At 68.7% G+C, this 110,208-nt stretch carries 118 protein-coding genes, 4 tRNA genes and 1 pseudogene (1 of these 123 only partly in view); 95 read left to right on the plus strand and 28 right to left on the minus strand.

All coding sequences use genetic code 11. The features are described 5' to 3' along the window. Positions 1-267: 267 nt before the first annotated feature. Positions 268-1,026, plus strand: a complete 759-nt coding sequence (locus EHW97_RS00005) for an SGNH/GDSL hydrolase family protein (RefSeq protein ID WP_208001803.1) — start codon at positions 268-270, stop codon at positions 1,024-1,026. A 300-nt stretch (positions 1,027-1,326) separates the two neighbouring features. Here EHW97_RS00005 and EHW97_RS00010 read toward each other — a convergent pair whose 3' ends face one another. After that, positions 1,327-2,013 carry a M23 family metallopeptidase gene (locus EHW97_RS00010; RefSeq protein ID WP_208001804.1) on the minus strand — a complete coding sequence of 229 codons (687 nt, stop codon included), beginning with the start codon at positions 2,011-2,013 and terminating at the stop codon, positions 1,327-1,329. 232 nt (positions 2,014-2,245) lie between these two features. Here EHW97_RS00010 and EHW97_RS00015 point away from each other — a divergent pair, with 232 nt between their 5' ends. From EHW97_RS00015 to sucD, 3 genes are all read left to right on the plus strand, one after another. Continuing rightward, on the plus strand, positions 2,246-2,506 hold the full coding sequence (locus EHW97_RS00015) for a hypothetical protein (protein WP_124235134.1): 261 nt from the start codon (positions 2,246-2,248) through the stop codon (positions 2,504-2,506). Positions 2,507-2,640: 134 nt separating this feature from the next. Continuing rightward, entirely contained in the window at positions 2,641-3,804 is a 1,164-nt protein-coding gene (gene sucC / locus EHW97_RS00020) for an ADP-forming succinate--CoA ligase subunit beta (RefSeq protein ID WP_124235135.1), read from the plus strand. Between the two features lie 15 nt (positions 3,805-3,819). Continuing rightward, complete coding sequence (gene sucD / locus EHW97_RS00025; RefSeq protein ID WP_124235136.1) at positions 3,820-4,716, plus strand: succinate--CoA ligase subunit alpha; 897 nt, start codon at positions 3,820-3,822, stop codon at positions 4,714-4,716. Positions 4,717-5,053: 337 nt separating this feature from the next. Here the strand turns inward: sucD and EHW97_RS00030 are convergent, their stop codons facing one another. Continuing rightward, positions 5,054-6,874, minus strand: a complete 1,821-nt coding sequence (locus EHW97_RS00030) for an RNA polymerase sigma factor (RefSeq protein WP_124235137.1) — start codon at positions 6,872-6,874, stop codon at positions 5,054-5,056. A 70-nt stretch (positions 6,875-6,944) separates the two neighbouring features. Here EHW97_RS00030 and EHW97_RS15630 point away from each other — a divergent pair, with 70 nt between their 5' ends. From EHW97_RS15630 to purH, 3 genes are read left to right on the plus strand one after another with little or no spacing between them, the layout of a single operon-like run. Further along, entirely contained in the window at positions 6,945-8,078 is a 1,134-nt protein-coding gene (locus EHW97_RS15630; RefSeq protein ID WP_243696234.1) for a cell division protein PerM, read from the plus strand. Then, positions 8,062-8,715, plus strand: coding sequence for a phosphoribosylglycinamide formyltransferase (gene purN / locus EHW97_RS15635; RefSeq protein WP_243696235.1), 654 nt, complete (start codon positions 8,062-8,064; stop codon positions 8,713-8,715). Before EHW97_RS15630 ends, purN begins: the two co-directional genes overlap by 17 nt. After that, positions 8,712-10,271 (plus strand): bifunctional phosphoribosylaminoimidazolecarboxamide formyltransferase/IMP cyclohydrolase, encoded by a 1,560-nt coding sequence (gene purH, locus EHW97_RS00040; protein WP_124235139.1) that lies wholly within the window; start codon positions 8,712-8,714, stop codon positions 10,269-10,271. Before purN ends, purH begins: the two co-directional genes overlap by 4 nt. Here the strand turns inward: purH and EHW97_RS00045 are convergent. Further along, entirely contained in the window at positions 10,243-10,914 is a 672-nt protein-coding gene (locus EHW97_RS00045; protein ID WP_124235140.1) for a TetR/AcrR family transcriptional regulator, read from the minus strand. The two genes, purH and EHW97_RS00045, sit on opposite strands and share 29 nt — an antisense overlap. 74 nt (positions 10,915-10,988) lie before the next feature. Here EHW97_RS00045 and EHW97_RS00050 point away from each other — a divergent pair, with 74 nt between their 5' ends. Together EHW97_RS00050 and EHW97_RS00055 are read left to right on the plus strand one after the other, a co-directional pair. Continuing rightward, a complete protein-coding gene (locus EHW97_RS00050) occupies positions 10,989-11,846 on the plus strand; it encodes a bifunctional methylenetetrahydrofolate dehydrogenase/methenyltetrahydrofolate cyclohydrolase (RefSeq protein ID WP_124235141.1) in 858 nt (285 codons plus the stop codon). Further along, entirely contained in the window at positions 11,843-12,121 is a 279-nt protein-coding gene (locus EHW97_RS00055; RefSeq protein WP_166367325.1) for a DUF3017 domain-containing protein, read from the plus strand. The genes EHW97_RS00050 and EHW97_RS00055 overlap by 4 nt, the downstream gene beginning before the upstream one ends. Before the next feature lie 18 nt (positions 12,122-12,139). Here EHW97_RS00055 and EHW97_RS00060 read toward each other — a convergent pair whose 3' ends face one another. The 6 genes from EHW97_RS00060 to EHW97_RS00085 form a co-directional block, all read right to left on the minus strand. Next, the gene (locus EHW97_RS00060; protein WP_124235143.1) at positions 12,140-13,129 is read right to left on the minus strand and encodes a malate dehydrogenase; all 990 of its coding nucleotides are present in this window, start codon (positions 13,127-13,129) and stop codon (positions 12,140-12,142) included. A 55-nt stretch (positions 13,130-13,184) separates the two neighbouring features. After that, positions 13,185-13,769 carry a dihydrofolate reductase family protein gene (locus EHW97_RS00065; protein WP_124235144.1) on the minus strand — a complete coding sequence of 195 codons (585 nt, stop codon included), beginning with the start codon at positions 13,767-13,769 and terminating at the stop codon, positions 13,185-13,187. 94 nt (positions 13,770-13,863) lie between these two features. After that, positions 13,864-15,459, minus strand: a complete 1,596-nt coding sequence (locus EHW97_RS00070) for a catalase (protein WP_124235145.1) — start codon at positions 15,457-15,459, stop codon at positions 13,864-13,866. 13 nt (positions 15,460-15,472) lie between these two features. Continuing rightward, positions 15,473-15,937, minus strand: coding sequence for a Fur family transcriptional regulator (locus EHW97_RS00075; RefSeq protein ID WP_124235146.1), 465 nt, complete (start codon positions 15,935-15,937; stop codon positions 15,473-15,475). 48 nt (positions 15,938-15,985) lie between these two features. Next, positions 15,986-17,167, minus strand: coding sequence for a winged helix DNA-binding domain-containing protein (locus EHW97_RS00080; protein ID WP_124235147.1), 1,182 nt, complete (start codon positions 17,165-17,167; stop codon positions 15,986-15,988). A 185-nt stretch (positions 17,168-17,352) separates the two neighbouring features. Then, entirely contained in the window at positions 17,353-18,621 is a 1,269-nt protein-coding gene (locus tag EHW97_RS00085) for an isochorismate synthase (RefSeq protein ID WP_124235148.1), read from the minus strand. Positions 18,622-18,654: 33 nt separating this feature from the next. Between EHW97_RS00085 and EHW97_RS00090 the strand changes: the two genes are divergently transcribed. From EHW97_RS00090 to EHW97_RS00165, 16 genes are all read left to right on the plus strand, one after another. Next, entirely contained in the window at positions 18,655-19,350 is a 696-nt protein-coding gene (locus EHW97_RS00090) for a demethylmenaquinone methyltransferase (RefSeq protein ID WP_124235149.1), read from the plus strand. A gap of 276 nt (positions 19,351-19,626) precedes the next feature. Then, entirely contained in the window at positions 19,627-19,986 is a 360-nt protein-coding gene (locus EHW97_RS00095; RefSeq protein ID WP_124235150.1) for an NADH-quinone oxidoreductase subunit A, read from the plus strand. Continuing rightward, entirely contained in the window at positions 19,986-20,540 is a 555-nt protein-coding gene (locus EHW97_RS00100) for a NuoB/complex I 20 kDa subunit family protein (protein WP_124235151.1), read from the plus strand. Before EHW97_RS00095 ends, EHW97_RS00100 begins: the two co-directional genes overlap by 1 nt. After that, on the plus strand, positions 20,537-21,295 hold the full coding sequence (locus EHW97_RS00105) for an NADH-quinone oxidoreductase subunit C (protein WP_124235152.1): 759 nt from the start codon (positions 20,537-20,539) through the stop codon (positions 21,293-21,295). Before EHW97_RS00100 ends, EHW97_RS00105 begins: the two co-directional genes overlap by 4 nt. Then, a complete protein-coding gene (locus EHW97_RS00110) occupies positions 21,292-22,626 on the plus strand; it encodes an NADH-quinone oxidoreductase subunit D (protein WP_124235153.1) in 1,335 nt (444 codons plus the stop codon). The genes EHW97_RS00105 and EHW97_RS00110 overlap by 4 nt, the downstream gene beginning before the upstream one ends. A gap of 47 nt (positions 22,627-22,673) precedes the next feature. Beyond that, positions 22,674-23,483 carry an NADH-quinone oxidoreductase subunit NuoE gene (nuoE, locus tag EHW97_RS00115; protein WP_124235410.1) on the plus strand — a complete coding sequence of 270 codons (810 nt, stop codon included), beginning with the start codon at positions 22,674-22,676 and terminating at the stop codon, positions 23,481-23,483. Next, the gene (gene nuoF / locus EHW97_RS00120; RefSeq protein ID WP_124235154.1) at positions 23,476-24,804 is read left to right on the plus strand and encodes an NADH-quinone oxidoreductase subunit NuoF; all 1,329 of its coding nucleotides are present in this window, start codon (positions 23,476-23,478) and stop codon (positions 24,802-24,804) included. Before nuoE ends, nuoF begins: the two co-directional genes overlap by 8 nt. Then, entirely contained in the window at positions 24,801-27,200 is a 2,400-nt protein-coding gene (locus EHW97_RS00125) for an NADH-quinone oxidoreductase subunit G (protein ID WP_124235155.1), read from the plus strand. The genes nuoF and EHW97_RS00125 overlap by 4 nt, the downstream gene beginning before the upstream one ends. Next, complete coding sequence (gene nuoH, locus EHW97_RS00130) at positions 27,197-28,459, plus strand: NADH-quinone oxidoreductase subunit NuoH (RefSeq protein WP_124235156.1); 1,263 nt, start codon at positions 27,197-27,199, stop codon at positions 28,457-28,459. The genes EHW97_RS00125 and nuoH overlap by 4 nt, the downstream gene beginning before the upstream one ends. Then, on the plus strand, positions 28,456-28,992 hold the full coding sequence (nuoI, locus tag EHW97_RS00135; RefSeq protein ID WP_124235157.1) for an NADH-quinone oxidoreductase subunit NuoI: 537 nt from the start codon (positions 28,456-28,458) through the stop codon (positions 28,990-28,992). Before nuoH ends, nuoI begins: the two co-directional genes overlap by 4 nt. Then, positions 28,989-29,759 (plus strand): NADH-quinone oxidoreductase subunit J, encoded by a 771-nt coding sequence (locus tag EHW97_RS00140; protein ID WP_124235158.1) that lies wholly within the window; start codon positions 28,989-28,991, stop codon positions 29,757-29,759. The genes nuoI and EHW97_RS00140 overlap by 4 nt, the downstream gene beginning before the upstream one ends. Next, positions 29,756-30,049 (plus strand): NADH-quinone oxidoreductase subunit NuoK, encoded by a 294-nt coding sequence (gene nuoK, locus EHW97_RS00145; RefSeq protein ID WP_124235159.1) that lies wholly within the window; start codon positions 29,756-29,758, stop codon positions 30,047-30,049. Before EHW97_RS00140 ends, nuoK begins: the two co-directional genes overlap by 4 nt. A 13-nt stretch (positions 30,050-30,062) precedes the next feature. Next, the gene (gene nuoL / locus EHW97_RS00150) at positions 30,063-31,937 is read left to right on the plus strand and encodes an NADH-quinone oxidoreductase subunit L (RefSeq protein ID WP_124235160.1); all 1,875 of its coding nucleotides are present in this window, start codon (positions 30,063-30,065) and stop codon (positions 31,935-31,937) included. Beyond that, entirely contained in the window at positions 31,934-33,466 is a 1,533-nt protein-coding gene (locus EHW97_RS00155) for an NADH-quinone oxidoreductase subunit M (protein WP_124235161.1), read from the plus strand. The genes nuoL and EHW97_RS00155 overlap by 4 nt, the downstream gene beginning before the upstream one ends. Continuing rightward, on the plus strand, positions 33,463-35,076 hold the full coding sequence (nuoN, locus tag EHW97_RS00160; RefSeq protein WP_124235162.1) for an NADH-quinone oxidoreductase subunit NuoN: 1,614 nt from the start codon (positions 33,463-33,465) through the stop codon (positions 35,074-35,076). Before EHW97_RS00155 ends, nuoN begins: the two co-directional genes overlap by 4 nt. 24 nt (positions 35,077-35,100) lie before the next feature. After that, positions 35,101-36,087 (plus strand): polyprenyl synthetase family protein, encoded by a 987-nt coding sequence (locus EHW97_RS00165; protein WP_124235163.1) that lies wholly within the window; start codon positions 35,101-35,103, stop codon positions 36,085-36,087. Between the two features lie 128 nt (positions 36,088-36,215). Here EHW97_RS00165 and rarD read toward each other — a convergent pair whose 3' ends face one another. Next, positions 36,216-37,085 (minus strand): EamA family transporter RarD, encoded by an 870-nt coding sequence (gene rarD / locus EHW97_RS00170; protein ID WP_243696238.1) that lies wholly within the window; start codon positions 37,083-37,085, stop codon positions 36,216-36,218. 96 nt (positions 37,086-37,181) lie between these two features. Here rarD and EHW97_RS00175 point away from each other — a divergent pair, with 96 nt between their 5' ends. Beyond that, positions 37,182-37,781, plus strand: coding sequence for a class I SAM-dependent methyltransferase (locus EHW97_RS00175; RefSeq protein ID WP_124235164.1), 600 nt, complete (start codon positions 37,182-37,184; stop codon positions 37,779-37,781). On the opposite strand, the gene EHW97_RS00180 is transcribed toward EHW97_RS00175, so the two are convergent. Beyond that, positions 37,765-38,256: a YajQ family cyclic di-GMP-binding protein gene (locus EHW97_RS00180; protein ID WP_124235165.1), complete on the minus strand. Its 492-nt coding sequence runs from the start codon at positions 38,254-38,256 to the stop codon at positions 37,765-37,767. The two genes, EHW97_RS00175 and EHW97_RS00180, sit on opposite strands and share 17 nt — an antisense overlap. Positions 38,257-38,349: 93 nt before the next feature. On the opposite strand from EHW97_RS00180, the gene EHW97_RS00185 reads away from it, so the two are divergent. Next, positions 38,350-38,431 (plus strand) — tRNA-Tyr (locus EHW97_RS00185). 53 nt (positions 38,432-38,484) lie between these two features. On the opposite strand, the gene EHW97_RS00190 is transcribed toward EHW97_RS00185, so the two are convergent. Together EHW97_RS00190 and EHW97_RS00195 are read right to left on the minus strand one after the other, a co-directional pair. Then, positions 38,485-39,417 (minus strand): FKBP-type peptidyl-prolyl cis-trans isomerase, encoded by a 933-nt coding sequence (locus EHW97_RS00190; protein ID WP_124235166.1) that lies wholly within the window; start codon positions 39,415-39,417, stop codon positions 38,485-38,487. 101 nt (positions 39,418-39,518) lie between these two features. After that, the gene (locus EHW97_RS00195; protein ID WP_124235167.1) at positions 39,519-40,355 is read right to left on the minus strand and encodes a sulfurtransferase; all 837 of its coding nucleotides are present in this window, start codon (positions 40,353-40,355) and stop codon (positions 39,519-39,521) included. A 159-nt stretch (positions 40,356-40,514) separates the two neighbouring features. Between EHW97_RS00195 and EHW97_RS00200 the strand changes: the two genes are divergently transcribed. Genes EHW97_RS00200 through EHW97_RS00210 form a run of 3 tightly spaced genes read left to right on the plus strand, consistent with a single transcriptional unit; the run spans position 40,515 to position 42,175 of the window. Then, entirely contained in the window at positions 40,515-41,432 is a 918-nt protein-coding gene (locus EHW97_RS00200; protein WP_243696239.1) for an iron-containing redox enzyme family protein, read from the plus strand. Further along, positions 41,429-41,629 (plus strand): CDGSH iron-sulfur domain-containing protein, encoded by a 201-nt coding sequence (locus tag EHW97_RS00205; RefSeq protein ID WP_124235168.1) that lies wholly within the window; start codon positions 41,429-41,431, stop codon positions 41,627-41,629. The genes EHW97_RS00200 and EHW97_RS00205 overlap by 4 nt, the downstream gene beginning before the upstream one ends. A gap of 9 nt (positions 41,630-41,638) precedes the next feature. Continuing rightward, positions 41,639-42,175, plus strand: a complete 537-nt coding sequence (locus tag EHW97_RS00210) for a DUF488 domain-containing protein (protein ID WP_124235169.1) — start codon at positions 41,639-41,641, stop codon at positions 42,173-42,175. On the opposite strand, the gene EHW97_RS00215 is transcribed toward EHW97_RS00210, so the two are convergent. Further along, positions 42,154-43,641: an FAD-dependent oxidoreductase gene (locus tag EHW97_RS00215; RefSeq protein WP_166367327.1), complete on the minus strand. Its 1,488-nt coding sequence runs from the start codon at positions 43,639-43,641 to the stop codon at positions 42,154-42,156. The two genes, EHW97_RS00210 and EHW97_RS00215, sit on opposite strands and share 22 nt — an antisense overlap. Positions 43,642-43,738: 97 nt before the next feature. Between EHW97_RS00215 and EHW97_RS00220 the strand changes: the two genes are divergently transcribed. Together EHW97_RS00220 and EHW97_RS15200 are read left to right on the plus strand one after the other, a co-directional pair. Continuing rightward, positions 43,739-44,728, plus strand: coding sequence for an LLM class flavin-dependent oxidoreductase (locus EHW97_RS00220; RefSeq protein WP_166367328.1), 990 nt, complete (start codon positions 43,739-43,741; stop codon positions 44,726-44,728). Positions 44,729-44,774: 46 nt separating this feature from the next. Further along, a complete protein-coding gene (locus EHW97_RS15200) occupies positions 44,775-44,930 on the plus strand; it encodes a hypothetical protein (RefSeq protein WP_166367329.1) in 156 nt (51 codons plus the stop codon). 1 nt (position 44,931) lies between these two features. On the opposite strand, the pseudogene EHW97_RS00230 reads toward EHW97_RS15200, so the two are convergent. Then, positions 44,932-45,605, minus strand: a pseudogene (locus EHW97_RS00230) (HAD family hydrolase). A gap of 106 nt (positions 45,606-45,711) precedes the next feature. After that, positions 45,712-46,119 carry a DUF4383 domain-containing protein gene (locus EHW97_RS00235; protein WP_243696241.1) on the minus strand — a complete coding sequence of 136 codons (408 nt, stop codon included), beginning with the start codon at positions 46,117-46,119 and terminating at the stop codon, positions 45,712-45,714. Positions 46,120-46,312: 193 nt separating this feature from the next. On the opposite strand from EHW97_RS00235, the gene EHW97_RS00240 reads away from it, so the two are divergent. Continuing rightward, on the plus strand, positions 46,313-46,522 hold the full coding sequence (locus EHW97_RS00240) for a hypothetical protein (RefSeq protein WP_124235175.1): 210 nt from the start codon (positions 46,313-46,315) through the stop codon (positions 46,520-46,522). Between the two features lie 59 nt (positions 46,523-46,581). Here EHW97_RS00240 and EHW97_RS00245 read toward each other — a convergent pair whose 3' ends face one another. Then, the gene (locus EHW97_RS00245) at positions 46,582-46,824 is read right to left on the minus strand and encodes an acyl carrier protein (protein ID WP_124235176.1); all 243 of its coding nucleotides are present in this window, start codon (positions 46,822-46,824) and stop codon (positions 46,582-46,584) included. Positions 46,825-47,051: 227 nt separating this feature from the next. On the opposite strand from EHW97_RS00245, the gene EHW97_RS00250 reads away from it, so the two are divergent. The 7 genes from EHW97_RS00250 (at position 47,052) to EHW97_RS00280 (ending at position 51,500) form a co-directional block, all read left to right on the plus strand. After that, positions 47,052-47,693 carry a sigma-70 family RNA polymerase sigma factor gene (locus EHW97_RS00250; RefSeq protein WP_166367331.1) on the plus strand — a complete coding sequence of 214 codons (642 nt, stop codon included), beginning with the start codon at positions 47,052-47,054 and terminating at the stop codon, positions 47,691-47,693. A 108-nt stretch (positions 47,694-47,801) separates the two neighbouring features. Beyond that, entirely contained in the window at positions 47,802-48,827 is a 1,026-nt protein-coding gene (locus tag EHW97_RS00255; protein WP_124235178.1) for a quinone-dependent dihydroorotate dehydrogenase, read from the plus strand. Positions 48,828-48,902: 75 nt separating this feature from the next. Beyond that, positions 48,903-48,975: transfer RNA gene (locus tag EHW97_RS00260), tRNA-Thr, on the plus strand. A 50-nt stretch (positions 48,976-49,025) separates the two neighbouring features. Further along, positions 49,026-49,102, plus strand: a tRNA-Met gene (locus tag EHW97_RS00265). 50 nt (positions 49,103-49,152) lie between these two features. Continuing rightward, a complete protein-coding gene (gene rpmG, locus EHW97_RS00270) occupies positions 49,153-49,323 on the plus strand; it encodes a 50S ribosomal protein L33 (protein ID WP_124235179.1) in 171 nt (56 codons plus the stop codon). A gap of 174 nt (positions 49,324-49,497) precedes the next feature. Continuing rightward, a complete protein-coding gene (locus EHW97_RS00275) occupies positions 49,498-50,409 on the plus strand; it encodes a hypothetical protein (RefSeq protein ID WP_124235180.1) in 912 nt (303 codons plus the stop codon). A 71-nt stretch (positions 50,410-50,480) separates the two neighbouring features. Next, on the plus strand, positions 50,481-51,500 hold the full coding sequence (locus EHW97_RS00280; protein WP_124235181.1) for a UDP-N-acetylmuramate dehydrogenase: 1,020 nt from the start codon (positions 50,481-50,483) through the stop codon (positions 51,498-51,500). Between the two features lie 14 nt (positions 51,501-51,514). Here EHW97_RS00280 and EHW97_RS00285 read toward each other — a convergent pair whose 3' ends face one another. Genes EHW97_RS00285 through EHW97_RS00295 form a run of 3 tightly spaced genes read right to left on the minus strand, consistent with a single transcriptional unit; the run spans position 51,515 to position 53,551 of the window. Beyond that, positions 51,515-51,838 (minus strand): DUF4190 domain-containing protein, encoded by a 324-nt coding sequence (locus EHW97_RS00285; RefSeq protein WP_208001805.1) that lies wholly within the window; start codon positions 51,836-51,838, stop codon positions 51,515-51,517. A gap of 49 nt (positions 51,839-51,887) precedes the next feature. Beyond that, a complete protein-coding gene (locus tag EHW97_RS00290) occupies positions 51,888-52,508 on the minus strand; it encodes a DUF4190 domain-containing protein (RefSeq protein ID WP_124235182.1) in 621 nt (206 codons plus the stop codon). Next, positions 52,505-53,551, minus strand: a complete 1,047-nt coding sequence (locus tag EHW97_RS00295; RefSeq protein ID WP_166367332.1) for an adenosine deaminase — start codon at positions 53,549-53,551, stop codon at positions 52,505-52,507. The genes EHW97_RS00290 and EHW97_RS00295 overlap by 4 nt, the downstream gene beginning before the upstream one ends. Positions 53,552-53,712: 161 nt before the next feature. Between EHW97_RS00295 and EHW97_RS00300 the strand changes: the two genes are divergently transcribed. The 19 genes from EHW97_RS00300 (at position 53,713) to EHW97_RS15210 (ending at position 69,839) form a co-directional block, all read left to right on the plus strand. Continuing rightward, positions 53,713-53,785: transfer RNA gene (locus EHW97_RS00300), tRNA-Trp, on the plus strand. Between the two features lie 34 nt (positions 53,786-53,819). After that, positions 53,820-54,041, plus strand: coding sequence for a preprotein translocase subunit SecE (gene secE, locus EHW97_RS00305; protein WP_243696242.1), 222 nt, complete (start codon positions 53,820-53,822; stop codon positions 54,039-54,041). A gap of 13 nt (positions 54,042-54,054) precedes the next feature. Next, positions 54,055-54,810 (plus strand): transcription termination/antitermination protein NusG, encoded by a 756-nt coding sequence (gene nusG, locus EHW97_RS00310; RefSeq protein WP_124235185.1) that lies wholly within the window; start codon positions 54,055-54,057, stop codon positions 54,808-54,810. Between the two features lie 87 nt (positions 54,811-54,897). Then, the gene (gene rplK / locus EHW97_RS00315) at positions 54,898-55,326 is read left to right on the plus strand and encodes a 50S ribosomal protein L11 (protein WP_124235186.1); all 429 of its coding nucleotides are present in this window, start codon (positions 54,898-54,900) and stop codon (positions 55,324-55,326) included. Between the two features lie 109 nt (positions 55,327-55,435). Continuing rightward, a complete protein-coding gene (gene rplA, locus EHW97_RS00320; RefSeq protein WP_124235187.1) occupies positions 55,436-56,152 on the plus strand; it encodes a 50S ribosomal protein L1 in 717 nt (238 codons plus the stop codon). 85 nt (positions 56,153-56,237) lie between these two features. Further along, complete coding sequence (locus EHW97_RS00325; protein WP_124235188.1) at positions 56,238-57,047, plus strand: SCO4651 family lipoprotein; 810 nt, start codon at positions 56,238-56,240, stop codon at positions 57,045-57,047. A 322-nt stretch (positions 57,048-57,369) separates the two neighbouring features. Continuing rightward, the gene (gene rplJ / locus EHW97_RS00330; RefSeq protein ID WP_124235189.1) at positions 57,370-57,900 is read left to right on the plus strand and encodes a 50S ribosomal protein L10; all 531 of its coding nucleotides are present in this window, start codon (positions 57,370-57,372) and stop codon (positions 57,898-57,900) included. 56 nt (positions 57,901-57,956) lie between these two features. Next, positions 57,957-58,352 (plus strand): 50S ribosomal protein L7/L12, encoded by a 396-nt coding sequence (gene rplL / locus EHW97_RS00335; RefSeq protein WP_124235190.1) that lies wholly within the window; start codon positions 57,957-57,959, stop codon positions 58,350-58,352. 375 nt (positions 58,353-58,727) lie between these two features. Beyond that, the gene (locus EHW97_RS00340) at positions 58,728-59,684 is read left to right on the plus strand and encodes an ABC transporter ATP-binding protein (RefSeq protein ID WP_124235191.1); all 957 of its coding nucleotides are present in this window, start codon (positions 58,728-58,730) and stop codon (positions 59,682-59,684) included. Beyond that, on the plus strand, positions 59,681-60,457 hold the full coding sequence (locus EHW97_RS00345) for an MlaE family ABC transporter permease (protein WP_124235192.1): 777 nt from the start codon (positions 59,681-59,683) through the stop codon (positions 60,455-60,457). Before EHW97_RS00340 ends, EHW97_RS00345 begins: the two co-directional genes overlap by 4 nt. A 5-nt stretch (positions 60,458-60,462) precedes the next feature. Further along, positions 60,463-61,290, plus strand: coding sequence for an MlaE family ABC transporter permease (locus EHW97_RS00350; RefSeq protein ID WP_124235193.1), 828 nt, complete (start codon positions 60,463-60,465; stop codon positions 61,288-61,290). Between the two features lies 1 nt (position 61,291). After that, entirely contained in the window at positions 61,292-62,680 is a 1,389-nt protein-coding gene (locus EHW97_RS00355) for an MCE family protein (RefSeq protein WP_124235194.1), read from the plus strand. After that, positions 62,667-63,740, plus strand: a complete 1,074-nt coding sequence (locus EHW97_RS00360; RefSeq protein ID WP_243696243.1) for an MCE family protein — start codon at positions 62,667-62,669, stop codon at positions 63,738-63,740. Before EHW97_RS00355 ends, EHW97_RS00360 begins: the two co-directional genes overlap by 14 nt. Continuing rightward, entirely contained in the window at positions 63,737-64,732 is a 996-nt protein-coding gene (locus EHW97_RS00365; protein WP_124235195.1) for an MCE family protein, read from the plus strand. Before EHW97_RS00360 ends, EHW97_RS00365 begins: the two co-directional genes overlap by 4 nt. Further along, positions 64,732-65,916 carry an MCE family protein gene (locus tag EHW97_RS00370; protein ID WP_124235196.1) on the plus strand — a complete coding sequence of 395 codons (1,185 nt, stop codon included), beginning with the start codon at positions 64,732-64,734 and terminating at the stop codon, positions 65,914-65,916. Before EHW97_RS00365 ends, EHW97_RS00370 begins: the two co-directional genes overlap by 1 nt. After that, complete coding sequence (locus tag EHW97_RS00375; RefSeq protein WP_124235197.1) at positions 65,913-67,325, plus strand: MCE family protein; 1,413 nt, start codon at positions 65,913-65,915, stop codon at positions 67,323-67,325. Before EHW97_RS00370 ends, EHW97_RS00375 begins: the two co-directional genes overlap by 4 nt. Continuing rightward, entirely contained in the window at positions 67,322-68,524 is a 1,203-nt protein-coding gene (locus tag EHW97_RS00380; RefSeq protein ID WP_166367333.1) for an MCE family protein, read from the plus strand. The genes EHW97_RS00375 and EHW97_RS00380 overlap by 4 nt, the downstream gene beginning before the upstream one ends. Positions 68,525-68,586: 62 nt before the next feature. Further along, entirely contained in the window at positions 68,587-69,087 is a 501-nt protein-coding gene (locus EHW97_RS00385) for a nuclear transport factor 2 family protein (RefSeq protein ID WP_166367334.1), read from the plus strand. Next, a complete protein-coding gene (locus tag EHW97_RS15210) occupies positions 69,084-69,839 on the plus strand; it encodes a hypothetical protein (protein WP_166367335.1) in 756 nt (251 codons plus the stop codon). The genes EHW97_RS00385 and EHW97_RS15210 overlap by 4 nt, the downstream gene beginning before the upstream one ends. A 40-nt stretch (positions 69,840-69,879) precedes the next feature. Here the strand turns inward: EHW97_RS15210 and EHW97_RS00395 are convergent, their stop codons facing one another. The 5 genes from EHW97_RS00395 to EHW97_RS00415 are packed head-to-tail and all read right to left on the minus strand — an operon-like array spanning position 69,880 to position 75,562. After that, the gene (locus EHW97_RS00395; protein ID WP_124235201.1) at positions 69,880-70,869 is read right to left on the minus strand and encodes an ABC transporter substrate-binding protein; all 990 of its coding nucleotides are present in this window, start codon (positions 70,867-70,869) and stop codon (positions 69,880-69,882) included. Further along, entirely contained in the window at positions 70,866-71,711 is an 846-nt protein-coding gene (locus tag EHW97_RS00400; protein ID WP_124235202.1) for an ABC transporter ATP-binding protein, read from the minus strand. The genes EHW97_RS00395 and EHW97_RS00400 overlap by 4 nt, the downstream gene beginning before the upstream one ends. After that, the gene (locus EHW97_RS00405) at positions 71,708-72,766 is read right to left on the minus strand and encodes a FecCD family ABC transporter permease (protein WP_208001806.1); all 1,059 of its coding nucleotides are present in this window, start codon (positions 72,764-72,766) and stop codon (positions 71,708-71,710) included. Before EHW97_RS00405 ends, EHW97_RS00400 begins: the two co-directional genes overlap by 4 nt. Then, entirely contained in the window at positions 72,763-73,791 is a 1,029-nt protein-coding gene (locus tag EHW97_RS00410) for a FecCD family ABC transporter permease (RefSeq protein ID WP_124235203.1), read from the minus strand. Before EHW97_RS00410 ends, EHW97_RS00405 begins: the two co-directional genes overlap by 4 nt. Further along, positions 73,784-75,562, minus strand: a complete 1,779-nt coding sequence (locus EHW97_RS00415; protein WP_124235204.1) for a siderophore-interacting protein — start codon at positions 75,560-75,562, stop codon at positions 73,784-73,786. Before EHW97_RS00415 ends, EHW97_RS00410 begins: the two co-directional genes overlap by 8 nt. Positions 75,563-75,855: 293 nt before the next feature. On the opposite strand from EHW97_RS00415, the gene rpoB reads away from it, so the two are divergent. The 3 genes from rpoB to EHW97_RS00430 all read left to right on the plus strand — a co-directional run bounded on the left by rpoB (position 75,856) and on the right by EHW97_RS00430 (position 84,244). Then, entirely contained in the window at positions 75,856-79,332 is a 3,477-nt protein-coding gene (gene rpoB / locus EHW97_RS00420; RefSeq protein ID WP_124235205.1) for a DNA-directed RNA polymerase subunit beta, read from the plus strand. A gap of 56 nt (positions 79,333-79,388) precedes the next feature. After that, positions 79,389-83,210, plus strand: a complete 3,822-nt coding sequence (locus EHW97_RS00425) for a DNA-directed RNA polymerase subunit beta' (protein ID WP_124235206.1) — start codon at positions 79,389-79,391, stop codon at positions 83,208-83,210. A gap of 206 nt (positions 83,211-83,416) precedes the next feature. Continuing rightward, positions 83,417-84,244 carry a hypothetical protein gene (locus EHW97_RS00430; protein WP_124235207.1) on the plus strand — a complete coding sequence of 276 codons (828 nt, stop codon included), beginning with the start codon at positions 83,417-83,419 and terminating at the stop codon, positions 84,242-84,244. Between the two features lie 64 nt (positions 84,245-84,308). Here the strand turns inward: EHW97_RS00430 and EHW97_RS00435 are convergent, their stop codons facing one another. After that, positions 84,309-85,463 (minus strand): acyltransferase family protein, encoded by a 1,155-nt coding sequence (locus EHW97_RS00435; RefSeq protein ID WP_124235208.1) that lies wholly within the window; start codon positions 85,461-85,463, stop codon positions 84,309-84,311. A gap of 19 nt (positions 85,464-85,482) precedes the next feature. Between EHW97_RS00435 and EHW97_RS00440 the strand changes: the two genes are divergently transcribed. Further along, positions 85,483-85,968 carry an NUDIX hydrolase gene (locus EHW97_RS00440; protein ID WP_124235209.1) on the plus strand — a complete coding sequence of 162 codons (486 nt, stop codon included), beginning with the start codon at positions 85,483-85,485 and terminating at the stop codon, positions 85,966-85,968. Positions 85,969-86,083: 115 nt separating this feature from the next. Here the strand turns inward: EHW97_RS00440 and EHW97_RS00445 are convergent, their stop codons facing one another. After that, positions 86,084-87,241: a hypothetical protein gene (locus tag EHW97_RS00445; protein ID WP_124235210.1), complete on the minus strand. Its 1,158-nt coding sequence runs from the start codon at positions 87,239-87,241 to the stop codon at positions 86,084-86,086. Between the two features lie 115 nt (positions 87,242-87,356). Here EHW97_RS00445 and EHW97_RS00450 point away from each other — a divergent pair, with 115 nt between their 5' ends. The 7 genes from EHW97_RS00450 to tuf all read left to right on the plus strand — a co-directional run bounded on the left by EHW97_RS00450 (position 87,357) and on the right by tuf (position 96,809). Further along, positions 87,357-88,646: a hydroxyacid-oxoacid transhydrogenase gene (locus EHW97_RS00450; protein ID WP_124235211.1), complete on the plus strand. Its 1,290-nt coding sequence runs from the start codon at positions 87,357-87,359 to the stop codon at positions 88,644-88,646. Continuing rightward, positions 88,640-91,471: an FAD-binding and (Fe-S)-binding domain-containing protein gene (locus tag EHW97_RS00455; RefSeq protein WP_124235212.1), complete on the plus strand. Its 2,832-nt coding sequence runs from the start codon at positions 88,640-88,642 to the stop codon at positions 91,469-91,471. The genes EHW97_RS00450 and EHW97_RS00455 overlap by 7 nt, the downstream gene beginning before the upstream one ends. A 78-nt stretch (positions 91,472-91,549) precedes the next feature. Then, complete coding sequence (locus EHW97_RS00460) at positions 91,550-92,278, plus strand: maleylpyruvate isomerase family mycothiol-dependent enzyme (protein ID WP_124235213.1); 729 nt, start codon at positions 91,550-91,552, stop codon at positions 92,276-92,278. A gap of 204 nt (positions 92,279-92,482) precedes the next feature. Continuing rightward, the gene (gene rpsL, locus EHW97_RS00465; RefSeq protein WP_124235415.1) at positions 92,483-92,857 is read left to right on the plus strand and encodes a 30S ribosomal protein S12; all 375 of its coding nucleotides are present in this window, start codon (positions 92,483-92,485) and stop codon (positions 92,855-92,857) included. Then, positions 92,857-93,327 carry a 30S ribosomal protein S7 gene (gene rpsG / locus EHW97_RS00470; protein WP_124235214.1) on the plus strand — a complete coding sequence of 157 codons (471 nt, stop codon included), beginning with the start codon at positions 92,857-92,859 and terminating at the stop codon, positions 93,325-93,327. Before rpsL ends, rpsG begins: the two co-directional genes overlap by 1 nt. Before the next feature lie 84 nt (positions 93,328-93,411). Continuing rightward, positions 93,412-95,523 carry an elongation factor G gene (gene fusA / locus EHW97_RS00475; protein WP_124235215.1) on the plus strand — a complete coding sequence of 704 codons (2,112 nt, stop codon included), beginning with the start codon at positions 93,412-93,414 and terminating at the stop codon, positions 95,521-95,523. Positions 95,524-95,615: 92 nt separating this feature from the next. Further along, positions 95,616-96,809 (plus strand): elongation factor Tu, encoded by a 1,194-nt coding sequence (gene tuf / locus EHW97_RS00480; RefSeq protein ID WP_124235216.1) that lies wholly within the window; start codon positions 95,616-95,618, stop codon positions 96,807-96,809. A 92-nt stretch (positions 96,810-96,901) separates the two neighbouring features. On the opposite strand, the gene EHW97_RS00485 is transcribed toward tuf, so the two are convergent. Continuing rightward, positions 96,902-97,084 carry a carbon storage regulator gene (locus EHW97_RS00485; protein ID WP_124235217.1) on the minus strand — a complete coding sequence of 61 codons (183 nt, stop codon included), beginning with the start codon at positions 97,082-97,084 and terminating at the stop codon, positions 96,902-96,904. A 129-nt stretch (positions 97,085-97,213) separates the two neighbouring features. Between EHW97_RS00485 and EHW97_RS00490 the strand changes: the two genes are divergently transcribed. From EHW97_RS00490 to secY, 25 genes are all read left to right on the plus strand, one after another. Then, the gene (locus EHW97_RS00490; protein ID WP_124235218.1) at positions 97,214-98,128 is read left to right on the plus strand and encodes a cation diffusion facilitator family transporter; all 915 of its coding nucleotides are present in this window, start codon (positions 97,214-97,216) and stop codon (positions 98,126-98,128) included. Positions 98,129-98,627: 499 nt separating this feature from the next. Then, positions 98,628-98,801, plus strand: a complete 174-nt coding sequence (locus EHW97_RS00495; RefSeq protein ID WP_124235219.1) for an ATP-binding protein — start codon at positions 98,628-98,630, stop codon at positions 98,799-98,801. Further along, the gene (locus EHW97_RS00500; protein WP_124235220.1) at positions 98,798-99,487 is read left to right on the plus strand and encodes a helix-turn-helix domain-containing protein; all 690 of its coding nucleotides are present in this window, start codon (positions 98,798-98,800) and stop codon (positions 99,485-99,487) included. Before EHW97_RS00495 ends, EHW97_RS00500 begins: the two co-directional genes overlap by 4 nt. 313 nt (positions 99,488-99,800) lie before the next feature. Beyond that, complete coding sequence (gene rpsJ / locus EHW97_RS00505) at positions 99,801-100,109, plus strand: 30S ribosomal protein S10 (RefSeq protein WP_087624403.1); 309 nt, start codon at positions 99,801-99,803, stop codon at positions 100,107-100,109. A 19-nt stretch (positions 100,110-100,128) separates the two neighbouring features. Further along, a complete protein-coding gene (rplC, locus tag EHW97_RS00510) occupies positions 100,129-100,779 on the plus strand; it encodes a 50S ribosomal protein L3 (RefSeq protein WP_124235221.1) in 651 nt (216 codons plus the stop codon). Then, positions 100,776-101,726 carry a 50S ribosomal protein L4, sunset domain variant gene (gene rplD, locus EHW97_RS00515; protein WP_378079920.1) on the plus strand — a complete coding sequence of 317 codons (951 nt, stop codon included), beginning with the start codon at positions 100,776-100,778 and terminating at the stop codon, positions 101,724-101,726. The genes rplC and rplD overlap by 4 nt, the downstream gene beginning before the upstream one ends. Next, positions 101,726-102,028: a 50S ribosomal protein L23 gene (gene rplW / locus EHW97_RS00520; protein ID WP_121793497.1), complete on the plus strand. Its 303-nt coding sequence runs from the start codon at positions 101,726-101,728 to the stop codon at positions 102,026-102,028. The genes rplD and rplW overlap by 1 nt, the downstream gene beginning before the upstream one ends. Before the next feature lie 16 nt (positions 102,029-102,044). After that, positions 102,045-102,875, plus strand: coding sequence for a 50S ribosomal protein L2 (rplB, locus tag EHW97_RS00525; RefSeq protein WP_124235223.1), 831 nt, complete (start codon positions 102,045-102,047; stop codon positions 102,873-102,875). 15 nt (positions 102,876-102,890) lie between these two features. Next, a complete protein-coding gene (gene rpsS / locus EHW97_RS00530; RefSeq protein ID WP_121793499.1) occupies positions 102,891-103,172 on the plus strand; it encodes a 30S ribosomal protein S19 in 282 nt (93 codons plus the stop codon). Continuing rightward, positions 103,169-103,594: a 50S ribosomal protein L22 gene (gene rplV, locus EHW97_RS00535; RefSeq protein WP_124235224.1), complete on the plus strand. Its 426-nt coding sequence runs from the start codon at positions 103,169-103,171 to the stop codon at positions 103,592-103,594. Before rpsS ends, rplV begins: the two co-directional genes overlap by 4 nt. Then, on the plus strand, positions 103,594-104,397 hold the full coding sequence (rpsC, locus tag EHW97_RS00540) for a 30S ribosomal protein S3 (protein ID WP_124235225.1): 804 nt from the start codon (positions 103,594-103,596) through the stop codon (positions 104,395-104,397). Before rplV ends, rpsC begins: the two co-directional genes overlap by 1 nt. After that, positions 104,397-104,816 (plus strand): 50S ribosomal protein L16, encoded by a 420-nt coding sequence (gene rplP, locus EHW97_RS00545; protein WP_121793502.1) that lies wholly within the window; start codon positions 104,397-104,399, stop codon positions 104,814-104,816. The genes rpsC and rplP overlap by 1 nt, the downstream gene beginning before the upstream one ends. Then, entirely contained in the window at positions 104,816-105,043 is a 228-nt protein-coding gene (gene rpmC / locus EHW97_RS00550) for a 50S ribosomal protein L29 (protein WP_124235226.1), read from the plus strand. The genes rplP and rpmC overlap by 1 nt, the downstream gene beginning before the upstream one ends. After that, positions 105,040-105,321, plus strand: a complete 282-nt coding sequence (gene rpsQ / locus EHW97_RS00555) for a 30S ribosomal protein S17 (protein WP_124235227.1) — start codon at positions 105,040-105,042, stop codon at positions 105,319-105,321. Before rpmC ends, rpsQ begins: the two co-directional genes overlap by 4 nt. Before the next feature lie 10 nt (positions 105,322-105,331). Next, a complete protein-coding gene (rplN, locus tag EHW97_RS00560; protein ID WP_121793505.1) occupies positions 105,332-105,700 on the plus strand; it encodes a 50S ribosomal protein L14 in 369 nt (122 codons plus the stop codon). A 1-nt stretch (position 105,701) separates the two neighbouring features. Continuing rightward, entirely contained in the window at positions 105,702-106,055 is a 354-nt protein-coding gene (gene rplX, locus EHW97_RS00565; RefSeq protein WP_124235228.1) for a 50S ribosomal protein L24, read from the plus strand. 5 nt (positions 106,056-106,060) lie between these two features. Beyond that, entirely contained in the window at positions 106,061-106,618 is a 558-nt protein-coding gene (rplE, locus tag EHW97_RS00570) for a 50S ribosomal protein L5 (protein ID WP_124235229.1), read from the plus strand. Between the two features lies 1 nt (position 106,619). Then, positions 106,620-106,805 carry a type Z 30S ribosomal protein S14 gene (locus EHW97_RS00575; RefSeq protein WP_121793508.1) on the plus strand — a complete coding sequence of 62 codons (186 nt, stop codon included), beginning with the start codon at positions 106,620-106,622 and terminating at the stop codon, positions 106,803-106,805. A gap of 84 nt (positions 106,806-106,889) precedes the next feature. Beyond that, entirely contained in the window at positions 106,890-107,297 is a 408-nt protein-coding gene (rpsH, locus tag EHW97_RS00580) for a 30S ribosomal protein S8 (protein WP_124235230.1), read from the plus strand. 19 nt (positions 107,298-107,316) lie between these two features. After that, a complete protein-coding gene (gene rplF / locus EHW97_RS00585) occupies positions 107,317-107,859 on the plus strand; it encodes a 50S ribosomal protein L6 (protein ID WP_124235231.1) in 543 nt (180 codons plus the stop codon). Positions 107,860-107,862: 3 nt separating this feature from the next. Then, entirely contained in the window at positions 107,863-108,246 is a 384-nt protein-coding gene (gene rplR / locus EHW97_RS00590; protein ID WP_124235232.1) for a 50S ribosomal protein L18, read from the plus strand. A gap of 31 nt (positions 108,247-108,277) precedes the next feature. Further along, positions 108,278-108,877, plus strand: coding sequence for a 30S ribosomal protein S5 (rpsE, locus tag EHW97_RS00595; protein WP_121793512.1), 600 nt, complete (start codon positions 108,278-108,280; stop codon positions 108,875-108,877). Then, the gene (rpmD, locus tag EHW97_RS00600; RefSeq protein ID WP_121793513.1) at positions 108,877-109,059 is read left to right on the plus strand and encodes a 50S ribosomal protein L30; all 183 of its coding nucleotides are present in this window, start codon (positions 108,877-108,879) and stop codon (positions 109,057-109,059) included. The genes rpsE and rpmD overlap by 1 nt, the downstream gene beginning before the upstream one ends. A 1-nt stretch (position 109,060) precedes the next feature. After that, positions 109,061-109,504 (plus strand): 50S ribosomal protein L15, encoded by a 444-nt coding sequence (rplO, locus tag EHW97_RS00605; RefSeq protein ID WP_124235233.1) that lies wholly within the window; start codon positions 109,061-109,063, stop codon positions 109,502-109,504. A 150-nt stretch (positions 109,505-109,654) separates the two neighbouring features. Next, positions 109,655-110,208, plus strand: the 5' portion of a protein-coding gene (gene secY / locus EHW97_RS00610) for a preprotein translocase subunit SecY (RefSeq protein ID WP_124235234.1). The gene runs 751 nt beyond the window's last position; only the first 554 of its 1,305 coding nucleotides appear in the window; the start codon lies at positions 109,655-109,657; the stop codon falls past the right edge of the window.

Here is a 110,208-nt window from a genome sequence, read left to right on the forward strand (position 1 = left end):
CGTCCACTCCAAGACAACCCGCAGGGCGTCAGTCTCGATACAAGTCAGAACGCCAGCAACAGCCCACACCCATCTTCACCGTTCTCGGTGGTCGAGGTCGCAGTTTTGCGTTTTCTTCGTCTCCATCGCGGCTATGCCCCTTATGCGATGGCTCCATTCCCGGATATCGACAGGTGCCGTCTCTGGAGCGGCCGCCGAGGTGAGCCGCCCGTGAGCACATCCCTACCGGGAGCAGGCGCGTTAGTTACCGCCGAGTACCGTAGGTTCGTGACTTTTCGACGTTTCGTGGCTTTGGGAGATTCGTTCACCGAAGGTGTCGGTGACCCGGACCCGTCCCGCCCGAACGGCGTGCGCGGGTGGGCCGATCGTGTGGCGGAGGTGCTCGGGCGCGATGAGCCCGACTTCGGGTACGCGAACCTGGCGATCCGCGGCCGCAAGCTGCGTCCGATCATCGCCGAGCAGCTCGATCCCGCGATCGCTCTCCAGCCGGACCTCGTCACCATCTACGCGGGCGCGAACGACATTCTGCGTCCCAAGGTCGACATCGACGATCTGATCGAGCTGTACGACGCCGCACTCGGCAAGCTCGCTGCGACGGGCGCCCGGCTCGTCGTCTTCACCGCCTTCGACCCGGCGGGATACCCGATCTTCGGCTCCCTGCGCGGCCGGTTCGCCGTCTACAACGAGCTCGTGCGCGAGATCGCCGAACGTCACGGAGCGACGATCGTCGACTTCTGGCGGCTGCGCGACTACCGCGACGACCGGATGTGGGACGTCGACCGGATGCACATGTCGAGCGCCGGTCACCAGCGCATGGCCATGGCGGTGCTCGACGCGCTCGGCGTCCGGCACGATCTGGAAGCGCTCCCGCTCGTGGAGATCCCGCCGCTGTCAGGCGCGGAACGCCGCGCGGCGAATGTCGAATGGGTTCGTGAGTATGCGGGGCCGTGGGTCAAGCGTCGGCTGACCGGCACCTCCAGCGGCGACGGACTCGCCGCCAAGTACCCGAGCTACACCCGCCTCTGAGCCGGGTGTCGGTGGTCGAGTAGGCCGGAGCGCTAGCGGAGTGCCGTATCGAGACCACGTCACGTCATGTGGTCTCGATACGCGGCTCGTTCCTCGCCGCTACTCGGCCAGCTATGACCGCCTCGCCGCTCCTCGACCAGCTGAGCCGGGTGTCGGTGGTCGAGTAGGAGGTCGCTCAGCGACCGACGTATCGAGACCACGTTGCGTGGCTGGTCTCGATACGCGGCTCGTTCCTCGCCGCTACTCGACCAGCTATAACCGCTCGTCGCTACTCGGCCAGCTATGACCGCCAGGACGGCGTCAGAGGGAGACGTTGTGCTCGTTGAACGCGGCGACGGGGTCGATCGGGTCGCCGCCGCCGGGCCGGACCTCGAGGTGGAGGTGCGGGCCCGTGACGTTACCGGTCGAGCCGGTGTAGCCGATCACGTCACCTGGACGGACCGTGTCGCCCTCGGAGACCGAGATGCGGCTCTGATGCGCGTACCAGATCTCCGTACCGTCCTCGAGCACGATGACGGTCTTGTTGCCGTACGCGCCCTCGTAACCGGCGGACTTCACGGTGCCGGCGGCGATCGAGACGATCGTGGAGCCGGACGGGCCGGCGAAGTCGAGGCCGGTGTGACGGCCGCTGGACCACAGGCCGCTGGACTGACCGAAGCGCGCGGTGAGGCGGTAACCGGCAACCGGCGCGACCCACTGGTTGGCGACTTCTTCGGTGTAGGACTCGACAGCCTGCTCGACCTGCTGGCGCGCGAGCTCGATCTGCTCGGCCTGGCGGTCGCTCTGCTCCTGGATGAGCTGACGGTCGAAATCGCGGCTGATGTCGGCGGCGTTGGTGCCGCCGAGGTCCATGCCGCCCACGTAGTTCTGGCTGAGCGTCTGGTACGAGTTCGACGAGAGGGCGCCGCTGTCGGCGACCCCGCCGACAGCAACAGTGCCGACGCCCGCCGACGCGACGGCTACGAGGCCGACGATGGCGGGCGTCACACGAAGATTGAGGGTTCGCTGTTTGGCGGCTACGCGCTTCCCCTTACGAGGGGTGCGCGGGGTCTGCGGACTGTCGAGTCGGCGACGAGGCCCTGTCGACTTCACACACACTCCGTATCGATGGCGGACAACTCGGTCGAGCCTAGCGCATGGGTGGTGACCGTTTTCAACCATCTTGGCGAAGTGAAGCGCATCCGTCCGCGTGTCCCTGCACACGTGCCAGAGTTGAGCCATGAAGGGACAGCGCATCGTGGTCGGCTCTCCTCACGGTGACGAAGCCGCGCTCGTCATCGAGGCCCGGCGACTGCGGGACGCTGGCGCGGAGGTGATCTTCGCCGGCGCCGCCGTCGACGCTGGCCGGCTCGCTGCGACCGCGGTCAGCGAGGATGTGAGCGAGGTGGTCGTCGCCGACGCGCAGGCGCGTGACGCGCTTCTGGACGCCCTCGCCGCCGCCGACGCGCTCGACATCGCCGTCCGCGTCGTCGAGTGTTAGGTCCCCGTCGTTGCAGGGCCGAATCCCGCCCCGCCGTGCCGAGGAGGGGTAAGGAGCGTTAAAGTCGGCACGGCTCGAAGGGTGCTCACTGCCCTGGGGGAGCGCCGCTAACTCGACGAAGGACGGTTGTCACCGTGGATTTGATGGAGTACCAGGCGAAGGAGCTCTTCGCCAAGCACGATGTGCCGGTCACGCTCGGCACCGTGGTCACCACCGCTGAGGAGGCCAAGGCCGCTGCCGAGCAGATCGGCGCAACGGTGGTCGTCAAGGCGCAGGTCAAGGCCGGTGGCCGTGGCAAGGCCGGCGGCGTCAAGCTGGCCAAGACCCCCGACGAGGCTTACGAGCATGCGTCGAACATCCTCGGGATGGAGATCAAGGGCCTCACGGTCAACCGCGTCCTCATCGTCCCGGCCGCCGAGATCGTCGAGGAGTACTACTTCTCCTTCCTGCTCGACCGCGCCAACCGCAGCTACCTGACGATCGCGAGCGTCGAGGGCGGTGTGGAGATCGAGGAGGTCGCCAAGACCAACCCCGACGCCGTCCGTCAGATCCCGGTCGACGCCACCACGGGAGTCGACGAGCAGAAGGCTCGCGAGATCGTCGCCGACGCGAAGTTCCCGCTCGAGCTCGCCGACCAGGCCGTCGGCACGATCCTCGCGCTGTGGAAGGTCTTCGTCGAGGAGGACGCCACTCTCGTCGAGGTCAACCCGCTCGCCCGCCTCGCCGGCGACAAGCTCGAGGCGCTCGACGGCAAGGTCTCGCTCGACGAGAACGCCGACTTCCGTCACCCCGAGCACGCCGAGTTCGAGGACAAGGCCGCGGCCGACCCGCTCGAGGCGAAGGCCAAGGAGAAGGGCCTCAACTACGTCAAGCTCGACGGTGAGGTCGGCATCATCGGCAACGGCGCGGGCCTCGTCATGAGCACCCTCGACGTCGTCGCCTACGCCGGTGAGAGCCACGGCGGCGTCAAGCCCGCCAACTTCCTCGACATCGGCGGCGGCGCCTCGGCCGAGGTCATGGCCAACGGCCTCGACGTGATCTTGAACGATCCGCAGGTCAAGAGCGTCTTCGTCAACGTGTTCGGCGGCATCACGGCGTGCGACGCCGTCGCCAACGGCATCAAGGGCGCGCTGGAGCTGCTCGGCGACAACGCCACCAAGCCGCTCGTGGTGCGCCTCGACGGCAACAAGGTCGAGGAGGGCCGCGCCATCCTCGACGAACTGAACCACCCGCTGGTGACCCAGGTCGACACCATGGACGGTGCCGCCGACAAGGCCGCCGAGCTCGCGAACGCGTAAGGACTGAGGAACAGCATGTCGATCTATCTGAACTCCGACTCCAAGGTCATCGTCCAGGGCATCACCGGCGGCGAGGGCACGAAGCACACCGCCCTCATGCTCAAGGCCGGCACCAACATCGTCGGTGGCGTCAACGCCCGCAAGGCCGGCACGACCGTGAGCCACGTCGACGCCCAGGGCAACGACGTCGAACTGCCCGTGTTCGGCTCGGTCTCCGAGGCCATGCAGGAGACCGGCGCCAACGTGTCGGTCGTCTTCGTGCCACCGGCGTTCGCCAAGGACGCCGCCATGGAGGCCATCGACGCCGGCATCGAGCTGCTCGTCGTCATCACCGAGGGCATCCCCGTGCAGGACACGGCCGAGTTCTTCGCGCACTCGCAGGGCACCAAGACCCGCATCATCGGCCCCAACTGCCCCGGCATCATCACGCCGGGCGAGGCGCTCGCGGGCATCACCCCGGCCACGATCGCCGGCAAGGGCCCGATCGGTCTCGTGTCCAAGTCGGGCACGCTGACCTACCAGATGATGTACGAGCTGCGTGACTTCGGCTTCACGACCGCCATCGGCATCGGCGGCGACCCGATCATCGGTACGACGCACATCGACGCCCTCGAGGCGTTCGAGGCGGACCCCGACACCAAGGCGATCGTCATGATCGGCGAGATCGGCGGCGACGCCGAGGAGCGGGCGGCCGAGTTCATCAAGGCCAACGTGACCAAGCCGGTCGTCGGCTACGTCGCCGGCTTCACCGCGCCGGAGGGCAAGACGATGGGCCACGCCGGCGCTATCGTCTCGGGCTCCTCGGGCACGGCGGCGGCCAAGAAGGAGGCCCTCGAGGCCGCGGGCGTCAAGGTCGGCAAGACGCCGAGCGAGACCGCCGCGCTCATGCGGGAGATCCTGCAGAACCTCTGAGCCACGCACGACCACGAGAGCCCCGGCCCCGGCCGGGGCTCTCGTCGTTCCGACGCCACTGGTTCCTCGCCGCTACTCGACCACCTACGGGGCTGCCGTTTGAGCAGGTGAGCTGGGTGTAGGTGGTCGAGTAGGCCGGAGCGCTAGCGGAGGCCAGTGGAGCCATCGCAGCAGGGGCATAGCCGCGATGGAGCGAGACCACGTCACGTCATGTGGTCTCGCTCCGTGGCGGCTACGTCCTCCTTGCCAGGCTCCATGGCGGCTTGTTCCGGTTCTGAGTAGTCGCGAGGAACGAGCGGCGGATCGAAGGGCGCCGCTACTCGACCGTTGTGGGTCGTCACTGGTCGGCGTACGCGAGGCGTTGGCCGGCGCGGTCCATGAGGGCGGCGAACTCCTCGGAGGAGAAGACGTTCTCGCCCGACGGGGGAGCCAGCACCTGGGTGACGTCGGCGCCGCGGCGGACGACGCCCATGCGGTAGTACACGCGCTGGTCGCGACCGGTCTCGAAGCTCAACCGCCAGCTGACGCCCGCGTACCCCTCGCCGGCGATGTCCTGTCGCTCGTCGATCTGGGCCGACAACTCCGTGTCACCGCAGCCGTCCACCTTGCCGGCGATCTCGCCGACGAGCGCCTCGGCGGCCTCGGGGGACGCGGTGCGCGCGGCGGTCTGCGCGACGGCGAACTCCTGTGGCAGCTCCGACGCGTCGGGGATGGCGACCAGGCGCGTCGCCACGTCGGTGAAGGCCTCGCCATTGAAGTCGGTCTTGTCGCACAGCGAGGCGGCCGGGTTGAGGCCGTTGCTGGGCGCCTGAGCCGGCCCAGCCGCCCACACCTTGTCGATGCGGCCCAGCGGGGGCATGTCCACCACGCTGAGGAAACGCGGGAACTGCTCGGTCTGCGGGGGCAGGCTCGGCTCGACGGTGATCTCGTCGGTGCACTCGCCGCCGGAGTCGGCGCACACCTTGGCGATCGAGTCGTTGAGGCTGCGCGCGAACGTCTCCACGTCGGTCGGCTCGGTGCCGTTGACCTCGTGGATCAGGGTGCTGGTGACCGTCCCCGACTGCGCCAACCCGACGCTGATGAAGCGAGCGGGCTCGCGGTACGACTGCAACCGCAGGATCTTGAAGTCACCGAACGGCCGCTTGACGGTGTACGAGTCGATCAGTCGGGTGCGCGGATGCGCACAGTTGGCGTACCAGCCCAGCAGCGTGCCGTAGGCCGCTTCGGACGCCTCCCGGCTGCGCGACACCTCGATGGACTGCGCGACGCGCTCAGCCGAGGGGTCGGTGCTGTACGCCCGCACGAAGACCTTGAGGGGGTCGGGATCGGCGAACCGGGTCGGAGGACACGTCGAGTACGGCGTCGTGTTGACGGTGTCCGTCTCGGTCGCGTCGACCTTCCACTCGCGCTCGGAGTTGAGGCGCTCCACCTGCGTCAACGAGAGCAGATCGTCGGTGTCGATGTTGTGGGAGTCGAGGATGATGTCGGGACGCTCGGCGCCGATCTTCTCGCGGTAGGGCACCGCGTCCAGCGTGCCGAACGCGTCACCGCTGGTGGCGGCGAAACCGCCCGCGAACAGGGCGAGCACGGTGGCGGCGACGAGCAGGATCGAGTTACGGCGCCCGCTGCGCTTGGCCGACCGTCGTACGCGGTCCGGCTCGGGGAGATCGAGACTCTCGACCGTCTCGCGAAGCCCGGTGAGGCGGCCCTCCAGGGTGTCCAGCGGCTGCCCGAGGGCCTTCTCCAGGGAGGTGAGGGCGTTGGTCGCCAGCTCCATGCCGACGGCGTCGTCGACCTGCATCTCCGCGGTCGCGTCGTCGAGATCGACGCCGGCGACGGTGAGCAGGGTGACGATGCGGCGCTCGTCGTAGTCGAGACGGTGGAGTGCCTCGAGCAGAGCCTGGTCGCCGTCCTCCTCGTGCCGCCGGCGCAGCGGGTGGGCGCTGCGATTGAAGATGGTGAGCTTGGCGGCCTGGTCACGGACGTAGGCGACCGGGTCGCGACCGCGCAGGCTGCCCCACGAGCGCCAGGCGCGCTGATAGGCGTCGAGGGTCGCGTCACGAGCCACCTGGCGGTCGCCGCAGAGGGCGTACGTCGTCGCCAGCACCCGGCGGCGGGTGGCGCGGTAGAAGTTGTCGAACTCGTCGACGCGGGTCATCGCACTCGCCTCCTCGGGGGTCTCGGCGTGGCTCGGTGCAACGTCGCAACTTTACAGGTTGGATTGTCAGGTGCCCGCTCCCTCCACGCTCCAGCGAACCGATCCGTGGCGGCCGGCACTGCTGACCGGGCTGCTCGCGGTGCTGCTACCGGTCGTCGTCTGTGCCGTCGCCGCTGCGGCCGCGACCCAGCATCTCGGCCTCGACACCCTGCGCATCGGCGCCCGGGCCTGGCTGCTGGCCGTGGGGGCGTCCATCGACGTGTCGGGTGCGAAAATCAGCCTCCTTCCGCTCGGCGGAACGGTGCTCGCGGCTGTGGTCGCGGCCGCCGTCGTCCGCGTCGCGGCGCGTGATGGCGCCGACGACGCGATGGGCTTCGGAGCGATCAGCGGGGGCGTGGCCGGCGCGCTCGCGGCGGTGCTCTCCGCCGTGACGTCGACCTCGTCGGTGAGCACGTCGTTCGTTCGCGCCGCTTTCGGCGCCTTCGTCGTCGTGGGAGCGGGGGCCGCCGTCTCGATGGCGTTGCGCCATCCGGCGTCACGCCGCTTCCCCGCCCAGGTGCGACCCTTCGTGCCCGCGTTGGCGGCGGGACTTCGCGCCGCAGGAGCAGTGGTCGCGATCGCCTTCGTGCTGGTGATGATCGTCGCGGCCAGCCGCGTCCAAGCCGCCGCCGACCTGTGGGCCGCGCTCAACCCCGGGTACCTGGGCGGCCTCGTCCTCGGCGCCTTGTGCCTCCTCGCCCTGCCCACCCTCGTCGCGTGGGCGCTGGCGATCATCCTCGGACCCGGCATCGCACTCGGTGCCGACACACGGGTCGACATCGCGGGAGTCGATGTCGGGGTGCTTCCAGCGTTCCCGCCCCTGGCGATCCTCCCCGACCCCGGGCCGTTCGCCGACGTGGTCGTGGTGCTCATGGCCGTGCCGGTGCTCGCCGCCGCGTGGGCGGGATGGCGGCTCGTCGACCGTCTCGCCACCGAGCGGCTCCTGGAGCGCGTCGGCCACGCGGCGTTGGCCGGTGCGACCGCAGGTCTGCTCCTGGCGTCGATCGCCGTCAGCGGCCACGGGGCCATCGGCCCGGGTCTCCTCGCCGAAGCCGGGCCGCCCGTGCTCAGCACGCTCCTCATCGCGATCGGCACCATGTCCGTGGGCGGCGCGCTGGGCGGGCTCGCGTCCCACTATCGTGGAGCCCGTGCCGACAGCGAATGACCGCGCCGCCGCGCCGGCGCGACTCGTCGTGCTGGTGTCCGGCAGCGGAACCAACCTCCAGGCTCTCCTCGACGCCACCGCGGACCCCGCCTACGGGGCGCGAGTCGTCGCCGTCGGCGCCGACCGCGACGACATCGAGGGACTCCGCCGGGCCGAACGCGCCGGTGTGCCGACCTTCGTGGTGCGACTCGGCGACCATGCCGACCGCGACGCGTGGGACACCGCGCTCGCCGAGCAGGTCGCCGGGTACGAGCCCGATCTCGTGATTCTCGCGGGCTTCATGAAGCTGACCGGTCCCGTGTTCCTGCGGAAGTTCGGTGGGCGCACGCTCAACACGCATCCCGCGCTGTCCCCCTCGTTCCCGGGCATGCACGGCCCACGTGACGCTCTCGAGTACGGGGTCAAGATCACCGGCGCCACGCTGTTCGTCGTCGACGAGGGCGTCGACACCGGACCGATCGTCGCGCAGGTCGCCGTGCCGGTCCTGGACGACGACGATGTCGCGTCCCTCCACGAACGCATCAAGGTCAGTGAACGTCAGATGCTCGTCGACTGGGTCGGGCGACTCGCCCGCGAGCCCTTCACCGTCGACGGGCGCCGCATCATCCGCCAGCAGACAAAGGACTCCTCCGCATGACCTCCTCTGATCGTCAACCGCTCCGCCGGGCGCTCGTCTCGGTGTACGACAAGACCGGCCTCGAGGACCTGGCCCGTGATCTGCAGGCTGCGGGCGTGCAGATCGTGTCCACCGGCTCGACGGCCAAGGCGATCGAGGCGGCCGGTGTCGCGGTCACCCCGGTCGAGCAGCTGACCAACTTCCCCGAGTGCCTCGACGGCCGCGTCAAGACGCTCCACCCGCGCGTGCACGCGGGCATCCTCGCCGACCGCCGTCTCGAGCGGCACCGCGAGCAGTTGTCCGAGCTCGGGATCGAGCCCTTCGACCTCGTCGTGGTCAACCTGTACCCGTTCCGCGAGACGGTGGCCTCGGGCGCCGCGCCCGACGAGGTCGTCGAGCAGATCGACATCGGCGGACCCTCGATGGTCCGGGCCGCGGCCAAGAACCACCCGAGCGTCGCCGTGGTCGTGTCGCCGTCGGCCTACGGCGAGGTGCGGACCGCCCTGGCCGAGGGAGGTTTCACCTTCGAGCAGCGACGTCATCTCGCGGCGCAGGCGTTCGCGCACACCGCGGCCTACGACGCCGCCGTCGCCTCCTGGTTCGCGTCCTCCTACGACACGGCCGAGGACGGCTGGCCCGCGTTCGTCGCCGAGACGTGGGACAAGCAGGCCGTGCTCCGCTACGGCGAGAACCCGCACCAGGAGGCTGCGCTCTACGCCGACGGTTTCGGTGGTCTCGCCGGCGCCGAGCAGCTGCACGGCAAGGAGATGAGCTACAACAACTACGTCGACACCGACGCGGCGATCCGGGCGGCGTTCGACCACGCCCGTCCCGCGGTGGCGATCATCAAACACGCCAACCCGTGCGGGATCGCCGTCGGCGATGACATCGCGCAGGCGCATGCGCGGGCTCACGCCTGTGACCCCGTCTCCGCGTTCGGTGGCGTCATCGCCGCCAACCGGCCCGTTTCGGTGGCCATGGCCGAGCAGGTGGCGGAGGTGTTCACCGAGGTCATCGTGGCGCCCGATTACGAACCGGGTGCGGTCGAGGTGCTCCAGGGCAAGAAGAACATCCGCATTCTGCGGGCCCCGGATCTGGGGCAGTACTCCTCCGCGGAGTTCCGGCAGATCAGCGGCGGGCTACTGGTTCAGCTGCGTGACCGGGTCGATGCGCCGGGTGACGATCCGCAGAACTGGACCCTCGTCGCCGGCGAACCGGCCGATGAGGCGACGCTCGCGGACCTCGCCTTCGCATGGACCGCCGTCCGGGCGGTGAAGTCGAATGCGATCCTCCTGGCCAAAGACGGTGCCTCCGTCGGGGTCGGCATGGGGCAGGTCAACCGGGTCGACTCGTGCCGCCTTGCGGTGGAACGCGCCGGCGAGGAGCGCGCACGCGGCGCCGTGGCGGCGTCCGATGCGTTCTTCCCGTTCGCCGACGGTCCGCAGATCCTTCTCGACGCCGGCGTGCGCGCCATCGTTCAGCCCGGCGGCTCCGTCCGCGACGATCAGACGATCGAGGCTGCCAAAGCCGCCGGGGTCACGATGTACGTCACGGGGACTCGGCACTTCTTCCACTGACGTCGGCGAACACGCCCGTCACGGCGTCGTCGCCGAGCAGGTGCGCGGCGATGAGGTTGCGGATCGCGTGGGCCAGGCGACGTGCCTCCGCCGGGTCGTCCGGCCGGGACTGACGCCGCATCGCTGCGCCGATGACTTGCGCCGTCACGGCGGGGACGACGTCCTGCGCATCCAGCACGCCGGCGCGCCGGAGCGCTTCGGCGATGAACGACTCCAAGGCGTCGATCGCCGAGCAGGCCGCCTCACGCAGTTCGGGGTCACGCGCCGCGTGCAGGTAGACGGCCAGCTCCAGGGCCGAGGAGTCGAGGTCGCGGACCGCGAACACGGTCTCGACGATCTGCGTGCCGACATCGAGGTCCATGAGGCCCTCGCCGTCCATCGAGACGTCGGGCAGCTGCTCGAAGGACGCGATGAAGTTGGCGACGTGATGGAGCAGGGCATCGCGCACCAACTCGTCGATCGACGCGAAGTAGTAGGTCGTCGCGGCGAGAGGGAGGTCGGCCTCGGCCGCGACGGCCCGGTGGGTCACGGCTCGGATACCTCCCTCCGCGAAGACGCGAATAGCGGCGTCGAGCAAGGCTTCACGGCGTTGTCGACTACGTTCCTGGGACAAACGGGCACGCGGCAAGGTGGCCTCTTCCATGAGGGAGTGGGGATGAGGGTCTGGATCATCCTAGGCGTACACGCGGGCGACCATGCGCGTGAGAAACTGTCGGGGTGACTGCGCAGACCCTCGACGGCAAGGCCGTCGCCGCCACGATCAAGTCCGAGCTCACCGAGCGGGTCGCCGAGCTCCGCGAACGGGGGATCGTCCCGGGACTCGGCACGATCCTCGTGGGCGACGACCCGGCCAGCCAGTGGTACGTCGGAGCCAAGCACCGCGACTGCGCGGAGGTCGGCATCGAGTCGATCCGCATCGACCTGCCCGCGACGGCGACGCAGGCCGAGGTGGAGGCTGCGGTCGACCAGCTGAACGCCGATCCCGCGTGCACGCTCTACATCGTCCAGCTGCCGCTGCCTCGAGGCCTCGACGAGAACGCGGTCATCGGTCGTATCGACCCGGCCAAGGACGCCGACGGTCTGCACCCCACCAACCTCGGCTGGCTCGTCCTCGGCAAGGAGGCTCCGCTGCCGTGCACGCCGCGTGGCATCATCGAGCTCCTGCGTCGACACGACATCGAGATCGCCGGTCAGCACGCGGTCGTCGTGGGCCGCGGTGTGACGGTCGGCCGGCCGATGGGCTTGTTGCTGACCCGTCGTAGCGAGAACGCCACGGTCACGCTGTGCCACACCGGCACCGAGGACCTGGCCGCCGAGGTCCGGCGGGCCGACATCGTCATCGCCGCGGCGGGGGTGCCGGGCATCATCACCGCGGACATGGTCAAGCCGGGCGCCGCGCTGCTCGACGTCGGTGTCAGCCGCGACGAGAACAACAAGATCGTCGGCGATCTGGCACCGGACGTGTGGGACGTCGCGGGCTGGGTCACTCCCAACCCCGGCGGCGTCGGCCCCATGACGCGCGCCATGCTGCTCAGCAACGTGGTCGACTTCTCCGAGGCGCAGGCACAGCAGTGAAACTCCCCCGCAGCCGCGGTTCGCGCATCTACCTCGCGCAGCTGGTCGCCGTCGCCGTGGGGCTCTTGCTGATCGCGGTCGACGCGTGGCGGCTGGGTGTGGGCGTGATCGGTGCGTCCTTCATCGTGGCCGCGGGGCTGCGTGCCGTCGTCACGCCCGACGAGCACGGCATGCTGCGGGTGCGCGGCAAGGTATTCGACATCGCGTGGATGCTGCTGCTGGGCGTCGCGCTGGTGACGTTGGCCATCGTGGTGCCGCCGCAGCCACCCCTGTGAGCGGCCGCGGCGGCCGGCTCAGGTGAGACCGAGCTGGCCGACGGCGTCGCGCTCCTCGATGAGCTCGGCGGCCGTCGCGTCCATGCGCTCCCGGCTGAAGTCGTCGATCTCGAGCCCCTGGACGATCTGCCAGTCCCCGCCCGAACAGGTGACGGGGAACGAGTAGACGACGCCCTCGGGCACCCCGTAGGAGCCGTCGGACGCGACCGCCATCGAGACCCAGTCGCCCTCCGGTGTGCCGGTCAGCCAGTCGCGAGCCGCATCGATCGTCGCGGAGGCGGCACTCGCCGCGGAGGAGGCCCCTCGCGCGTCGATGATCGCGGCTCCGCGCTTGGCGACGGTCGGGATGAACTCGTTCTCGATCCACGCTTGGTCGTCGATGAGGTCGGCCGCGTTCTTGCCAGCAACCTCGGCGTGGAAGAGATCGGGGTACTGCGTGGAGGAGTGGTTGCCCCAGATGGTCATGCGGCGGATGTCGCCGACCTTCGCCCCGGTCTTGGCCGCCAGCTGGCTGATCGCACGGTTGTGATCGAGGCGGGTGAGGGCGCTGAAGCGTTCGGCCGGGATGTCCGGCGCGTTGCGCAAGGCGATGAGCGCGTTGGTGTTGGCCGGGTTGCCGGTGACCCCGATCCGCACGTCGTCGGCCGCGACGTCGTTGAGCGCCCGGCCCTGCTCGGTGAAGATCGCGCCGTTGGCCTCGAGGAGGTCGCCACGTTCCATGCCCTTGGCGCGAGGCCGAGCCCCGACGAGGAGGGCGAGATTGACGCCGTCGAAGATGTGCCGCGGATCGTCGCCGATCTCCACCGAATCGAGCGTCGTGAAGGCGCAGTCGTCCAGTTCCATGACGACGCCCTCGAGGGCGCCGAGCGCCGGGGTGATCTCGAGGAGTCGCAGCTGGACGGGGGTATCGGGTCCGAAAATCGCGCCACTGGCGATGCGGAACAGGAGGCTGTAACCGATTTGACCGGCCGCACCCGTGACGGCGACCTTGACTGGGGACTGGCTCACGACGTTGTGCTCCTCGTCTGGTGGGTACACGACGAAACTAGCGCATGGCCACCGCTCACGTCCTGCCTCGCGAGACGGCGTAGGTGAGGTGAGCGAACTGGCCGCGGCGCTCGACGTCGACGAGCCGCATGCGGTGGGACTCGATGCGCCGCGGCAGCAGCGGGGCCCCCGCGCCGAGGGTGACCGGGGCGATGCTGACCTGGATCTCGTCGAGAGCCCCGGCATCGTCGAACTGCCCCACGAGGTCGCCACCGCCGACGATCCACACGTCGCCGCCACCGGCCTTGGCCTGGATCGCCGCCAGCTGCTCGCTCACGGGTCCTTGCACGATGCTGACGTCGGCGCCGGGCGCGATGGGCAGGTCGCGGGTGCTGAACACCACGACGGGCTTGCCGCCTGACGTCTCCTCCCAACGCTCCGGATGGGCGAGCGCATCGGATTCGCGCAGCACCCACTCGTACGTCGAGGAGCCGTAGACGGCGAGACCGACGCGGGCCATGAACGCCTGCCAGGCGTCCGCATGCTCGGGCTCGTCGGTGGAACTGCCGCCCTCGACCGCGAAGAGCCAGCCGAGCGAATGGTCCGGATCGGCGAGGTAGCCGTCGAGCGTCGCAGCGGTGTTGAAGACGAAACGCGTCATGTCCCCGAACCTACGCCCGACCACCGACATGACGCGAGAACGACGCAGGAGCCGCCCACCTTCGCGGTGGGCGGCTCCTGCGTGGGGTCAGACGTCAGCCGGCGTGGGTGGTGGACTCCACGATCGGGGCCGAAGCGTTGGCCTGGGCGGCCTCGGTCTCGGTGCCCGGGTTGGGCTGTCCCAGCCCGGCGCGGACGAGTTCCTCGATCCGCTTGCCGCACTCGGCATCGACGTTCTTCCAGTACTCGAACGCGCGCTCGAGAACGTCACCCTTCACGCCGCCGAGCAGGTGGCCCGCGACGTTGTTGACGAACTGCTCACGCTGCTCGTCATTCCAGACCTCGCGCACGAGTGTGCCGGCCTGCGACCAGTCGTCGTCGTCCGAGCGGAGGGTGTAGGCGCGGCGCACCATGTCGCCGTCGGTCTCCCAACCGTCGGTCACCGTGCCGGTCTCGTCGGAGTAGCCGCGACCGAAGGAGTTCGGCGCGTAGACCGGAGCGTCACCGCTGTGCTCGTACGACATGGAGCCGTCGAACAGGTAGGTGTTGTGCTGCGCGACGGCCCGCGGACGGTTGACCGGCAGCTGGTGGTGGTTCGTGCCGATGCGGTACCGCTGCGTGTCGGCGTACGCGAAGGTACGGCCGAGCAGCATCTTGTCCGGGCTGAAACCGATGCCGGGGACGACCGACGAGGGAGCGAAGGCAGCCTGCTCGATCTCGGCGAAGAAGTTCTCCGGGTTCCGGTTCAGGGTCATCGTGCCGACCTTGACCAGCGGGTAGTCGCTGTGCGGCCAGATCTTGGTGAGATCGAACGGGTTGATGCGGTAGGTCTTGGCCTCCTCGTACGGCATGAGCTGCACCGACAGGGTCCAGCTCGGGTACTCGCCGCGCTCGATCGCGTCGTAGAGGTCGCGACGGTGGAAGTCGGCGTCCTGACCGGCGATCCGGTCGGCCTCTTCGCCCGTCAGGCCCTCGACGCCCTGGTTGCTGTGGAAGTGGTACTTGACCCAGTGCTTGTCACCGGCCTCGTTGATCCACAGGTAGGTGTGCGAGCCGTAGCCGTTCATGTGGCGGTACGTCTTGGGGATGCCGCGGTCACCCATGAGGTACGTGACCTGGTGGGCCGACTCCGGGTTCAGCGTCCAGAAGTCCCACTGCATGTTGTTGTCGCGCAGGCCGCTGCCGCCGCGACGCTTCTGCGAACGGATGAAGTGCGGGAACTTGATCGCGTCGCGGATGAAGAAGATCGGCGTGTTGTTGCCGACGAGGTCGTAGTTGCCCTCGGTCGTGTAGAACTTCAGCGCGAAACCACGCGGATCGCGCCACGTGTCGGGGCTGCCCTGCTCGCCGGCGACGGTCGAGAAGCGGGCGAGCATCTCGGTCGTGGCACCGGGCTGGAAGAGCGCGGCCTTGGTGTAGGCGCTGACGTCCTCGGTGGTCTCGAAGACGCCGAACGCGCCGGACCCCTTGGCGTGCACGTTGCGCTCGGGCACCCGCTCACGGTTGAAGTGCGCCATCTGCTCGATGAAGTGCACGTCGTGCAGCAGGATCGGCCCGTCGGCGCCGACGGTCAGGCTGTTGCGATCCGACTCCGCCGGCGCGCCATTGCCCCGCGTGGAGCCCAGTTCGGCCTCGACCGTGGGCTTGGCGGCGAACGACGTTCCGTCGTTCGGCTGCGGGATCTGTCCCATGTATTTCTCTCCTTCAGTGGGTGGGTGCTGCGGACTCCGAGCACGTGGGGCACAGGCCCCAGAACGTGATCTCGGCTTCGTCGATGGCGAATCCGTGGGTCTGCGACGGCGTGAGGCACGGGGCCGGCCCCACGGCGCAGTCGATGTCCTCGACCGCGCCGCACACGCGGCAGACCAGGTGGTGGTGGTTGTCCCCGACGCGCCGCTCGTACCGGGCCGGGGATCCGGCGGGTTCGATCCGGCGGAGCAGGCCGGCTTCGGTCAGGTCGCCGAGCACGTTGTACACCGCCTGCACCGAGGTGCCGGGCAGGGTCGTGCGGACGACCTGGAAGACGGTGTCGGCGGGGGAGTGGGGATGACGGGCGACGGCGTCGAGCACCGTGAGCCGGGGCGTCGTGACCCGCAGCCCCGCGGCCTGCAACTGCTGGCGCGGGGTGGGTTCCTGATGCGCCGGGGCCGGCGCGGAGGTCGTCGTCATCACCCCCAGTCTAGCGGCTTGTTTTGAATGATTAAAGAAAGGGTCCCCTCATGAGCGCAGCTCACGCTCCACCGGCGTCCACCCCCGCGCCCTGGCTCTGATGACGGTGCCGTCGAGGAACACTTCGAGCCGGTGCGCCGCAGAGTCGATGGCGTCGCGAGCGGTCGAGCCGGGGTCGTCGAGGAGCCGCACACCGACCGTTCCGTCGTCGCGGATCGTCCAGCCACCGACCACGCGTCCGTCCGCCCAGATCGTCGGTCCGGCATTGCCGTTGGTGTCGTACAGCGCCGGTCGGTGCGGCCCGATATACCAGTCCCGGTGCTTCCAGCCCATCGTGGTCGAATCGAGGGCGGGAAGCAGAGCGACCCAGGGAGCGGGCTCGGGCGTCGGCTCGAGGTCGTCCGCGAGCGCGATCAGCGGGCCTTCGTCGCCCTCGACCTCGACCGTCTCCAACGGCGCGAGCGCGGCGACGGTGGCGCGCTTCGTCCAGCCGGTCCACCACTGCAGGTCCTCCGGACGCGCCGGCCCGTAGGCGAGAAGCCAGCGCCGGGCGATCTCCACCGCAGCCGACGCGGCATCGGTCGGTTCGACGAGATGATCGCTCCACCCGCGCATCGCGGCCCACCGGAACTGGGTGGACGCCCAGGCCCCGGCCGGCCGCGCCCGGACGACGTGCCCCTCCGCAGACATCACCGTGAGCAGCCGACTGGCGATCGACTGGCGCGTGGCGTACTTGGTGCCCGCCCCGATCTCGATGCGGGTCGCGAGCAGGGGGTCCGCGGCGGCGAGCTCGGCGGAGCTGAAGGTGCCGAGACGCTCGATCGCGTCCTGCGCGGTGCGGTGGGCCGTGTCGAGCCAGGTCTCGGGGTCGTCGGACACCGCGGAGTCGCGCAGCATGGCGAGGAGCTTGCGACGTTCGGGCGCGGCGACGCTGTCGGCGGTCGCGGCGAGGCACGCGAGCGCGAGATCGGCCGGTACGGCGAAGACGGTGCGCCGCATCGCCAGTACGCGGACGACCGTGCGCTCCTCGTACAGGGCCCGTTCGAGATCGGCGACGTCGGGGCGCTTCAGACGAGCGGCCACCGCGAGCGTCATCGACGCGGGATCGGTGCTGTGCAACGCGACGACGGAGCGGGCGACCTCCTCGGTGGAGGCGGCGGGGACGGCGAGCGCGTGCCGGACACTCAAGCGGCGGCGTCGCTCGGCGTCGTCGATGCGGGGAAGTGCCATGGAGCGGACCCTACGGCCCGGCTCCGACACTCGGTCGGCGGTGTCGCGCGGCGAGCGTCTCGCGAGTGGCGCAACGTGCACATCGAGTGGCGCAGTGTGGGGCCGATCTGCCGGGTTTCGGGCCCGAACTGCGCCACTCGCGAGGAGAGTGAGCGGAGGAGCGGACCCTGCGGCCCGGCTCCGGCTCAGGCCTCGGTCAGGCTGGTGCGGACCGGGACGAGCTTGGCGTCGGACTCGGCGAGCTCGTCGGCAGGCACGGAGTCGGCCACGATTCCGCAGCCGGCGAACAGCCGTACCCGACGGCCGTCGTCCAGCAGTTGCGCTGACCGCAGCCCGATGCCCCACTCCCCGTCACCATCGGCCCCGATCCAGCCCACCGGGCCGGCGTAGCGCGCGCGGTCCAGCCCCTCGATCTCCTCGATGAGGTCGACGGCAGCCGGCCGGGGAGTGCCCCCGACGGCAGCCGACGGATGGAGGGCGGCCGCGAGCGAGAGCGCGCTCGCGTCGGCGCGGAGGACGCCCGTGACGTCCGTGGCCAGGTGCATGACGTTGGGCAGGTGGAGGACGAAGGGCGCCTCTGGCACGTTCATGCCGGTGCAGTGCGGAGCGAGCGCCTCGGCGACCGACGCGACGGCGTACTCGTGCTCCTCGAGATCCTTGCTGGAGTGCGCGAGGGACGCGGCGAGCGCCAGATCCCGGTGGTCGTCGCCGCTGCGGCGGATGGTGCCGGCGAGCACCCGCGACGTCACGAGACCGCCCTCGAGGCGGACCAGCATCTCGGGCGTGGACCCGAAGAAACCGTCGACGTGGAAGGTCCAGCAGCTCGGGTACTGCGCGGCGAGGCGGCGGAGCGGGCGCCGGACGTCGACGACCTCGTCGCTGACCGCGTCGACCGACCGCGCGAGGACGACCTTGTCGAGCTCGCCGGCGGCGATGCGGTCGACCGCGGCGGCCACCGTGTCGCGCCAGCGGGCACGGCGGGAGTCATCGTCCTCGAAGTCCACGGCGGGCCCCGAGCCGAGATCGTCGTGCGCGGTCAGCGTGGGCGGAGCGCTCAGCGTCGTGCCGATCGTGGTGATCCAGCTGACGCCGTCGCGGCGACCGACCACGACCTCGGGCACCACCAGCGTGGTCCCCTCCCCGCGATCGGCGAAGGCGAAGGAGCCGAAGGCCACGAGCCCGCTGCCCGGCCGGTTGACGTCGTCACGGCTGACGCTGCGCGCCACGTGAGCGCGCCACCAGGCGTCCGCATCGGCGAAGCGGTCCGCGCCCCGAGTGGAGAACGTCGCCGCCCGCCCCCAGGCGACCAGTCCGTCGCCGCCGTGGACCCAGGCGAGGGCCTGATCCGGGGGGAGGAGGGCGAGGAGATCGCCGGGATCGTCGATGCGCCGTGTGCGGACCACGAGAGGTGCCGTGTCGTCCACCGAAGACGGATCGGCGATGGGGTTGCTCACGTGGATCGAGCCTACTCGTGGGACAGTAAGGCGGTGAGCCGAGCCGGTCTGGACAAGGATCCCCGCGACGTCGCGCGCATGTTCGACGACGTCGCCGCCAAGTACGACCGCACCAACGACGTGCTCTCACTGGGGCAGGACCGCCGGTGGCGCACGAAGGTCGTCGCCATGGTCGACCCGCAGCCGGGTGAGCGCATCCTCGACCTCGCGGCGGGCACTGGCACGTCGAGCGCGCCGTTCGCGCACGCTGGGGCGATGGTCGTCCCCTGCGACTTCTCGATCGGCATGCTCCAGGTCGGCAAGGCGGCCCGTCCGGATCTGCCGTTCACGGCCGGTGACGGCATGCGCCTGCCCTTCGCCGACGACTCCTTCGACGCGGTGACGATCTCGTTCGGACTGCGCAATATCCACGATCCCCTCACGGGTCTTCGCGAGCTCCTGCGCGTGACCAAGCCCGGGGGGCGCGTGGTCGTGTGCGAGTTCAGCACCCCGACCTGGAAGCCGTTCGAACTCGTCTACGCCAATTACCTCATGCGCGCCCTGCCGCCGATCGCCCGCGCCGTCTCGTCCAACCCCGAGTCGTATGTCTATCTGGCCGAGTCGATCCGCGCATGGCCCGACCAGCGCGGACTCGCCGTGCGCATGGGCGAGGCCGGCTGGCGCGACATCTCCTGGCGCAACCTCACCGGCGGCATCGTGGCCCTGCACCACGCCGTCGCTCCGCGCTGACCTCAAGGCGCAGCGCACCCCCGCTTTGTCGCGGCGCGGGGCGAGCGCTGCATCGCGTTCCGCGAGTGGTGCGGCGAACGGTCATCTGGGCGTCATCGAAGACCGCGCGTGTCGAAACCTCGTGGTGACATCGCGCTCGTAGGGTGCTGCCTGTGAGGACCGGTCGGCGAGGTAAGTGTGACCTCAGTTACACCGGCTGTGTGCTCCGTCATACAGTGGGGTGAACGACGATGTGAATCACTTCACAAAGTCGCCCACCGTCTGCTGGGAGGTGTCGTGAACGATTACGTACCGATCGTCGTGCTGGGTGCCATCGCACTGGCCTTCGCGCTGTTCAGCGTGGGGATCGCTCCGTTCACGGGTCCGGCGCGGTACAACCGCGCCAAGCTCGATCGCTACGAGTCGGGCATCGCACCCAGCCCGCTGCCAGATGGCGGCGGCCGCGTCTCGATCAAGTACTTCTTCACCGCGATGATGTTCATCATCTTCGACATCGAGATCGTGTTCTTGTACCCGTTCGCGGTCGCCTTCGACCAGCTCAGCTGGTTCGCCTTCCTCGCGGTGATGCTGTTCCTCGTCAACATCACGATCGCCTACGTCTACGAATGGCGTCGGGGCGGAATGGACTGGACCTGATGGGACTCGAAGAGAAACTGCCCAGCGGCGTCCTCCTCTCGACGGTCGAGGGGCTCGCCGGCTACTTCCGCAAGGCCTCGATGTGGCCCGCCACCTTCGGTCTGGCCTGCTGCGCCATCGAGATGATGACCTTCGGCGCGCCCCGGTTCGACTCGTCGCGGTTCGGCATGGAGGTCTTCCGCCCGTCGCCGCGCCAAGCCGATCTGATGATCGTGGCCGGCCGAGTGAGCCAGAAGATGGCCCCGGTGCTGCGCCAGATCTACGACCAGATGGCCGAGCCCAAGTGGGTGCTCGCGATGGGCGTGTGCGCCAGCTCCGGCGGCATGTTCAACAACTACGCGATCGTCCAGGGCGTCGATCACATCGTGCCGGTCGACATGTACCTGCCCGGATGTCCGCCGCGGCCGGAGATGCTCATCGACGCGATCTTCAAGATCCACGACAAGGTGCAGCACGGCAACCTCGGCGCCGACCGGATGCGGGAGATCGCCGAGACCGAGCGTGACGCGCTGGCCGCTGTTCCGACGTCCGCGATGAAGGGGCTCATGCGGTGAGCGACGACACCAAGCCCACCGGTGCGGACCCGACGCCGACCGACGCCGACCGCACGCAGGACCCGTCCCACGAGACGCAGAACGAGTTGGAACGTTCCGAGGCGCACGATCTCGAGATCGTCGAGGTGCGCGAAGGATCGTTCGGGGTCCACGGCACGGGCGACACCACCGGCTTCGGGGGCCTGCGCCGGCCGGTCATCATGCCCGGTGCCGCCACGCCGCCGTTCGGCGGCTGGTACGACGACGTCGCGCAGCGGCTCGCGGGCGGTGACGGTCTGACGGACGCGATCGAGAAGGTCGTCATCGACCGCGGCGAGATCACCTTCTTCATCCGCCGCGAGCGGCTCGCCGCCACGGCTCGCCACCTGCGCGACGACCCGCAGCTGCGCTTCGAGTTCTGCGCGAGTGTCAGCGGGGTGCACTTCCCGCACGAGACCGGGCGCGAACTGCACGTCGTGTACGAGCTGACGTCGATGACCCACAACCGGCACATCCGCCTCGAGGTCGTCGCGCCGGACGCCGATCCGCACATCCCGAGCGTGGTCCCGACGTATCCCACCGCCGACTGGCACGAGCGGGAGGTGTGGGACATGTTCGGCGTCATCTTCGACGGGCACCCCGCGCTGACCCGCATCCTCATGCCGGACGACTGGCCGGGACACCCCCAGCGCAAGGACTACCCGCTCGGCGGCATCCCCGTGGAGTTCAAGGGCGGAACGATCGCTCCACCCGACGATCGGAGGAGTTACTCATGACCATCCACGACGACCCGTACGCGGGGACCACCGAGACCCCTGAGGGGCCGGTCTTCAACGTCACGGGGCAGGACTGGGACTCCATCGACGTCGAGGGCATCGAAGGTGATCACCTGGTCGTCAACATGGGTCCGCAGCACCCGTCCACTCACGGGGTGCTGCGACTCATCCTCGAGATCGACGGCGAGCAGATCCTCGGCGCCCGCGCGGGCATCGGATACCTGCACACCGGCATCGAGAAGAACATGGAGTACCGGACCTGGACGCAGGGCGTCACGTTCTGCACCCGGATGGACTACGTCGCCCCGTTCTCCAACGAGGCCGTGTACGTCGCCGCCGTCGAGAAGCTCCTCGGCATCACCGACGATGTTCCCGAGCGCGCCCAGATCATCCGGGTCATGATGCTCGAACTCAACCGCGTCTCCTCGCACCTCGTCGCGATCGCCACCGGTGGGATGGAACTCGGCGCGCTCACCGTCATGACGTGCGGTTTCCGCGACCGCGAGATCATCCTCAAACTGTTCGAGACGATCACCGGCCTGCGCATGAACCACGCGTACTTCCGTCCCGGCGGGGTGGCGCTCGATCTGCCCGAGGGGGCGCTCGACGAGTTGCGTGACGGCGTCGCGCTGCTGCGCAAGCGGCTCCCCGAGTACGCCGCGCTCTGCAACGCGAACCCGATCTTCATGGGTCGCCTCAAGGGCGTGGGTCACCTCGACCTCGCCGGCTGCCTCGCCCTCGGCGTCACCGGACCGCCGCTGCGGGCCACGGGGTACGACTGGGACCTGCGCAAGAAGCGCCCGTACTTCGGCTACGAGACGTACGACTTCGAGGTCGTGACCCGCGACGAGCCGGACGCCTACGGACGCTTCCGCATCCGCCTGGACGAGATGGCCGAGTCGCTCAAGATCGTCGAGCAGTGCATCGAACGGCTCGCCGCCACCGAGGGTCAGCCCGTCATGGTCGCCGACCGCAAGATCGCGTGGCCCTCCCAGCTCTCGGTCGGCGCCGACGGACAGGGCAACTCCCCGGAGCACATCCGCCACATCATGGGCGAGTCGATGGAGGCGCTGATCCACCACTTCAAGCTCGTGACGGAGGGCTTCCGCGTGCCGGCCGGCCAGGTGTACACCGAGATCGAGTCGCCCAAGGGCGTGATCGGGTGCCACGCCGTCTCCGACGGGGGCACGCGGCCGTTCCGCGCCCACTTCCGCGACCCGTCGTTCGTCAATCTCCAGTCGGTGTCGGCGATGTGCGAGGGCGGCATGCTCTCCGACGTCATCGTCGCCGTCGCCTCGGTCGACCCGGTGATGGGAGGAGTGGACCGATGACCACGAACGATCCCGCGCAGTCACCGTTGCCCGACTCGGTCGACGGCATGGTGACGCAGACGCCCACCGATCCCGCCGACACCCCGATCGGCCCCACGACGCTCGCCGAGCTCAAGGAGCTGGCCGGCCGGTACCCCCAGGCGCGCTCGGCGCTGCTGCCGATGCTGCACCTCGTGCAGTCGGTGCAGGGGCGGGTCACGACCGAGGGCATCGAGACGTGTGCACGGATCCTCGATCTCACGGAGGCGGAGGTCTCGGCCGTCGCCACGTTCTACACGATGTACAAGCGCCGCCCGATGGGCACGCACCACGTCGGCGTCTGCACGAACACGCTGTGCGCCGTCATGGGCGGGGATGAGATCTTCGAGCGGCTGTGCGGGCATCTCGACGTCGGCAACGACGAGACGACCGCCGACGGCGCGATCACGCTGGAGCGGGTCGAGTGCAACGCCGCCTGCGACTTCGCCCCCGTCGTGATGGTCAACTGGGAGTTCTTCGACCAGCAGACACCCGAATCGGCGATCGACCTCGTCGAGCGCCTGCGCGCGGGGGAGCGCGTGGCGTCGCCGCGAGGCGCGCAGATCACGTCCTGGCGCGAGGCCGAGCGCGTGCTCGCCGGCTTCGAGGACGGCCGGGTGGACGAAGGTCCTGCCGCGGGCGAGGCGTCGCTGGCCGGACTTCGCATCGCGCAGGAACGGGGCTGGCAGGCACCGTCGCTCGAGGAGGATTCCGGAACCGGGCGCGGCGGCGAGACCAAGCAGGAGGCCGCCGCCGAGGCCGACACGCAACGCGCCGAATCCGAGACCGTCGCCGAGCAGTCGCCGGCCGACGTCGAGGGAGGAGCCGACGATGACTGACACCCTCACCCCGGTGCTCACCGCCAACTGGGCCGACGACCGCGCGTGGACGCTCGCGGCCTACGAGAACCAGGGCGGGTACCAGGCACTTCGCCAGGCGTTGCAGATGACGCCGGACGAACTCGTCACCCTCGTCAAGGACTCGGGCCTGCGCGGCCGCGGAGGCGCAGGGTTCCCCACCGGGATGAAGTGGAGCTTCATCCCCAAGGACAACCCCAACCCCACGTACCTGGTGGTCAACGCCGACGAGTCCGAGCCCGGTACGTGCAAGGACATCCCGCTCATGATGGCCTCGCCGCACACGCTCGTGGAGGGCGTCATCATCGCCTCCCGGGCGATCGAGGCCCGGCAGGCGTTCATCTACGTGCGCGGGGAGGTCCTGCACGTGGTCCGCCGGCTGCGCGCCGCGGTGCGCGAAGCGTACGAGGCAGGGCACGTCGGCACCGACATCCACGGCAGCGGCATGGACCTCGACATCGTCGTGCACGCCGGCGCGGGCGCCTACATCTGCGGCGAGGAGACGGCGCTGCTGGACTCGCTCGAGGGGCGGCGCGGTCAACCCCGGCTGCGCCCGCCGTTCCCCGCGGTCGCCGGTCTGTACGCCTCGCCCACGGTGATCAACAACGTCGAATCCATCGCGTCGGTGCCGGCCATCGTGCGCGGCGGCGTCTCCTGGTTCGGTTCGATGGGCACCGAGAAGAGCAAGGGCCACACGATCTACTCCTTGTCCGGGCACGTCAAACGGCCCGGCCAGTACGAGGCGCCGCTCGGCATCACGCTGCGCGAGCTCCTCGACCTGAGCGGCGGCATGCGCGAGGGGGCGGAACTCAAGTTCTGGACGCCCGGCGGCTCCTCGACGCCGATCCTCACCGCCGAGCACCTCGACGTCCCGCTCGACTACGAGGGCGTGAGCGCGGCCGGATCGATGCTCGGCACCAAGGCGCTGCAGATCTTCGACCAGACCACGTCGGTCGTCCGCTGCGTGCTGCGATGGACCGAGTTCTACAAGCACGAGTCGTGCGGCAAGTGCACGCCGTGCCGCGAGGGCACCTGGTGGATGGTGCAGATCCTCCGCCGCCTCGACCGGGGCGAGGGCCAGCCGGGCGACATCGAGACGCTGCTCGATCTGTGCGACAACATCCTCGGCCGCTCGTTCTGCGCGCTGGGCGACGGCGCGACGAGCCCGATCACCTCCGCCATCCGTTACTTCCGAGAGGAGTTCGAGGCCGGCATGACCACGCCGTCCTCCGAGCTCTTCCCGCCGTCGCGATCCACGCTGTTCGCGACGACCGTGCTCGCCGGAGAGGGGGCGACATCATGACCGTCACCGAATCAGGCTCGACCGAAGCGGCACCCGTCGAGCTCGTGACCCTGACCATCGACGACGTCGAGGTCAGTGTTCCCCAGGGCACGCTGGTGATCCGCGCGGCCGAACTCATGGGCGTCGAGATCCCGCGGTTCTGCGACCACCCGTTGCTCGAGCCCGTCGGCGCCTGTCGCCAGTGCCTCGTGGAGATCCCGGACGCGGGCAACGGCCGCGGCATGCCCAAGCCGCAGGCCTCCTGCACCCTGGAGGTCGCGCCCGGCATGGTGGTCAAGACCCAGGTCAGCTCGCCGGTCGCGGACAAGGCGCAGCGCGGCAACCTGGAGTTCCTCCTCGCCAACCACCCGCTCGACTGCCCGGTCTGCGACAAGGGCGGAGAGTGCCCGCTGCAGAACCAGGCGATGAGCCACGGCAACGGCGAGTCGCGGTTCATCGACCAGAAGCGGCTGTTCCCCAAACCGATCCACGTGTCGGAGCAGGTGCTGCTCGACCGCGAACGGTGCGTGCTCTGCCAGCGTTGCACACGGTTCTCCGAGGAGATCGCCGGTGATCCGTTCATCGCCCTGCTCGAGCGCGGCGCGCAGCAGCAGATCGGCATCGCCGACGGGGAGCCCTTCCACTCCTACTTCTCCGGCAACACCATCCAGATCTGCCCGGTCGGGGCGCTGACCAGCGCGGACTACCGCTTCCGGTCCCGACCGTTCGACCTCGTCTCGGTCCCGTCGATCGCCGAGCACGACGCGTGCGGCGCGGCCATCCGCGTCGACCACCGTCGCGGCAAGGTCATGCGGCGACTCGCCGGTGACGACCCCGAGGTGAACGAGGAGTGGATCACCGACAAGGATCGCTTCGCGTTCACCTGGTCGAGCCAGGACGACCGGCTCCGCACCCCGTTGGTGCGCGATCCGGACAGCGGCGAACTCGTGCCCACCTCGTGGCCCGGCGCTCTCGCCGTCGCCGCCCGCGGCCTCGCGGGTAAGCCGGCGGGCGTCCTCACCGGAGGCCGGCTGACCCTCGAGGACGCGTACGCCTACGCGAAGTTCGCGCGCGTGGCCCTCGGCACCAACGACATCGACTTCCGGGCCCGCGCGCTCAGTACCGAGGAGACGGACTTCCTCGCCAGCCGGGTCGCCGGCCGGCGACCGGACGTCACGTACGCGGCGCTGGAAGCCGCCAGCACGGTGGTGCTCGTCGGCCTGGAGCCGGAGGACGAGGCCGGCACGATCTTCCTGCGGCTGCGCAAGGCGATCAAGCGCGGCGTGAAGGTCGTCGCGATCGCCAGCCACCGCACGCGCGGAGCCGCCAAGCTGAACGCTGAGCTCCTGCAGGTCGTCCCCGGGGGTGAGGCGCAGGCGCTCGCCGGGTTGCAGCTCGGCGAGCAGGACATCGTTCTCGCCGGTGAGCGGCTCGGGCAGGTGCCGGGCGGGCTCACCGCGCTGACCGGACTCGCTGAACGCACCGGCGCGCGGATCGCCTGGGTGCCGCGCCGCGCCGGTGACCGCGGTGCCGTCGAGGCCGGCTGCCTGCCGACGCTGCTGCCGTTCGGTCGGCCCGTCGAGGACGCCGAGGCCCGCGCCGACGTCGCTGCCGCCTGGAGCGTGCAGCAGCTGCCGGCCACGCCGGGTCGCGACACCGCCGGCATCGTCGCCGCGCTGGCCGCCGGGGACCTCCAGGCCGTCGTCGTCGGCGGACTCGAACTCGCCGACCTGCCCGACCCGGCCGCTGCGGCCGGCGCCCTCGACGCGGCCGAATTCGTGGTCAGCCTCGAGGTGCGCCGCAGCGACGTCACGCCGTACGCAGACGTCGTCCTCCCCGTCGCCCCGCCGGTCGAGAAGCCGGGCACGTTCCTCACCTGGGAGGGCCGACCCCGCCAGTTCGAGACGGTGCTGGACACCGGGGCGCTTCCCGACGTCCGGGTGCTCGCCGGGATCGCCGAGGAACTCGGCGCTCCGCTCGGTGTCCGCACGATCGGGCAGGCCCGCGCCGAGCTCGAGGAGCTCGGCCTGTGGGACGGCGCGCGACCTGCGCCGGCCGCGGCCCCGCCGGCCCGCGGAGCCGGCCCGGTCGGCACCGTCACTCTCGACACCTGGTCGCAGCTGATCGACGACGGCCGTCTGCAGGACGGTACGGGCGAGTACCGAGCCACGGCCCGACCCGCCCGGCTGAAGGCGAACGCCGGGACCCTCGCCGCCGCCGGCGTGGAACCGGGGGCGGCGGCGACGCTGTCGACGCCGTCCGGGCGCGCGGTCTTCATCGCCGACGTCGCCGACCTGCCCGACGGCGTGGTGTGGGTGCCCGCTCGTTCCGAGGGCGTGCACGTCCGCGCGCTGCTCGCCGCGGGCTTCGGTGACCGGGTGACGTTGGGCCCCGCCGACGGAGGTGAGGGCGCATGAACGACGACCTCTGGGGCAACGACCCGATGTGGGTCGTGCTGCTCAAGGCGCTGCTGATCTTCGTGATCCTGGTGCTCTACACGCTCTTCAACATCTGGTTCGAGCGCCGCGTCGTCGCGCGGATGCAGCACCGCGTCGGGCCGAACATGCACGGCCCGTTCGGCTTGCTGCAGAGCCTCGCTGACGGCGTGAAGCTCGGCCTGAAGGAGGAGGTCTTCCCCAAGGCCGCCGACCGGATCGTCTACTTCCTGGCGCCGATCCTCGCGGTGGTGCCGGCCTTCCTCGCGTGGGCCGTGATCCCGTTCGGACCTGAGGTGACCATCCCCTTCACCGACGTGCGCACCGCCCTTCAGCTCACGGATCTTCCGGTGGCGGTCCTCTACATCCTGGCCGTCACCTCGGTCGGCATCTACGGCATCGTCCTGGCGGGATGGTCCTCCGGCTCCACCTACGCCCTGCTCGGCGGCCTGCGATCGAGCGCCCAGATGATCTCCTACGAGGTCGCCATGGGACTGGCGCTGGTGAGCGTGTTCATCTTCGCCGGATCCATGTCCACGTCCGAGATCGTCGCCGCGCAGGAACAATGGTGGTTCTTCCTGCCGCTGCTGCCGTCGTTCATCATCTACGTCATCGCGATGGTGGGCGAGACCAACCGCGCCCCCTTCGACCTTCCCGAAGCCGAGGGCGAGCTGGTCGGCGGCTTCCACACCGAGTACTCGTCGTTCAAGTTCGCGATGTTCTTCCTCGCCGAGTACATCAACATGGTCACCGTCTCCGCGCTGGCCACCACGATGTTCCTCGGCGGATGGCGCGCGCCGTTCGGGATCGCCCAGATCTGGCCCGGCGCCAATGAGGGCTACTGGCCGGTCATCTGGTTCCTCGGCAAGACGCTGTTGTTCATCTTCCTGTTCATCTGGCTCCGCGGGACCCTGCCGCGCATGCGGTACGACCAGTTCATGCACTTCGGCTGGAAATGGCTCATCCCGATCGCGCTCGGCTGGACGATCGCGGTGGCCTTCATGCGCAAGGCGATGCAGGAGGAGTTGTTCACGCAGCAGAACGTGCTGTGGGCCGCTGGCGTCGTCGCGATCCTGCTCCTGGCGACGTTCCTCATCCCGGAGAAGAAGACCCAGGAGCCGGCTCCTGAGGACGACCACGACGCGGAGTTCGACGCTTTCGCCGGCGGCTACCCCGTACCCCCGATGCCGGACCGGGCCACCACTGACCGCGATGCCTCGAAGGAGGTCGGCCGACCGTGAGCACCCTGCGCGAGACCCTGTGGGATCCGATTGCCGGATTCGGGGTGACGTTCCGGACGATGTTCAAGAAGCCCGTCACCGAGCAGTACCCGAAGGAGAAGGTGCCGACCGCGCCCCGCTTCCACGGGCGCCACCAGCTCAACCGCTGGCCGGATGGTCTGGAGAAGTGCGTCGGCTGCGAGTTGTGCGCGTGGGCGTGCCCGGCCGACGCCATCTACGTCGAGGGCGCGAGCAACACCGAGGACGAGCGGTACAGCCCCGGTGAGCGGTACGGCCGCGTCTATCAGATCAACTACTTGCGCTGCATCCTGTGCGGACTGTGCATCGAGGCGTGCCCCACGCGCGCCCTGACGATGACGAACGAGTACGAGCTGGCCGACGACGATCGGGCGAATCTGATCTACGAGAAGTCCGATCTGCTGGCGCCGCTGCTGCCCGGCATGGTCGAACCGCCGCACGAGATGCTCATCAGCGACGACCATCACGACTATTACCGGGGCAAGACCCTGCCGATCGTGGAGGCCGACTCATGACCACGTTCTGGGTGCTGGCGCCGCTCATGGTGCTCGCCGCGCTCGGGCTCCTGTTCGCCAAGAAGGCCGTGCACGCCGCACTGTGCCTTGCGGTGGTGATGATCAGCCTCGCGGTGCTGTACGCGCTGCAGGACGCCCCGTTCCTCTTCGCCGTGCAGATCATCGTCTACACCGGCGCGATCATGATGCTCTTCCTGTTCGTGCTCATGCTCGTCGGCGTCGACCGCAGCGATTCGCTCGTCGAGACGATCAGGGGCCAGCGACTGGCCGCGGCAGTCGTCGGGGTCCTGTTCGCGGTCACGATGTCCGTCGCGGTCGGCCAGGTCGTCGTGAGCTCCACCATCGGCCTGGACGCCGCGAACGAGGGCGGAAACGTCGAGGGGCTCGCCGAGCTGCTGTTCACCCGGTACGTCGTCGCGTTCGAGTTCACCGCGGCCCTCATGATCACCGCGGTGCTCGGCGCGATGGTGCTCGCGCACCGTGAGCGTCTCACGCCGCGCCGCACGCAGATCGACGTCCAGCGCCAGCGCATGCGCGAGTACGCGGAGACCGGGCGGCACCCGGGCAACCCGCCGACTCCCGGCGTGTTCGCGCGGCACAACGGTGTCGACGTCCCGGCCCTGCTGCCGGACGGTTCGCCGGCGGAGGAGTCCGTGCCCGACAGCCTGCGCAAACGCGGCCAGGAGCGCACCGACGTCGACATCAGCGCAGCGCAGCGCCGCGCGCGCGAGATCGAGCGCGGCGACCGGAAGGACGAGGACGCGTGACCGAGTACATCACCCTGTCGTTCCTGCTGTTCACGATCGGGGCCGTCGGCGTCATCGTGCGCCGCAACGCGATCGTGGTCTTCATGTGCATCGAGCTCATGCTCAACGCCACCAACCTCGCGTTCGTGAGCTTCGCCCGCCAGCACGGCAACCTCGACGGGCAGACCGCGGCCTTCTTCGTCATGGTCGTCGCGGCCGCCGAGGTCGTCATCGGCCTGGCGATCATCGTGTCCATCTACCGCACGCGTCGCTCGGCCTCGGTCGACGACGCGAACCTGCTGAAGGCCTAGGGGAGGGAGCACGATGCTCGAGTTGTCCTGGCTGCTCATCGCCATCCCGCTCGCGGGCGCGGCCCTCCTCCTGCTGGCCGGCAGGAGTTCGGACGCCTTCGGTCACCTGATCGCGACGGCGGCTTCGGCCGCCGCCTTCGTGCTCGGACTCGTCATGTTCATCGAACTGCTCGGGCGCGACGCCGGCGACCGTTCCGTCACCTCCTCCCTCGGCACCTGGATCGAGGCGGGCCGCTTCCACGTCGAGTTCGCATTCACCTTCGATCAACTGTCGAGCCTGTTCGTCCTGCTCATCACCGGCGTCGGCACGCTGATCCACGTCTACTCGATCGGCTACATGGCCCACGACGAGCGCCGCCGCCGCTTCTTCGCCTACCTCAACCTGTTCGTCGCGGCCATGCTCACTCTCGTGCTCGCGGCGGACTACCTCGTGCTGTTCCTCGGCTGGGAGGGCGTCGGACTCGCCTCGTATCTGCTGATCGGGTTCTGGCAGCACAAGCCGTCGGCCGCCGCTGCCGCGAACAAAGCGTTCATCATGAACCGCATCGGGGACGTCGGCATGGTCATCGCGATCATGACGATGTTCGCGACCTTCGGCACCACCTCGATCGCGGCAGTCAACGGCGCCGCCGGCGAGGTCAGCGCCGCTACGGCCACCGCCCTGGGCCTGCTCCTCCTGCTGGGCGCCTGCGGCAAGTCTGCGCAGGTGCCGCTGCAGGCCTGGCTGCTCGACGCGATGGAAGGCCCCACGCCGGTGTCCGCCCTCATCCACGCGGCCACCATGGTCACCGCCGGCGTCTACCTCGTCGTCCGCTCCGCGGGCATCTACGACGCCTCGGAGGTCGCCCGCACCTTCGTGATCGTCGTCGGTCTCGTGACCCTCCTCGTCGGCGCCTGGATCGGTTGCGCGAAGGACGACATCAAGAAGGTGCTGGCCGGCTCGACGATGAGCCAGATCGGGTACATGATGCTGGCCGCGGGCCTCGGCCCGGCTGGTTACGCCTTCGCGATCTTCCACCTGCTGACCCACGGCTTCTTCAAGGCCAACATGTTCCTCGGCGCGGGCTCGGTCATGCACGCGATGGACGACGACGTCGACATGCGGCACTACGGTGCGCTGCGCCGGGCCATGCCGATCACCTTCGCCACCTTCGGACTCGGGTACCTGGCGATCATCGGCTTCCCGGGCATGTCCGGCTTCTTCAGCAAGGACAAGATCATCGAGGCCGCGCTCGCGCACAACCTCTGGATCGGTGTCGGCGCGATGATCGGCGCGGGCATCACGGCGTTCTACATGACCCGCTTGATGATGATGACGTTCTTCGGCGACCAGCGCTGGCGCGACGGGGTGCACCCGCACGAATCGCCCAGCGTCATGACCATCCCGCTCATCGCGCTGGCCGCGCTCTCGGTGCTCGGCGGCGCGCTCTACCTCGGCAACTGGATCGGCCACTGGCTCGAGCCGGTCGCGGGCCACGCCGAACATCATGAGCTCCCTGCCCCGGTCATCGTCATCCAGCTGGCGGTCCTCGCCCTGGTCGCCGCCGGGGTCGCGCTCGCGGTGTGGCTGTACCGCAGCGACGTCCCCGATACTGCTCCCGCGGACGCGGACGTCTCGATCCTCACGCGGGCCGGGCGCCACGAGATCTACACGAACGAGGTCAACGGAGCCCTGGCCGTCTTCCCGGTGCGGTACCTCACCCGCTTCCTCGTCTGGCTGGACGCGAGAGGCATCGACGGTCTGGTGCGCGGCACAGCGGACCGCATCGGTGAGGCCGCGCAGGGATTGCGGGCCACCCAGACCGGGTACGTCCGGTCCTACGCCCTCGGAATCTTCGGCGGCGCGCTCGCCGTCGTCCTCGGACTCTTGGCGGTGACCCTCGGATGATGCTGACTGTCCTGGCTCTCACGCCGCTGCTCGGAGCGCTCGTTCTCGCGTTCTGGCCGCGGTCGGCCGACCCGCGCCTCGTCAAGACGATCGCCCTCGCGGTGTCGCTCGTCGCACTCGTGCTCGCGGTCGTCATCGCGATTCAGTACGACCCTGGTGCGGGCTATCAGTTCGTCGAGGAGCGCGAGTGGATCGCGGCCATCGGCGTGCACTACGCGCTCGGGCTCAACGGCATCGGCCTCACCCTCGTGCTGCTCACGACGGTGCTCACGCCGGTGGTCATCCTCGCCGCCTGGGGCGACCGGCTGCCCGATCCCAGCCGCACGAACAGCTACCTCGCCTGGATGCTCGCGCTCGAGGGACTCGCGATCGGCGTCTTCGCCGCGACCGACGTCTTCTTGTTCTACGTCTTGTTCGAGGCGACGCTCGTCCCGCTCTACTTCCTCATCGGCGCGCACGGCGGCGTGGGCCGCTCCTACGCGGCGGTCAAGTTCCTCATCTACAACCTCGTCGGCGGCCTGCTCATGCTCGCGGCCATCGTCGGGCTCTACGCGCTGACCGCCGAGGCCGGCGAAGCGAGCTTCCTGCACAGCGACCTGCTGGGACTCGAGATGGGCGAAGGCACCGAGCGGCTGCTGTTCCTCGGCTTCTTCATCGCGTTCGCGATCAAGGCACCGTTGTGGCCGCTGCACACCTGGCTGCCCGATGCAGCGGCCTCGGCCTCGGCGTCCACCTCGGTCCTGATGGTCAGCATCGTCGACAAGATCGGCACCTTCGCGATGATCCGGTGGTGCCTGGAGATCTTCCCCAACGCCTCGCAGTGGGCCAGTCCCGTCGTGCTGGTGCTCGCGGTCGTCAGCATCCTCTACGGAGCGCTGCTGGCGATCGGCCAGGACGATCTGCGACGGCTGATCGCCTTCACGTCGGTCTCGCACTTCGGCTTCATCATCCTCGGCATCTTCGCCTTCACGACGCTGTCCACCGCCGGCGCGACGCTCTACATGTTCAACCACGGGTTGTCGACCGCCGTGCTGTTCCTCGTGACGGGCATGATGATCGCCCGACGCGGCTCGGCCAACATCTCCGACTTCGGTGGCGTTCAGAAGATCGCTCCGGTGCTCGCCGGCGTCCTGCTGATCGGTGGCCTGTCGAGCCTGTCGCTGCCCGGACTCGCGCCGTTCGTCTCGGAGTTCATGGTGCTGGCCGGCACCTTCACGGTGTCGCGGCCGCTGGCCGTCGTCGCGACGCTCGGCATCATCCTGGCGGCGCTGTACATCCTGCTGATGTACCGCCGCACGATGACCGGACCGCTGGCTCCGGGAGCCGAGGGCGTCCGCGAGCTGGATCGGCGCGAGGTCGCCACGTTGGCGCCGGCCGTGGTGCTGATCGTGGCCCTCGGCTTCGTGCCGCAGCCGCTGCTGTCGGTCATCGAGCCGGCCCTCGAGCCCGTGCTCGCGGCGGTCTCCGCCGGCGATCCAGTCCCCACCCAACCGGTCGAAGCCGGGGCGAGCGAAGGAGCACAAGAATGATCGCGCCCACCGCCGACACCCCGATCCCGGCCGCGCAGATCGATTACGGCGCACTGTCGCCGCTGCTCATCGTCGCCGGCGTCGCGGTACTCGGGCTCGTGCTCGAAGCGGTCCTTCCGCGGCGACGTCGCTTCGTCATCCAGGCGATCGTGACGGCCGCCGGACTCGTGGTCGCGCTCGTCACCAGCGTCCTGGTCTACCTCGACCTACCCGACGTGGACGAGGTCGAGCGAGTCGCGCGCGGAGCGGTGGAGGCCGAAGGGGCCGTGACCGTCGACGGCCCGGGCGTCCTGACGTGGATCCTGCTCGTCGTGTTCGCGTTGCTGAGCCTCGGCCTCTTCGCCGAACGTCGCTTCGAAGCCGGCTTGAGCCCGTTCACCGGACGCGCGGCGGACGTCCCCGGTTCGCGCGAGGAGAGCGAGGCCGTCACGCACCGGCTGGAGCACACCGAGGTCTTCCCGCTCATGCTGTTCGCGCTGTCGGGCATGATGCTCTTCGCCACGGCGAACGACCTCATCACGATGTTCGTCGCGCTCGAAGTGCTGTCCCTGCCGCTCTACGTCCTGTGCGCCGTCGCGCGGCGCCGCCGGCTCATCAGCCAGGAGGCCGCGCTCAAGTACTTCCTGCTCGGCGCGTTCTCCTCGGTCTTCTTCCTCTACGGCGCGGCGCTCGCCTACGGCTACGCGGGCAGCCTCAACCTCACGCTCATCGATGAGGCAGTCACGGCCCGCAGTGACAGCGGCGGCCTGCTCCTGGTGGCGATGGCGATGATCGCGGTGGGCCTGCTGTTCAAGATCGGCGCGGTGCCGTTCCATGCGTGGACGCCCGACGTCTACCAAGGTGCGCCCACGCCGGTCACGGCGTTCATGGCGGCGGCCACCAAGGCCGCGGCGTTCGTCGCCCTCATGCGAGTGTTCTTCGTGGCGTTCGGCGGCGCCTCGTGGGACTGGCGTCCCACGATCTGGGCCGTCGCGGTGCTCACGATGATCTTCGGCTCGATCGTCGCGATCGCGCAGACCGACGTGAAGCGCATGCTGGCGTACTCGTCCATCGCGCACGCCGGCTTCCTGCTCGTCGGCGTCTCCGCCGCCTACCTCGGCGTCGCCGACGGGCTGTCCGTGACGTCGGTGTCCAGCGTGCTGTTCTACCTGTTCGTCTACGGCGTCGCCACGATCGGAGCCTTCGCGATCGTCACGGTGGTGCGCGACTCGGCAGGGGAGACGACCCACCTCGCCAAGTGGGCAGGACTCGGGCGGCAGTCGCCGTGGCTCGCAGGCGCTTTCACGCTGTTCATGCTGTCGTTCGCCGGCATTCCGCTGACGGCCGGCTTCATCGGCAAGTGGGGCGTCTTCGCGGCGGCGTGGGCTGGCGGCACCTGGCCGCTCGTCGTGATCGGCGTGCTCGCGAGTGCGTTGGCGGCGTACTTCTACGTCCGGGTCGTCGTCCTGATGTTCTTCACCGAGCCGGTCGGGGACGGCCCGACGATCGCGGCGCCGGGCGTGTTGACTACCGTGGTCATTGCGCTGGCTGCCATCGCCACGGTGGTGTTCGGTATCCTTCCTGGGCCGATGCTCGATGTCGTGCAGCACGCCGGCGCGTTCGTGCGCTGAGTCGTCACTGCTGAGGAGAACCGCGTGGCTGTAGGAGTGTCGTTCGACGACCCGGGTCTGACGACGCGCGTCCAGAACGGGGTCGATCGCGTCGAGGAGCTGCTCGCCCGATCCGTCCACAGCCCCGAACCGTTCCTCGCGGAGGCGGCCGCGCACCTTCAGCGGGCGGGCGGCAAGCGGTTCCGGCCTCTGCTCACCGTGCTGTGCGCCGAGTTCGGCAACCCGGAGTCCGCGGACGTCGTGCCGGCGGCCGTCGTGGTCGAGCTGACCCACCTCGCCACGCTCTACCACGACGATGTGATGGACGAGGCGTCCGTGCGACGCGGAGCGCCGAGCGCCAACGCGCGCTGGGACAACTCCATCGCCATCCTCGTCGGCGACTACCTCTTCGCCCAGGCGTCCCACCTCGTGGCAGGTCTGGGCACCGAGGCCGTGCGCATCCAGGCGCAGACCTTCGCCCGTCTCGTCCAGGGCCAGATCCGCGAGACGATCGGCCCCGCCCAGGGCGAGGACCCGCTGCAGCACTACCTCGACGTCGTGGCCGACAAGACCGGCTCGCTCATCGCCACCGCCGCGCTCTTCGGCGCGAAGATGTCCGGCGCGAGTACTCAGGTGCAGGAGACGCTGCTCGAGTTCGGTGAGCGCATCGGCATCGCCTTCCAGCTCGCCGACGACATCATCGACATCGCCAGCGAGAGTGGGGACTCGGGCAAGACCCCCGGGACCGACCTGCGCGAGGGTGTGCCGACGCTGCCGACCCTGCTCGTGCGTCGTTCGACCGACCCGGCCGACGCCCACCTGCGCGACCTCCTGGCCGGCCCGATCACCGACGAGGAGACCGTCGGCACGACGCTGGCGCAGCTGCGATCGCATCGCGCGATGGACGAGGCGCGCGCCTACGTGCGCGGGGAGGCCGACGCGTCCCGCGCTCTGCTGGACACGCTCCCCGAGAGCCCCGCTCGGGCGGCTCTCGCCGAGCTCTGCGACACGGTCGTCACCCGACTCGGCTGACCCGCTACGGGCGGTGCGTCATCACGCAGGCGCCGAGCGGGCGGTGAGTCATCACGCAGGTTTGTGCCGTGCGGTGCGTGGCAGGTCACCGCCCCAGCGCGACGCTACGAGAGCCGGCGCACTGATCCTCAGAGGACGGTCGAGCCCTCGGCGGCCTGACGCAGGGAGCGCCGGCGTGAACGCCACGCGTCGACCGTGAAGACCACCAGCGCGAGCCATACGAGCACGAAGCCGAACCAGCGCGCCGACCCCATCTGCTCGCCGAAGACCGTGAGTCCGAGGATGAACTGCAGGATCGGGCCCAGGTACTGCAGCAGTCCGATCGTCGAGAGGTTGAGGCGCGTCGCCGCGGCGCCGAACAGCAGGAGCGGGACCGCGGTGACGATGCCCGTGCCCATGAGCAGCGCGAGGTTGCCCGCGCCGTGGTGACCGAAGACCAGGTCGTCGCGGAACTGCAGCGCCACGAGGAACGCGAGCGCGAACGGGAACAGGATGGCCGTCTCCACCGCGAGGGCCTCGACGGCCCCCAGGTTGGCGCGCTTCTTCAGGAAGCCGTAGATCGCGAACGAGCCGGAGACCGTCAGGGCGAGCCAGGGCGGACGGCCGTAGTCGACGGTGAGGATGACGACGGCGATCGCGCCCAGCCCTACCGCCATCCACTGTGCGCGGCGCAGCGTCTCGTTGAGGACGAAGACGCCGAGCAGCACCGTGACCAGCGGGTTGATGAAGTAGCCGAGCGAGACCTCGATGACGTGCCCGTTGTTGACGCCCCAGATGAAGCCGCCCCAGTTGATGGCGATCACCACCGAGGCGAGCGCCAGCCACACGAGCTGACGGGGGTTGCGGACGATCGTCCCGAACGCGGACCATCGGTGCGCGACGGTGAGGAGCCCGATGCAGAACACGAGCGACCACACCACGCGATGGGCCAGCACCTCGAGAGCGCCGGCAGGTTCCAGCAACGGCCAGTAGAGCGGGAACAGTCCCCCAGCACACATAGGCCGCCACGCCGTAGGTCAACCCGCTGCGAGACTGCTGTGCCACGATCGCAATGTACGCCCGCCCACTGTCACCACGTCCGGCAGGATGGGGACATGACGACACCACGCTGGTTCACCGACACACCGGACGGTCACTCGCAGTGGTATGTCGAGCGGTTCCGCGCGCTCGCGGCCGAAGGGGCGGATCTGTCCGGAGAGGCGCGGCTCCTGGACGCGATCGTCCCTCCGAGGTCCCGTCTCCTCGACGCCGGATGCGGTCCTGGCCGGATCGCCGGGGCGCTCCACGAGCGCGGACACGAGGTCGTCGGCGTCGACGTCGACCCGGTGCTCATCGAGGCGGCGAAGGTCGACCATCCGGGGCCGCGCTACGAGGTCGCCGACCTCGCCACGCTCGATCTCGGCAGCCGCTTCGACGCCATCGTCATGGCGGGCAACGTCATGGTCTTCGTCGCCGAGGGCACCGAGGGTCAGGTGCTGCAGCGCCTCGCCGAGCATCTGCGTCCCGCAGGCAGGCTGCTCATCGGCTTCCGGCTCGACCGCGGATACGGCCTCCAGGAGTTGGACCGCGACGCCCAGGCGGCCGGACTCCGCCTCACGCAGCGGTTCGCGACGTGGGACCTCGAGCCGTTCGGCGACGAGGCCGACTTCGCCGTGAGTCTCTTCGTGGCCGGGCGGATCAACGGTAGTTGGTGAACTGCACCGCGAAGTCGAGGTCCGCGCCCTTGACGAGCGCGATGACCGCCTGCAGGTCGTCGCGCTTCTTGCCCGAGACACGCAGCTCGTCGCCCTGGATCTGGACCTTCACGCCCTTGGGGCCCTCGTCGCGGATGAGCTTGCTGAGCTTCTTGGCCTGCTCGGTGCTGATGCCCTGGCCGAACGAGCCGTCGATCTTGACGTCCTTGCCGGACTGGCGAGGTTCGCCGGTCTCGAGCGCCTTGAGCGAGATGCCGCGCTTGACGAGCTTCTCCTGGAACACGTCGAGCACAGCCAAAGCGCGCTCCTCGGCGTTGGCCGTGATCTCGATGCCGAACTCGCCCTTCCACTCGATGCTGGCGCCGGTGTTCTTGAAGTCGTACCGGGTCGCGATCTCGCGGGCGGCTTGGTTGAGGGCGTTGTCGGCCTCCTGACGGTCGATCTTGCTGACGATGTCGAAGGACGAATCGGCCATGAGTGCTTCACTTCCTGACGAGTGGGGCTGGTTTCTTCCACCCTAGGGGGCTGCGGTAGTGTTGCATGCTGTCACCCCACGGTGACGTGTCCTGGCAGGTTGCCCGAGCGGCCAAAGGGAGCTGACTGTAAATCAGCCGGCATTGCCTTCAGAGGTTCGAATCCTCTACCTGCCACGCACACGAGGCCCCCGCCCGGATCCGTCCGGACGGGGGCCTCGGCGTTGGGGCTACTCGATGCTCTTGATCTCGATGAGGAACACGAGGGTCTGTCCGCCGAGCTCGGCTGCGGCCGGGTCCTCTCCGTAGCCGTACTCCGGCGGGATGGAGACCAGCAGGCGCGTTCCGACGCGCTGGCCCACCAGCGCGGCCTCGAAGCCCTCCACGACCCCGCTCGTGCTGAACGTGGCCGGTTCCTTGCCGTAGCTCTGATCGAAGACCTCGCCGGTGTCCCAGCTGGTGCCCTGGTAGTCGACGGTCACCGAGTCGCCGCTCTCGACCTCCTGCCCGTCGCCTTCCTCCAGCACCGCGAGCTGCAGGTCGGCCGGCGGATCGGTGTCCGGCAGGGTCACGACCGGTACACCGTCCTCGCCCGACTCCACCTCGGGAACGTTCTCGGTCCACTCGGCGGGCTCGGGCGGAACGTCCTTTTCGACGACGTCGACGACGACGACCATCGAGTCGTCGGCGTTCAGGCCGAGGTCCGGATATCCCGCGTCGCCGTAGACGTCCGCCACCGGCGCGACCGTGACGACGCGCGAGCCGATCGGGACGCACTCGATTCCCGCCGTGAACGCCTCGAAGACCTGCTCGTCCGCGACCGCCAGGTCGGCGCTTTCGGAGAAGGCGTACTCGCCGGAGGTGCCGTTGTAGACCGTCACGATCGTCGAGACCGAGTCACCCGGCCGAGTGGTCTCGCCGTCGCCCTCGTCGACGACGGTCCGTTGCAGGCCGTCGGCGTCCAGGGGCGCTTCGAATGTCGCCTCGGGCTCGGTCTCGCCGAAGGTCCCGCTCACCTCGACTGCGTCGCTGGACGCCCCGGCGCTGTACTCGCGGCACTGCTCGGCGGCCGCGTCCTCCTCCTCGGACGAGTCCGACGAGCAGGCGGTCAGGAGAAACGCCGGGATGAGGACCGGTACCAGGAACCGATGAGATCGATGCATCAGGGGGGACTCCGTTCGCGGGTGAGACGTCGTGTCGGACTCCACCCTCTCGGATCTTCCTGACAGAAACCTGTGACGGGCCTCGCGCGAGGCTGAGGAAGTCAGTCCCGCTCGAGGGGCCGGTGCCCGTCGGCCGTCCACGCGGTCATCGATCCGTCGTAGACCGCCACGTCGCTGCGGCCTGCCGCGAGGAGCGCGAAGGCGGCTGCGGTGGCCGCGATCCCACCTCCGCAGTAGGTGACGGGACGGATCTGCGGGTCGAGGGCACCGACGTTCTCGAAGAGCGCGGTGAGTTCGTCGCGGTCCTTCAAGGTGCCGTCGGGCCGGACGAGATCGGGGAACGGCACGTTCACGCTGCCCGGGATGCGGCCTGCCGCGAAGGACTCGGCGTCCAGCGCATTGACCAGCAGGATGCGGTCGTCGCCGGTCGCGGCCTCCACCTCCTCGGTGGAGAGCATGCGTTCCGGGCGGCGCCGGGCGGTGAAATGCGCGGGCGGGTAGTGGGCGCCTCCGGATTCGGTCGGGTATCCGGCGGCCTTCCATGCCGCGAGGCCGCCGTCGAGCACCTGGACGTCGTCGAAGCCTTCCAGGCCGAAGTGCCACCACAGTCGGGTGGCCCAGATGCCGTTCGCGTGGTCGTACACGACGACAGTGCTGTCATCGCCCACGCCCGCCGCTGCGACGACCTCGGCGAAGCGCTCGGAGGCCACCGGGGTGAAGCGGAGCGCGGAGCCGGGGTCGCTGAGGTCGGCGTTCTGGTCGATGAACGTCGCGTGGGGGAGGTGCTCGGCGAGGTAGGTGTCACGCGCGGACTCGATGTGAGCGCCGTCCTCGTCGAAGGAGAGGTGGACGGTGGCGTCGACGATGACCAGGTGCGGATCGCCGGCATGCTCACGCAGCCACTCGGCAGAGACCAGGGGTAGAGAGGGGGACGTCATGGGTCAACGCTAGGTCGGTGTGCCCAGCCGGAACGCGGTCTCTCAGGCAGTGGACGGTTTCGTCGAGTGGCGGACCTGCCACGGAGGTGCTGGTATGAGGACCAGGTTCTGTCCCTACCTCGAGGAGCGAATGTGGTGCTACCGGCTGCGCGAGGCCGCTTGAGCGAGGAGCTCTTCTCTGCGCTCGTCGCCAACGAACCCCTGGCCGGACGGTCGTTCCCGCAGGCCGAGTCCCGCGATGACGAACAGATCGCCCTGTGGGCGTTGTACGAGTTGCACTACCGCGGCTTCGACGAGCTCGACGCTGACCTCGAGTGGGATCCCGACCTGCTGCGGGTGCGCCGCGACCTGGAGAGGTCGTTCGAGGACCGTCTGCGCTCGTGGGTGAGCATCCCCGATGCGGCAGGGCCGGTCTCGGAGGTCATCGAGAAGCTCATCGCCGTCGACGACGCGCCGTCGATCGCGCGTTTCGTCCAACGCCGCGCCACCGGTGATCAGGTCCGCACCGTGCTGAGGCACCGCTCGATCTACCACCTCAAGGAGTCCGATCCGGTGTCGTGGATCGTCCCGCGGCTCGATGCGGGACCGAAGGCGGCGCTCGCCGGGCTTCAGTTCGACGAGTACGGCTCCGGTCAGCCCTCGCGCCTGCATCACCGGCTCTTCGCCGAGGGGATGCGCGCGGCAGAGCTCGACGACACCTACGGGCGTTACATCGACGACGCGCCGGTGGAGATCCTCGAACTCAACAATGCGATGTCGCTGTTCGGTCTCCACCGCCGTTGGCGCGGCGCGGGGTTGGGCCACCTCGCCGTGTTCGAGGCCACCAGCTCGATCCCGTCGCGCCAGATGGCCCAGGGCCTGCGGCGACTCGGCTTCCCCGAGGCCGTCGCCCACTACTACGACGAGCACGTCGAGGCCGACGCGGTGCACGAACAGCTGGCGCTGCGGCTGATCTGCGACGTCCTCGTCGAGGAGGAACCCGATCAGCGTGACTGCGTGCTGTTCGGAGCGGCCACCTGCCTCGAACTCGAAGCGCGCTATGCCCGCACGGTCCTCGGGGAGTGGGATGCCGCATGAGTGCGGACGAGCCTGACGTCATCATGTGCCCGGACGGGCCCATGCTCCTGCGCGGCCATCACCGCGTCGCGGACGAGTCCGGCGACGTCTTCGAGACCGAGCGGCCGTTCAGTGCCGTGTGCCGGTGCGGCAAGTCCGCCACCCGGCCGTGGTGCGACGGGTCGCACAAGCTGCTGCGCCGGACGAAGCCGGCCTGACGCGGACCGATGCCGCTCCTGACGTTCGGGCACGGCACCGCGGGCCGCGCTGAGATCACCGCGCTGCTGACCGGTATCGAGGCCACCGGCGTCGTGGACGTGCGCCGCTATCCGGGCAGCCGGCGCAACCCGGACGTCAGCTCCGACGCCCTGGCGAGCTGGCTTCCCGAGGCCGGCATCGACTATCGCTGGGACGCCCGACTCGGCGGTCGCCGCCGCATCGATCCCGACGTCGACCCGGCCACCGACCGATGGTGGCGGGTGGAGCAGTTCCGGGCGTACGCGGCACACATGCGCACCAAGGAGTTCAGCGAGGGCCTCGACCAGGTCCTCGCGCAACTCACGTCCGAGCGCCCGGTACTGGTGATGTGCAGCGAGAGCGTGTGGTGGCGCTGCCATCGACGGCTCATCAGCGATGCCGCCGTCCTCTTGCGCGACGTGCCCGTCCGGCATCTGGGCCATGACGGTCGGCTCACCGAGCACATCCCGTCCGCGGGCGCTCGCGTCACCCCCGACGGCCTGGTCTACGACCGCGACCCGTCGTAGTGCTCCTGCTTCGCGCGCAGCGGGCACACGGCGGGACCCTCGATGACGCTGCCGTCCTCGTCGAAGCGCGAGCCATGGAGGGGGCAGTCCCACGACTCCTCGAACGAGTTCCACCGGACGACTCCCTGCAGATGCGTGCAGACGGCGGACAGCTCCTGCGGCCCGGACGTCGTCGGTGACACGCCCTGCCGCACGACCGCGGGCTCGTCCGCGCCCGGAGTCGTCTGAACGAGCCCCTTCGTCCACCGCAGGGCACCGTGTGCCGCGACGCCGAGGTTGTAGTTCACCAGGCCGATGGTCTTGCGCAACGTCGGCCGGTTCCGATAGAGCGTCGAGGCCCAGTCAGGACGGTCACCCAGGATCCGCCCACTGATATCGAGCGCCGCTGCCACCCCGTTCGTGAAGCCCCACTTGGCGTATCCGGTCGCCGTGTAGAGCCCGTCCTCGCCGGCGATCTGCCCGACGATCGGCAGCCCGTCCGGCGTCGCGTAGTCCTGGGCGGACCAGGAGGCGAGCTCCTCGGTCGCGTCGAAGTGGATGCGCGTCCACGCCTTGAGCTCACGCAGGCAGGAACTCTCGGTCGGGCCGCGGCCCGTGACATGCCCCGCTCCGCCGGTGAGCAGGACTCGCTGACCGTCCCGCTCGGACGAGCGCACCGACCAGGGGGACGAGCCGGCCGTGAGGTACATCCCGCGAGGCGGGTCAGCGTCCATCCGAGTGACGAGCGCGTACGAACGCTCCGGGTGGAGCCGGGCGAAATGGCCGCCGCGATCGAGGATCGGCGTGCCGGTCGCCACGGTCACGGTGCGGGCGCGCACCTCGCCGTGGTCGGTCTGGACGCGATACCCCTCGCCGTCGGGCAGCACCTCGGTCACCCGCACGCCTTCGACGAGCAGGCCTCCCGCCGCACGGAATCGTGCGACCACGTCGGTCACGAACGCCATCGGATCGACCTGGGCCTGATCGCGAAGGAGGACGGCGCCGTGCGTCCGGAAGGGCAGCTCGGTGTCGTCGGCCCACTCCACCGCGAGACCTGCGCGTCGGGCGGCCTGAAGCTCGCGGATCACCGTGGAGCGTTGCGGAGGCGACTGCGCGACGGTGTACGCGTCCTGCCGCTCGAGCCAGCCGGGGTTGTCGTCGGCGAAGCGCACGAGCCAGTCGAGTCCGGCGAGCTGAGCGGTCGCGTAAGCCCGGGCCACCTGCCGACCGTGCTGGCGTTCGATCTTCGAGGCCCGAACGCCTTGGAGCGCGGTCACTTTGGCGGTCGAGCGACCCGTCGTTCCGGCGCCGACGGACCGCGCCTCGACGATCGCGACGCGTCGCCCGGCCTGCGCCAGCCGAAGGCCGGTCACGGTGCCGGTGAGGCCCGCGCCGATGACGATGTCGTCGAACTCGGCGTCCTCCGTCCAGGCGTCGGAACTCGTCGCGGGGGCGGGCGAACCCCACCAGCTCGGTCGATCGCTCATGGAACCGGTGTTCCCCAACAGGGAGCAGCGAATCGCGTCAGGAGGCTCCGGGAAGGGCATACCCTTGGCGTCCCGACCTCGCAGTCGAAGGAGACCGATGGACCACAGCGCTCGACCCGTCAGGCTCGGATGGCACGCCTCGCATGAGCAGTTCGGACCCGCCGAACTCCTCGGCTGGGCGGCCGACGCCGAACGTGCTGGCTTCGATGAGGTGTGGGCGTCGGACCACCTCGCGCCCTGGTCGGCGCGGCAGGGCCACAGCGGATTCGTGTGGTCCTGGCTCGGGGCCGCGCTCGCGACGACCTCGGTGAGCTATGGCGTGGTCACGACGCCCGGATACCGCTACCCGCCGTCGGTGCTGGCGCAGGCCATCGGCACGCTCACCACGATGTACCCGGGGCGTCTGAGCGTGGGGTTCGGTACGGGCGAGGCCCTCAACGAGGCGGCCGTGAACGGCAGCTGGCCTTCGAAGTCGGACCGGCGACGGGCTCTGCAGCGAGACCTGGAGTCGATCGCGATGCTGCTGCGTGGCGAGGGAGTCGCTCGCGCCGGCGGTCTCGCGCGCATCTACGAGACGCCGGACGAGCCGCCGACGATCGGCGGATGCGCCCTGACGACGGCGACGGCTCGCTGGCTGGGTACGTGGGCGCCGGGCTTCGTCACGGTCGCCGACGTCCTCGACGAGACGCGTGAGCGGGTGGAGGCGTACCGCGAGGGTGCCGGTCCGGACCGGCCGGTCGCGCTGAAGGCGCAGATCTCCTACGGGCGGACGCACGACGAGGCGGTCGCCGAAGCCGCTGAGCAGTGGCGCAACCCGCTGCTCAGCCCCGAGCTGCTGAGCGAGCTGCGCACCCCTGAGGAGTTCGATGAGGCCGCCGCGAAGGTCCCGGTGAGTCGGGTGGAGGAGCGGATTCGCTGCCTCGACTCGCCCGAGGCGCTCATGGAGTGGGTCGGTGCGCTCACCGACGCGTGCCGTCCCGATCTCATCGTCGTCCACAACGTGGCGAGCGATCAGGGTCTCCTGCTCGACGCCCTGCGGCAGTGGAGCGGTTCGCGAGATCGCTTGGCCGCCGCCATCGCGAGCTGAACTTCGAGCGGCGATTCACCGCAGGCCGAGCGGGCACATGACGGTCATGACCACACCGCATCCCGAACAGCCCGCCGAAGGACCCGACACGCCCGAGAGCCCGGACCCGCACCACGCCCCGGATCCGAGCGAGACGAGTCAGGACGCCGACGATCCCACCGGGGGCCGCGACGTGCACGGTGAGCCCGACCAGCCGGTCTGAGTCAGGCCACGTCGGCGACGACGCGCACGCCGGGCACGACGAGGGTCCCGAGCAGGCGCGTCAAGCGCCCGGGCGCCACGAGACAGGGTGCTTCCGCGCATCGGAGCATCGGCAGATCCGTGATGCTGTCGCCGTAGGCGATCGCGATATCGCCGAGGTCCGCCGTGGCCTCGGCCTTGCGGCGCCCGCTCACCCACGCGTCGATGCCGACGCCGCCCCACCACGGTCGCCAGGAAGCTGCGATGACCTCCGCCTCCACACCGAGAACACGGCACGTCGCCTCGGCGAGGGGCCGCGTCCCCGCCGTACCACGACCAGCCGCGCACCGTCGGCGAGGTGGCCGCGGATCTCGGCGAGCGCGCTGCCGGGTCGGGCCGCGCTCACGGGCACCGTGCGCCGCACGATGTCATTCACCGCCGCGTCGAGCACCGTGGGGGAGACGCCCACCGTCACGACCCACAGCCGCAGCGACGCGGCGGTAGCGCGCCCGAGCCGAACGGCCATCAGCGCCCAGGCGACCGGGGTGACGAGCGCCAGCGCTAGACGCCGCGCCGGGGAACGGCGGGCTAGGGCCTGAACCGACAAGTCGAACCCGTCACCCTCCACGAGCGTGCCGTCGAGATCGGTCACGACGACGAGTTCTCGAGCCGACGCGGCACCGTCCACGGGCGTCACCCGGTGGCCTGCACATGCCCGGCGGCGTCGGACGAGTGCACGACGAAGCCGGCTCGCCGCCCGACGGCGAGCCGACCTCTCGCGTCCGTGTGCGCCGCGCCGCGGGTCACGGACGGACGGTGCGGTCCCGATCGCGGCGCTGGCGGGAGGCGACGAGGCCGCCGCCGAGCAGGGCGATGGTGAGGATCACGTGCAGCCAGTTGTCGGCCATGTTCACCGGCACGAAGTTCGCCTCGGACTGCATGTCGATCACGAACCCGTAGATGGACAGGACGCCGTAGATGACGCCGGAGGCGATCAGGTACGTGATCGACCAGTCCGTGCGAGTCGCGACCGCGAGCCCGATGACGCCGAAGGCCAGGTGGACGATGTTGTGCAGCACCGAGACCTGGAAGATGCCCAGCAACATCGCTTCGCTGTGGTGACCCGCACCACCCAGGGCGTCGAACTCCTGGGTCACGCCAGGGACGAACCCGAGGATGCCGACGAGGAGGAAGACGGCGCCGGAGGCCACCGCCAGGGTACTGGCTAAGGATCGAGGAGGTGTGGTGGCGTTCATGTGAAGCTCCTTCCGTTTCCTGGCAGGTGCCCCGCGGAACCGGAAACGAACCGCCGGTGATTCGCAGCCGCCTCGGCCGGGCAGACCGACAGCACGAAGGCCGGGCGAAGAGCTCGTCCGGCGCGTGACTCACCCGTGGGAGGACACGATGACGGAGCAGAACCACGACGACGCCCTGGACCCGGCGGCTCAGGACCCCGAGAAGGCCAACAAGGAGCAGCAGGGCCACGATCAGGGCAGCGGCGGAGCAGGGGGCGAGAAGGACACGCAGGATCTGCCGACCTCCGACGAGGGGAACCCGTACCAGCCGGATCCGCTGGGCAATCCGGGCGGACCGGAACGCGAAGAGCACATCTGAACATCGCGCGACAGCGCCGCCGACGATCAAGCGATCGTCGGCGGCGCTGTCGTTCGTGCTCAGCCGCCCTGAGGCGACGTGTTGTCGGTCCCGCCGAGTTCCGCGAGGAACTGGTGGCACCGGTGGGCGCGCTCGGAATCGGTCTTCATCACGTCCTCGAAGAACTCCGCGATGTCGTCACGGCCGGCGTTGCGTGCGTCGCGGACGTACTGGCCGTAGTCATGCCCCGCCTTGAGCGCGTGGTACTGCACCGAGATCAGGTCGAACGTCACATCGTCGAATCCGGTCTCTCCTGTTGCCATACGTACTCATCTCCTTTCGGTGGTCGAGGCAGGTGTGCCCGCTCACAGCGGTGCTGACACGAGGCCCGGCGGTTCCGGTAGCCGTCGCTCCGGTTGCGGTGGTGTCGACGCGGGCACACGCTGGGATCAGGTCAGAGCGCGGCCTTACTTCATCCAAGGGGGGATGTCTGATGAGCGCTGCCACGATGACGAATCCGACAACAGACGCAGCATGGCGAGATGAACTCGTGACCCGTCACGTCGCCCTGGCCAAGTCCTTGGCCAACCGCTACACCAGCCGCGGTGTCGAGTACGAGGACCTCAAGCAGGTCGCCCTCGTCGGCTTGGTGCGAGCGGCGCATCGCTACGACCCCAGCCGGGGTCCGTTCGCGGCATTCGCCGCTCCGACGATCCTGGGAGAGATCAAGCATCATTTCCGTGACGCCGAGTGGGCGATCCGCCCGCCGCGGCGTCTGCAGGAGCTGCAGGCCCGCATCAACGCCGCCCGGGCCGATCTGGAGGCCGACGCCGGCGGCGAGGTCGGGCTGGCGGAGATCGCCGAGCACCTCGACGAGGACATCGAGGAGGTGCGCGCCGCCGCCTCGGTCCATCACTGCTTCAGCATCGAGTCGACCGACGCGAACGGCCGCGACACCGTGGCCGACGTCCACGGCGAGGAGGACGGCAACTTCACCCGCGTGGAGAACGTCGTCTCGCTCGCGCCCCTGGTCAGCGAACTCGACCCGGACGATCGCGAACTACTGCGCCTGCGCTTCGTCGACGAACTGAGCCAACGGCAGATCGCCCGCATCCTCGGCACAAGCCAGATGCAGGTGTGCCGTCGGCTGCGCCGCGTTCTCGCCCGACTTCGCGACGACATGGCCGCCTGACTCCGCGCCGGGGCGCGGCGAGGGGAGACGCCGGGAGGGCGGATCACGCATCCGCCTCTCCCGGCGTCGTCGTGTCCGGCCCGCCGAGGACGCCGCTAGGGTGGGGCCGTGGTCTACGGCGCCTTCTTCGACACGGTGTTCGCTCGGATGGACCCGGAGGTGGCGCACGAGCGCGCCTTCCGCGCGATCCGCCTTGCGCGCCCCGTCACCCCGCTGATCTTCCGCGTGCCGCCGGCACCGGTCACCGTGATGGGCGTGACGTTCCCGCACCGGTTCGGGCTGGCCGCCGGGTTCGACAAGGACGCTCGCGGTGTCGTGCCGCTGCTCAACCTCGGGTTCGGGCACGTGGAGATCGGCACGGTCACGGCACGTCCGCAGCCGGGCAACCCGCGGCCGCGATTGCTGCGTCTCGTCGACGACCGGGCGATCATCAACCGGATGGGATTCAACAACGACGGCGCCGCGCAGGTGGCGGCCCGGCTGCACCGACTCCGCCGTACTGCCGCGGGCCGTCGTGCCGTGATCGGCGTCAACATCGGCAAGAGCAAGGTGGTGCCGGCCGAGCGCGCGGTCGACGACTACGCCGAGAGTGCCCGGCTGCTGGCCCCGTACGCGGACTACCTGGTGGTCAACGTCTCGTCGCCCAACACGCCCGGCCTGCGCGATCTGCAGTCGGTCGACGCCCTGCGCCCCATCCTCGAGACGGTGCAGGGGATCGCCGAACGCGTGCCCACCGGACGCGTCCCGCTCGTGGTGAAGATCGCCCCCGATCTCGCCGACGAGGACATCGACGCCGTCGCCGATCTCGCCCTCGAACTCGGGCTGGACGGCATCACGGCCGCCAACACGACCATCGCCCGTCCCGAGACGCTGCGCACACCCCGCCCGCAGGTGGAGGCCGCGGGAGCCGGGGGCCTGTCCGGGCCGCTGCTCGCCGAGCGCGCGACCGAGATCGTGCGCCGGCTGCGCGGGCGCGTGGGCGACCAGCTCGCCATCATCGCGGTCGGGGGAGTGACCACTCCCGAGGATGTTCGCGCCCGGCTGGACGCCGGCGCGGACCTCGTGCAGGCCTACACCGCCTTCGCCTACGAGGGCCCGGCATGGCCGTCGCGCCTTGCGGCCGCGGCCCGCTGAGGGAGGCGGGGAGGCCTTCGGGGCACCCCGGTTTGTGACCGTGTGTGGACACCCTGTAATGTAAGTCCTCGGCTTGCCCCTTTAGCTCAGTCGGCAGAGCGTTTCCATGGTAAGGAAAAGGTCTACGGTTCGATTCCGTAAAGGGGCTCTGAGGCGCGGTGATCCGCGTCGAACGGTGGCGGACGCAACCCGCCCCGTGGCGGGGTAGCTCAGGTGGTTAGAGCACACGGCTCATAATCGTGGTGTCGCGGGTTCGAGTCCCGCCCCCGCTACCACAGAACTCCATACCCGGTACCACCCCCGATCCCACAAGAAGAGGCACCCCGTGGCCAGCAAGAGCTCCGACGTTCGTCCCAAGATCACTCTGGCGTGCACCGAGTGCAAGGAACGCAACTACATCACCAAGAAGAACCGTCGCAACGACCCCGATCGTCTCGAGGTCAAGAAGTTCTGCCCGCGCTGCGGAACGCACCGCGACCACCGCGAGACCCGCTGACGGCTTCTCGCCCCCTTCATCCTCCGACCCCCGGCCCTCGCCGGGGGTCGTTGGTTTACCAGGTTACGTAGGGAATCGTCCGCCTCAAGGGAGCGTTGCTGTCACCCCGTGGCAGTGAATCTCCCCTGTGGATAGCGGCAGTGCGGGTGCGCCGAGTCAGAGCATCCTGTCGGCATGGACACCTACGGCGTCGTCGCCCGCTGGCAGTTGCGAGAGCAGGGTCTGCGCGATCACGACATCCGACGGCTGCTGAGGCGCCGCGAGTTGTTCGTCGCGGCGCCGGGCGTCTACATCCGACACAACGGGCCACGAGACTGGACCGAACGCGCCTGGATCGCCGTGCTCGCCGCATGGCCCGCCGTTCTCGCCGGTCCGTCCGCCCTGCGAGCCGACGGCGTGGACGTGCGCGGTGAGCGCCTCCACCTCGCCGTCGATCACCAGCGCCGGCTCTCCCCGCGCGACGGGATCGTCATCCACCGTCGGCGCGACGTGATCGGCCGCGCGCGGCTCCATCTCAGCCCACCACGCGTGGCCGTCGAGGAGGCCGCGCTCGATGTCGCGCTGGCGGGGGCGCCACTCGACGCTGTGGCGGTGCTGGCGAAGGTCTGCGGAGCGCGACTCACCACGCCGGCTCGGTTGCGCACCGAGTTGGAGCGGCGGCCGCGCGTTCGTGATCGTCCCTGGTTGCTGGGTGTACTCGGAGACATCGACAATGGCACACACTCGGTGCTCGAACACGGTTACCTCGTACGTGTGGAGCGCCCGCACGGGTTGCCGGCCGCTCAGCGGCAGCGGGTCGTGGCCACAGGCAGCGGACGGCGCTATCGCGACGTCGATTACGGGCCGATCCTCGTGGAACTCGACGGGCGGCAGCACGGGGAGACGAAGGCGGACGACCTCACCCGCGACCTCGACGCGGCCGTGAGCGGGCAGGCGACGATCCGCTTGGGCTGGAAGCACGTGTTCGGGGAGGCCTGTGCCACTGCCGACCGCGTCGCGGCGCTCCTGCAGCGGTTCGGCTGGACGGGACGACCGGATCGGTGCGGCCAACGCTGCGTAGTGGGGAGAAACGCTGCCATCTGGTAACCGTAGATCTCCCTTCTGCTGGCAGTTTCCCCACTGAACCTGGTAAACCGTCAGCCTGCTAGCGTCGCGGTGTGGAGCTGGCGGAGGTGACGACCCTGCGGTTGGGGGGTCCGGCGCGCAACGTGATCGAGGCGACCGACGAACGGACGTTGATCGATGCGGTGCGGATCGCCGATGAGGCCGGCGACCCCGTGCTCATCGTCGGCGGTGGCAGCAACCTCGTGGTCGCCGACGAGGGATTCGACGGCACTGTCGTCCTGGTGCGCACGCAGGGAATCTCGGTGAGTGCCGACGCCTGCAGCGGCGCGATGGTCACCGTCGCCGCCGGGGAGGACTGGGACGCCTTCGTGGCTCGCACGGTCAGCGAGGGCTGGGTCGGGGCCGAGGCGCTCTCCGGCATTCCCGGGTCGACGGGCGCCACACCCATCCAGAACGTCGGTGCCTACGGCCAGGACGTCTCGCAGACCATCGTCTCCGTCCGCGTGTTCGACCGTTACGACCGGCGCATCCGCACGGTGATGCACGACGCCTGCGGTTTCGGCTATCGCTCGAGCGCCTTCAAGGCCCAGCCCCAGCGCTACCTCGTGCTGTCGGTGACCTTCCAGTTCCGGCTCGGCGAGCTCAGCGCGCCGATCGCGTACGCCGAACTCGCACGCACTCTGGGCGTGGAGCTCGGCGACCGTGTCCCGCTCGCGCAGGTGCGCGAGTCGGTCCTGGCGCTGCGCCGCGGCAAGGGCATGGTGCTCGACCCGGACGACCACGACACGTGGAGCGCCGGGTCGTTCTTCACCAACCCGATCCTCGAGCCCGAGCAGTCCGACCGGCTCCCGCCGGAGGCACCGCGCTTCGACCAGCCCGACGGACGCGTCAAGACGAGCGCGGCCTGGCTCATCGACCATGCGGGCTACGGCAAAGGCTACGGCGACGGGCCGGTGCGGCTCTCCACGAAGCACCCGCTCGCGCTCACTCATCGCGGCGGCGGCACGACCGAGCAGCTGCTGGAACTCGCGCGCGAGGTGCGTGACGGGGTCGAGCGGCGGTTCGGGGTGCGGCTCGTCAACGAGCCGGTGCTCGTCGGCGCCGAGCTCTGACGCCGACGAGCCGGTCAGTAGCTGGAGGAGCTGGCGAACAAGCCGAGTGCGCCGAACGCGATCAGCGCGATGAACGCCAGCAGCCCGATCGCGAGCAGCACGGTCCCGATGATGCCCATGATGCGGCCTGCGTTGGCTTCGCCACGGCCGGCCACAGGCTGCGGGCTGGAGTCGATCTCGCGGACGGCGCGGTTCCCCATGACCCAGGCGATCGGGGCGAGGACACTGCAGAGCACGAGACCGAGGATCCCCAGGATCAGGACCAGCGTGGCCTGGGGGTGCTTGGCGGGCGGCTGCCAGTCGCCGCCGCCCATCGGCGCGGTGGGGTACGAACTCATCAAAGCCCTTTCGGCATGCGTGATGGAAGAAGGTCGTGCGGGGGGAGGGTCAGCGCACGAGTGCGGCGGTGACCGAACGGATGTCGTCGTAGTTGCTGTAGTTCGAGTCGAACGCTCCGGACAGGCCGAGCACGATGATGAACACGATGCCGAGGATCACGAGCGCGAGCAGCGCGCTGCCGATGATCCCGAGGATCTTGCCCGTGGACGCCTCGGAGCGACCGGAGTACTGCTGGGGGTTGGCGTCGATCTCCTTGACCGCCTTGCCGCCGATGAACCACGCGAAGGGTGCAGCGAGCAGCGGGAGACCACAGACGAAGCCCCCGACGAGGCCGACGATGCCCAGCACCATCGCGAGCGTCGCCTGCGGGTGCTTGGGTGCCGGCTGCCAGGCGCCGGGTGCGTAGGGCTGGCCGTAGCCCGGCTGCCCGTACGGCTGGCCGTACCCGGGTTGTCCGGGGGCTCCGTACCCGGGCTGCTGGCCGTACGGACCGTACTGGCCCTGTCCCGGCTGCTGGCCGTACGTGTCCGACTGCTCGCCGTACGGGCCGTACGGCGGCTCGTTGCCCGGCGGGGGAGGCGGGTAGCTCCCGGACCCCTGGGTCGGGTCCTGGCCGGGCTGCTGCGGATCCTGCGAGGGATCCTGCGACGGTGGGTTCTGGTCGCTCATGGCTTCATCCTGTCATGCGACGGCCCCGCCGCGGATGAGAGCCACGCATCGATGTCGCGCATCCCCGCGGCCTTGACGTCGTCGGGGGCGTGGGCGGCTCGCAGCGAGCGGCGTGCGAGGTCGGCCAGCTCGGCGTCGGTGAAGTCCTGCGCGGCGCGCAGCAGGGCGTACTGACCGGCGAGGCGCGTGCCGAACAGCAGCGGGTCGTCGGCCCCGAGCGCCACATCGAGCCCGGCCGCCATCAGTTCGCGTACCGGCACCTCCTCGAACGTCTGGTACACCCCGAGGGCGATGTTGGACGCCGGGCACACCTCCAGTGCCACGTCCTGCCGAGCCAGTTCGTCGAGCAGGCGCGGGTCCTCGGCGGACCGGACGCCGTGCCCGAGCCGGTGCGGGTGGAGGTGGGTGAGGCACTGGCGCACGTGGTCCGGCCCGCGCAGTTCGCCGCCGTGGGGCACCAGGTGTAGGCCCGCCCGTTCCGCGATGGCGAAGGCAGGACCGAAACTCGCGGTGTCGCCGCGTCGCTCGTCGTTGGAGAGACCGAAGCCGTGCACGCCGCGCCCCGCGTACTGGGCGGCGAGGCGCGCGAGTGTCCGCGCGTCGAGAGGATGGCGCGTGCGATTGGCCGCGATGACGACGCTCATCCCGAGGCCGGTGGACTGCGACGCGTCCCGGACGGCGTCGAGGACGAGATCGGTGAACGCCGTGACACCACCGAAAGTGGCGGCATACCCCGACGGGTCGACTTGGATCTCGGTCCAGATCGATCCGTCCGCGACATCGTCCTCGGCCGCCTCGCGGACCAAACGGCGGACGTCGTCCTCGGTGCGCAGGACCGACCGCGCGGTGTCGTAAAGCCGCTGAAAGCGGAACCAGCCCTTCTCGTCCGCGGCCGTGAGCTGCGGCGGCCACTCCTCGACCAGAGCCGCGGGCAGGCGGATGCCGTCGCGTTCGGCCAACTCCAGCAGGGTGCTGTGGCGCATGGAACCGGTGAAGTGCAGGTGAAGGTGCGCCTTGGGCAATGTGCTGATGAGGGGACGCATCGGCATCATCCTTCCATGCTTCTGTGCCCGGTCATCCTGAGGGCGAAAGCGAGCCGGTTCGACTCCGCGGGGTCCGACCCCGTACACTGGCGTAAACCGGTGGATCCTCACGGTTTCGTCATGCCTGCACTCGGGGCGGACGCGGCACCGTGGATCGACTGAGGGCAGTAGCTCAACTGGCAGAGCATCGGTCTCCAAAACCGAAGGTTGGGGGTTCAAGTCCCTCCTGCCCTGCAAGGAGTTAACGCACGACGAGAGAAGGAGCATCGTGAGCGATCGTCACGAACTGGTGGGCGCGCGCGGCAAGCGCACGTCGCCGCTCACGTTCTACCGCCAAGTCGTCGCCGAACTGCGCAAGGTGGTCTGGCCCACCCGCCCGCAGGTCGTCAACTACTTCTTCGTCGTGCTGACTTTCGTGCTCATCATGATGGCCGTCATCTCCGGGCTCGATTACGGATTCGGCCAGCTGATGTTCTGGATCTTCGGTTAAGGACTGCATCACTGTGACTCAGGGACACCCCGACGAGAACACGTCTGTCGACGAACAGGTCACCGACGTGGCTTCGGACACCACCGCGGACGAGGCTTCGGCCGACGCGGTGGAGGTCGAGGACGCCGACGTCGCGACCGAGGAGCCCGCGGGCGATCCGCTGGAGGAGTTCCGCGAGCGTCTGCGCAACCAGATCGGTGACTGGTACGTGATCCACACGTACTCGGGCATGGAGAATCGGGTCAAGCAGAACCTCGAGAACCGGATCACGTCCCTCAACGCCGAGGACTACATCTACGAGATCATCGTGCCGACCGAGGAGGTCGCCGAGATCAAGAACGGCCAGCGCAAGCTCGTCAAGCGCACGGTGCTGCCCGGGTACGTCCTCGTTCGCATGGACCTGACCGACGAGTCGTGGGGCGTCGTCCGCCACACCCCGTCGGTCACCGGCTTCGTGGGCAACGCCCATCAGCCGGTCCCCTTGAGCCTGGCCGAGGTCGAGCAGATGCTCGCTCCGGCCGTGGAGGCCGAGGCCGCTGCCCCGTCGGCGACCGAGACTCCCGACGCGCAGCAGTCGAAGGCGCCGAAGGTCGAATTCAGCGACTTCGCGGTCGGCGACTCCGTCATGGTGGTCGACGGCCCCTTCGCGACGCTGCACGCGACCATCACCGAGATCAACGTCGACGCTCAGCGAGTCAAGGCACTCGTCGAGATCTTCGGCCGCGAGACGCCGGTCGAGCTGAGCTTCACGCAGATCCAGAAGGTTTGATCGCCCCGGCGATCATAGGTTGAGTCGCCGCGATCGAGCGGCGTAGCGAGACCCTCAACACCGCAACACCACGCAAAGGACCCATCAATGCCTCCCAAGAAGAAAGTCGCAGCTGTCGTCAAGGTGCAGCTGCAGGCCGGTCAGGCCAACCCGGCGCCGCCCGTCGGCACCGCGCTCGGCCCGCACGGCGTCAACATCATGGAGTTCTGCAAGGCGTACAACGCCGCGACGGAATCCATGCGCGGCAACGTCGTGCCCGTCGAGATCACGATCTATGAGGATCGGACCTTCGACTTCATCACCAAGACGCCGCCCGCGGCCGAGCTCATCAAGAAGGCCGCCGGCCTGAGCAAGGGCTCGTCGGTCCCGCACAAGGACAAGGTCGGCTCCATCTCGCGCGACCAGATCCGCGAGATCGCGCAGACCAAGCTCCCCGATCTCAACGCCAACGACATCGACGGCGCCATGAAGATCGTCGAGGGCACGGCGCGCTCCATGGGCGTCACCACCGAGTAATCCCCTGGTACTCGCGTCGCTGTCCACGCGCAGCGTCACGAGACCGCTCCGTCCCTGTGGAAGGGTCAGCTGGACCCGCACCACACCTGGTCAGAAAGAGACACCAGTCATGCCACAGCACAGCAAGGCGTACCGCGCCGTCGCGGAGAAGATCGACCGCGACAAGCTCTACACCCCGCTCCAGGCGGCCGAACTCGCCAAGGAGTCGGGCAGCAAGAACTACGACTCCACGGTGGACGTCTCGATCCGCCTCGGCGTCGATCCCCGCAAGGCCGATCAGATGGTCCGCGGCACCGTCAACCTCCCGCACGGCACCGGCAAGACCGCCAGGGTCCTGGTCTTCGCCACGGGCGCCAACGCCGACGCCGCCCGTGAGGCCGGTGCCGACTTCGTCGGCTCCGACGACCTCGTCGAGAAGGTCAGCGAGGGCTGGCTCGACTTCGACGCCGTCGTCGCGACGCCGGACATGATGGGCAAGGTCGGACGCCTCGGCCGCGTCCTCGGTCCCCGCAACCTCATGCCGAACCCCAAGACGGGCACGGTGACGCCCGACGTCGCCAAGGCCGTCGGCGACATCAAGGGCGGCAAGATCGACTTCCGCGTCGATCGCCACGCCAACCTGCACTTCGTCATCGGCAAGGCGTCCTTCTCGGCCGAGCAGCTCGCCGAGAACTACGGCGCGGCGATCGAGGAGATCATGCGGCTCAAGCCCTCGAGCTCGAAGGGCCGTTACCTCAAGAAGGTGACGATCTCGACGACCAACGGCCCCGGCATCCCGGTCGATCCGACCCACCTGCGCAACTTCGCCGCAGGCGAGGACGCCTGACGCTTCTCGGTTGTTCATCCGAAGACCCCCACCGGTTCACGGTGGGGGTCTTCGTCGTTGAAAGCGGACGGGTATTGTGCAGAGCATGAAGAAGCTCCTCCTGACCTTGATGGCGACCCTCGCCCTGATGTTCGTCTCCGCGTGCGGCGGTTCCGACTCCTCCGGTGACCAGTCCGGCTCGCAGGAGAACGTCGGCGAGGACAAGGGCACGGAGCTCACCAAGGACAACTTCGCGGACGAGATCATGAAGGCGCAGCTCGACGCGGGCACCGCGCACCTGGTGATGACCATGACCATGGGCGGCCAGGACATCTCGATGGAAGGCGACATGCGGGTCGCCGAGGACCCCGCTGATACCGCGGTCGCGATCGTCCTGGACGGCGCGGCCCTCGGCGCGAGCGGTATGGACATGGAGACCCGCCTGGTCGACCAGGTCATGTACATCAAGATGGGCCAGGCCACCGGCGACAAGTTCGTCAAGGTCGATCTCAACGACCCGAACAACCCCATGAGCTCGCAGTTCGGCGAGATGATGGAGCAGTCCGACCCGTCCAAGCAGATCGAGGCCATGGGCAAGTCCATCGAGTCCTTCGAGGACGAGGGGGACGGCGGCGAGATCGACGGCGTGGCCACCACGAAGTACCGCGTGACCCTCAACGCTGCCAAGATGTACGAGGCTCAGGGCACCGACCCGAGCACCACGGCCGGCCTGCCGGAGACCCTCGAGTACGTCATGTACGTCGGCGAGGACAACCTGCCGCGTCGTCTCGAGGCCGAGGTGATGGGCACCACCGCGGTCAACGAGTGGACCAAGTGGGGCGAGGACGTCGAGATCTCGGCCCCTGCTGACAGCGAGATCACCGACCAGAACCCGTTCGCGGGCCTCGGCGGCTGACGCCCGATTCCCGCACGACACATCGCAGCCGTGTCGCCCCTACCAGGGGCGGCACGGCTGCTGTCATCCGCTCCCGGCCGCAGGGGCGGAGGCGGATTTGGATCCTCACCGCTCGGCCTCTAGGATGGAACCTGCCGTAGACCGCCGGTGGTGACTCACCCGAGTCGCTCCAAGCGCCCGTCAGGGCGGCCCGCGCAGGCACGTACGTCCCGCTGGGACTCTCGTTCGCGAGGTCCCGGTCCGCGTCCCGTGCATGCGCCGGGGCGCTTTTTTCGTGTCGGGACCGGTCTTTGGCACTGACACCAGTGCTGGAAGGAGACCCATGGCACGCCCGGACAAGGCGGCAGCCGTTGCCGAGCTCGCGGAGAGCTTCCGCGACTCCAATGGCGCCGTTCTCACCGAGTACCGCGGCCTCTCGGTCAAGCAGCTGCAGGATCTGCGGCGTTCGCTTGGCGAGTCCGCGAGCTATGCCGTCGCCAAGAACACGCTGACCAAGATCGCTGCCAAGGACGCCGGAATCGAGCTCGAAGACTCGCTGCTCACCGGCCCGACCGCCATCGCCTTCATCACGGGCGACCCGGTGGAGGCCGCGAAGGGTCTGCGTGACTTCGCGAAGGCGAACACCCCCCTCGTCATCAAGGGCGGCTTCCTCGAGGGGAAGACGCTCAGCGCCGACGAGATCAACAAGCTGGCCGACCTCGAGTCGCGTGAGGTCCTCCTCGCGAAGCTCGCGGGCGGCATGAAGGCCAACCTCAGCAAGGCGGCAGCGCTCTTCCAGGCGCCGCTGTCGAAGACCGCGCGCACCGTTGCGGCTCTTCAGGACAAGACTCCGGCCGAAACCACCGAGGGCTGAACCGCCCGATCCCCATCGGGACCCCCTCGGGGTCTCACAGCAGAAAGGACGCCATCATGGCGAAGCTCAGCACCGACGAACTGTTGGATGCCTTCAAGGAAATGACGCTCATCGAGCTCAGCGAGTTCGTGAAGCAGTTCGAGGAGACCTTCGACGTCACCGCTGCCGCTCCGGTGGCCGTGGCTGCCGCGGGTGCCCCCGCCGCTGCCGGCGGCGACGCCGGTGACGCCGGCGCCGAGCAGGACGAGTTCGACGTCGTCCTCGAGTCGGCCGGCGACAAGAAGATCCAGGTCATCAAGGAGGTGCGTGGCCTCACGAGCCTCGGCCTCAAGGAGGCCAAGGACCTCGTCGAGGGTGCGCCCAAGCCGGTCCTGGAGAAGGTCAACAAGGAGACCGCTGACAAGGCGAAGGAGGCCCTCGAGGCCGCCGGCGCCACCATCACGCTCAAGTGACCTCACGTCACTGACGTCTCCGCGAGGCGCCCGTCCCCATCGGGGGCGGGCGCCTCGTGCTGTTCCCGGGGCCGGGTGAGTGTGACGTCCGGCAGGTGGAATCCGCGATTTCGCCTGCCAGACGTCACACTCGCCCCGACACACGTGCTGGGGCGAAGGGCCCGCAGCGGGTTGTGACGGGGGCCACGACTGTCACTGAGAGTTACCTTGCGCTAGCCTGGCCGACGGTCGACGTGTTACTCGCGAGTCATCTGGGAGTGACCGCCCGTGACCTTTCGGGCGGTTTCTCGTTGGAAGCTGTGTCGGGGGTCACAAGGGAGTACGTTCGTCGAGCCCCCGACAGGGAGTTCGGCCAGGCCAGAAGGAGGGGGTCTCGTGGGTGCCGAAGTGCAGGTCTCGCATCTGACGAAGAAGTTCGGCAAGCAGCTCATCTGGGGCGACGTCTCGCTGACGCTGCCGGCGGGGGAGATCTCGGTCATGCTCGGTCCGTCGGGTACCGGCAAATCGGTCTTCCTCAAGACCCTCATCGGCCTCATCAAGCCCGACGAGGGCAGTGTGATCATCGAAGGCGTCGACATCGCCACCTGCTCGGAGCGGCAGCTGTACGAGGTCCGCAAGTTGTTCGGTGTGCTGTTCCAGGACGGCGCGATGTTCGGCTCGATGACGCTCTACGACAACGTGGCCTTCCCGCTGCGCGAGCACACCAAGAAGAGCGAGTCGCAGATCCGTCAGATCGTCATGGAGAAGATGGAGCTCACCGGCCTCATCGGCGCCGAGGACAAGCTCCCCGGAGAGATCTCCGGCGGGATGCGCAAGCGTGCCGGTCTGGCGCGTGCCCTCGTCCTCGATCCGCAGATCCTGCTCATCGACGAACCCGACTCCGGTCTCGATCCGGTGCGCACCGCGTACATCAACCAGCTGTTCATCGACCTCAACGCCGCCATCGACGCCACGTTCCTCATCGTCACGCACGACATCAACACCGCGCGCACGGTTCCGGACAACATCGGGCTGCTCTACCACAAGCACCTCGCGATGTTCGGCCCCCGCGAGATGCTGCTGTCGAGCACCGAGCCGGTCGTCGCGCAGTTCCTCAACGCTCAGCGCGTCGGGCCGATCGGGATGAGCGAGGAGAAGGACGCCGACCAGCTGGCCGCCGAGGCCGGCTTCTCGATGCCGCCGCTGCCGCCCATCACGCGCCAGCTCGAGCCCAGCAACGGCCTGCGCCGTCGGGCGCAGCGCCCGGCCGGCCAGTGGTGCCGTGAGAACGGCGTCGTTCCGCCGCCCGGCTCCTTCGAGGACGCCGTGGCCGCTCCAGGGGCGTCGGCATGAGCTTGGGCGTCGTCGCGGCGCCGGCGCGTGTGGCAGGCGGCCTGTTCGCCTTCATGCTCGACGTCCTCGTCGCGACGTTCCGCTTTCCGTTCCAGATCCGCGAGTTCCTGCAGCAGGCCTGGTTCATCGTCACGGTCACGATCATCCCGACGATCTTCGTCGCGATCCCCTTCGGTGCGGTCATCGCGTTGCAGGTCGGCGGACTGATCCGCCAGTTCGGTGCCCAGTCGTTCACCGGCTCGGCCGCCGTCCTCGCCGTGGTGCGCGAGGCCGGGCCGATCGCCACCGCGCTGCTGATCGCCGGCGCCGCCGGTTCGGCCATCGCCGCCGACTTCGGCGCGCGGCGCATCCGCGAGGAGCTCGACGCGATGATGGTGCTCGGCATCGATCCGATCCACCGACTGGTGGTGCCGCGGGTGTGGGCCTGCGTGCTCGTGGCCGTCGCGCTCAACGGGCTCGTGACCATCGTCGGCGTCGCGGGCGGCTACTTCTTCAACGTCGTGCTCCAGGACGGCACACCGGGCGCCTACATCGCGTCGTTCTCAGCGCTCGCCCAAGTGCCCGATCTCCTGCAGGCGATGATCAAGTCGATGATCTTCGGCTTCCTCGCGGCCGTCGTCGCCGCGTACAAGGGCATGAACGCGAAGGGCGGACCGAAGGGCGTCGGCGACGCGGTCAACGAGTCCGTCGTCATCACGTTCACCCTGCTGTTCGTCGTCAACTTCGTCGTTTCGGCGGTGTACATGCAGCTCGTCCCGCCCAAGGGGATGTGACCGCGATGGCGCGCCTCTCCTCCCTCTACGAACAGCCGCTGAACACGCTCGACCTGCTCGGCCGGCAGATGCTCTTCTACCTGCGGGTGATCCTCTCGATCCCACGGGCCATCGCCAATTACGGCAAGGAGATCGTCCGGCTGCTCGCCGAGGTGACGCTCGGTTCGGGCTCCTTGGCGGTCATCGGCGGCACCGTCGGCGTCATCACGGCCATGACGTTCTTCACCGGCACCGAGGTCGGCATCCAGTCGTTCGCGGCGCTCGACCAGCTCGGTACCGCACCCCTGACCGGCTTCGTCTCCGCGTACTTCAACACCCGCGAGATCGCGCCGATCGTGGCCGGGATCGCTCTGGCCGCCACGGTGGGGTGTGGTTTCACCGCTCAACTCGGTGCCATGCGGATCAGCGAGGAGGTCGACGCGCTGGAGGTCATGGCGATCGCCTCGCTGCCGTATCTCGTCACCACCCGCGTCGTGGCCGGGCTCATCGCGGTGGTGCCGCTCTACATCGTCGGCCTGCTGTCGTCGTACTTCGCGACCCGGCTGACGCTCACGCAGATCTTCGGTCAGAGCCAGGGCACGTACGACCACTACTTCATGACGTTCCTGCCGCCCGGCGACGTCCTGTGGTCGTTCGCCAAGGTGCTGATCTTCGCGGTCGTGGTGATCCTCATCCACTGCTACTACGGCTACTACGCCTCCGGGGGGCCCGCCGGCGTGGGTGTCGCCGTGGGACGTGCGGTGCGGACCTCGATCGTGGCCATCACCGCCGTCGACCTGCTGGCCTCGATGGCGATCTGGGGCACGAACGTCACGGTAAGGCTGGCTGGTTGACATGGCACGTACTCCTGTCCTCGAACGCACCCCAGTCATCCGTCTGCTCGGCGTCGCCTTCCTGGCGTTCGTCGTGTTCGCGGTCTGGGTGACGTACGCGTTCTTCACCAAGCAGTTCACCTCGTCGGTGCCAGTGACCCTGTACGCCAGCACCGCAGGCGCGAGCCTTCCCAGCAACGCGGACGTGAAACTCCGCGGCATGATCGTGGGCGAGGTGCGCGACATCGAGACCGAGGGCGACGGCGTCAAACTCTCGCTCGCCCTCGACCCCGACTACGTCGACCGCATTCCTGAAGGGGTGACCGGCCAGATCGTGCCCAAGACGTTGTTCGGCGAGAAGTTCGTGTCGCTCGTGCCGCCCGAGCAGTCGAGCGGCGAGACCCTCCAGGCCGGGTCCGTCATCGAGCGGGCCGAGGTGCCCATCGAGGTCGAAGAGGTGCTCAACGACCTCTACCCGCTGCTCACCGCGGTCGAGCCTCAGGACGTGGCGTACACGCTCTCGGCGGTCTCGCAGGCGCTCGAGGGGCGCGGCGAGAAGCTGGGCGAGACGCTGGTCACCGCCCGCGACTACCTGCGCGACCTGTCGCCCGAGGTGCCTCAGCTCATCGACGACCTCACCGCGTTGGGGGAGGTCTCCGATGTGTACGCCGACGCGATGCCCGAAGTGGGGCGTCTGCTGGAGAACGCCGTCTTCACCGGCAACACGGTCGTGGCCAAGGAGTCGCAGCTGCTGGCCTTCTACCAGGAGGGCACGGCGCTCTCGGGGACCCTGACCGACTTCGTGGACGTGAACGGCGAGAACCTGCGCACGGTGCCGGCCCAGTCGCGCCCCGTGCTGGACATCGTCGACCGGTATTCCGGTACGTTCCCGTGCTTCCTCGACGCCATGGCGTACGCCGACGAGCGGCTCGACTCCGTCTTCCGCGACAACACCGTGCACATCAATCTCAAGCTGCTCCCGCTGGCGAACCAGCCGACCGCCTACGGGCCGGACGAGAACGCGCGGGTATCGCAGCAGGTCCTCGACACCGACCCCGCGGCACAGCCGACGTGCCTGGCCCTCGAGGACGTGGTCGCCGGCAACAACCCCTACCCGCACGAGAATCCGTTCAAGGTCGCGCCCGAGGTGTACGAACTCGTGGGCATCATGCGTTCGCACAACAAGTTCGGCGCGGACGAGGACTTCGAGCGCGTGGCGCCGGGAGCGTCTGCGCTGCAGGACGCCGTGCGCCCCAGCGTCACGACAGATACGCCCGCGCAGCGCTCGGCGATCAAGAACCTGTTGGCGGCGAGCACCGGGCAGGAGGCCGAATCCATGCCGGATCTCGCGCCGCTGCTGGTGAGCCCGCTGCTGCGTGGATCGGAGGTGACGATCAGTGAAGCTCGATAAGGCCTCGTGGTGGGCGGCCTCCAAGCTCGCCGTCTTCCTCGCCTTCACCGCGGCCACGACCTGGGTGCTCATGCTGACCCTCGGCGCCACGTTCTTCGACCAGCGCCACGAGTACACAGCGCTGTTCGAGGACGCGACAGGCGTGGCGAAGGGCGACGAAGTGCGGATCGCCGGTGTGCAAGTGGGCAGCGTCCGCAGCGTGGAGGTCGTCGACACCGACAAGGCGGAGATCACCTTCGCGGTCGACGAGGACGTCCCGCTGACCCAGAACACCAACGTGACGATCAAGTTCCGCAACCTCGTCGGTCAGCGGTACATCGCGCTCACGCAAGGCGCTGACGGTGCCAGCGCGCCGCTCGAGCCGGGGTCGACGATCGACACCGACCGCACGTACGAGGCGCTGGACCTCAACGTCCTGCTGAACGGCTTCAAGCCGGTGTTCCAGGCGCTCTCGCCCGACGACACCAACCAGCTCGCCTACGAGATCGTCCGGACGTTCCAGGGCGAGAGCGGGAACGTCGAGACCCTGCTGGCGCGGACCGCCTCGCTCACCTCGACACTCGCCGACCGCGACGAGTTGATCGGCGACGTCATCGTCAATCTCAGCACGACGTTGGACATGATCGGCAGCCGCGATCAGGAGCTCACCCGCACGATCGACACGCTGCAGCAGTTCGTCTCCGGGCTGACCGAGGATCGCGACGCGATCCTCAACTCGATCGACTCCATCTCGGCGCTCTCGGTCGAGACCGCCGACCTGCTGGAACAGGGACGTCCCGCTCTCGCCGAGGACGTCCGCCAGCTGAACGCACTGACCGCCAACCTCAGCAAGGACGAGAACCTCACGAAGCTCTCGACGTCGATCCAGATCCTGCCGCACAAGGCCGAGGCGCTCGGCAACGCGGCGTCGTCCGGTAGCTACTTCAACTTCTACCTGTGCGAGCTCAAAGGCCAGCTGATCCTGCCGGCGATCCCGGTCCTCGGCCTCAACAACGAGACGCCGCTCAAGCTCGGCGGCGACGAAGGGCTGCGCGCCGGGGGAGCGAGGTGCGAGTCATGAAACCGTTCCGCGAACGCAACCACACCGTGATCGGTGTCTTCAGCTTCGCCGTGATCGCCCTGCTGCTCCTCGCCGCCTTCCGTGCCGACCGCCTCCCGATCATCGGCGGTGGCGACACCTACGTGGCGGAGTTCGCCGAAGTCGGTTCCTTGTCCGACGACGCCGAGGTCCGGGTGGCTGGGGTGTCGGTGGGCAACGTCGACGACATCGAGCTCGACGGCGACAAGGTCAAGGTCTCCTTCACTCTCGACAAGGGCACCGAACTCGGCGACCAGACGCGGGCCGAGATCCGCATCCGGACGCTGCTCGGCGCGCAGTACCTCGCGCTGGTTCCGGAGGGGGAGCAGGAGTTGGAGAAGGGCGCCACCATCCCGGTGGACCGTACCGTGCCGCCCTACGACGTCGTCGAGGCGTTCTCCGAGCTCAGCACCACCACCGACCAGCTCGATGTCGACCAGATCTCCGCCGCGCTCGGGACCCTCAACGACGTGGCCACGGCGGTGCCCGAGGAGTTCCAGGCGGCTCTGCAGGGTGTCTCGGACCTGTCGCGCAACCTCGCGGCGCGTGACGAGCAGATCAACACGCTGCTGCAGAACATCAAGAAAGTCACCGGGGTGCTCAACGCCCGCGACGAGGAGCTCGTGAAGCTGTTCGAGGACGCCAACACGCTGTTCTCCGCCGTGGCCGCACGCCGTGACTCGATCCACGAGCTGCTCGTCGCCGCGACGAACCTCTCCACCGAGCTGTCCGCGCTCGTGGACGAGACGCGGGCCGACCTGCGCCCCGCGCTCGATCAGCTGGACGCGGTGACCGAGATGTTGCACCAGCATGAGGCGAGCCTCGATGAGGCGCTGCGCGTGCTGCCGGGCTTCTACAACGTGTACGCGAACGCCTTGGGCACCGGCCCGTGGTTCGACGTGTACCTCGGCAACCTGCCGCCCAACCTCGGGATCGCGAATGAACTGCGCAAGGCGCTGGGAGGTGTTCAGTGATGCGTGAAGCACTCGCCATGCGCGTGGCCGGCGTCTCCAAGCTCGTCGTCGTGGTCGTCGTCCTCGCGCTCATCGCGGCGGCGGGGATCGCGTGGACCGCGCGCAACACCGACAAGACCGTCACGGTCGAGTTCACTCGCACGACGGCGGTGTACGAGGGGTCGGACGTGAAGGTCCTCGGTGTGCCGATCGGCACCATCGAGAAGCTGGAGCCTCGCGGCGAGACCGTCACCGCGACGATCTCCTACGACGGCGACTACGACCTGCCGAAGGACGTCCAGGCGGCCGTCATCTCGCCGGCCATCGTGGGCGACCGGTATGTGCAGTTCGCCCCGGCGTACACCGGTGGCCCGTCGCTCGAGGACGGAGCGACGATCGGCGTGGAACGGACCGCCGTCCCGGTCGAGTTGGACGAGGTCTACTCCTCGATCAACGACCTCGCCGTGGCGCTGGGCCCGGAGGGCGCCAACGAGGACGGCTCGTTGAGCAGTCTCGTCGACAGCCTCGCCGGCCAGCTCGACGGACAAGGCGCTCAGGTCAACGAGACGATCCGCAACTTCAGCAAGCTGTCGACGACGCTCGACGCCAACTCCGAGGAGCTGTTCGGCAGTGTCCGCGAGGTGGAGGAGTTCGTCGACGTGCTGAACCGCAACGACGCGACGGTGCGGGCGTTCAACGACAGCACTGCAGAGGTGTCGCGGGTGCTGGAGGCCGAGCGCGACGACCTCGCCGCGACCCTCGAGGCGCTCAGTGTGGCACTCACCGACGTGAACACCCTCGTCACCGAGAACCGTGACGTGCTGCGCACCAACGTCGACAAGATCACCTCGCTGTCGGAGGTGCTGCGCAAGCGCCAGGGCGAGTTCGAGGAACTGCTGGTCAACGCGCCCACAGTGCTGTCGAACGTCGCGTTGACCTACAACGGGCAGTACGGCACGCTCGACAACCGGGCGGGTCTCGAGGAACTCCTGCTCGGCGGCTTCAAGGATCCCGCGGGGCTGCTGTGCAACCTGCTCGACGAGAGCGAGTCCGATCAGGGCTTGTGCGCGACACTCACCAAGCTGCTGGGCGGCGGTGCGGCCGACGCGGCGCCGCGCACCGCTCCGGGAACGGCTCCGAGTGCGGCGCCGACCACGGACCAGCGAGCCGGCTCGCTGGCCGAGCTGATGGAGGTGCCCCAGTGAACCGGCTCGCCGCCCGGACGGCTGTCGCCGCAGCCGCGGTCACGATGTTGGCGGGGTGCAGTTTCTCGCCGTACGATCTCCCGCTGCCCGGCGGTGCCGACGTCGGTGCCGAGCCGTACGAGGTCACGGTCGAGTTCCGCGACGTGCTCGATCTCGTGCCGCACAGCGCGGTCCGTGTCGACGACGTGGCGGTCGGCCGCGTCACCGATGTCGAACTGGACGGGTGGAACGCCCGTGTGACGCTGCTGATCAACAGCGATGTGAAGCTGCCCGACAACGCCGAAGCCACGATCCGCCAGACCAACCTGCTCGGCGAGAAGTTCGTGTCGCTCGCGGCGCCCGACGAGGGCGGGACGGGCCGGCTGAGCGACGGGGACGTGATCGGTCTCGACCGTTCCGGGCGCAACCCGGAGGTCGAGGAGGTCCTCTCGGCCGCGTCGTTGCTGTTCAACGGCGGCGCTCTCGAGAAGACCAACACGATCGTCAAGGAGCTCAACCTCGCTCTGGGCGACAAGGACGCCGAGGTCCGCGATCTCATCGCGGTGACCACCGACTTCATCGGCCAGCTCGACGCCAACTCCGCGGAGATCCTGACGGCGCTGGAGAAGGTCGACCGACTGGCACGCGAGACCAACGCGCAACGTGACGCCATCACCGGCGCGCTCGACGGGCTGCCCGAGGCACTCGAGGTGCTGGAGAGCCAGCGCTCGGACATCGTCGGACTGCTCCAAGCGCTCGACCGGCTCGGTGACACCGCGACCCAGGTCGTGCGTGACTCCAAGGCCGACACCGTCGCGTCCCTGCAGCACCTCGAGCCCATCCTCGCCAACCTGGTCGAGGCGGGCGACAGCGTCGCGCAAGCCTCCGAGCTGCTGCTGACCTTCCCGTTCAGCGACCAGTTCGTCGGCGGCACCGTCGAGGGCGCCGCGGGCCGCTGCAGCAACCAGAACCGCGCCGCCAACACCGGCGTCTGCACCGGGGACTACGGCAACCTCTCCATGAAGCTGGAGATCAGCGCCGCGCAACTGCAGCAGCTGTTCGAGGGCTTCGGTCTCGACACCCTCCCCGAGCTGGCCAACCTCGCGCCCGAGACGCCGTTGACCGGTAACGACTCGTCGCAGCAGTTGCTGGGTCTCGTCGAAGGCCTGCTGCCTCCGGGCAGCGAGGGGGGCCTTCCGGGCGACGAGCTCGTCCCCGAGCCCGGCGAGGAGCCCGGACAGGGCGAGCGACCGCAGCAGCCCAAGCCCTCGCCGACACCGACGAAGCCGGCGGAGGAGAAGTCGGGCGGCCTGCGCGAATGGCTCAACCCGCTGTGCTGGTTCGGCTCCTGCCGAACGGCCCCGGCCGCAGCGGCGTCGAGCGACCACGACCTCGACTCTCTCTTCACCAAGGTGGTGACCGCGCCGTGATCACTCGCCTGACCAAGATCCAGTTGCTGATCTTCGCCGTCGTGACGCTCATCGGCGGCACGATCGTCGGTGGACGCTACGCCCAGATCGACCGCCTCGTCGTCGACCGCACGTACGAGGTGCGCGCGCAGCTCAGTGCCTCCGGCGGCATCTTCCAGGGCGCCGAGGTCACGTACCGCGGCATCAAGATCGGCCGCGTGGACGAGGTCGACTTCACCGACGACGGTGTCGACATCGTGCTGGCCATCGAAAACGACGCCCCCGACATCCCGCGCGATGCGACGGCCGTGGTGGCGAACAAGTCGGCCATCGGCGAGCAGTACGTCGACCTGCGCCCGCAGAGCGACAGCGAGCCGTACCTGCAGGCCGGCGACGTCATCAGCCGCCAGGACACCGAGGTGCCCATCGAGACCACGACGCTGCTCATCAACACCAATGAGCTCGTATCCTCGATCGACACCGGCAGCCTCAACACCGTCGTGTCCGAACTCGGACAGGCGTTCGAGGGTACGGGGCGCGACCTCGAGACGATCCTCGACACATCGACCTCGTTCATCGAGGAGGCTCACGCCAACATCGACGTCACCCGCGAACTCATCCGCAAGTCCGGCACTGTGCTGCAGACGCAGGTCGACAAGCGCAGCGAGATCGCGACCTTCGCTCAGAACCTCGCCCTGTTCAGCGACACTCTGCGGGAGGCGGACCCGGATCTGCGGGCGGTCGTGGACAACGGTGCTCCGACGGCGCAGACTCTCGACGAGGTCGTGGACGAGAACGCCGAGGACCTCACGGCGCTGCTCGACAACCTGGCAGTCGCCGGTGAGCCGTTGCTCGAGGGCAAGATCGGCCTGCAGTCGATCCTCATCTTGTATCCCTACCTCCTCCAGGGCACGTTCTCCGTCGTCTCGCCGAGTGACGAGGAGGGCGAGTACGACGCCAACTTCGGTCTCGTGCTGACGCCGACACCGCATACCTGCAGCTACTACGAGGACGGCCCCAGCTCTGGCTATCGTGATCGTCGCAACCCCGCTGATGTGGAGCGTCGGGAATTCGACACGACGATCGACTGCCGGTTGCCCGACAACGACATCGCCCGGCAGGCGGCCAAGACGGAGTACGCTCCCCGCACGGAGGTGCCCGCGGCGACGGAGGAAGGGAAGGCCTGGGGATGGATGCTGCTCGACGTGGCGGCACAGTGACGGAGGTCGAGCCTCGACGGCGGTGGACTCTCTGGGCGACCGCGGCGGGCGTGGTCCTGGTCGTGATCGGCATCTGTCTCGTCGCCTTCGGCGATCGGATCGCCGGTGCGAGCGAGCCTGCCGAGGCTCAGCAGGTCGTCGCGGTGAGCAACGACTTCGCGGTCGCGTACAACACCTACGACGTCGCCGACGTCGAGGACTACAAGAGTCGGCTCGAGGGCCTGCTGACCGACGAGTATCGCGAGCAGGCGTTCAGCGTCATCGACGCGATCTTCGGCGCCCTGGAGGAGAAGCAGCAGACCAGCGGTGACGCCGAGGTCCTGTCGACGGCCGTCGCGATCCTGGATGAGGATTCCGCGCAGACGCTCGTGGCCGTCGACGCGACGATCCGCAACAGCGACACCGAGGACGCGGGGGTGCAGCGCCACTTCCGGTGGAAGCTCAATCTGGTCAAGGAGGGTGACGACTGGAAGGTCGAGAACTTCGAGAGCGTCGCCTCGGTGGAGGCCAGCGCCGTGCCGCAGGGCGAGGGCGGCGACGCGGGCGAGGGAGGCCAGCAGTGAGTCAGGGAGACCAGCGCAAGCCGCGTCGGCGCAGGATCGCGGGGGAGAGCGCGCCGCGGGTCACCGAGAGCGTCGGCGACCAGCGTCCGACTCCACCGCGTCCGCGGCCCGTAGCCCGGCCGCGCCCGGTGCGCAAGCCGGCGCAGGAACCGCCGTCCTCTCGGCCGGCCGGGCGTCCCCCCGGAGCACCGAGGGCGACACCCGCCGAGAAGAAGCCCCCGGTCCCCGAAGAGGCGGGTCCTCGCCGCCCGCGCCGACTCCCGTCCTGGCGTGTGGTGGTGGCGGTCCTCGCGCTCGTCGCCGGCGTCGCGCTCAGCGGTTGGGGGCTGTGGGAGTTGCGCGGCGGGGGAGAGCAGGGGCTCGAGGCCGCGAACCGCCAGGCGTCTCGCGCCGCCGGCGAAGCGGCGGAGACCATCTTCACCTTCAGCCACGACTCGCTCGACGAGCACGAGGAGAACTCCAAGGCGCTCATGACGCCGGATTTCCAGTCCGAGTTCGACAAAGTGGCACCGGGGCTGCGCGACATCGCCCCGCAACGCGAGTTCGAGGTCCGGGCTCAGGTGCAGGACGCCGGCGCGGTCCCGTGTGGGGACGACTGCTCGCTGGACCGCGTGCAGGTGCTCGTGTTCGTCGACCAGGTCCGGCTCATCGCCGGTGCGGAGGAGGAGCCCGCCGTGCTCGGCAACCGCGTGGTCATGACCATGGAGCGGTCGCAGGGCACCTGGCTCGTCGACGACATCCGCGCCCTCTGATCGGGAGGGTGGCGCGGAGACCGCGCCACCCTCGTCCGGATCACTCCTCGGCGAGCGCCTGCAGCGCCTCCTCGACGCGGTCCAGGGTGTAGTGCGCGTCGGTGTAGCCCGCGACGGTGTTCTTGCCGGCGAACCACGCGTGCCCCGCCTGGACGGCCGGAAGGTCCTGGTAGAGCGCGGTCTCCTGGAGCGCGGTCATGAACGCGTTCGGCTCCGCACGCAGGTTGGAGTCCAGGAACAACAGATCGGCATCACCGACGGCCGACGTGAGCTTCTCGTTCGACACGGTCGCCTCCGGCTCAGGCTGTCCCTCGACGATCGCATTCTCCTGCTCCGACCAGGTGAAGCCCAGTGGCATGAGGAGCGTGCCCATCATGTTGCTCTCGCCCCACGCGTAGAAGTTGTTCTCCTCGTACGCGCCGAGGACCGCGACGGTCTTGCCCTCGATCACGTCGGCGTACTCCTCGGCGATGGACTGCTGGCGCTCCTCGAACTCGGCCTCGAGCTCGTCGACGCGATCGCTCGTATTGGTGGCGTCGGCCACCTCCTCGGTGCGCTGACCCCAGTTGGCACGGTCACCGCCGCGCAGGGTGAACGTGTACACCGGCGCCACGGCCGCGAGCTGGTCGGTGACCTCCTCCTCGAGCACGTTGGGGACGAGGATGAGGTCGGGCTCGAGCGCCGCGATCTCCTCGAGCTTCGGCTCGACGTTCTCGGCCACGACCGGGATGTCCTCGACCGTATCGGCGAGGTCCTCCGGAATGATGCCGGGCTCGAAGACTCCCTGACCGACGAGCTGGTCCGCGAGGCCGAGATCCAGGATCGGCTGGGTGGCCGCGTAGTGGAGGGTGACGATGCGCTGCGGATCGGCGGGAACGGTGACCTCGGCGCCCGTGGCGTCGACGACGTCGCGCGTCTCGCCGGAGCTCCCTCCGTCCTCGGACGCGTCGTCCGAGGATGAGCCGCAGCCGCTCAGCGCGAGCGCGAGGGCGGCGGCGCCGGTCAGCAAGGTGGTGCGGACGGTTCTCATGGTGCTTCCTCTCGGGTGGGGGCGACGGACGCGGGGATGCGGGTCCGGTGCCGGGTGATGATGTGGGGGCCGCCGTTGACGGGGTCGTCGATGACCACGGCCTCGACGCCGAAGACCTCGGCGAGCAGCTCGGGCGTGAGCACGTCGACGGGCGGGCCGTGCGCCACGATGCGGCCGTGCGACATCACGATGATGTCGTCGGCGTACCGGGCCGCGTGATTGATGTCGTGCAGCACCGCGACCGTCGTACGGCCTTCGTCGGAGTTGAGCTGTGCGAAGAGATCGAGCAGCGAGATCTGGTGGGCGACGTCGAGGAACGTGGTCGGTTCGTCCAGCAGGAGGATCGAACTCTCCTGTGCGAGGACCATGGCGACCCACGCCCGTTGCCGTTGGCCACCGGAGAGCTCGTCGACCGGACGATCGGCCAGCTCCGTCATCTCCGTCTGCGCGAGGGCGCGATGAACGGCTGCCTCGTCCTGCGCGCTCCAGCGCGACAGGATGCTCTGATGCGGGTAACGGCCGCGGCGCGCGAGGTCGAACACCGTGATGCCCGGTGGCGCGATGGCCGTCTGCGGCAGCAGGCCGAGGCGGCCCGCGACGTCCTGGGCTCGCGAGCGGTGGATGTCCTTGCCGTCGAGGTACACCGTGCCGGAGCGCGTGCGCAGCAACCGCGAGAGCGATCGCAGCAGCGTCGACTTGCCGCAGCCGTTGGGACCGATGATGACGGTGAACCGGCCGTCGGCGATGTCGACCGACAGGTCCTCGCCGATGATCCGGTCCTGGTAGGCCATGGTGATGCGGTCGGCCCGCAGCGACGAGGGCTCGGGAACGGACTGGCTCATAGAACCCCCTTGCGGTTCTCACGGACGATGAGCGTGATCAGGTACAGGCCGCCGACCGCGACGGTGACCACGCCGACGGGCAGCATGCGGCCCGGGAGCGCGTGCTGCGCGACGAAGTCGGAGAGCGCGAGCAGGAACGCCCCGGTGCAAGCCGCCGGGACGAGCGCGACGCCGGCCATGCCCGCCAGCCGCCGCCCGATGTGCGGGGCGGCGAGTGCCACGAAGGCGATCGGTCCCGCCGCGGCCGTGACGATCGCGATGAGCAGGACGCCGGCGAGTACGGCCACCGTGCGCGTCCGCAGCGGATCGGCGCCGAGCGCCCCGGACAGGTCCTCGCCCAGGTCGAGCAGGGTGAGGCGGCGGCTCAGCAGCACGATCACCGCGACGACGGCCGCGATGCCGAGCGCCATCGCGATACCCGAGTGCGTGAAGCTCGTGCCGTTGAGCGTGCCCACGCTCCACAGCGCCGCGACCTGCGCGACGTCGAGGTCGGCGGTGAGCACGAGCCATGACTCGACGCTGACGAGCATCGCCGACAGGCCGATGCCGACGATCACGAGCCGGAAGCCGCCCGTCCCGCCTCCGCGGGACAGCAGCATGATGAGGGCAGCGACGAGCAGCCCGCCGATCAGCGTCCCGGCGGCCACGACCGCGAAGGACGAGCCGATGAGCGTGACGGCCGCGACGCCGCCCGCGGACGCACCGGCCGAGAATCCGATGATGTCCGGGCTTCCGAGCGGATTGCGGGTCACGCACTGGAACAGGGCGCCGGCGACACCGAGGACGGCGCCGAACGTCACCGCGGCGACGGCGCGAGGCAGGCGCCATCGGACGACGAACAGCTCCACGTCGGCGGGAGCGTCGCCGACCAGCGCCGCGAGCACCTCGCCGGGGCTGTAGCCGACCTTCCCGGTCATCAGTGCGAGGAGGGTCGTCGCGGCCGTCGCGGCGAGCAGCAGGACGCACGCGACGAGCGCGCGCGTGGACATACGACCCGAGACCGCCGGGGTGCGCAGGGTGACGGCGCCGTGGTCACGGCTCAGCAGCGGACTCATTGCGTGTTCGTCCTCCGCCCGGAGACGAGCCAGATCAGCACGGGTGCGCCGACGAAGGCCGTGACGATGCCCACCGGCGTCTCGCGCAGCGGGATGATGACGCGCGCGATCGTGTCGGCGAGGACCAGGACGAGTGGCGCCACGAGCATCGACAGCGGCACGATGCGCGTGTGGTCGTTGCCCGCGAGCAACCGGCAGATATGGGGCACCATCAGGCCGAGGAAGCTGATGGGCCCGGCGATCGCGGTGGCTGCGCCGACCAGCAGTGTCACGGCGATGATCGTGAGCGTGCGCGTCCGCCGGGTGTTCACGCCGAGCGACGCCGCGACGTCGTCGCCGAGCGCGACGGCGTTCAGCGGTCGCAGCAACAGCAGCGCCAGCACCGCGCCGGTCAGGACCAGGAGCGCGATACCGGTCAGCTCGTCGAGCTGTCGCCCGGCCACGGAGCCGGCCGCCCAGGAACGGTGCCGCTCGAACGTCGACGGGTCGTACAGCCGCATGGCCGTGGCGATGCCGCTCAGGACCGCGCCGAGGGCGACGCCCGCCAGGGTCATGCGGATCGGGGTGGCGGGTCCGCGTCCCGTCGACGCCAGCAGCAGTACGGCGACGGTTGCGAACGCCGCGCCGATCAGCGCGGGGACGGCGAGCGTCGTGACCGAGAGCGACACTCCGGTGGCGATCGCGATCGTCACGCCCAGCACGGCGCCCGCGTTGACGCCCAGGATGCCCGGGTCCGCGAGCGGATTGCGCGTGTACGCCTGCATGAGGGCGCCGGCCGTGCCCAGCGCGATGCCCACGACGATGGCGATCGCGGTGCGGGGGAGACGGTAGTGCAGTAGCAGGGCGGTGGCCTCACGGTCGCACTCGCCGCTGAGTCCCGCGAGGATGCGGGAGGGCGCGACCGTCTCCGTACCCACCATGAGGCTGAGGGCGATCGCGATGACCAGCCCCGCGGTGAGGCCGGCGAGCGCGAGGACCAGTCGTGATCCGGTCGCGTGGGCTGTCGCTCCGACCGGATCATGCATGCGCGACGATGACCGATCCGAAGCGACCGAAGCCCCAGCCGAGCATGGCGCTCTCCACGGTCCGCGCTCCGGCGGTGCGCAGGAGGCGTTCGACGTCGGCGCTCGTGCGCTGCGGAGCGCCGGTGAGGGCGAGAGAGGTGAGTGCGTGCTCGGCGGCATGCTCGTCGACCGCCGCGGCATCGGCCAGGGATTCGGCGACGACGAGTGCGGGGCCGGAACTGAGCGCGGTGCGCAACAGTGCCGTGGCTCCCTCGTCGTCACGCCCCTCCAGAGCACCCACGAGGATCGCGCAGTCGTGCGCGGGCCAGGAGGCCGCCGTGTCGGCGGGGAGATGCACGTGGCGGCCCGCGGCGACGCCGGTGGCGACGTAGGCCGCCGCGTCGCCCAGCACCGCGAGCGTCGAGGCGCGGGCCACCACCGGAAGCTGCGTCAGCGGCTCCAGTACGTACTGCAGGGAGTCGGCGGCCAGATCGTGGTAGGCCGCGTCGAAGGCCGGATCCGTCGCACGGCGTGCGCGCCAGCCGTCCCGGCCCGCGCGCGGTGAGGGGATGCCCGAACGCAGCACGTCGACGAGATCGACGAGCGCGAGCGCTGCGGCATTGGCCGGATTGTCGAGGGAGAGCTCCTCGATCGCGGTGTCCTCCATGAGGACGCCGCCGCGCGCGGTGTTGCGCCACACGTCGCCCTCGCGGTCGAGGAGGCCGAGAGCCTGCATGGCGTCCAGGAGCGGCGACAGGAGTCCGGCCGCCACGCCCGTCCGTTCGGCGAGCTCGGTGAGCGTCGTGTGACCGGCCGCGACGAGCGGTCCGATACCGAGCGTCACGGCCGCCCGGGTCACGATTGGCGGCCCGAGCTCGGTCATCTCGTGGACGTCGTGGGTGAGGTCGAGCGCCGTCTCGTCGCCCTCCTCCGGCGGTGCGAGACGGTCCGCGGAGTCGCGCGGTTCCTGCACCACCCGTTCGGAGGTCAGGCGCCAGTAGCCGACGACCTCGACGTCGTCCTTCGGCAGTCCGAGTTCGCCTCGCAGGTACCGGCGGATCGGTGCGATCGTCATGGCCTCGCCGCCGACCCAGGCGTACACGCGGCCCTCCGGCATCGTGAGGTCGCGCACCGCCTCGAACAGCAGCGTGCTGCGTCCGGCAGGGACGTCGTCGCGCACGAGCCAGTCGATCTCGGCATCGGCCTTGGTCGTGAACTCCTGGCGATCGTCGGCCGTCGGCACCTCGACGATCACGCGGGCGCGCATGCCGGCCGACGCCTCGTCCAGCCAGCGGCCGATGGCGGGCAGGGCGGTCTCGTCGCCCACGAGCAGATGCCAGTCCGCGTCGGTGTTGACGAACGCACACGACTTCGGTCCGGCGAAATGGATCTCGTCACCCGGCTGGGCGCGATACGCCCAGGACGACGCCAGCCCGTGGTCGTGGCGGACGACGTCGACGTCGAACCGGCCGCTCGCCGAGTCCCACGCCCGCACCGTGTAGTCGCGCGTGAACGCGAGCACCTCGGGGTTCCAGGCGAAGCGCTGCTCCTCCTGAGTGCCGATCCGCGGCAGCTCGCCCTCGGCGGGCGGCACGACGAGTTTGACGTGGTCGTCGAAGCCGTCGGAGCGGAACGCCGGACGGGGGTAGCCGTCGCCCATGACGCCCGCCGCCAGGTCCGGCCCGCTCAGCGTGAGGCGGCGCATATGGGGTGTGACGTCGACGACGCGTTCGACGGTGGCCCTCCGCAGGACGATGGGATGGGCCTGCATCGGACGGGAAGTGCGGGGCATGGCGAGACTCCAGGCTTGATGGTGAGGGTTACCTTACCTAAGCTCCGCGGGCGGTCACGGCGGGGGCGGGGTCGCCCTCAAGCTGCGGGAGTCACGAGGAAAAAGACCGATAGTTGCCGAAATCTCATCGATTGTCAAGACGTGGCTTGTCATGGGCGTGGCGTTCGGGTTAGACTGATTCTTCGCGCGCCCTTTGTCATGCCCTCCGGTGGATCCCTTCGGCACGGCTCTGTGCGCCAACCATACCGAACTGAATGAGTCATTCGCCTGCGAGTCTTTCGGAAGGACTTCTCTTGGCCGCCTCGCGTAACGCCCGCACCACCCAGCACGTCTCGGCTCCCCGCCGCATCTCCTTCGCCAAAATCTCCGAGCCACTCGAGGTTCCGGAACTGCTCGCTCTCCAGACCGACAGCTTCGATTGGCTGATCGGCAGTGACCGCTGGAAGGAGAGCGTCGAGGCCGCGCTCGCCGCCGGCCGCGATGACGTCTCCACCAAGTCGGGTCTGGAGGAGATCTTCGAGGAGATCTCCCCGATCGAGGACTTCTCCGAGACGATGAGCCTCTCGTTCCGCGATCACCGGTTCGAGCCGCCGAAGTACTCGGTCGAGGACTGCAAGGATCGCGACGTCACGTACGCCGCGCCGCTGTTCGTCACCGCCGAGTTCATGAACAACGACACCGGCGAGATCAAGAGCCAGACGGTCTTCATGGGCGAGTTCCCGCTGATGACCGACAAGGGCACCTTCATCATCAACGGCACCGAGCGTGTCGTCGTCAGCCAGCTCGTGCGCTCGCCGGGCGTGTACTTCGAGCGCACCGCCGACAAGACGTCCGACAAGGACATCTTCACGGCCAAGGTCATCCCGAGCCGCGGCGCGTGGCTCGAGTTCGAGATCGACAAGCGCGACACCGTCGGTGTGCGTCTGGACCGCAAGCGCAAGCAGAGCGTCACGGTCCTGCTCAAGGCCCTCGGCATGAGCGAGGCGCAGATCCTCGAGGAGTTCGGCGAGTACGAGTCGATCCGCCTCACGCTGGAGAAGGACAACGTCTCCGGCCAGGACGACGCCCTGCTCGACATCTACCGCAAGCTGCGTCCGGGCGAGCCGCCGAGCAAGGAGGCCGCGCAGACGCTGTTGGAGAACTACTACTTCAACCCCAAGCGGTACGACACCGCCAAGGTCGGTCGCCACAAGATCAACAAGAAGATCGGCACCGCCGAGGCGTTCGATCAGCAGACGCTGACGATCGACGACATCGTCGCGACGATCAAGTACCTCGTGGCGCTGCACGACGGCCGCACCGAGATCGAGGCTCCCGCCGGCACCACGATCGTCGAGGCCGACGACATCGACCACTTCGGCAACCGCCGTATCCGCACCGTGGGCGAGCTGATCCAGAACCAGCTCCGCACGGGTCTGGCCCGTATGGAGCGCGTCGTGCGTGAGCGCATGACGACCCAGGACGTCGAGGCGATCACGCCGCAGACGCTCATCAACATCCGGCCGGTCGTCGCGGCGCTGAAGGAGTTCTTCGGCACCAGCCAGCTGTCGCAGTTCATGGACCAGAACAACCCGCTCGCGGGCCTGACGCACAAGCGGCGTCTGAACGCCCTCGGCCCCGGTGGTCTGTCCCGTGAGCGCGCCGGTTACGAGGTCCGCGACGTCCACCCGTCGCACTACGGCCGCATGTGCCCCATCGAGACGCCCGAAGGCCCGAACATCGGTCTGATCGGTTCGCTCGCCTCGTTCGGCCGCATCAACGCGTTCGGCTTCATCGAGTCGCCGTACCGCAAGGTCGAGAACGGTGTCGTCACCGACCAGATCGACTACCTGGTCGCCACCGACGAGGACCGCTACATCATCGCCCAGGCGAACTCGCCGCTCACCGATGACGGCGCCTTCGCCGAGGACATGGTGCTCGTGCGCCAGCGCGGCGGCGAGGCCGAGCTGCGGCCCGCGACCGAGGTCGACTACATGGACGTCTCGCCGCGCCAGATGGTGTCGGTCGCGACGGCGCTGATCCCGTTCCTCGAGCACGACGACGCCAACCGCGCGCTCATGGGCGCGAACATGCAGCGTCAGGCCGTGCCGTTGATCCGCAACGACGCCCCGCTCGTCGGCACCGGCATGGAGTTCCGTGCCGCGGTCGACGCCGGTGACGTCACCGTCGCCAAGAAGGCCGGTGTGGTCAAGGAGGTCTCGGCCGACGCGGTCGAGATCATGGAGGACGAGGGCACGTACACCACGTACCGCCTCGCCAAGTTCCGTCGCTCCAACCAGGGCACCTGCACGAACCAGCGTCCGCTGGTCCGCGAGGGGCAGCGCGTCGAGGTCGGCACCCCGCTGGCCGACGGCCCCTGCACCGACGAGGGCGAGATGGCGCTCGGCACCAACCTGCTGGTCGCCTTCATGCCGTGGCAGGGCCACAACTACGAGGACGCCATCATCCTCAGCCAGCGTGTGGTCCAGGACGACCTGCTGACCTCGATCCACATCGAGGAGCACGAGGTCGACGCGCGCGACACCAAGCTGGGCCCCGAGGAGATCACCCGCGACATCCCGAACGTCAGCGAGGAGATGATCGCCAACCTCGACGAGCGCGGCATCATCCGCATCGGCGCCGAGGTCGGCAACGGTGACATCCTCGTCGGCAAGGTCACGCCGAAGGGTGAGACCGAGCTGACCCCCGAGGAGCGCCTCCTGCGCGCGATCTTCGGTGAGAAGGCCCGTGAGGTCCGCGACACCTCGCTCAAGGTGCCGCACGGCGAGTCCGGCACGGTCATCGGCGTCCGCGTCTTCGACGCGGCTGAAGGCGACGAGCTCAGCCCCGGCGTCAACCAGCTCGTGCGGGTCTACGTGGCGCAGAAGCGCAAGATCAGCCACGGTGACAAGCTGGCCGGCCGTCACGGCAACAAGGGCGTCATCGCCAAGATCCTGCCCGTCGAGGACATGCCGTTCCTCGAGGACGGCACGCCGGTCGACATCGTGCTCAACCCGCTGGGCGTGCCCGGCCGCATGAACGTCGGTCAGGTGCTGGAGACCCACTTGGGCTGGCTGGCCAAGGCCGGCTGGAAGGTCGCCGACGACGTCAAGGACGAGTGGGCCGAGCGTCTGCGCAAGATCGACGCCGCCGAGGCGCCGGCCAACAGCCGCGTCGCGACGCCGGTCTTCGACGGCGCCCGTGAGGACGAGCTGCAGGGTCTGCTCAACTCGACGCTGCCGAACCGCGACGGTGAGCGCATGGTCGGTCCCGACGGCAAGGCTCGGCTGTTCGACGGCCGCAGCGGCGAGCCGTTCCCGGACCCGATCAGCGTCGGCTACATGTACATGCTCAAGCTGCACCACCTGGTCGACGACAAGATCCACGCGCGTTCGACCGGCCCGTACTCGATGATCACCCAGCAGCCGCTCGGCGGTAAGGCCCAGTTCGGTGGCCAGCGCTTCGGTGAGATGGAGGTCTGGGCACTCGAGGCTTACGGTGCGGCCTACGCGCTGCAGGAGCTGCTGACCATCAAGTCCGACGACATCCTCGGACGGGTCAAGGTCTACGAGGCCATCGTCAAGGGCGAGAACGTGCCGGAGCCGGGTATCCCGGAGTCCTTCAAGGTGCTCGTCAAGGAGATGCAGTCGCTGTGTCTCAACGTCGAGGTGCTCTCCGCCGACGGCACTGCCGTGGAGATGCGCGACGCGGAGGAGGACGTCTTCCGTGCTGCCGAGGAGCTCGGCATCGACCTCTCCCGCCGTGAGCCCTCGTCCGTGGAGGAGGTCTGAGCCACGGCTCGGACCCCTCTTCGCACCACAGAATTTCGAAAGGGAAAGAAGACAACGTGCTCGACGTGAACTTCTTCGATCAGCTCAAGATCGGTCTCGCGACCGCCGACGACATCCGCAACTGGTCGTTCGGTGAGGTCAAGAAGCCGGAGACGATCAACTACCGCACGCTCAAGCCCGAGCGTGACGGCCTCTTCTGCGAGAAGATCTTCGGTCCCACCCGGGACTGGGAGTGCTACTGCGGCAAGTACAAGCGCGTGCGCTTCAAGGGCATCATCTGCGAGCGTTGTGGCGTCGAGGTCACCCGCTCGAAGGTCCGCCGTGAGCGCATGGGCCACATCGAGCTGGCCGCCCCGGTCACGCACATCTGGTACTTCAAGGGTGTGCCGAGCCGTCTGGGCTACCTGCTCGACCTCGCGCCGAAGGACCTCGAGAAGGTCATCTACTTCGCGGCCTACATGATCACGCGGGTCGACGAGGAGGCGCGTCACCGCGATCTGTCCTCGCTCGAGGCCAAGATCGACATGGAGCGCCAGCAGCTCGAGAACAAGCGCGACAACGAAGTCAACGAGCGCATGGCCAAGCTCGAGGAGGACCTCAAGCAGCTCGAGGACGAGGGCGCCAAGGCCGACGCCAAGCGCAAGGTCAAGGACGCCGCGGAGCGTGAGGCCAAGCAGCGTCGCGACCGCATCCAGCGTGAGATCGATCGTCTCGAGGCGGTCTGGGACCGCTTCAAGAACCTCAAGGTCCAGGACCTCGAGGGCGACGAGATGCTCTACCGCGAGATGCAGTACCGGTTCGGCCAGTACTTCGAGGGCTACATGGGCGCGCAGGCGATCCAGAAGCGCCTGCAGGACTTCGACCTCGAGGCCGAGGCCGAGAAGCTGCGCGAGATCATCGCCACCGGCAAGGGTCAGCGCAAGACCCGTGCGCTCAAGCGTCTCAAGGTCGTGTCGGCCTTCATGGGCAGCAACAACCGCCCCGAGGGCATGGTCCTCGACGCCGTCCCGGTGATCCCGCCGGAGCTGCGTCCCATGGTCCAGCTCGACGGTGGCCGCTTCGCCACGTCGGACCTCAACGACCTGTACCGCCGCGTCATCAACCGCAACAACCGCCTCAAGCGACTGCTCGATCTCGGTGCCCCCGAGATCATCGTCAACAACGAGAAGCGGATGCTGCAGGAGGCCGTCGACTCGCTGTTCGACAACGGCCGTCGTGGCCGTCCGGTGACCGGCCCGGGCAACCGCCCGCTCAAGTCGATCTCCGACATGCTCAAGGGCAAGCAGGGCCGGTTCCGTCAGAACCTGCTCGGTAAGCGCGTCGACTACTCGGGCCGTTCGGTCATCGTCGTCGGCCCGCAGCTCAAGCTGCACCAGTGCGGTCTGCCCAAGCAGATGGCCCTGGAGCTGTTCAAGCCCTTCGTGATGAAGCGTCTGGTCGACCTGAACCACGCGCAGAACATCAAGAGCGCCAAGCGCATGGTCGAGCGTGCTCGCCCGGTCGTGTGGGACGTGCTCGAAGAGGTCATCACCGAGCACCCGGTGCTGCTGAACCGTGCACCCACGCTGCACCGTCTGGGCATCCAGGCGTTCGAGCCGCAGCTGATCGAGGGCAAGGCCATCCAGATCCACCCGCTCGTCTGCTCGGCCTTCAACGCCGACTTCGACGGTGACCAGATGGCCGTGCACCTGCCGCTGAGCGCCGAGGCGCAGGCCGAGGCCCGCATCCTCATGCTCAGCACGAACAACATCCTCAAGCCGTCGGACGGCCGACCGGTCACCATGCCCACCCAGGACATGATCATCGGTCTGTACTTCCTGACGCTCGAGCGCGACGGGCACCCCGGTGAGGGGCGTTCGTTCAGCTCGCCGGCCGAGGCGCAGATGGCGTTCGACCGTGGGGAGATCACGCTGCAGAGCAAGATCCGGATCCGCATCGGCGACGAGAGCCGCGAGACGACGCTGGGCCGCACGATCTTCAACGACGCGCTGCCCGAGGACTACCCGTACGTCAACTACCAGGTCGGCAAGAAGGAGCTCGGCACGATCGTCAACGATCTGGCTGAGCGCTACAGCAAGGTCGACGTGGCGGTGGCGCTGGACAACCTCAAGGACACCGGTTTCCACTGGGCCACCCGTTCGGGCGTGACGATCTCGATGGCCGACGTCGTCAGCCCGCCGGAGAAGCCCGAGATCCTCGCCAAGTACGAGGACCAGGCAGCCAAGGTCCAGCAGCAGTTCGACCGCGGTCTCATCACCGAGGACGAGCGTCGTCAGGAGCTCATCGAGATCTGGACGCAGGCCACCGGTGAGGTCGCGGACAAGATGACCGCGACCTTCGACCAGGACAACCCCATCTACATGATGGTGAACTCCGGTGCTCGCGGCAACATGATGCAGCTGCGTCAGATCGCCGCGATGCGTGGCCTGGTGGCCAACCCGAAGGGCGAGATCATCCCGCGTCCGATCAAGGCCAACTACCGCGAGGGCCTGAGCGTGGTCGAGTACTTCATCGCCACGCACGGTGCTCGTAAGGGTCTGGCGGACACCGCTCTGCGTACGGCCGACTCGGGTTACCTGACCCGTCGTCTGGTCGACGTCAGCCAGGACGTCATCATCCGCGAGGAGGACTGCGGCACCGAGCGCGGTCTGCCCAAGGTCATCGCGACCCGCCTCGAGGACGGCACCCTGGTCAAGGCCGAGAACGTCGAGACCTCGGCGTACGCCCGCAACGCGGCCACGGACATCACCCACCCGGAGACGGGCGAGGTGCTGGTCCCGGCCGGCGGCGACCTCGGCGACGTCGAGATCGGCCACCTGGTGGACGCCGGCATCGAGCAGATCAAGGTCCGTACGGTCCTGACCTGCGAGGCCCAGACCGGTACCTGCGCCAAGTGCTACGGCCGCTCGCTGGCGACCGGCAAGCTCGTCGACATCGGCGAGGCCGTCGGCACCATCGCGGCCCAGTCGATCGGTGAGCCCGGTACCCAGCTGACCATGCGAACCTTCCACACCGGTGGTGTGGCCGGTGACGACATCACCCACGGTCTGCCGCGCGTCGTCGAGCTGTTCGAGGCGCGTCAGCCCAAGGGCCGTGCGCCGATCACCGAGGCCGCCGGTCGCGTGCAGATCGACGACACCGACAAGACCCGCAAGATCGTCATCACCCCCGATGACGGTTCGGAGCCGATCGAGTACCCGGTCACCAAGCGTGCCCGCCTGCTCGTTCGCGACGGCGACTCCGTCGAGGTCGGTCAGCAGCTCACGCACGGTACGCCCGATCCGCAGGAGGTGCTGCGTATCCTCGGTGTCCGTCGTGCGCAGGAGCACTTGGTCGACGAGGTGCAGGAGGTCTACCGCTCGCAGGGCGTGGCCATCCACGACAAGCACATCGAGATCATCGTGCGCCAGATGCTGCGTCGCGTCACGGTCATCGAGCAGGGCGACTCGCACCTGATCCCCGGTGACCTCGCCGACCGCGCGCTCTTCGAAGAGGAGAACCGTCGCGTGGTGGCCGAGGGCGGTACGCCGGCCTCGGGTCGTCCGGTGCTCATGGGCATCACCAAGGCGTCGCTCGCCGTGGAGTCGTGGCTGTCGGCCGCGTCCTTCCAGGAGACGACCCGCGTGCTCACCGAGGCTGCTATCCAGGGCAAGTCGGACTCCCTGCGCGGCCTCAAGGAGAACATCATCATCGGTAAGCTCATCCCGGCCGGTACGGGTCTGGACCGGTACCGCAACATCCGGGTCGAGCCGACCGAGGAGGCGCGCCAGAACGCGTACGCCGTGGCTGGGTACGACAGCTTCGACTACCAGTTCGGGCCGTCGGACTCCGCTCCGGTCGCGTTGGACGACTTCGACTTCACGTCGTTCGACAACTGACGCTCCACGACGACGCCCCCGCCGGTTCTCCGGCGGGGGCGTCGTCGTATCCGGCATGTGCCGGCGAGGCGGCGAGATGGATGTTCATCCGAAACCGGAACATGCGTCCTTCGCCACTGGTAGCGTCACGTCCGTATTCCTCGGCCTGATTGCACGGCAGAGATCGTCGGGCCGCCGCGTCTCACGAGCATCGTCGAAAGGTAGACATGACCGTCCTGACCCAGCACACGAAGAAGCGCGCCATGGCCGCACTGGGGGCCACCGCGATGACCGCCGCCCTGGTCGCCGCGAGTGTGACACCGGCGTCGGCAGCCGATTACCAGCTCGGTCCGGAGGACATCATCGGGTTCGAGGACCCCAACGAGGGCACCCCCGGCTACAACTACGACCAGTGGCACATCGGCAACACCGAGGACCCGGCGGCCGAGGTCAGCGACAGCCTGCAGTTCAACGAATGCTCGGTGACCACCCTCGCCGCGGTGGAGCGAGACGTCACCCAGGTGCTGAAGGGCTTCGCGATCGACCAGCGGCCCACGGCCGGCCCTGAGGGCAATGCCGACGAGCTCCGCGCGCTGATCGAGTCGATCTCGATCGACGTCGAGCAGGGCGACGTGACGCTGCAGCTCCCGTTCTTCGTCTACCCCGACGGCGACCCCGAGGGTGAACCGGGATTCACGACGGTACGTAACGCCCAGCCGTTCGGGCCGGGCCAGCACACCTTCCAGGGCGTCGAACTCACGGCGTCGAACGGTGGAACGGTCGAGTCGATGGACGTGCTGTTGGAGGAACTCGAGACCAGCCTCGAGGAACTCGGCGGGATGTATCAGATCCTCGGTGTCGGGTTCACCGGCTCCGAAGGCGCTGTGATCAACTCGATCAGCTTCGCCGGCGACACCTATTACTTCGGCACGGGCGATTGCATCCCGGCTCCGCCGGTCCAGCCGCAGCCGCAGCCGCAGCCCCCCGCCCAAGGTGAAGGTCCGCAGACGCCGACGGCTCCGCGACCGCCGGTCGCGGTCCACACCGGCCGGTAGGCCGACGACGTCGCAGCTGAGGGCGGCCCCATCCTGGGGCCGCCCTCAGCGTCGTCTGGCACGATCAGCGGATCACGCGCGTGAACGCGACCGACCCGGGATCGTCGCCGCGAGTGGCAGGGGCTCGTCGACGCAGGTCCTGCTTCCAGACGGGAACGTCGCTGGGCGGATGGTGGACGTCCTGCGAGGGATCGCGGAACATCCAGGTGAGCTTCGGCTCGAAGACCGGCCGGAAGACGGTGGCGACCGGTTTCGTCATCAGCAGGACCGCGACGATCGCGCCGACGACGATGCACCCCAGGACCGCGGTCGCGCCATACGGCTCGATCGTCGCCCAGAGGCCGAACTGGCGGTCCAGGTAGATGATGATGAAGCCGTGCAGCAGGTAGGCGTACAGGGTGCGTGAACCGAGCACCGTGGTGACCGACCGTGCCCGGGGCACCAGCGAGAGTGCCGCGAGGGTCAGCAGCAGGCCGATGGCGAGAAGCAGCCCGCGCACGGCCACGCCCTCGAACCACGAGACGTCGAGGTCCTCGTAACGACCGCGGTACAGCAACCACTGCGTCGGGAACCGATGATCGGCGAACAGCAGCGAGGCCGCGAGCGAGCCGGCGAGGAGCAAGGCGCCGGCGATCCGGTAGGGCAGCTGCGTCAGTCGCAGGAACATCTCGCGATTGAAGTGCAGACCGATGACGTAGAACGGCAGGAAGCCGAGCACCTTGGGCAGCGCCAGGACGTTGGGTATCTCGATGAGGCCCGACGCGAGCGAGATGAGGATCGACGTCGTGATGGGGTACTTGAGCGCCCGCCAGATGGGGGTGGTGAGCCGCCACACGAAGAGCGCGGCGAGGAACCAGCCCACCCATTGCGGTGACAGGATCATCAGATGCTCGGGTTCGCCGTCGTAGTGCCGGGTCATGAGCTGCAGCGACGTCTCGACGATCAGATACGGCACGATCAGCGTGGCGACGATACGGCGGACCTGACGAAAGTCACCCACGTAGTGGCGCGCGGTGTAGCCCGAGATGAGGATGAAGAACGGCATGTGGAACAGGTAGATCCACGTGTAGACGCCGCGTGCGGAGTTCATCACGACCAACTCGGTCAACGAATGGCCGATGACGACGAGCAGCATGACCCAGAAACGCGCGTTGTCCAGGTAGGCGACGCGTTCCTTCGGCTGAGTCGTCTCGTGGGGGAGCGGAGCGAGCGGAGTCATTGTGATTGACTCTACCGAGATGACGGAGTTCGGCAGCACTGCGCAGGAGCCCACGGTCCCCGGTCCGCGACGCACCCAGCGATTGGGCGCGTACGCGGTGGTGCTCCGCGACGGGTCCGTCCTGCTCACCAAGATCTCGCCGAGCGGTTACCCCGTGGGGTTCTGGGCGCTTCCCGGCGGGGGCGTCGACCACGGGGAGTCCCCGCACGACGCCGTCCGGCGCGAACTCTACGAGGAGACCGGCCTCACTGCGGCCTCGGTCCGGCTCGTCGACATCCACTCACTCCGGGTCATCGACCACGGCCGGGACGACGCCTACGAGGACTATCACGGCGTTCATGTGCTCTACGCCGTCACGGTCGAACCCGAAGTCGAACCGCGTGTCGTCGAGGTGGACGGCACCACCGACGAGGTGGCGTGGGTGCCGCTGACGGACGTGGCCACGCTCTCCACGCTCCCGGTCGTCGACTACGTCCTGGAGCGCCTCGCCGACTACACCCCCTGAGCCCGGTCCCGACCGAGGAGCCCCGGTGAGGTGGTCGAGGAGCGGCGAGGAACGAGCAGCGTGGAGCGTGCCAGTGAGGGCGTAGCCGCCACGGAGCGCGACCTCCTCGACCGCGTTAGGCGGGCGGGAGGGAGAAGAGGAACGTGTAGCTGCCGCGCGCGGTGACGACGTGGACGGCGCGGGCCGTGGTGCCGTCGGGAGCCTGCGCGGAGTAGACCGCGTTGACCTCGTTGAGATACGCCACGACATCGCGGACGGGCTCCTCGACCCCGGTCTTCGCGGCGACGTAGTCACGGGCGATCTGCGCGCCCTCGGTGGAACGCTGCGTGTACACGAGGACGAACGCCGGATCGTGACCGGTCAGCAGGACGCGGCCGTCCTCCGGCGGAGTCCAGTCGCCGAGGAACGGGCCCTCGCCCGGGGCGTCGAGGTCCATCTTCGGCCAGATCAGCCCGGACTTCTCCGGGGTGTCGACCGGATCGATCTCGTCGAGTTGCTCGGGCTCGCGGTTCTCCTGGCCCTCGCGCGGATCGCCGACGTAGGTCACGGTGAGCACCATGACCGGCTTCTCCTGTGCGTAGGCGTTGGCGGTCCGGGTCGCGAGCTCACCCGGATCGATGTCGAGCTGGACGCGGACCTCGCGGTCTCCGGGGGTGGTGCCGGTGACGTCGAGGGCGCAGTGCGTGACGCGGTCATTCTCCGAGTCGCAGTACGTGCTGAGGTCGTCGGTGACGATCTCCTCCTCCGGCAGCAGCGCGGCGATCTGCGCGAGCATCGTGCGGGTGACCTCGGAGGGCTCGTCGTCGATGCGCATGACCGATGTGACCGTGTCGGGAAGCGGCGGCTCCTCCAGCGGGGCGAACGTGTCTCGCTCGGGACGGATGTCGGTAGGAGTCGGGGTCGGCGTGGGGGACGGGGTGGCCTCTTCGGTCGGTTCGCCCTCGTTCTCGGCCGCCTCGGCCTCCTGCTCAGCGGCCTCCTCGGCCGCCTGTTCGGCGAGCAGCGCCTCGAGCTCGGGACGGTAGGTGTCGAGCAGTTCCTGGCTGCGCACCTGGACGAGCGGACCGAGCTGGACCGCGCCGCGCGGCACGGTCAGGCCGAAGACGATCGGGCTCTCGAGACCGGACTCGTGGCTGTCGACCGGAGCATCGTCCGCGGTGGCGACGGCGGTGGGCGTCGCAGACGGGGCGGGCGTCGTGCTGCCCGAGTCGCAGGCGGTGAGCGCCAAGAGGGCTGCACTCACGCCGGCCGTCACCATCAGTCTGCGCTTCATCTCCACCTCGTTCGTCCCGGTCCGTTCCGGACCAGCCTAAGGCCACGCACCAACCGTCCCGTCCGGCGTGGCGCGTATCCTTCTGACCACAGTCACGCGCGGCGAAGGAGATGACGTGGCGGCCTTCCACCCGGACCAACCCGAGACCGTCTTCACCTACGGAGCTCCCCGGCTCAAGTTCGGAGCGGGAGCGCGGCACGAGATCGCGACCGACCTGGGCGACTGGGACGTCGAACGGGTCCTCGTGGTCACCGACCCCGGTGTGGCCGAGACCGGCGCCCCGGCCGCCCTCGCCGAGGAGATCCGCGCGAGCGGTCGCGAGGTCGTCGTCTTCGACCGTACGCGCGTCGAGCCCACCGATGCGAGCCTCGTCGAGGCGGTGGAGTTCGCTCGTGCGGCGGCACCGTTCGACGCGGTCATCGCGTTCGGCGGCGGAAGCAGTATCGACACCGCCAAGGCGGTCAACCTCCTGTTGACCAACGAGGGCGAGCTCATGGACTACGTCAACGCGCCCGTCGGTGGAGGACGTGCCCCGCAGCATCCGTTGCTGCCGCTCGTCGCGGTGCCCACCACCACCGGAACCGGCAGCGAGAGCACGACCATCTGCGTTCTCGACGTGGTGAGCCAGCACGTGAAGACCGGCATCTCGCACGCCCGACTGCGTCCGGTCTACGCGGTGGTCGATCCCGAGCTCACCGTCAGCCAGCCCGCGGGCGTCACGGCTGCGTCGGGCCTGGACATCCTGTGCCACGCCCTCGAGAGCTACACGGCCCGTCCCTACACGTCCTACGAGCACAAGCGCGCCGACGAGCGGGTGCCCTACTGCGGGGCCAATCCCATCGCGGACCTGTGGGCCGAGAAGGCGCTGAGCCTCATGGCCGGCGCGTTCCGTACCGCGGTGCGTCACGGCGACGACGTCGAGGCCCGCGAGCAGATGGCGATGGCCGCGACGTTCGCCGGACTCGGTTTCGGCAACGCGGGGGTGCACATCCCGCACGCCAACGCTTACCCGATCGCCGGCCAGGTGCCCGACGGGTTCCGCCCTGAGGGCTACGACGCCGACCACGCGATGGTTCCGCACGGCATGGCCGTCTCGCTCACCGCGCCGGCCGCCTTCGCGTTCACGTTCGACGCCGATCCGGACCGACACGTCCGCGCCGCACGGTTGCTCGATCCTGATGCGCGGACCGACCGCCCTGAGGATCTGCTTCCGTCCGTCCTGCGATCGATCATGCGTGACGTCGGCATCCCCAACGGTCTGTCGGCGATCGGTTTCGAGCCCGGCGATCGCGACGCGCTCGTCGAGGGCACGCTCAAGCAGCAGCGACTGCTCGCCACCGCGCCCAAGATCGTCACCGAGGACGACATCGCCGGCATCCTCGACGCTTCGGTGGAGCTGTGGTAGCCGAGGTCACGACTGCCGCGACGGACGTCGTCGAGGCCCTGCGCCGGCACGGAGTGCGAGATGTCGACGACTCGTCGTTGTCGCGCGCCCTCTACAGCACGGACGCCTCGCTCTACCGCGTCGTGCCCCGGGTCGTCGCACGCCCGCGTGACATCGACGAGGTCATGGCCATCGCGGCCGCCGCCGTGGAGACCGGGACCCCCATCACCGCGCGTGGCGCCGGAACGTCGATCGCGGGCAACGCCGTCGGTACCGGCATCGTGGTCGACTTCGCCCGGCACATGAACCGCGTGCTGGCCGTCGACGAGGCCACCCGCACCGCCGAGGTCCAGCCCGGTGTCGTCCACGCGGCGCTCCAGCGCGCCGCCGCCCCGCAGCGCCTGCGGTACGGGCCTGACCCGTCGACCCACACGCGCTGCACCGTGGGCGGCATGATCGGCAACAACGCCTGCGGCAACCGAGCGCTCGGTTACGGGCGCAGCGCGGACAACGTCGCCGCCCTCGACCTGCTCACGATCGGCGGCGAACGCATCCAGGTCGGCCGCGACGTGGCCGTCACGTCGCCCACGCTGGAGAAACTGCGTGGCGTCGTGGGGTCCGACCTCGCCACCGTCCGCACGGAGTTCGGCCGCTTCGGCCGTCAGGTCTCCGGCTACAGCCTCGAGCACCTGCTGCCCGAGCGGGGATTCGATGTCGGGTCGTTCATGGCCGGGACCGAGGGCACCCTCGCACTCCTGCTCGGCGCGACCGTCGACCTCGTGAAGGACCCGACGCACCGGCACCTGGTCGTGCTCGCCTACCCGTCGATGGCCGAGGCCGCGGACCACACCCCCGCGGTGCTGCCCTACTCGCCGACCGCCTGCGAGGGTCTCGGCGCGCGGATCGTCGAGGTCTACCGCGCCGCCAAGGGCGACGCCGCCGTTCCCGACCTGCCCGACGGCGGGGGCTACCTCTACGTCGAGCTGTCCGGCGACGACGCCGCCGAACTCGAGGACCGGGCCGCCAAGGTCGTCCGCGCCTCCGGCGCCCTCGCGCACCGGCACGTCACGTCGCCGCTCGAGCAGGGCGTCCTCTGGCGCATCCGCGAGGAGGGCGCAGGCCTCGCCGGTCGCGCTCTCGATCGACCGGCGTTGTCCGGCTGGGAGGACGCCGCGGTGCCGCCGGAGCGACTCGGCGCCTACCTGCGCGAGTTCGACACCCTCATGAACGAGTACGGCGTCCACGGCGTGCCGTTCGGCCACTTCGGTGACGGTTGTGTCCACGTGCGGATCGACTTCGAGCTCGACGCGCCCGACGGTCACCAGACGTTCCGCGACTTCCTGTTCGACGCGGCGCGCCTGGCCGCCTCGCACGGCGGTTCCTTCTCCGGCGAGCACGGCGACGGTCGCGCCCGCTCCGAGCTGCTTCCGTTGATGTACTCGCCGAAGGCGACCGACCTCTTCTCCCAGGTCAAGCACGTCTTCGACCCGGAGAACCTGCTCAACCCGGGCGTGCTCGTGGAGCCGCGTCCCGTGGAAGCGGACCTGCGCGGTCAGCACCGTGAGTGGGCGCCGGGCCTCCGCAGCAGTCGCCAGGGTTTGCGGCTCCTGCACGACGAAGGAAGCTTCGGCGCGGCCGTGCACCGCTGCACGGGCGTCGGCAAGTGCCTGGCGCCCAATCAGGCGACCGGCGGCGTCATGTGCCCCTCCTTCCAGGCCACCCGCCAGGAGAAGGACTCCACGCGCGGACGCGCTCGCGTGCTTCAGGAGATGGTCGACGGCCGGCTCGTCTCTGAGGGCTGGGCCAGTCCGGAGGTGCACGAGGCGCTCGACCTGTGCCTGTCGTGCAAGGGCTGCCTCAGCGACTGCCCGACGGGCGTCGACATGGCGACGTACAAGTCCGAGGTGCTCTACCAGACGTACCGCGGCAAACGCCGACCGCGCAGCCACTACATCCTCGGCCGTCTGCCGTTCTGGGCGCGACTGAACGCGCCGATCGCGGGCCTGGCGAACCTGGCCCTGCGCATCCCGGGCATCGTCCACGTCGCCCGGTGGGTGGCGGGTGTCGATCAGCGACGCAGCCTGCCGCGTTTCGCGACCCGCACCTTGAGCCGTCAGCTGCGCGACCATCGCCCGCGCGGCGACAAGCGGGTCCTGCTGTGGGCGGACTCCTTCACCGAGTACTTCGGCACCGCCTCGGGTCGCGCGGCGGTGGACGTCCTCGAAGCCGCCGGCTACGCCGTGGAGCTGTTGGAACGTCCGCAGTGCTGCGGTCTGACGTGGATCACCACGGGCCAGCTCGACACCGCACGCGAACTCGTCGAGCGCACTGTCGAGCAGCTCCATCCCTACGTGGCTGCTGGCGTACCGGTGGTCGGTCTGGAACCGTCCTGCCTCGCGGTGCTGCGTTCGGACGCGGTCGAACTCGTCGACGACCCGCGCGCGGCGGAGGTGGCCGGGGGAGTGCTCACCCTCGCCGAGCTCCTGCGCCGGGACGAGGAGTGGGAGGCGCCCGACCTGAGTGGGCGCCGCATCATCGTGCAGCCGCATTGCCACCACTCTTCGGTGCTCGGGTTCGAGCCGGACCTGGCGTTGCTGGAGTCCATGGGCGCGCAGATCCAGAGGCTTGGCGGGTGCTGCGGTCTGGCCGGCAACTTCGGCGTGGAGAAGGGGCATTACGAGGTGTCCGTCGGTGTGGCCGAGCAGCAGCTCCTGCCTGCCCTCCGTGACGCCCAGCCCGGCACGATCGTGCTCGCCGACGGCTTCAGCTGCCGCACGCAGATCGACGACCTCACCGACGTCGACAGTCTGCACCTGGCCGAGCTGCTGGCCCGGGAGTTGAGGTGAGCAGGGTGGTCACGTGCCGTGAGGGTGTCGAGGTGAGCTCGCTGGCCGAGCTGCTGGCGCGAGTGTCAGGGTGAGCGGATGGACGATCCGCTGATCGCCCTCGGTCGCGCCATGGCTCGGTTCACGGAGCTGACGATGGCGGCGGAGGGCGACGAACCGGTTCCGGCGTGCACTGACTGGACCGTCGTCGACCTCGTCGGCCACCTCGGCAACGTGCACCGCTGGGCCGCGGCCACTGTGCTGAGCGGACAGCGGATCGCGAGCGAGCCCGTCACCCGCCCGACCGAGCCGCTCGAGGAGTGGTACGCCGGGACCGCAACTGCTCTGCTGGCCGCGCTCCAGGCGGTCGACGGTGACGAACCGACACCGAACTTCGCGGGGATCGACGAGGTCGCCGCGTTCTGGCCCCGCCGGCAGTTGCACGAGACGACGATCCACGCGGTCGATCTCGCGCAGGCGCTCGGCCGCCCCGAGTACGGGTGGGGTGTCGCCGCCGACGTCGCCGCCGACGGTGTCAGCGAGGTGCTGCGGGTCTTCCTGCGGCGCATGGTCGCGCGGGGCCGACCGCCGGTCGTCCCCGGTCCCATCGATCTCGTCGCCACCGACATCGAGCGTGTCTGGACCGTCGTTCCGGGCGAGAACCCCACCGAGCCGCCGACCGTGGTGAGCCACGAGGTGGACCCGGCCGGCTCCGCTCGGGGCACCGTCGTGGAGCTGTACCTGGCCCTGTGGAACCGCCTGCCGGCCGGGCGGCTGCAGCTCACCGGGGCGGCGGTGCCGTTCTTCGACGGTCCTCGCGTGCCCTGAACGCTCTCGCGCTTGGGGCCGCTCGATAGGCTGGGAGACGGTGATGGGTACCTCGATTTTGACCCGTCTCACCGGCTCCGGTAGGCTTATGCGCTGTGCCTGGCATCTGTCAGGCTGGCGTGCGTGCCCATCGAATCGGCGACGACTTCGCACGGGCCGCGTCACCTTCAGGCAACAACATCGGTCAGCAGAAAGAAGCATGTAGTGCCCACGATCAACCAGTTGGTTCGCAAGGGCCGCCAGTCCAAGGTGGTCAAGACGAACACGCCCGCGCTCAAGGGTTCGCCGCAGCGCCGTGGCGTGTGCACGCGCGTGTACACCACGACGCCGAAGAAGCCGAACTCCGCGCTGCGGAAGGTTGCTCGTGTGAGGCTCTCGAGCGGCACCGAGGTCACCGCCTACATCCCCGGCGAGGGTCACAACCTCCAGGAGCACTCGATCGTGCTCGTGCGTGGTGGTCGTGTGAAGGACCTGCCGGGTGTGCGTTACAAGGTCATCCGCGGCTCGCTCGACACGCAGGGCGTGAAGGGTCGCAAGCAGGCTCGCAGCCGCTACGGCGCGAAGAAGGAGAAGAGCTGATGCCTCGCAAGGGTCCCGCTCCCAAGCGTGCCATCGAGACCGACCCGGTCTTCGGCAGCCAGCTGGTCACCCAGCTGATCAACAAGGTGCTCGTCGACGGCAAGAAGCAGGTCGCGCAGCGCATCGTCTACAACGCCCTCGAGGGCACCCGCGAGAAGACGGGCACCGACCCGGTCATCACGCTCAAGCGCGCGCTCGACAACGTCAAGCCGAGCCTCGAGGTCAAGAGCCGCCGTGTCGGTGGCGCCACCTACCAGGTCCCGGTCGACGTCCGTCCGGGCCGCCAGACCACCCTCGCGCTGCGCTGGATCGTCAAGTACGCCCAGGAGCGCCGCGAGAAGACCATGTCCGAGCGACTCATGAACGAGCTGCTCGACGCCAGCAACGGGCTGGGCGCGAGCGTCAAGAAGCGCGAGGACACCCACAAGATGGCCGAAGCCAACAAGGCGTTCGCCCATTACCGCTGGTGATTCGGTCCCTCTTCGAGGTGGGTCACCTTCCTCCACCGCCGAGCCTGGCAGCTCGCAGCGACCTCTCACAATCCGAAGGTTTTCATGGCTACTGACATCACCACCGACCTCAAGCGCGTCCGCAACATCGGCATCATGGCGCACATCGATGCCGGAAAGACCACCACCACCGAGCGCATCCTCTTCTACACCGGTATCAATCACAAGATCGGTGAGACCCACGAGGGCGGCGCCACGATGGACTGGATGGAGCAGGAGCAGGAGCGCGGCATCACCATCACGTCCGCAGCGACGACCTGCTGGTGGAAGAACCACCAGATCAACATCATCGACACCCCCGGCCACGTCGACTTCACGGTCGAGGTCGAGCGCTCGCTGCGCGTCCTCGACGGCGCCGTCGCGGTGTTCGACGGTGTCGCCGGCGTCGAGCCGCAGTCCGAGACCGTCTGGCGTCAGGCCGACAAGTACGGCGTCCCGCGCATGTGCTTCGTCAACAAGCTCGACCGCACCGGTGCGTCGTTCGACTTCTGCGTCAAGACCATCCGCGAGCGCCTCGGCGCGACGCCGCTGGTCCTGCAGCTTCCGATCGGTGCGGAGGCCGACTTCCTCGGTGTCGTCGACCTCGTCGGCATGCGTGCCCTGACGTGGCGCGGCGAGACCTCCATCGGTGAGGACTACGAGGTCGAGGAGATCCCGGCCGAGCTCGCTGACGCGGCCGCGGAGGCGCGTGAGGCTCTGCTCGAGACCCTCGCGGACGTCGACGACGAGATCGCCGAGCTCTACCTCGAGGGTGAGGACATCAGCGTCGAGCAGCTCAAGGCCGCGATCCGTCGCGCCACGCTGTCCACCTCGCTGAATCCCGTCCTGTGCGGCACGGCCTTCAAGAACAAGGGCGTGCAGCCGCTGCTGGACGCGGTCGTCGACTACCTCCCGTCGCCCATCGACATCGGTTCGGTCAAGGGCCACAAGCCCGGCAACGAGGACGTCGAGGACACGCGTGAGCCGTCCGAGGAGTCGCCGTTCTCGGCCCTCGCGTTCAAGATCGCCGCCGACCCGCACCTGGGCAAGCTGACCTTCGTGCGCGTCTATTCCGGCCGGCTCGAGGCGGGCACCCAGGTGCTCAACGTCACCAAGGGCCGCAAGGAGCGGATCGGCAAGATCTACCAGATGCACGCCAACAAGCGTGAGGAGATCGCGTCGGTGGGTGCCGGTCAGATCGTCGCTGTCATGGGCCTCAAGGACACCACGACCGGTGAGACCCTCGCCGATGCGAGTAAGCCGATCGTCCTGGAGTCGATGACCTTCCCCGATCCGGTGATCGAGGTCGCCATCGAGCCCAAGACCAAGGGTGACCAGGAGAAGCTCGGCGTCGCGATCCAGCGTCTGGCGGAGGAGGATCCGACCTTCCAGGTTCACACCGACGAGGAGACGGGCCAGACCATCATCAAGGGCATGGGCGAGCTCCACCTCGACATCCTGGTCGACCGCATGAAGCGCGAGTTCCGCGTCGAGGCCAACGTCGGCAAGCCCCAGGTCGCCTACCGCGAGACCATCAAGAAGAAGGTCGAAGGCGTCAGCTACACGCACAAGAAGCAGACCGGTGGCTCGGGCCAGTTCGCCAAGGTCGTCATGGGCATCGAGCCGATCGGCGCGATCGTCGGTGGCGAGGGCGGCTACGAGTTCGTCAACGAGGTCACCGGCGGCCGCGTGCCGAAGGAGTACATCCCCTCGGTCGACGCCGGTGCGCAGGACGCCATGCAGTTCGGTGTCCTCGCCGGCTACCCGATGGTCGACGTCAAGGTGACGCTCGAGGACGGCGCGTACCACGACGTCGACTCCTCCGAGCTCGCGTTCAAGCTCGCCGGTTCGATGGCGTTCAAGGAGGCGGCGCGCAAGGCCAACCCGGTCCTGCTCGAGCCCATGTTCGCTGTCGAGGTCACGACGCCCGAGGACTACATGGGCGATGTGATCGGCGACCTCAACTCCCGCCGTGGACAGGTTCAGTCCATGGAGGAGGGATACGGCGGAGCCAAGCTGATCAAGGCTCTGGTGCCGCTGTCCGAGATGTTCGGGTACGTCGGTGACCTGCGGTCCAAGACCTCGGGCCGTGCGTCGTACTCGATGCAGTTTGACTCTTACGCCGAGGTTCCGAAGGCCGTGGCCGAAGAGATCATCAAGAAGGCCCGCGGCGAGTAACAGCGGACCATCGAATAGGGTGGCCTGAGGTACTCGTCATCGGGTGACCACACGGCGTTCAACAGCAACAATCAATCCAGGAGGAGCCCCAAGTGGCTAAGGCGAAGTTCGAGCGGACCAAGCCGCACATGAACATCGGCACCATCGGTCACATCGACCACGGCAAGACCACCTTGACCGCGGCGATCACCAAGGTGCTGCACGACAAGTACCCCGACCTGAACGACGACTACGCGTTCGACGCGATCGACAAGGCGCCCGAAGAGAAGCAGCGCGGCATCACCATCTCGATCTCGCACGTCGAGTACCAGACGGAGAACCGCCACTACGCGCACGTCGACTGCCCCGGTCACGCTGACTACGTCAAGAACATGATCACGGGTGCGGCGCAGATGGACGGCGCCATCCTCGTGGTGGCCGCCACCGACGGCCCCATGCCGCAGACGCGTGAGCACGTCCTCCTGGCCCGCCAGGTCGGTGTGCCGGCGATGGTCGTCGCGCTCAACAAGTGCGACATGGTCGACGACGAGGAGATCCTCGAGCTCGTCGAGCTCGAAGTCCGTGAGCTCCTCAACGAGCAGGAGTTCGACGGCGACAACGTCCCGGTCGTCAAGGTCGCCGCTCACCCGGCGCTCCAGGGCGATGCCAAGTGGGGCGAGTCGATCATCGAGCTGATGAACGCCGTCGACGAGTACATCCCGCTGCCCCCGCGTGAGACGGACAAGCCGTTCCTCATGCCGGTCGAGGACGTCTTCACGATCACCGGTCGTGGCACTGTGATCACCGGCCGTATCGAGCGCGGCATCGTCAAGGTGAACGACACGGTCGACATCGTCGGTATCCGCGACGAGAAGCAGACCACCACCGTCACCGGCATCGAGATGTTCCGCAAGCTCCTCGACGAGGGCCAGGCGGGCGAGAACGTCGGTCTGCTCCTGCGTGGTACGAAGCGCGAGGACGTGGAGCGCGGAATGGTCGTGATCCAGCCCGGTTCGACGACTCCCCACACGGAGTTCGAGGGCCAGGTCTACATCCTGTCCAAGGACGAGGGTGGCCGTCACACGCCGTTCTTCAACAACTACCGTCCGCAGTTCTACTTCCGCACTACGGACGTCACCGGCGTCGTCACGCTGCCTGAGGGCACCGAGATGGTCATGCCCGGCGACAACACCGAGATGAGCGTTCAGCTGATCCAGCCGATCGCCATGGAAGAGGGTCTGCGCTTCGCGATCCGCGAGGGTGGCCGCACCGTCGGCGCCGGTCGCGTCACGAAGATCATCAAGTGAGTCTCTGACTCTCGACGAAAGAACCCCCGGGCCTCGGCCCGGGGGTTCTTTCGTTGTCGTGGGGGAGCGCCAGCGACCGCAGCCGCGTCGCCTCAGGGGTCGCGGCGCAGGGCGGCGCGGAGGGAGTCGACCTGGTCGGGTGCCGGGGAGGCCTCGTCGCGGTTGCTGTCCTGCAGTTCGACGAGCAGTTCGGCGCGGTTCACCGGCACCGAGCCTGGCGCGTCGATGCCGATCCGCACCACATCGTCCTTGACTTCCAGTACCGTGACGGTGATTTCGTCGCACCTGTCCCGCGTGACGTGCGGAGTGCCCGCACCGCCGCCCCGCGCGAACGGTTCTCAATGGCGTCCTTTTGCTGGGACGGCGGCTCGTGAATTACGCAACGTCGGCCTAGCCTTATTCACATGAGTCATGGTCACCACCACGGCAGCGGCGTCCAGCATCGAGGACGGCTGGCCATGGTGCTCCTCATCGCGCTGGTGGTCTTCGTCGTCCAGGTGGTCGTCGCGGCGCTCACCGGCAGCCTCGCGCTCTTCGCCGACGCCGGCCACGTGCTGACCGACGCGGTCGGCGTGGCGATGGCGCTCATCGCGATCACCGTCGGCCGGCGCGGGGGAGGGCCGGCCGCGCGATCCTCCTACGGCTTCCATCGCGCCGAGGTGCTCGCCGCCGGCGCGAACGGGCTCATCCTGCTCGGATTGTGCGTCGCGATCGTCATCGGTGCGGTGCGCCGGCTCTCGGCACCGGTCGAGATCGACGGCGGGCTCGTGCTCGCGGCCGGCGCCGTGGGCCTCGCGGCCAACATCGTGGCGCTGCTGTTACTGCGCGACGGAGCGAGCGAGAACCTCAACGTGCGCGGCGCCTATCTGGAGGTGCTCGGCGACGCGCTGGGCTCTGTCGCGGTCCTCGTCGCGGCCGGTGTCATCGTGCTGACCGGATGGAGCCAGGCCGACCCCGTCGCCTCTCTGGTCATCGCAGCGCTCATCGTTCCGCGCGCCGTCTCGTTGCTGCGCGAGGTGGGCGAGGTGCTCCTCGAATCGACGCCGCGCGACGTCGACCTCGCCGAGTTGCGCGAGCATCTGATGGGGGCGGAGGGCGTCGTCGACGTGCACGACCTCCACGTCTGGACCATCACGTCGGGGATGCCGGTCATGAGCGCGCACATCGTGGTCGACGACGACGTGGCCGCGATGGGAGACGCCCAGGCCGTCCTCGGCCGTCTTCACGGCTGTCTCTCCGAGCACTTCGACGTCGAACACTCGACTCTGCAGATCGAGACGCGGGGTCATGCCGAGACCGAGGCCCACGTCCACCACTGAGCACGAAAACGACGACGGTGGCCCAACCCCCCGAGAGTTCGGCCACCGTCGTCGTGTCCGCCCGGCCGGGCGGAAGTCTGGTCAGGCAGTCGGCAGTGCGACGGTCCAGATCTGCTCGTCGATCTGCTCGTCGCTGCCGATGACGCTCGCCGCCATCCGCTTGTACTCCAGCTGGTAGGCGTCGGAGCGGGTGTTGACCTGGAACGCGATCCAGCCCGTGGCCTGCTCGCCAGGCGCTGACGCCCTCCCACGGGGTCAGCCACCGGAAGGTCGCCGACGAACACCGCGACTGCGCCACGCTCGCCGAGGTCGTCCGTCGTGGTTGTCTCGGCTTCGAGGACCTGCCGATGGAGACCGTCGCCGACACTGCGGTCACGATCCGGATCGCGCCGGAGTGTGCTAAGGCCATCGCCGCGGCACTCCAGAGCCTGCTGCTCAACGTCCGCCTCCACGCTCACGCCAGTCACGTGGTGGTGCATGCGGAGGAGGACGAACGGCGTTGGACGATCACGGTGACGACGATGGTCGCGGTTTCCGGCCGGTGCCGGAGACCTTCGGCGTCGGCCTCGCTGAGGTGGTCGTCGGGGCTCTCGCGCGGCACGGGGTCGCCGTCGAGGTGGATTCGGCACCCGGTCTCGGGACCAGCGTCAGCATCACGGGGGCGACGCCATGACGGTCCGCGCTGTGGTGGTCGATGACTCGACCGTCATCAGGAACTCCCTGCTCGACCTCTTGCCCGGTATCACCTCGGTCGGGACCTTCGCCACGGTCGAGGACATGCTCGCCGCCGAGTTGCCCGACCACGACCTGGTGATCCTCGATCTCCACCTCGCCAACTCCGGACAGCCCGACGTGCGGCAGGGAGTCGCAGCGGTCCGCTCGGTGGCCCAGGCCGGACATCGCGTGTGCCTCTACACGCAGGAGGAGCGACCGTTCGTGCTGGCATCCTGCCTCATGGCAGGTGCCCGGGGCATGGTCTCCAAGGCGTCGTCGCTCGAGGCGGCGGAAGCGGCCTTCCGTGATGTCGCTGCCGGTGAGCTGGTCGCCCCGGCTCGCGTCCTCGGGCTGCTCGATGTGCTGACCCGACGGCGCAGCCGCAGTTTCATCGGCCCGCGCCAGCGTGAGGTGCTCGTCGGTCGCGCGCGGGGGCTCACCTACGCCCAGTTGAGCCGCAAGCTGTTCCTGTCCGAGTCCACGCTCCGCGGGTACTGGCGCGAGCTGACGACCCAGATCTGCGCCTACCTGGAGGAGACGTCCCCCGCGGACATCGAACGTGCCCTCGGGTTGGCGCCGGGCGACCTCGTCGACCTCGACGGACCACGAGAGGTTGTCGACGGGGGAGTGACCGAACGCACGTAGGGGCCCGATTTGTGTTCGCCCCCCTCGGTCTGTCAAGATAGACAAGTTGCCTCGGCATGGTCGCGGTGACGTCTGCGCTCAGGAATCTCACGCCTGGTCCCAGTGCGGACGTCGGACCCGAGTCCATGCTTGTCCGGCGAGCCGAACCCGTCAGGGGGCGGCACCGGTCCAACCACCTAACTCGAGAAGTGTGTGACATCTGCGCGCGGAAGCGGCGCGACACGCCCGACCTCGGGGGACGGAGGGGAGCAACGGAACTCCTCCCAGCCGGGGGCGAGTGAAGCGAAGACGAACGTAAAGGACGAGCAAGAGCATGGCGGGACAGAAAATCCGTATCCGGCTCAAGGCCTACGACCACGAGGTCATCGACTCGTCGGCGAAGAAGATCGTCGACACCGTGACCCGCACCGGCGCGAAGGTGGCCGGCCCCGTGCCGCTGCCCACGGAGAAGAACGTGTTCTGCGTGATCCGTTCGCCGCACAAGTACAAGGACAGCCGCGAGCACTTCGAGATGCGTACCCACAAGCGGCTCATCGACATCATCGACCCGACGCCGAAGACCGTCGATTCGCTCATGCGTCTCGATCTCCCGGCCGGCGTCGACATCGAGATCAAGCTCTGACGTAGGGAGAACGCACGCTATGAGCAGCACTGCCACCGCACGCGGCCTCCTGGGCCGCAAGATCGGCATGACCCAGGTCTGGGATGCCGACGGCCGCATCGTCCCCGTCACGGTGCTCAGCGCCGACACCAACGTCGTCACGCAGATCCGTACCCGCGAGACCGACGGCTACAGCGCCGTCCAGATCGGGTTCGGCGAGATCGACGGCCGCAAGGTCAACAAGCCGCTGGCCGGCCACTTCGCGAAGGCCGGCGTCACGCCGCGCCGCCACGTGGTCGAGATCCGCACCGAGGCCGTCGGCGACTACACGCTCGGCCAGGAGATCACCCCGGACATCTTCTCCGCGGGCGACAAGGTCGACGTGACCGCCACCAGCAAGGGCAAGGGCTTCGCCGGCGTCATGAAGCGTCACGGCTTCGCCGGCGTCTCGGCCTCGCACGGCGCCCACCGCAACCACCGCAAGCCGGGGTCGATCGGCGGCTGCGCCACCCCCGGTCGCGTGTTCAAGGGTCTGCGTATGGCCGGCCACATGGGCACCGACACGGTGACCACCCAGAACCTCACCGTCCACTCGGTCGACGTCGAGAAGGGAGTCGTCCTGGTCAAGGGCGCCGTCCCGGGCCCCAAGGGCGCGCTCGTCGTCATCCGCAACGCCGCGAAGGGAGCCTGAACATGGCGAAGACGCTTGACGTCGATCTTCCCGTCGACATCTTCGACGTGCAGGTGAACGTCCCTCTCATCCACCAGGTCGTCACCGCGCAGCTCGCTGCCGCCCGCCAGGGCACGCACGACACCAAGACGCGCGGCGAGGTTGCCGGCGGCGGCAAGAAGCCGTACCGCCAGAAGGGCACCGGTCGCGCCCGCCAGGGCTCGATCCGCGCGCCGCAGTTCGCCGGCGGTGGCACGGTTCACGGCCCGACGCCGCGCAAGTACGACCAGCGCACCAACAAGAAGATGAAGGCCGCCGCCCTGCGCGGTGCGCTCTCCGATCGCGCCCGCAGCGGCCGTCTCCACGTCGTGGAGTCGCTCGTCGCCGGTGACGCGCCGTCCACCAAGGCCGCGCTCGCCGCGCTGCGCGAGCTCACCGCTCGTCCGCGCGTGCTGGTCGTCGTCGACCGTGGCGACGAGCTCACGGTCAAGAGCCTGCGCAATGCCGAGGCGATCGCCCTCATCGAGTTCGACCAGCTCAACACGTACGACGTGCTGCTGGCCGACGACGTGGTGTTCACCAAGGCCGCGTACGACGCGTTCGTCGCCGCCCGCTCCGCCGAGGGCGTCGCCACGCTCAAGCTGAGCGAGCTGGCCACCGAGGCTCCGGCTCCGGCCGCGCAGCCGAAGGCCGCCAAGTCCCCGGCTCCCGCCAAGGAGACGAAGACCGCGGAGGCCACCGAGGCTCCGAAGGGCGCCACCAAGACCCAGCCGTACGGCCCGGGCTCGAAGGCTCCGCTGGCGAGCGGCAACGCTCCCAAGGGCCACGAGATCAAGGGTGCCGCCGACAAGACGTACGTCGTGCCGGGTGCCGAGGGCTACGACGCCGTCACGCCCGAGGTCTGGTTCGACACCGCCGAGTCCGCCGAAGCCGCCGGGTTCAGCCCGGCTCAGGAGGAGAGCAACTGATGAGCACCCTGCACTCGCATGCGCGTGACGTCATCATCGCGCCGGTTGTGAGCGAGAAGAGCTACAACCTGCTCGACGACAACAAGTACACGTTCGTGGTTCACCCCGACGCGAACAAGACGCAGATCAAGATCGCCGTCGAGGAGATCTTCGGCGTCAAGGTCACGTCGGTGAACACGATCAACCGCAAGGGCAAGACCCGCCGCACCCGCAACGGCATCGGCAAGCGCAAGGACGTCAAGCGCGCGATCGTCAGTGTGGCGCCCGGTCAGAGCATCGACATCTTCTCGAGCCCGAGCTGAGACGAGGACCAAACTCATGGCTATTCGCAAGTACAAGCCGACCACCCCGGGCCGTCGTGGCTCGAGCGTGGCCGACTTCGCCGAGATCACCCGCACGACGCCCGAGAAGTCGCTGCTCGAGCCGCTGCCCAAGAAGGGCGGTCGCAACAACCAGGGCCGCATCACCACCCGTCACCAGGGTGGCGGTCACAAGCGCGCCTACCGCATCATCGACTTCCGTCGTTACGACAAGGACGGCGTGCCGGCCAAGGTCGCGCACATCGAGTACGACCCCAACCGCACCGCGCGCATCGCACTGTTGCACTACGCCGACGGCGAGAAGCGCTACATCATCGCGCCGGAGGGTCTGCGTCAGGGCATGACGGTCGAGGCCGGCCCGCAGGCCGACATCAAGCCGGGCAACAACCTGCCGCTGCGCAACATCCCGGTCGGTACGGTCATCCACGCGATCGAGCTGCGTCCCGGTGGCGGAGCCAAGCTCGGCCGCTCGGCCGGCGCTCGCGTGCAGCTGGTCGCCCGTGAGGGCAACCGCGCGCAGCTGCGTCTGCCTTCGGGCGAGATGCGCTACGTCGACGTGCGCTGCCGCGCCAGCATCGGCGAGGTGGGCAACTCCGAGCAGTCCAACATCAACTGGGGCAAGGCGGGCCGCAACCGCTGGAAGGGCAAGCGCCCGACCGTGCGCGGCGTCGTGATGAACCCGATCGACCACCCGCACGGCGGTGGCGAGGGCAAGACCTCCGGTGGCCGTCACCCGGTCTCGCCGTGGGGCAAGCCGGAGGGCCGCACGCGTAAGCGCAAGGCCAGCGACCAGATGATCGTCCGCCGACGCAAGTCCGGCAAGCGGTAAGGAAGGACCTGACACATGCCGCGCAGTCTCAAGAAGGGTCCGTTCGTCGACGACCACCTGGCCAAGAAGGTGGACGCGCAGAACGAGGCCGGAACCCACAACGTGATCAAGACGTGGTCGCGTCGCTCGATGATCCTGCCGTCCTTCATCGGACACACGATCGCCGTGCACGACGGCCGCAAGCACGTGCCGGTGTTCATCACCGACTCGATGGTGGGACACAAGCTGGGCGAGTTCGCCCCGACCCGCACGTTCCGTGGCCATGAGAAGGACGACCGAAAGGCGAAGAGGCGATGAGTGCAGCTACTCGCGACAACATCAGCGCTCGCCGTGAGCGCCTGCTGGGCGACGCGCCCGGCGCGTTCGCCGTGGCCCGCTTCGTGCGCGTGACCCCGCAGAAGGCTCGCCGCGTGGCGAACCTGGTTCGCGGCGCGAACGTCGAGGACGCGCTCGCCACCTTGCGGTTCGCGCCGCAGGCCGTGGCCGAGAACTTCTACAAGCTCGTCGAGTCGGCCGTCGCGAACGCCGAGACCACCGAGGGTCTCGACCGTTCCGACCTCGTCGTGACCCAGGTCATGGTGGACGAGGGCCCGACCATGAAGCGTTGGCGTCCGCGCGCCAAGGGTGCGGCCAACCGCATCCTCAAGCGCACGAGCCACCTCACGGTCGTGGTCCAGCCGAGCGACTCCGTTACTACCACGAAGGGCGGGAACCGCTAGTGGGACAGAAGATCAACCCGCACGGGTTCCGACTGGGCATCTCCACGGATCACAAGAGCCGTTGGTACGCCGACAAGCTGTACTCCAGCTACGTCGGTGAGGACGTCAAGATCCGCCGGATGCTGACCAAGGGCATGGACCGTGCCGGCATCAGCAAGGTCGAGATCGAGCGCACGCGTGACCGTGTCCGCGTCGACATCCACACCGCGCGTCCGGGCATCGTCATCGGCCGCCGTGGCGCCGAGGCCGACCGCATCCGCGGCGACCTCGAGAAGCTCACGGGCAAGCAGGTCCAGCTCAACATCCTCGAGGTCAAGCAGCCCGAGATGGATGCGCAGCTGGTCGCCCAGGGCGTCGCCGAGCAGCTCAGCGGCCGTGTGCAGTTCCGCCGCGCCATGCGCAAGGCCATGCAGACGACGATGCGCGCCGGTGCCAAGGGCATCCGTATCCAGTGCTCGGGTCGCCTCGGTGGCGCCGAGATGAGCCGCTCGGAGTTCTACCGCGAGGGCCGCGTGCCCCTGCACACGCTCCGCGCGGACGTCGACTACGGCTTCTACGAGGCCAAGACGACCTTCGGCCGCATCGGCGTGAAGGTCTGGATCTACAAGGGCGAGGTCGCCGGCACCCGCGCCGAGCGTGAGGCCGAGGCGGCCAAGCGCGCGGCTGCCCCCGGCAGCCGCCGTCCGGGCCGTGGTGGCGCCAACCGCCGTCCGGCTCGTGGTGGCCAGCAGACGCCCGCCAACCAGGACGCGGCCGCGTCGGCTCCCGCCGAGGCTGCGGCTCCCCAGGGAGGGACGAACTGATGTTGATGCCCCGCAGGGTCAAGTACCGCAAGCAGCACCACCCCAAGCGGCGTGGCATGGCCAAGGGCGGCACGGAGCTCGCGTTCGGTGAGTACGGCATCCAGGCCGTCGAGGGCCACTACGTGACCAACCGCCAGATCGAGTCGGCGCGTATCGCGATGACTCGTCACATCAAGCGTGGCGGCAAGGTGTGGATCAACATCTACCCCGACCGCCCGCTGACCAAGAAGCCCGCCGAGACCCGCATGGGTTCGGGTAAGGGCTCGCCCGAGTGGTGGGTCGCCAACGTCAAGCCCGGACGCGTCATGTTCGAGCTGTCCGGTGTGTCCGAAGAGGTCGCCCGCGAGGCGATGCGCCGCGCCATTCACAAGCTGCCGATGAAGGCTCGCTTCATCAGCCGAGAGACAGGAGACCTGTGATGTCGAAGACGACAGCCGCAGAGCTGCGCGGTCTCAGCGCCGATGACCTGTCGGCGAAGCTGAAGGAGGCGAAGGAGGAGCTGTTCAACCTGCGCTTCCAGAACGCCACCGGCCAGCTCGACAACACGGCCCGCCTCCGTACCGTGCGTCGCGAGATCGCCCGCATCTACACCGTGATCCGTGAGCGTGAGCTCGGCATCATCGAGGAAGTCGAGACGAAGGCATGAGCGACAAGAAGGAAACGACCGTGAGCGAGCGTTCCACCCGCAAGGTCCGCGAGGGCTACGTGGTGAGCGACAAGATGGACAAGACCGTCGTGGTCAGCATCGAGGACCGTATCAAGCACCCGCTGTACGGCAAGGTGATGCGCCGCAACATCAAGCTCAAGGCTCACGACGAGGCCAACGCTGCCGGCGTCGGCGACCGCGTCCTCCTTGCGGAGACGCGTCCGCTGTCGGCGACCAAGCGCTGGCGGGTCGTGGAGATCCTCGAGAAGGCCAAGTAGGAGACAAGCGATGATTCAGCAGGAGTCGCGACTCAAGGTCGCCGACAACACCGGTGCCAAGGAGATCTTGTGCATCCGCGTGCTCGGTGGCTCGGGTCGGCGCTACGCCGGCATCGGCGACACGATCGTCGCCACGGTCAAGGACGCGATCCCCGGCGGCAACGTCAAGAAGGGCGACGTCGTCAAGGCGGTCATCGTCCGCACGGTGAAGGAGCGCCGTCGTCCGGACGGTTCCTACATCAAGTTCGACGAGAACGCCGCCGTGATCCTCAAGAACGATGGTGACCCGCGTGGCACCCGCATCTTCGGCCCCGTGGGCCGCGAGCTGCGGGAGAAGAAGTTCATGCGCATCATCTCGCTCGCTCCGGAGGTGCTCTGAGATGGCAAGCATTCGTAAGGGTGACCAGGTCAAGGTCATCGCTGGCAAGGACAAGGGCGTCGAGGGCAAGGTCATCGAGGTCCTGTCCGACAGCGACCGCGTGATCGTCGAGGGCGTCAACCGCGTCAAGAAGCACCGCCGCGCCACGCAGGCCGGCGCCGAGGGCGGCATCATCACCGCCGAGGCGCCGATCCACGTGTCGAACGTGATGCTCGTGGTCGACGTCGACGGCGAGAAGACCACGACGCGCGTGGGCTACCGCCGCGACAAGGTCGAGAAGACCCGTCCGGACGGGTCCACCTATGAGGCGGAGCGCAGCGTGCGCGTCGCCACCAAGACCGGAAAGGAGATCTGAGCCATATGGCTACCACCACGGCTCCGCGCCTCAAGGGCAAGTACCGCGAGGAGATCGTTCCGGCGCTGCAGGAGCAGTTCCAGTACGCCAACCGCATGCAGGTCCCGGGCCTCACCAAGATCGTCGTCAACATGGGCGTCGGCGAGGCTGCTCGCGACGGCAAGCTCATCGAGGGCGCCATCCGCGACCTCACGGCGATCACCGGCCAGAAGCCGCAGGTCACCCGGGCCCGCAAGTCCATTGCGCAGTTCAAGCTGCGTGAGGGCATGCCGATCGGCGCGCACGTCACGCTGCGCGGCGACCGCATGTGGGAGTTCCTCGACCGCCTGCTGACGCTCGCTCTGCCGCGCATCCGCGACTTCCGCGGACTCTCGCCCAAGCAGTTCGACGGCCGGGGCAACTACACGTTCGGTTTGACCGAGCAGGTCATGTTCCACGAGATCAACCAGGACAAGGTCGATCGCCAGCGGGGCATGGACATCACGGTCGTCACCACCGCGACCAACGACGAAGAGGGCCGCGCCCTGCTCAAGCTGCTCGGCTTCCCGTACAAGGAGAACTGACATGGCAAAGACTGGCCTCAAGGTCAAGCAGAGCCGCAAGCCCAAGTTCGCGGTGCGCGGTTACACCCGTTGCCAGCGCTGCGGGCGTCCCCGCTCGGTGTACCGCAAGTTCGGCCTGTGCCGGATCTGCGTGCGCGAGATGGCGCACCGCGGCGAGCTCCCGGGCATCACCAAGAGCTCCTGGTAATCACTCACCACTGACGCGACAGGTCCTCTCCCACCCGTTCGGGGACGAGATGCGAAACCGGCGCGAGAAACGGAAACACCACTCATGACGATGACCGATCCGATCGCGGACATGCTGACGCGTGTGCGCAACGGAAACCAGGCGTACCACGACTCCGTGTCGATGCCGCACTCCAAGCTGAAGGTCGGCGTGGCCGAGATCCTCAAGCAGGAGGGCTACATCACCGACTTCGAGGTCACCGAGCCGAAGGAGGGCGAGGTCGGCAAGACGCTGACGATCACCCTCAAGTACGGCCCGCACCGCGAGCGCTCGATCGCCGGCATCCGCCGCATCAGCAAGCCGGGACTGCGTGTGTACGCCAAGTCGACCAACCTGCCCAAGGTGCTCGGCGGCCTCGGCGTGGCGATCATCTCGACCAGCCAGGGCCTGCTCACCGACCGTCAGGCCAACCAGAAGGGTGTGGGTGGGGAAGTCCTCGCCTACGTCTGGTGAACAGGAGAGGAGACAGAACATGTCGCGCATTGGCAAGCTCCCTGTTCCCGTCCCGTCCGGTGTGGACGTGACCATCGAGGGGCAGACCGTCACGGTCAAGGGTCCCAAGGGCGAGCTCTCGCACACCGTGTCCGAGCCCATCACGGTGACGAAGGCCGAGGATGGCTCGCTCGCGGTCGAGCGCCCCAACGACGAGCGCCGCAGCAAGGCCCTGCACGGCCTGAGCCGCACGCTCATCAACAACATGGTGATCGGCGTGACCCAGGGCTATGAGAAGAAGCTCGAGATCGTCGGCGTCGGTTACCGCGTGCTCTCCAAGGGCCCCGCGGAGATCGAGCTGAACCTCGGCTTCAGCCACCCGGTGCCGTTCACGGCGCCCGAGGGCATCACGTTCACGGTCGAGTCACCGACCAAGCTCACGGTGACCGGCATCGACAAGCAGGTCGTCGGCGAGGTCGCTGCGAACATCCGCAAGATCCGCAAGCCCGAGCCGTACAAGGGCAAGGGCGTTCGTTACGCCGGCGAGCAGGTCCGCCGCAAGGTCGGAAAGGCTGGTAAGTAAGCCATGGCAATCTCGATCAAGCACCGTAAGCACACGCAGGCCCGTCAGGCTTCGCGTCTGCGCCGGCAGCTGCGCGGTCGCAAGAAGCTCCAGGGCTCGGCCGAGCGTCCTCGTCTCGTCATCACGCGCTCCAGCAAGCACATGGTCGCGCAGGTCGTCAACGACCTCGAGGGCCGTACGCTGGCATCGGCGTCGACGATGGAGGCTGACCTCCGCGCGCTCGACGGCGACAAGACGGCCAAGGCTCGTCGGGTCGGCGAGCTCGTGGCCGACCGCGCCAAGGCCGCCGGCATCTCGACGGTGGTGTTCGACCGTGCGGGCAACAAGTACGCCGGACGCGTCGCGGCGGTCGCTGAAGGCGCCCGCGAAGGCGGTCTGGAGTTCTGATGATCATCAACACCAACATGAGGAGTTCGGCATGAGCACGCGCCGTCAGGGCAGCGGACGCGGTCGCGGCGACCGCGGCGCCGACAAGTCCAACTACATCGAGAAGGTCGTCACGATCAACCGTGTCGCCAAGGTGGTCAAGGGCGGCCGTCGCTTCAGCTTCACCGCCCTCGTGATCGTCGGCGACGGCGATGGTCAGGTCGGCATCGGCTACGGCAAGGCCAAGGAAGTTCCCACGGCTATCGCCAAGGGTGTCGAGGAGGCGAAGAAGAGCTTCTTCCGCGTCCCGCGCATCCAGGGCACCATCCCGCACCCGGTGCAGGGCGAGAAGGCGGCCGGTGTCGTCTTCCTGCGTCCCGCCTCGCCCGGTACCGGCGTGATCGCCGGCGGCCCGGTGCGCGCGGTCCTCGAGGCCGCGGGCGTGCAGGACATCCTGAGCAAGTCGCTCGGTTCGTCGAACGCGATCAACATCGTGCACGCGACCGTTGACGCGCTCAAGCGGCTCGAGTCGCCGGAGGCCGTCGCGGCCCGCCGCGGCCTCGACGTCGAGGACGTCGCTCCTGCGGCCCTGCTGAAGGCCGACAAGGAGGAGCCCGCCGCGGCTCCTGCTCCGGCAGAGGTGGGTGCGTGATGGCGAAGCTCGAAGTCACCCAGGTTCGTTCGGCGATCGGTCGCGAGCAGAACCAGCGCGCCACGCTGCGCTCGCTGGGTCTCAAGCGCATCGGTGACACGTCGATCGTCGAAGATCGTCCGGAGATCCGGGGCATGGTCAACACCATCCCGCATCTCGTGTCCGTCAAGGAGGTGGACTGACATGGCGCCGCTGAAGCTGCACCATCTGCGTCCCGCGCCCGGAGCCAAGACCGCCAAGACCCGGGTGGGTCGCGGTGAGGGCTCGAAGGGCAAGACCGCCGGTCGCGGCACCAAGGGCACCAAGGCCCGTTACCAGGTGTCCGCGGCGTTCGAAGGCGGCCAGACGCCGATCCACATGCGTCTGCCCAAGCTGAAGGGCTTCAAGAACCCCTTCCGTGAGGAGTACCAGGTCGTCAACCTCGACCGTCTCGGTGAGCTGTTCCCCGAGGGCGGCGCCGTCGACGTCGAGGCGCTCGTCGCCAAGGGTGCGGTCCGCAAGGGCCAGCCCGTCAAGGTGCTCGGCGGAGGTGAGATCTCGGTGGCGGTCCAGGTGAGCGCCCACAAGTTCTCGGCCTCGGCCAAGTCGAAGATCGAGGCGGCCGGCGGCTCCACCACCGAGCTGTGAGCTGGACGTCCATCTGATGAGCGGCGGGATGTGCCACTGGGCATGTCCCGCCGCTGTCGTCTCCTGTTAGAGTCACCCTCTGGGCCGAGGTGATCACCTCGGCCCGCTCATGAAACGGATCAGCACCTCGGTGCGCGAGGAGGAACCCCGGTGCTCAGCGCCTTCGTCAACGCGTTCAAGACGCCCGATCTGCGGCGCAAGCTCCTTTTCGTGCTGTTCATCATCGTGCTGTTCCGCTTCGGCTCGATGCTGCCGGCGCCGGGCATCAACGTCCCCAACGTGCAGCAGTGCGTGGACCTCGCCGCGCAGAGCGAGCAGAGCAGTCTGTTCGCGCTCATCAACGTCTTCTCCGGGGGAGCGCTGCTGCAGCTGACCGTGTTCGCGCTCGGCATCATGCCGTTCATCACCGCGAGCATCATCCTCCAGCTGCTCGTCGTGGTCATCCCGCGTCTCGAGGCGCTCAAGAAGGAGGGCCAGTCCGGTCAGGCCAAGATCACGCAGTACACGCGCTACCTGACCGTGGGCCTGGCCATCTTGCAGGCCACCGGCATCGTGGCGCTCGCCCGCTCGGGCCAGCTCTTCGGCGGTGTCCAGTGTGGAGACCTGCTGTACCGCCCCGACAGCATCCCGGCGTTCCTGCTGATCGTCACCACGATGGTCGCGGGGACCACCATCATCATGTGGTTCGGCGAGCTCATCACCGA

This window comes from Aeromicrobium camelliae (assembly GCF_003850045.1).
In the GTDB taxonomy this organism is placed as follows: domain Bacteria; phylum Actinomycetota; class Actinomycetes; order Propionibacteriales; family Nocardioidaceae; genus Aeromicrobium; species Aeromicrobium camelliae.

What these genes read in the sequence shown, in the direction of transcription:
- EHW97_RS00015 (WP_124235134.1), top strand. Translation starts at nt 2,246, where the DNA reads ATGAAGGGACAGCGCATCGTGGTCGGCTCTCCTCACGGTGACGAAGCC.
- sucD (WP_124235136.1), top strand. Translation starts at nt 3,820, where the DNA reads ATGTCGATCTATCTGAACTCCGACTCCAAGGTCATCGTCCAGGGCATC.
- EHW97_RS00030 (WP_124235137.1), bottom strand. Translation starts at nt 6,874, where the DNA reads ATGACCCGCGTCGACGAGTTCGACAACTTCTACCGCGCCACCCGCCGC.
- purH (WP_124235139.1), top strand. Translation starts at nt 8,712, where the DNA reads ATGACCTCCTCTGATCGTCAACCGCTCCGCCGGGCGCTCGTCTCGGTG.
- EHW97_RS00045 (WP_124235140.1), bottom strand. Translation starts at nt 10,914, where the DNA reads ATGGAAGAGGCCACCTTGCCGCGTGCCCGTTTGTCCCAGGAACGTAGT.
- EHW97_RS00065 (WP_124235144.1), bottom strand. Translation starts at nt 13,769, where the DNA reads ATGACGCGTTTCGTCTTCAACACCGCTGCGACGCTCGACGGCTACCTC.
- EHW97_RS00070 (WP_124235145.1), bottom strand. Translation starts at nt 15,459, where the DNA reads ATGGGACAGATCCCGCAGCCGAACGACGGAACGTCGTTCGCCGCCAAG.
- EHW97_RS00075 (WP_124235146.1), bottom strand. Translation starts at nt 15,937, where the DNA reads ATGACGACGACCTCCGCGCCGGCCCCGGCGCATCAGGAACCCACCCCG.
- EHW97_RS00080 (WP_124235147.1), bottom strand. Translation starts at nt 17,167, where the DNA reads ATGGCACTTCCCCGCATCGACGACGCCGAGCGACGCCGCCGCTTGAGT.
- EHW97_RS00100 (WP_124235151.1), top strand. Translation starts at nt 19,986, where the DNA reads ATGGGACTCGAAGAGAAACTGCCCAGCGGCGTCCTCCTCTCGACGGTC.
- EHW97_RS00110 (WP_124235153.1), top strand. Translation starts at nt 21,292, where the DNA reads ATGACCATCCACGACGACCCGTACGCGGGGACCACCGAGACCCCTGAG.
- nuoE (WP_124235410.1), top strand. Translation starts at nt 22,674, where the DNA reads ATGGTGACGCAGACGCCCACCGATCCCGCCGACACCCCGATCGGCCCC.
- nuoF (WP_124235154.1), top strand. Translation starts at nt 23,476, where the DNA reads ATGACTGACACCCTCACCCCGGTGCTCACCGCCAACTGGGCCGACGAC.
- EHW97_RS00125 (WP_124235155.1), top strand. Translation starts at nt 24,801, where the DNA reads ATGACCGTCACCGAATCAGGCTCGACCGAAGCGGCACCCGTCGAGCTC.
- nuoH (WP_124235156.1), top strand. Translation starts at nt 27,197, where the DNA reads ATGAACGACGACCTCTGGGGCAACGACCCGATGTGGGTCGTGCTGCTC.
- EHW97_RS00140 (WP_124235158.1), top strand. Translation starts at nt 28,989, where the DNA reads ATGACCACGTTCTGGGTGCTGGCGCCGCTCATGGTGCTCGCCGCGCTC.
- nuoL (WP_124235160.1), top strand. Translation starts at nt 30,063, where the DNA reads ATGCTCGAGTTGTCCTGGCTGCTCATCGCCATCCCGCTCGCGGGCGCG.
- EHW97_RS00155 (WP_124235161.1), top strand. Translation starts at nt 31,934, where the DNA reads ATGATGCTGACTGTCCTGGCTCTCACGCCGCTGCTCGGAGCGCTCGTT.
- nuoN (WP_124235162.1), top strand. Translation starts at nt 33,463, where the DNA reads ATGATCGCGCCCACCGCCGACACCCCGATCCCGGCCGCGCAGATCGAT.
- rarD (WP_243696238.1), bottom strand. Translation starts at nt 37,085, where the DNA reads ATGTGTGCTGGGGGACTGTTCCCGCTCTACTGGCCGTTGCTGGAACCT.
- EHW97_RS00175 (WP_124235164.1), top strand. Translation starts at nt 37,182, where the DNA reads ATGACGACACCACGCTGGTTCACCGACACACCGGACGGTCACTCGCAG.
- EHW97_RS00180 (WP_124235165.1), bottom strand. Translation starts at nt 38,256, where the DNA reads ATGGCCGATTCGTCCTTCGACATCGTCAGCAAGATCGACCGTCAGGAG.
- EHW97_RS00190 (WP_124235166.1), bottom strand. Translation starts at nt 39,417, where the DNA reads ATGCATCGATCTCATCGGTTCCTGGTACCGGTCCTCATCCCGGCGTTT.
- EHW97_RS00195 (WP_124235167.1), bottom strand. Translation starts at nt 40,355, where the DNA reads ATGACGTCCCCCTCTCTACCCCTGGTCTCTGCCGAGTGGCTGCGTGAG.
- EHW97_RS00205 (WP_124235168.1), top strand. Translation starts at nt 41,429, where the DNA reads ATGAGTGCGGACGAGCCTGACGTCATCATGTGCCCGGACGGGCCCATG.
- EHW97_RS00210 (WP_124235169.1), top strand. Translation starts at nt 41,639, where the DNA reads ATGCCGCTCCTGACGTTCGGGCACGGCACCGCGGGCCGCGCTGAGATC.
- EHW97_RS00215 (WP_166367327.1), bottom strand. Translation starts at nt 43,641, where the DNA reads ATGAGCGATCGACCGAGCTGGTGGGGTTCGCCCGCCCCCGCGACGAGT.
- EHW97_RS00220 (WP_166367328.1), top strand. Translation starts at nt 43,739, where the DNA reads ATGGACCACAGCGCTCGACCCGTCAGGCTCGGATGGCACGCCTCGCAT.
- EHW97_RS15200 (WP_166367329.1), top strand. Translation starts at nt 44,775, where the DNA reads ATGACCACACCGCATCCCGAACAGCCCGCCGAAGGACCCGACACGCCC.
- EHW97_RS00240 (WP_124235175.1), top strand. Translation starts at nt 46,313, where the DNA reads ATGACGGAGCAGAACCACGACGACGCCCTGGACCCGGCGGCTCAGGAC.
- EHW97_RS00245 (WP_124235176.1), bottom strand. Translation starts at nt 46,824, where the DNA reads ATGGCAACAGGAGAGACCGGATTCGACGATGTGACGTTCGACCTGATC.
- EHW97_RS00275 (WP_124235180.1), top strand. Translation starts at nt 49,498, where the DNA reads ATGGACACCTACGGCGTCGTCGCCCGCTGGCAGTTGCGAGAGCAGGGT.
- EHW97_RS00285 (WP_208001805.1), bottom strand. Translation starts at nt 51,838, where the DNA reads ATGAGTTCGTACCCCACCGCGCCGATGGGCGGCGGCGACTGGCAGCCG.
- EHW97_RS00290 (WP_124235182.1), bottom strand. Translation starts at nt 52,508, where the DNA reads ATGAGCGACCAGAACCCACCGTCGCAGGATCCCTCGCAGGATCCGCAG.
- EHW97_RS00295 (WP_166367332.1), bottom strand. Translation starts at nt 53,551, where the DNA reads ATGCGTCCCCTCATCAGCACATTGCCCAAGGCGCACCTTCACCTGCAC.
- rplK (WP_124235186.1), top strand. Translation starts at nt 54,898, where the DNA reads ATGCCTCCCAAGAAGAAAGTCGCAGCTGTCGTCAAGGTGCAGCTGCAG.
- rplA (WP_124235187.1), top strand. Translation starts at nt 55,436, where the DNA reads ATGCCACAGCACAGCAAGGCGTACCGCGCCGTCGCGGAGAAGATCGAC.
- EHW97_RS00325 (WP_124235188.1), top strand. Translation starts at nt 56,238, where the DNA reads ATGAAGAAGCTCCTCCTGACCTTGATGGCGACCCTCGCCCTGATGTTC.
- rplJ (WP_124235189.1), top strand. Translation starts at nt 57,370, where the DNA reads ATGGCACGCCCGGACAAGGCGGCAGCCGTTGCCGAGCTCGCGGAGAGC.
- rplL (WP_124235190.1), top strand. Translation starts at nt 57,957, where the DNA reads ATGGCGAAGCTCAGCACCGACGAACTGTTGGATGCCTTCAAGGAAATG.
- EHW97_RS00345 (WP_124235192.1), top strand. Translation starts at nt 59,681, where the DNA reads ATGAGCTTGGGCGTCGTCGCGGCGCCGGCGCGTGTGGCAGGCGGCCTG.
- EHW97_RS00350 (WP_124235193.1), top strand. Translation starts at nt 60,463, where the DNA reads ATGGCGCGCCTCTCCTCCCTCTACGAACAGCCGCTGAACACGCTCGAC.
- EHW97_RS00355 (WP_124235194.1), top strand. Translation starts at nt 61,292, where the DNA reads ATGGCACGTACTCCTGTCCTCGAACGCACCCCAGTCATCCGTCTGCTC.
- EHW97_RS00365 (WP_124235195.1), top strand. Translation starts at nt 63,737, where the DNA reads ATGAAACCGTTCCGCGAACGCAACCACACCGTGATCGGTGTCTTCAGC.
- EHW97_RS00370 (WP_124235196.1), top strand. Translation starts at nt 64,732, where the DNA reads ATGCGTGAAGCACTCGCCATGCGCGTGGCCGGCGTCTCCAAGCTCGTC.
- EHW97_RS00395 (WP_124235201.1), bottom strand. Translation starts at nt 70,869, where the DNA reads ATGAGAACCGTCCGCACCACCTTGCTGACCGGCGCCGCCGCCCTCGCG.
- EHW97_RS00400 (WP_124235202.1), bottom strand. Translation starts at nt 71,711, where the DNA reads ATGAGCCAGTCCGTTCCCGAGCCCTCGTCGCTGCGGGCCGACCGCATC.
- EHW97_RS00405 (WP_208001806.1), bottom strand. Translation starts at nt 72,766, where the DNA reads ATGAGTCCGCTGCTGAGCCGTGACCACGGCGCCGTCACCCTGCGCACC.
- EHW97_RS00410 (WP_124235203.1), bottom strand. Translation starts at nt 73,791, where the DNA reads ATGCATGATCCGGTCGGAGCGACAGCCCACGCGACCGGATCACGACTG.
- EHW97_RS00415 (WP_124235204.1), bottom strand. Translation starts at nt 75,562, where the DNA reads ATGCCCCGCACTTCCCGTCCGATGCAGGCCCATCCCATCGTCCTGCGG.
- EHW97_RS00430 (WP_124235207.1), top strand. Translation starts at nt 83,417, where the DNA reads ATGACCGTCCTGACCCAGCACACGAAGAAGCGCGCCATGGCCGCACTG.
- EHW97_RS00435 (WP_124235208.1), bottom strand. Translation starts at nt 85,463, where the DNA reads ATGACTCCGCTCGCTCCGCTCCCCCACGAGACGACTCAGCCGAAGGAA.
- EHW97_RS00440 (WP_124235209.1), top strand. Translation starts at nt 85,483, where the DNA reads ATGACGGAGTTCGGCAGCACTGCGCAGGAGCCCACGGTCCCCGGTCCG.
- EHW97_RS00445 (WP_124235210.1), bottom strand. Translation starts at nt 87,241, where the DNA reads ATGAAGCGCAGACTGATGGTGACGGCCGGCGTGAGTGCAGCCCTCTTG.
- EHW97_RS00460 (WP_124235213.1), top strand. Translation starts at nt 91,550, where the DNA reads ATGGACGATCCGCTGATCGCCCTCGGTCGCGCCATGGCTCGGTTCACG.
- rpsG (WP_124235214.1), top strand. Translation starts at nt 92,857, where the DNA reads ATGCCTCGCAAGGGTCCCGCTCCCAAGCGTGCCATCGAGACCGACCCG.
- fusA (WP_124235215.1), top strand. Translation starts at nt 93,412, where the DNA reads ATGGCTACTGACATCACCACCGACCTCAAGCGCGTCCGCAACATCGGC.
- EHW97_RS00490 (WP_124235218.1), top strand. Translation starts at nt 97,214, where the DNA reads ATGAGTCATGGTCACCACCACGGCAGCGGCGTCCAGCATCGAGGACGG.
- EHW97_RS00500 (WP_124235220.1), top strand. Translation starts at nt 98,798, where the DNA reads ATGACGGTCCGCGCTGTGGTGGTCGATGACTCGACCGTCATCAGGAAC.
- rpsJ (WP_087624403.1), top strand. Translation starts at nt 99,801, where the DNA reads ATGGCGGGACAGAAAATCCGTATCCGGCTCAAGGCCTACGACCACGAG.
- rplC (WP_124235221.1), top strand. Translation starts at nt 100,129, where the DNA reads ATGAGCAGCACTGCCACCGCACGCGGCCTCCTGGGCCGCAAGATCGGC.
- rplW (WP_121793497.1), top strand. Translation starts at nt 101,726, where the DNA reads ATGAGCACCCTGCACTCGCATGCGCGTGACGTCATCATCGCGCCGGTT.
- rplB (WP_124235223.1), top strand. Translation starts at nt 102,045, where the DNA reads ATGGCTATTCGCAAGTACAAGCCGACCACCCCGGGCCGTCGTGGCTCG.
- rpsS (WP_121793499.1), top strand. Translation starts at nt 102,891, where the DNA reads ATGCCGCGCAGTCTCAAGAAGGGTCCGTTCGTCGACGACCACCTGGCC.
- rplV (WP_124235224.1), top strand. Translation starts at nt 103,169, where the DNA reads ATGAGTGCAGCTACTCGCGACAACATCAGCGCTCGCCGTGAGCGCCTG.
- rplP (WP_121793502.1), top strand. Translation starts at nt 104,397, where the DNA reads ATGTTGATGCCCCGCAGGGTCAAGTACCGCAAGCAGCACCACCCCAAG.
- rpmC (WP_124235226.1), top strand. Translation starts at nt 104,816, where the DNA reads ATGTCGAAGACGACAGCCGCAGAGCTGCGCGGTCTCAGCGCCGATGAC.
- rpsQ (WP_124235227.1), top strand. Translation starts at nt 105,040, where the DNA reads ATGAGCGACAAGAAGGAAACGACCGTGAGCGAGCGTTCCACCCGCAAG.
- rplN (WP_121793505.1), top strand. Translation starts at nt 105,332, where the DNA reads ATGATTCAGCAGGAGTCGCGACTCAAGGTCGCCGACAACACCGGTGCC.
- rplX (WP_124235228.1), top strand. Translation starts at nt 105,702, where the DNA reads ATGGCAAGCATTCGTAAGGGTGACCAGGTCAAGGTCATCGCTGGCAAG.
- rplE (WP_124235229.1), top strand. Translation starts at nt 106,061, where the DNA reads ATGGCTACCACCACGGCTCCGCGCCTCAAGGGCAAGTACCGCGAGGAG.
- EHW97_RS00575 (WP_121793508.1), top strand. Translation starts at nt 106,620, where the DNA reads ATGGCAAAGACTGGCCTCAAGGTCAAGCAGAGCCGCAAGCCCAAGTTC.
- rpsH (WP_124235230.1), top strand. Translation starts at nt 106,890, where the DNA reads ATGACGATGACCGATCCGATCGCGGACATGCTGACGCGTGTGCGCAAC.
- rplF (WP_124235231.1), top strand. Translation starts at nt 107,317, where the DNA reads ATGTCGCGCATTGGCAAGCTCCCTGTTCCCGTCCCGTCCGGTGTGGAC.
- rplR (WP_124235232.1), top strand. Translation starts at nt 107,863, where the DNA reads ATGGCAATCTCGATCAAGCACCGTAAGCACACGCAGGCCCGTCAGGCT.
- rpsE (WP_121793512.1), top strand. Translation starts at nt 108,278, where the DNA reads ATGAGCACGCGCCGTCAGGGCAGCGGACGCGGTCGCGGCGACCGCGGC.
- rpmD (WP_121793513.1), top strand. Translation starts at nt 108,877, where the DNA reads ATGGCGAAGCTCGAAGTCACCCAGGTTCGTTCGGCGATCGGTCGCGAG.
- rplO (WP_124235233.1), top strand. Translation starts at nt 109,061, where the DNA reads ATGGCGCCGCTGAAGCTGCACCATCTGCGTCCCGCGCCCGGAGCCAAG.